Source organism: Pseudomonas sp. 1152_12 (assembly GCF_052850675.1).
Genome location: NZ_VXCW01000010.1, coordinates 1 through 115,343, shown reverse-complemented (window position 1 = coordinate 115,343; position 115,343 = coordinate 1). Strand labels below are relative to the sequence as shown.

Below are 115,343 nucleotides of genomic sequence, written 5' to 3'. Positions count from 1 at the left end.
GAAGTACGCCTCGTTGTACACGCAGTGCAGACACGCGGTCTCCTGATAACGGTTGCTGCGCAGGTGGATGGCAATCGGCAGCGGTTCATGGTGGTTGGACACCTTGATCGCCCGCGCCTGCACCTGGCCGTAACGCAGGTCGTGGTCGTCCTGCTCAAAGGATACCGACAGGTCGAACAACTGGCCGCGCCCGGTGCGGCGCAGGCCCAGTTCCCGGTTCAACTCGCTCAAGGGGAAACGCTGGTGGCGCAAATCCTGCTTGAGCTGGTCGCGCACGCCGCGCACCAAGGCGCTGAACGGCAACTGCTCGTTGAACTGAAAACGCACCGCGCTGACCTGGGTGAACAAACCCACGGTAGAGCGGAAACGTGCGTTGGAACGGTTAAGAATCGGCAGCCCCACCACCCACTCATCACGCTCGCTGGTGCGCGCGAAATACACATACAGGGCGGCCAGCAACACATGAAAGGCTGAGGCCTGATAGCGATTGGCGACGTGTTCCATGCGGTTGAGCAGCGCCACGGGGAACACTTCCACCAGGGTGTTACTTGGCGCTTGGCCGGTGCGCCGGGGCGTTAGCAGTGGCTCGGGTAACCGTTGGTATTTATCCAGCCAGTAGGCGCGGTCGCGAGCGTAACGCGCCGACTGCAGGTAGCGTTGGTCGGTGTCGATAAAGTCGATATACGAAGGCGCCAGCGGTTCCGGCTGCCGGTTGTGTTGCAAGTCGGTGTAGAGCCGCGCCAAGGATTGCAGCATCTGCCCGAACCCCCAACCATCAAGGATCAGGTGGTGGGCCTGGGTGCCGAGGCGGTAATGATCGTCGTCAAGCTTGACCAGAAAAAACCTGAATAGCGCCTCGCCGGCCATGGCGTAAGGCCGGGCCATGTGCGCTTGCATCAACGCCTGGGTTGCAGCCGACGGATCGGGTTGCTTGGAAAAATCATGCAACGGTACGTCCACCGCCAACTCAGGGATGAAGGTTTGACGAGGTAAGCCACCGGCGTCGCTGTGCAGTTGAGTACGCAGTGCATCGTGCTTGGCCACCAGCAGCGCAACCGCGCGCTGGATCAAATCGGGCACGACGGCACCCGCAAAATCGACATAACCACCAATATTGTAAAGCGGCGATTCGCCCACTTGCAGCTGGTCGAGCCAGATGTCCTGTTGGGCGGCGGTGAGGGGGAAGCTGGCCGGCAAGCTTGAGGAATACTGCATAAGATCCTTCTCATGGGTGTCAGGCAGTGGCCGCGCTGGGTGGCCCATTACGCCGAAATTGCCGGATTTGAGCATGGGGGTCGGAGGGTGTCTGTCACCCGAAACCCGGACATCCGATTGGATGGGAAACAGGCATGACTGAAGGTTCATTGCTGAAACGATTAAAGCACTGTAGGAAATTGGCTATATATGTCCGATGTCGTTACCACTAAGAATTCTTAGGCTGGCGATATTGTTCTTTAATATCAATCAGTTATTTCTGCCTAAAATTAACTCAGTGCTTTTCGTATGCGGAATCTCCCTTCAGAAACGTCGAATTAATGACGTGGTTTTTATGGCAGGTTGTGTCCCTCGTTTCCGCTACATACGTAGGACAAATCCCTATGGCTAAATAAAACTTCGAACGCCGAGTTACGTTCAAGGAGTACGGCCCGCCCGCGCAGACCCAGGGCGCTGGTTGACGGTTTTCGACATCAAGGATGAAATGGCTATGAGTCTGACCCGTAGTATTGGCATTGCCGAAAGCCCGCATTTCTACGCCGAAATGGGCGAATTGATTGCAAACAGCGGCCACGAAAACTTCGCCGCCTACATGCTGCATCTGGTGGACAAGTGGGTGCCTATCCACTTGGTTGACCTCAGTGAATGGACCCTCGATGAACTGCACGACAGCGTGCGCGAGATCAAGCTACTGGGGAGTGCCGGGCTGAAAAAGGATTTGTCTGCGCCACAAACACTGCACCCGTTGAAGGACCACCCGCTGCTGCGGCAAATGCTGCGCATGCAGGACCCGCTGCTGATCCAGATGAAGGCCAAAGCCAACAGCGCACACCCGCGCGGCAGCTCGCACCAGTGCAACCTGGTGTCACGTCAGGGCAATCGACGCTGGGTGATTTCGTTCTATCGCCCGCCCACCCGCCAGGGGTTTTCCCTGGCTGAGTTGTCGTTTCTCAAGTGCCTGTCGGACACCCTGTTACCGCTGATGGAGCGGCATGCGCAGATCCTGCGCCAGACACCGCACACAGCGACCGAACCTGTTCACGACACCCTGGAGCAGTCGCAGTTGCAGCGCGAGTTCTATAAGCGTTTGTCCCTCAGCGATATCACCTTGTCGGCGCGCGAACAGGAAGTGTGCCTGGGCCTGTTGACCGGCGGCACCGTGCCGCAAATGGCGGAAAAACTCAGCGTGAAGAACAGCTCGATTGAAACCTACCTCAAACGCGCTGCCGCCAAGTTGGGCGTCAGTGGCCGACATGGTTTGGCCAAATGGATGGTTGGCGCCTAATGAACAAAGGGATGCTCACAAGCGTAAGCCTGGCCTGGATGCTCGGCGGTTGCTCGCTGACCCCTGAGTACCAACGGCCGGCGCCACCGGTGCCTGCGCAATACCCCCAAGGTGGGGTCTACAGCCTGGCGCAGGCCGGTGCCGTAGCGGTGACGCCGGACTGGCAACCGTTGTTCCACGACCCCGCGTTGCAACGGTTGATCGGCAATGCGCTGGTCAATAACCGCGACCTACGGGTTGCCGCCCTGAATGTAGAGGCGTTCCAGGCGCAGTACCGCATCCAGCGTGCGGACCTGTTCCCGGCAATCTCGGCCACCGGCGCCGGCAAGCGCCAGAAGTTGCCGGGGGACGTGACGGGCACCGGCAAGTCCGCGATCACTTCCAACTATTCCGCCACCCTGGGGCTCAGCGCGTACGAACTGGATCTGTTCGGCCGTGTGCGCAGCCTCAGCGAACAGGCGATGCTCACGTATTTTGGCACCGAAGAGGCGCGGCGCAGCACGCAACTGAGCCTGGTAGCCAATGTGGCGAATGCCTACCTGACCTGGCGTGCTGACCAGGAACTGCTGGCGCTGGCCCAGCAAACGCTGGTAGCCAACGACCACAGCTGGCAACTCACCAGCCGCAGCAAAAACGCGGGCAAGGCTTCAGCGCTGGACGTGGTGCAAGCGCGCACGGCGGTGCAAAGCACCCGCGCCAGCGTGGCCCGTTATGAACGCCAAGTCGCCCAGGACCTCAACAACCTGGCCCTGCTGGTCGGCGCCCCGGTGGATGAAAACCTGCCATCGCGGCCGCTCGCCGATGATTGGGTGGCGCGCGTGCCGGCCGGTTTGCCCTCGGACCTGCTGCAACGGCGTCCGGATATCCTCCAGGCCGAATATCAACTGCAGGCCGCCAACGCGAATATCGGCGCGGCGCGTGCAGCGTTCTTTCCTTCGATTACCCTCACAGCCAACGCCGGCAGTGCCAGCAAGGAGTTGTCGGGATTGTTCAAGGGCGGCTCGGGCACCTGGACCTTCCAGCCGCAGATCAACCTGCCGATCTTCAATGCCGGCAGTCTGCGCGCCAGCCTTGACTACGCCAAACTGCAAAAAGACATCAGCGTGGCCCAGTACGAAAAGTCGATTCAGACAGCTTTTCAGGAAGTCGCCGACGGCCTCGCTGCCCGCCAGACGTTTAATGACCAGCTTGATGCACAACGCGACTTCGTCACCGCCAACCAGGCCTACTACGACTTGGCCCAACACCGCTACCGCAGCGGTGTGGACAGCAACCTGACGTTCCTTGATGCGCAGCGCTCGTTGTTCAGTTCACAACAGGCGTTGATTGTGGACCGGCTGGCGCAGCTGGTGGCGGAGGTGAACCTGTATACGGCGCTGGGCGGCGCGTGGGGGGATGCGTCGGTGCTTGCAGCGTCAAAATGAAGCCGGTTGAACGTGGGTAATCCCGCATCCAACCTGCAGTTTCTTAGGGTTTGCGTTGCGCCACCCGCCCCCGTTGTTGCCCACATGATCCGCCACCCGCAACGCGCCCTCGGGGTCTAGCCGCACAGCCACTTGCCGGCCTTGGGCCTCGCCCTCGGCATTCAGAAAACCGCTGAGGAAGTCGACCGGTGTGCCAGCTGGTTTGCCATCCTTAAAATTAATCAATACCACCCTGTAACCCGCCTGCGGGCACGAATGCACAGGAGCAACGAGCGGGCTTGCCACAATGAGACCGCTCGCCCGAAAGAACCCGACGGCTCTAAACATCACGGCCAACGGCCCATCGCCAGGCTGAACGGTGAAAACTCGGCAAACTGCCAACGCAACGCCAACGCTGCCGGGCGGCGCACCACGTGCTCCACGGTCAGCGTCCACAACCGCTGTGCGCCTTCGAACGTGGCCACATCGGGGCCGCTGAGGATCAGTGAGGTGCGCCCGGCAATCTGCAGCACGTCGCCCGAGTCGAAATCGATAAACAACAACCCCGCCACCGGGTTCGCCGACAGGTTGCCCAAGGTATTGAAGAACAGGTTGCCGGCGAAGTCAGGGATGGTCAGCACGTTGCCGTCGACGCGCACAAAACCGTTATTGCCGCCGCGATGGGAAACGTCCACCGAACGCTGGCCTTCGACGTCCACAAAGCTTGCGACAAAGAAGGTATCGGCGTTGCGGATCATGGCTTGTGCCGCATCATCCAGACTGTTGGAGCGCTCGGCCAGGGTGCCGGGTTTACGCGCAATCGCATCGATCGGGCGCAGCTGGATGTACTTCGGGCAGTTGCCGAACGTGTGCGCCACGTTGACCGAGAAACCGTCCTGATCAAGGCAGCCGATGCGCCCATTCATGCGATTGCGGCGGCGGGTGCTGAGGTCGATGCCGAGCAGACCAACGGCCCCGCCGCAAAGTAATGCAGGCAGCGCCGGGTCGCCCTTAGACGGCATGCTGTCGACCTGTAATGTCTGCGGATCCGGTGAATGGGCAAACCCCGGCGCGCCTTCCAGCAGTGTCGCCCACGGGATCCCCTGTGCGTCCACCACACCGAACACCAAATAAGGCAGCAACGGATAAAAATCCCGATGCTGCTGCGGCAAATAATCACGGATCACCTTGGGCCCGACCACTGCCATACGCTCGGCAACGCCGGCACTTTCCTGCATCTGCCGTTCGCCGGCATGCCAGGGCGACTGTTCGATCAGGTTCATGGCGATCACCTCATAGTGGATGTGCAGAGGCTAAGCTCAGCCCCCCGTCGAGAGAATACCCACGCGAGTCAATCCACCATTACACCAACTGAAATGCCGGATGCTCACGCAGCGCCACCACGCAGTGGTCGACAAAACTGCGCACGCGCATCGGCGCATTGCGGCCCTCGCGGTAGACCACGTTCACCGGCAACGGCGGCCCTTCAAAGTCTGGCAACACGCGGCGTAACCGGCCGCTCACCAGATGTTCGTGAACCGGGTAACTCAGGCAGCGAATCAACCCTGCACCGTGCACGGCCGCATTGATCGCGCCTTGCACCGTGGCGCAACTCAAGCGTGCGCGGGCCTTGAGTGAATAACCTTGAAAGTCCCAGGGCACCCGATCGGCGCTGGCGATCAGGTGGTGGCGCTTGAGGTCATCGGGGTGCATCGGCTCACCCTGAGTGGCGAGGTAGCTGGGGCTGGCGCAAAGGATAGGCCGCACCTGCCCCACCGACCGGGCGATCAGCGACGAGCTGGGCAGTTCGCCCAACAGTATGGCCACGTCCAGCCCCTCTTCGTGCAGGTTGGGGTAATAGTCGTGATAGTGGGCGACGAGACGCACGTCAGGGTAACGGTCCATGTAAGCCGCCAACACCGGCGCCATCACGTAGCGGCTGAACAGCAGCGGCAAAAATACCTGCAGATTGCCCTGTGGCTGCACGTGCAAGCCTTTGGCCGAGGCCTCGGCGGCGTCCACGGCGGCCAGTAGGCGCACGCAGTCGGTCATATAGGCGTTGCCCGCCTCTGTCAGGCGCACACCCTGCGTCGTACGCAGCAGCAAAGGCACGTGCAGGCGTGCTTCCAGGCGGGCAATCGCGCGGACCAAGGTCGGGCCGGAGACCTGCGCATAACGCGCCGCCGAAGCCAGGCTGGGTTGCCCGGCAAGCGCCGCAAACAGCTGCATGTCGCGAAACCGTTCCATCATGCACGCCGCTCCATCAACTGCGCCGCTGCATTGCCGGGTTCAGGGCCGCGTCCTGCCCGAAGCGATGGCTGAGGAAATCGACAAAGGTGTGGATCTTGGCCGGTACGCGCCCGGTTCTCTGGAACACCACCTGGATCGGCAGCGGTGCCGGCTCGAAGCCCTCAAGGATAAGCTCCAGCTCACCCGCCGCCACCGCTGCCGCGACCTGATAAGACAGCACCCGTGTAACGCCCCACCCCAAACGCGCCAAGTTGATCGCGGCGTTGTTCGCCGTCACCACTAGACGCGGCTCGATGGGCACCGTCAGCGGCTGGTCGCCATCGACAAACCGCCACTCCCTGACCAACTGGCTGGAGGACGAGGTGACGATCTTTACCTCACGCAGTTGCTCAGGTCGCAGCGGCCGCCCACGCTGGTCGAGATAACCGGGTGCAGCACAGACTACCTGGCGTACTTCACCGACCTTGATCGCCTGCTGCCCCGGCTCGTGCAAATGGCCAATACGCACGGCCACATCCACGCCCTCATCGACCATGTTCACCACACGGTCGACCAATAAGGCATTGATGTTCACCAGGGGGAATCGGTCCAGAAACTCGCCCAACACAGGGGCCACATACAGTTCACCAAACAATACGGGCGCGGTCAGCGTCAGGTGGCCGCACGGAATCGAGTAGCTGCCCGCTGCCGCTTCCTCGGCCTCATTCAACTCGGCCAGGATGCGTCGGCAATCTTCCAGGTAGCGCTGGCCAGCTTCGGTCAGATGCAGGCTGCGAGTGGTACGCGCCAGCAGTTGGGTGCCGATGCGTTGCTCCATGGCGGCAATGGCCCGGGTCACGCTGGGCGGCGAGGTTTTCAGGCGACGCGCGGCGGCGGCGAAGCCCTCCTCCTCGGCCACTGCCAGGAATACCTGCATTTCATGAAATCGGTCCATCCGCGCCCCTTCTATCAACTGAACACCAGCCACTTGTGGTGAGGAAGCGTGCTGCCTCGCCACAGCGTGTTCACCTTACTTCGATTGCAAACCTACTGCCGTACGCGGCATACCGACAAAACCCGGCAAAGCTTCAATCGCGGCGAGCCAGGCGCGCACCTGAGAGTAGTCGGCCAGTGACACATTGCCTTCCGGCGCGTGGGCCAAGTAGGTGTAGAAAGCAATATCGGCAATGCTCAGTTGCTCACCAGCCAGGAAGCGGCTTTGGCTCAATTGCTGTTCCACCACTCTCAACAGGGCGTGGGAGCGGTTGATGACGCTCACGGTATCGACCTCGGCGCCAAACACCACGGCCAGCCGCGCGGCAGCAGGCCCGCCGTGGAGTTGACCGGCGGCAACCGAGAGCCAGCGCTGCACACGCGCTAGACCCACTGGGTCGCTCGGCAGCCATTGCCCGTTGCCATAGGTGGTCGCAAGGTAGACCAGGATCGCATTGGAATCGGCTAAGACGGTGCCGTTGTCGTCAATGACCGGCACTTGGCCGAAGCTGTTCAGGTTGGCCATAAAATCCGCGGATTTCTGCGCGCCTTGCTTGAGGTCCACCAGGATGAACTCGCTCGGCAGCCCCAACAGCGACAACATCAGTTCAACCCGGTGGGAGTGGCCAGAGAGCGGGAAACCATAGAGTTTGATCGAATGCTGGGACATGAAAGGCTCCAAAAGTGGGGGATCGACGCCAGGCATGGTCTACCGCTGCGCTGATCGCCGGAATCACCAGGATTTACAATCGAGCATTTCACCCGGCGAAACAATCACTCGCCAAACAATTGCATGATCAGATTGAACAACCGGGTCTTCACTGCACTGTCCAACTCGGCCCAGGCCAGCCCGGTGCTGGCCTGAAACGCTCCCAGCTCGAGGTGGCGCGCCACGCAATTAGCCGGCAATGCCCGGGCCGCCTGCTGCGGCAACACCCCGACACCCAACCCGGCAGAGACTAGCGCAAGCAGGGTGGTGAACTCGCCCAGCTCCGAGGCAATGTCCAGCGTGGTCCCCAAGGCCTGCATAAACGCGTCATAGAACCCCGGCGCATAACGTCGCGCGAGGATGTACACCGGCACGTTGAGTAAGTTCGTGGGCTGGAGGGTATCCCGGGCCGCCGTGGCCGATATCGAAGAACACCTCGGGCCGCTGGAGATCCTGGTCAACAATGCCGGCATGCAACGCCGTGGCCCGCTGGGTACGGTGTTCGGTAAGCGCGTACTGGTGACCGGCTGCGGCCCGATCGGCAGCCTGCGCGCCGCCGGTGCCGGTGAAATCGTGGCCGTGGACCTGTCTGCCAGCGCCCTCGCCTGCGCCGAAAACATGGACGCCACGCGCACCCACAACCTTGTGGCACGTTCCGCTTCCATTCGGAGTTCGCCCAAGCGGTGGACTTGCTCAATCGCCAGATCGTGGATGTGCGCCCGGTGATCTCCCATACCGTGCCGTTTGGGGAGGCGGTAAAAGCGTTTGAGTTGGCGGCGGATAAGACCCAGGCGATGAAGGTGGTGCTGGATTTTGGCGTGGCAGATTTGGATTGAAGCCCTCTCGCTAACCCCTGTGGGAGCTGTCGAGCTTTAGCGAGGCTGCGATAACGGTGGTTCAGTCAACTTATTCGGCGACTGATACACCGCTATCGCAGGCAAGCCTGCTCCCACATCTGAGCTGAGTTGGCTGCTCTGTCAGCGTTCTTCGAGACGATCGCGCAAAAAACGGTGGCTAGTAGAAAACAGCCGCCGGTACGTGAGCAACACCGCTCCCACCGTGCCCAAAGCCGACGACGCGGCAATCAGAAACATGATCACGATCTGATAACGCACTGCGTCCACCGGGCTCTCCCCTGCCAGCACCTGGCCGGTCATCATGCCGGGCAGGCTGACGATGCCGACCACGGTCATCTGGTTCAACGTGGGGATCATCCCGGCGCGCACCGCCTGACGAATCGCTTCCTGGGCGGCTTCCCAGCGTGAACCGCCGAGCGCCAGGATCATCTCGATGGTGTTACGCCCGGAGGTCAGTTCCTGGGTCATGCGCTCAATCCCCAGGGACACGCCGGTCAGGGTGTTGCCAAGGATCATCCCCAAAATCGGAATCGCATATTGCGGCTCGTACCACGGGTGGATGCGGATCACCGCAAACAAACCCACCGCCGTGACCAGCCACGAGCTGCCCCACACCGACAGGATGCTGTCGACCCGTTGCCCGCGATAGGTCCTGCGCCCACGCCCCGCCGCCGACAGGCCGGCGATCAAGGTCATTGCGCACATCAGCGGCAGCACCACGTACCAGTACGCGAACTCGAACACCCAACCGAGCAGATAACCGATGGCCAACAATTGCACCACAGTGCGCACCGCCGCCCACAGCAATTGTCGACCAAGGCCCAAGCGCAACAGCAATGACAGCGCGCCGTTGATCAGGATCAGCGAGGCGGCGATGCCCATGTCCAGCGCGCTGAGGTTTTGATAGTTCATGGCTGCGCCGCTCCACTCAGCACGCCCGCGCTCATGTGCAGGTGGATGGCGCTCATGCGTTGGGCCTGTTCGAGGTCGTGGGACACCCAGACGTAAGCACGCGAATTGTCGGCGGCAAACCAGGCGTCGATCAGCGCTTCCACATCACGCGATGACGTGGGATCGAGGGCGGCGGTAGGTTCGTCGAGCAACAGCACTTCGGGATTCAGCTGCAAGGTGCGAATCAACGAGACCACCTGGGACTCACCGCCGGACAGATCGCCGGCGTTTTTGCCGAGGAAGTCCGGGGGTTTACCGGCATGCCCCAGCAGCGTGGTGACCGCCTGCAAATCGAAGCTGCGCTTGCGCAAGGTCTTGAGGCTGAAGGGGAAGCGCAGATTGTCTTCCACCGTGCCCTCAAGCAGCGCCGGGCGTTGCGACAGGTAGCTGATATGGCTGCGATAGTGGGGAATCTCAGCGTTAGCGATAGGCTGGCCATTCCACAAAATTTGCCCCGAAGTGGGCGCATCCAGCAGCGCCAGCGCACGCAGGAACACGCTTTTTCCGGAGCCGGAAGAACCGGTGATCGACACGCGGTCGGCGCTGTTCAGAGTGAAGTCCGTGGGCTGGAGCAAGACCACTTGGCGACGCTCGTCCTTACGCGTGAGGGCGCGGGTTTCTATCAGTGCGCTCATGGACGCGGTGTTCCTCTTAAATCCAGTTGGCGCAATGGTGCGGCAGGCGGGCGAAGTTTTCATGAAAAAATTCAAACTATCGCCATTCATGTCGCTCACACCTTCACGTGCCACGTAAACAGGAGGCGACATGCACTACCGACAACTGGGCCATTCGGGCCTGCTGGTATCCGAAATCATCTTGGGCACCGTGCCATTCGGCGGTCGCGCCGAGTTCGAAAAATGCGGCTCGGTGGACGTGCCCCAGGCCAAGCGCATGTTCGACATCGCGTTCGACGCCGGGGTGAACATGGTCGACACCGCCGACCTCTACTCCCACGGCCTGGCCGAAGAAGTGGTGGGTAAAGCCTTGGGCGACAAGCGCCACGACATCCTGCTGGCCACCAAGGGCCGCAGCCCCGTGGACAACAACCCAAACAACTCCGGCTCCTCGCGTTACCACCTGATCCGCGCCTGCGAAGCCAGTTTGAAACGCCTGGGCACCGATCACATCGACCTCTACCAATTGCACAACTGGGACGGCCTGACGCCGATCGAGGAAACCCTCGAAGCGCTGCGGCTGTTAGTTGGCTCGGGCAAGATTCGCTACTTCGGCACCAGCAACTTCACCGCCTGGCAGATGATGAAAACCCTGGGCAAGGCTGAGCTTCACGGCATGCTCAAACCCATCACCCAGCAGATTTACTACACGCCCGAATCCCGCGAGGCCGAGTACGAATTGCTGCCGCTGGCGCTCGACCAGTCGATCGGCACGCTGGTGTGGGCGCCGATGGGCGAAGGCCTGCTGACCGGCTCGACCCGGCGCGGGCATAAGCCACCGGCCAATACCCGTCAGGGCAGCGGCTGGCCGGAACCCTATGTGCATGACCAGGAACGCGCGCTGGACATCATCGAAACCCTCGCCGCCGTGGGCGATGAGCATGGCGTGTCGGTCGCGCGCACGTGCCTGGCGTGGCTCAAGGATCGCCCGGGCATCACCTCGCTGATCGTCGGCGCTCGCACCGAAGAACACCTGCGCGACAACCTCGCGGCGACCGAACTGAAACTCACCGAGGAGCAGCGTTCACGCATCGAAGCGGTGACGCGTAGACAACCGCTGTACCCGTACTGGCATCGTTTTACAGCCGGGATTGATCGCTTTGACCCGGCGGAGCAACCCTTCCTGGCCGAGCATCAAAAGACCCTGGATGCGCGCAAGGACAAGTAACTCAATGGGACGGGTTGCGCACTGAGGCGTGGGCACGGGGCCTGGGCAACACACCCTGTGCCCACTAGACTGCCGCATTCCCATAGAAAGGATGCCCCATGGTCGACCCAAAAGATGCCGATACACAGCCCAACCGCATTAAAGCCGCATGGTTGTGGAAAGTGGTTAAGTTTGAAAGCCTGTCGATCATGGTGCTGCTATTTGCACTGCTTTATTCAAACGGATACGCCTATCTTGAGACCTATAACCTCAAGCTCGGCGTTCCCGTTAATCGGCTGGGCTACGATACCTATCAGTTCGTGGTGTATGGCGGCATCGACATTCTGGTCAAGCTGGGTGCGATGCTGTTTGTCATCGCAGGCGGCACGATCTTCGCGCTCCTGGTGTACTTCACTGAAAACCCGGATCGAGTGTTCCCCACCAGGACGCAGGACCCCACCGCTTTTACCTATCGACTGGGACAGCGGCTGAAGAAAAGCTACACAAAAGCCAGGATGCAGATCACGGCAGTGCTGCTGATCACCTTGCTCACCTTTCTTGCCTGGGGCTGCTGGAAGATCGCGTTCTCCCAATCCATCGAACGCGGCAAGCTGAATGCTTACCAGGAAATTCGTGACTGCAAACCGTCAACCCTCCAGCTCAATAACCTCGACGTGGTCACGGGCTGTATCGTCGGCGAGAGTGATGACATGCTCTACCTGATAGAAAAACACAGCGAAGGTAAAGACGAGATCACGTTTAAAAAGCAGATACTGCCCAAACAAAATCTTCGCTCAACCTCCGGCATGTCCACGCTTACAAAACCACGCTGATACTCAACGCGCCCACGTAACGCCATCAGGTATGGCCTGCCCCGAAGAGTCGAGCAGCCGGCTTAAGGCGGTTCATGGATCGGGCAGCCATCATGCTCGGCCCTGAAACCGGACGTCCTCTCCTAAGCCCGTTTACGCACCCGCATTACCTCGCCCAATGGGCGATGCACTGAGCCGGGCCGGTTGATCAGCGCTTGGGCAACAGCCCGACCGCGCACGCCACCACCGCCGGGTCGCCCTGGTAGAGGGCGCGCGGCGCCGTCGAGAGTTGACTGACGCGGCTGTCAACGGCGCGCAGTGTCGGCCGCTCGACCGTCGGCAGGCTATGGTCGGGGTCGACCACTTCCATGCAACGGCGCAGCGAGTTGAAGTCCGGCGATTGCGACAGTGACAGGTGCAGGGTCTGGCTCACCGACACTGACACCACCGAGCTCTGCGCGCATTGCCCGTCATAGATCAGCGTGTGGCGAATCAGCGGGTTGTCGTGGCAGTACTTCAACACGTTCACCTGCCGCGAGTGCACCAGCGCGGTATTGATGATCAACAGGTCGAACGCCACGCCGTCCGCGCGTGTCAACGCCTGCAACTCGTCGAACGAGCTCAAGGGGGCGATGCGGTAATAGCCCAGTTGGTTGAGCATTTTCTCGATCTTGATCCGCTGCAGAAGGTCTGCATCGGCAATCAGAAGGCGTAACGCTTTATTGGACATAGGGTAAACCTGACAGGTGGGCATCCGCGTCGATCATTCAACGCCGATCACGTTACCCGTCAGGGGGGAAACCTGACTTTAAGGCGATTCTGAAACGGCCGCCGGGTAGACCTGCCAACTTTTAAGAATCGCCTGAAAGCCCTTGCCCCACCCGGCACCTACCATGGGCTGCGTTCCCACACGCCCCCATGGAATCCATCCTTGCTCATGTTTCTACTCAGAATGGTGATTTTAGCCTGCGCACTGCTGGCTCTGGCACCGCCGCCCGCCAGCGCCGCGCTGAAGATCGAAGGCACGCGCCTGATCTATTTCGGCCAGGACAAGGGCGCCACCATCAGCGTGGTCAATCAGGCGCCGCGTGAGGTCGTGGTGCAAACCTGGATCACCGGCGAGGACGACGCCACCGACCGCAACGTACCGTTTGCCGCCACCGAGCCGCTGGTACAACTGGCCGCCGGCGAGCATCACCCGTTGCGCATCCTGTATGCCGGTGAAGGCTTGCCAAGCGACCGCGAATCGTTGTTCTGGCTCAACATCATGGAAATACCACTCAAGCCCGAAGACCCCAACAGCGTGCAATTCGCGATACGCCAGCGGCTCAAGTTGTTCTACCGGCCGCCCGCGCTCAAAGGTGGCTCGGCCGAAGCGGTGCGCCAGTTGGTCTGGAGCCGCGGCGACGGGCGCACCGTCACGGTCCGTAACCCCAGTGCTTTTCACCTGTCACTGGTGAACCTGCAGACCGACAACGAGGCGCTCAGCGATTACCTGCTGCTCAAGCCGTACGAGAGCAAAACCCTGACCGCGCCGAGCCCCTTGCCCAAAGGCACCACCCTCCATTTCACCGAAATCACCGATATCGGTTTGCAGGCCCGCCATCGCGCGGCGCTTAACTGATGATTCGCGGGGTATTTACACCAATGTCACTCACTCAACGCTTTTTACCCATGCTGCTGTGGGCCGGCGCGATCCTGCCCGCTACCAGCCACGCACTGGCCTGCCGTGAAGACGGCACCAACTCGATCATCACCCAAGAGGCATTGGGTACCGCGCTGGCGGTCGCCGCCGATGCCCCCAACGGCAGCATCATCTGGGAGTCCGGCCCGCGCTCCACCAATGTGATCTGCAAGGACGACTACAGCGTCGGCCGCGAAGAAGTGTACTTCTACGTCAACCCGGCCAGCGTCAGCATCGGAACGGGTATCCGCGTGGGCATTCGTTATAACAACCAGCCGATTACCCAAAGCACCGGCAAGGTCGGTACCGGATTTTTTTCCGATCGTGGCTGCAACCTGGCCAACTGCAAAGGCTGGGACAAGGCGCGCTTTACGCTCAATTTCAGCGTGTTCATCGAGAAGTACGACCCCACGCCACCCAGCGGCCAGGCCAGTACCTTGACGTCATACCGCGTGTTCCAGCTCGACGGCGTGCGCGGGCTCAATTCACGACCCAACAGTAACTTCAACTACGTGGTCACCGGCATGAACGGCATCCGCTTCGTGCCCTGCACGCCCGAGCTGACCATCACCCCCAGCGTGGTCAAATTCCCCACGCCGTCGCGCAAGGCGTCAATCGGCGAAGTCGCCAGCAGCGCGAACTTCAGCCTGAACCTGCGCAAGGGCTGTGACACGCCCTACACCGTCAGTGCACGCTTCGCCTCCACGCCGGGCGGCGGCAGCGTGATCAACAGCTTGCTGGTGCCGGATAACAACAAATCGGTGGGCATCTCATTGTCTCGCGCCGAGAGCCAGCAACCGTTACCGTTCAACAATTGGTTCACCCTGCAGGAGCTGATGGGCCTGGGCCAGAGCCATGACGAATTCCGCGCCGACCTGAAGTGGCGCACCCTGCCGATTCCCGGCGCATTCGACGCCGCAGTGGTGGTGGACATGTACTACAAGTAGTGGCTTTTAAGGATCGTCTTATGCCACACGCAAAGGTCGACGCTTAAAGTCCACCGATGCGATTGAAAAGTTATCTGCTCCAGATCAACCCCGTCCTCTCCCGACCCGAAGCAGCCAGAAGGCTGCTTCGTATTTTCGCGACCGTGCTGCTCATCGGCATCCTCAGCGGCGTCTACACCTTTGTGCTGTCGACCTTCAATAACGATATCTCCCAACGCCGTGGCTACATGAGCAGCGCTATCGCCCAAGCCCATACCTTTTTCACCAACCGCGAAGCCTTGCTCGAAAGCCTGAGCCTGTCGGCGGTGCGTAAACACTCAAAAATTTACCCCGCCTCCCCGGAAGAACAACAAGTGCAACTGGGCGACACGCCCGGCAACCCGTGGAGCATGTGGCTGACCGAGCGCCTGCGCGACTACCTCAAGGCCAAGCAGCTCAACCTGCTTTACGTGAATGCTGGCCCCGCCCCGCAGGTGATGCGCCTGTATGACGCGACTGCGCAGGTATTGCCGATTTCCAAGTGCATGCTCAACCGCCTCAAAGCCTTGCAACACAGCGACCCGGCGACGCTCAGCGAGTTGTGGCTGAGCGACCGCACCGAGCACCACTCGCACCTGTACATTTTTATCCGCATGGACCGCCAAGACCCCAACTCAGGCTGGCTGGGCCTGGAGATGGAAAGCCGCGAAGTGTCCTCTACCCTCAGCGACCAGAGTGCTGGCGAGTTCATGATGCTCAACTCACAAGGCATGCTGGTGTTCACCAACAGCGATGACACACAGCTGCGCCAGCAACACCTGCGGCCCGGCGAAGACAGCTTTTTCGGCTTTGTCGGCAGCGGTTTGCTGCCCGATCATCTGGTGATCCGCAAGCACCTGAAGTCCTCAGACTGGCAGTTGATGTACTCCATCGACCTGCGTGCGGTGGTTGCTGGCCTGTGGAAACAGCTGCTCGGTTCGCTGCTGTTCTGCCTGTTCAGCCTGACGCTGATCTGGCTGGTGATGCGCCGGGTCGACCAGCGCTTCATCGTTCCCTCGATCCATCGCATCCAGGCGTTGATCGAAAGTGAGGCATTCGGCCGTGATGTGATCCAGGCCGCGCCCGTCGCCCTGTGCGTACTGCGCCGCGCCGACGGCCAAGTGGTGCTGGAAAACACCCTGGCCCAGCAATGGCTGGGCCACGGCCCGGAGCGCGAGGCGTTGCGTGCCGGCTGGATCGAACAGGCCTTCGCCGACGCACCCAACGAGCATAGCGATTACTTTGAAACCATCGACGGCCGCCACCTGTACCTGAGCAGCGCGCCGACCCGCTACAGAGGCGAGGACGTGTTGTTTTGCGCCTTCAGCGATATCAGCGCGCGCAAGCAAGTCGAGGCGGCGCTGGAAGAAGCGCGGCAGTCGGCAGATGCAGCCAACGCGGCCAAGACCTTGTTCCTGGCGACCATGAGCCATGAAATCCGCACGCCGTTGTATGGCGTGCTCGGCACCCTGGAATTGCTCGCGCGCACGCAACTGGACGCCCAGCAAAAAGACTATCTGCATGCCATCGAAGGCTCGTCTTCAACCTTGCTGCAACTGATCTGTGACGTGCTGGACGTGTCGAAAATCGAGGCCGGGCAGCTGGCATTGGAAATGAGCGAGTTTTCACCGCTGGACCTGGTCCACGAAATCATCCAGGGCTACGCCGCAGCCGCCCAGGGCAAAGGCCTGCAACTGTATGCCTGCTTCGACCCGAAGTTGCCGGAACGGCTGATCGGCGACGTGACCCGCATCCGCCAGATTCTGAACAATTTGCTGAACAACGCGGTGAAGTTCACCGACTACGGGCGCGTGGTGTTGCGGGTCAAAGTGCTCGGCCGCGATGGCGAGCGCTCGAGCCTGTTGTGGCAGGTTTCGGACACCGGCAAAGGCATTGCCCAGGAAGACCAGGCGATGATTTTCGAGCCGTTCTACCAGAGCGAAGGCAACACCAACGTGGTCGCCGGCACCGGCCTGGGCTTGCCGATCTGCCAGCGTCTGACCGAATTGATGAACGGCAATATCCGCATGGTCAGCGAACTGGGGCTGGGCAGCAGTTTCAGCCTGATCCTGCCGCTGGAAGAAGCCCCGCCCCCACCGATGACGCCGCTGTTGGCCGAGACCATTTACGTAGTGTCGCCGATCCCGGAGCTGGCGCATTCCATCAGCGGCTGGCTGCGCCGCTGGGGGGCTCGCGCCCAGGCCGGCCTGCCGACACTGCCCGAAAGCCATCTGCTGCTGCAAGTTCACCCTGGCAGCATCGACCCACTGCTGGCGCCGGAGTGGCCGGGGCCGGTGATTCACGTCAGCACCAACGCCTGCACCGCGCTGGAGGCAAACACGGGCGCCTGGCACGTCAACCTCAACCACCTTGGCGCGATTCATCAAGCCGTAAGCCAGGCACAAGGGCTGTGGGTGGCCCGCACCGGTGAGCAGACGCGCCAGCGTGACCTGAACAAACTCAACCTGCACCTGCTGGTGGCCGAGGACAACATCATTAACCAGCTGATTTTGCGTGACCAGCTCGAAGAGCTTGGCTGCACCGTGGAGCTGGCAGCTGATGGTCAGGAAGCGTTGCAGCTGTACACCGCCGGCAACTTCGACGTGGTGTTGACGGATGTGAACATGCCCCACATCAACGGCTATGACCTGGCGCGCGAACTGCGCCGCCAAGGCTGCCCGTTGCCGATTATCGGGGCCACCGCCAACGCCATGCGCGGCGAGGCCGACCTGTGCCTGGCCGCTGGCATGAACCATTGCCTGGTCAAACCCTTTGCGTTGCGGGCTCTATTCAACTCCCTGGCGCCTTATGCACGGATCACCCATGAAGCCCCTTAGTATTTTGATCGTCGAGGACCATCCCCTGCAGCACATCTACCTGCAGCACCTGCTCAGTGAGTTGGGGGATTTCATGCTCGAAACCGCCGAGGACGGCAAAGAAGCGCTGGAGCGCCTGCGCCAGCGCGATTTCGACTTGGTACTGACCGACCTGCTGATGCCCGGCATGGACGGCGTGCAATTTATCCAGTGCCTGGCCAGCCTGCGTTGCAAGCCGGCGCTGGCAATCATGAGTGCGGCGTCGCGGCGCATGTTGATGGCGGCAAGCCTGGTGGCGAAAAACCTCGATGTGGAAGTGATCGGGCTGATCTCCAAACCCGTCGCTGCCGACGCTCTGCGCAGCCTGGTGGACCAGCTCAAGAACAGCGTACGCAAGCCCTCCCCGGCTTTGCCCGAACACTTGGACATCGACCGCCACACCCTGCTCCAGGCCATGAGTTCAGGCCAGCTCCAGGCCTGGTTCCAGCCGAAAAAATCCCTGGCCAACGGGCGCATTGTCGCCGCCGAAGCGCTGGTGCGCTGGATGCACCCCGAGCAAGGCGTGATGCTGCCCGCCGCGTTCCTGCCGGCGATCAAAGCGTTCGAGCTGGAGGAGCGGCTATTGTGGGTGGTGCTCAAGCAGGCAATCCACGCCCAGGAACGCTGGCGCCAACGTGGCTACGAAATCCCGGTGTCGATCAACCTGCCCACCCACCTGCTCAACAGTCACGACCTGGCCGACCGCTTGCTGGAGTTTGTGCTGCACCACGACGGCATCCCGGGAATGATCTGCTTCGAGCTGATGGAATGTTCGGTGCCCCAGGACATCAGCAACTTCTACGCCGGTGCCTGCCGCCTGCGCATCAAGGGCTTTGGCCTGTCCCAGGATGACTTTGGCAAGGGCTATAGCTCGTACCTGAACCTGGTCTCCACGCCGTTCACCGAATTGAAGATCGACCAGGCACTGGTACAGGGTTGCCACGACAACGAGGGCATGGCCCAAGCCCTGGCGAGCATTATTGCGTTGGGGCGCAAACTCGGCCTGACCGTGGTGGCCGAAGGGGTGGAAACACCGCAGCAACTGGCCCTGCTGCGCAAAGTTGACTGCAATCAGGTGCAGGGTTTCCTGATTTCTCACGCGGTTTCTTCTGAACAATTTCAACAACTACTGAACAATGATGGCCCCGCGACATCTCACTAGTTGGCGGCCACGGATTATCTGTTCGATAGTAAGGAGTAAGCTCCATCCTGTGCCGATTTACCCTGCGCTTGCGGAAACTCCTGATGAAGCACAACAACGCGGTCCTCGAAGCTTTTACCCGCAGCTCATTGCGCCTGAACAAAGGCCTGATGGTGCTGCTCGGTATCGCGTTACTGTTGGTGTTGACCAACTACTGGTCACTGCAACGCGGGATCGAAACCCGCTACGGTGCGACGCGCTTTCATTTCGCGCGCCTGATGGAGAACCTGGCGGAACAGGAGTCGTACCTCAAGAGCCTGACCCACCCGGGCATCCAAGCCGAACTGCTGCGCGCCACCCAGGTTCAGGTCAGCCTGAAAAGCCGCATGGTCGACAACCACCGCACGCTTTACGAAGGCCAGAAGTATTCGTTCTCGGTGCCGTTCAGCGTCAAGTTCGATGAACAGCAAGTCAGCCCTGCCGCCAGGCCGCAGATTTTTGCCCTGGGCGCGCACCTGACCAGCTATTTCAGTGCCTTCTGGTCCTCGTCGCCCTATGAAGCGCCGCAAACCTTTCTGCTCAATCGCCAGACGAACTACGCCATCACCGTGCCGTCGGTGGGCTACCAGCGCCGGGAAAGCACCGACGAAACCGGCAACCTGGTGACGCTGGTTAACGAGGTGCAACAAACCCTTGAGCAGACGCCGCAACCGCTGGAACAGAACCGCGTTTACTGGCAGACCGGCCCCGCGCCCGAGCACCTGCTGGCTTACATCGGCCTGCCCCTCGACGGCCAGGGCCAGGCGGTGGTCGGCACCCTGCTCGACATGGCTCAAGTCGACGACGTGCAGCGCGCCTTGGAACACTCGGCATTTGACCGCTTTACCCTGATTGCCCCCGATGGCAACCGGTTGATCGGCCCCGAAGTGGGAGCGCCGCTCAGCGATGGCGTGCATTTCAACGCAGACGGCTTTGAGTTCAAGATTACCCAGGCGGGCGACAAGCCCTGGAGCGCGATCTATGGCCTGAACTACTCACACTTCTTTCATTCGGCTTTGTGGCCGTTGAGCACCCTCGCGCTGCTGCTAGGCAGCCTGATTACCCTGGGCTGGGCCGGCAGCCGCTGGTACCGGCGCCAGGTTATTGCGCCGGCGCGCCTGGCCCACGAGCGGATTGCCGAAAGCGTGGCATTCAGCCGCGTGATTATCGACACCGCCCCCACCGGTTTGTGTGTGGTACGGCGCAGCGACGCCAAGGTGCTAATCGAGAACCAGCGCGCCCAGCAATGGCCGGGCACTGCACGCCTGGTGGCGGCCCTGGCCGGTGTGCACGACAGCGCCGAAAGCGGCGAAACGCACCTGGAGATCGAAGGCCGACACTTGCAGGTCGGCTTTGTCTCCACCCGTTACCAGGCCGAGGACGTGCGCCTGTATGCATTCAACGACATCTCTCGGCATATCGACGATGCCCACGCCTTGGAGGACGCCCGTCGCGCCGCCGATGCAGCCAACAAGGCCAAGACACTGTTCCTGGCGACCATGAGTCATGAAATTCGCACCCCGCTGTATGGCGTGCTCGGCACCCTGGAATTGCTCGGCCTGACCGACCTGGACCCCCACCAGCAAACTTACCTGCACACGATTCAGCGGTCCTCCGCCACGCTGTTCCAGTTGATCAGCGATGTGCTGGACGTATCGAAAATCGAGTCCGGGCAAATGGCGATTGAAGCCGTAGAGTTCTGCCCGCTGGACATGCTCGAAGACACGTTGCACACCTACGCCGCCTTCGCCCAGCGCAAGGGTTTGCAACTCTACAGCTGCATCGATCCGCAGCTGCCGGACTGTGTGATGGGCGACCCGATGCGTATTCGCCAGATCCTCAATAATCTGGTAAGCAACGCCATCAAGTTCACCGATATCGGACGCGTGGTGATTCGCGCCAGAGTGACCACACTCGACGCCGACAACGTCGACCTCGAATGGCAGGTCACCGACTCCGGCGTGGGCATTCCCGAGACGCAGCAGGCCAAGCTGTTCGACGTGTTTTACCAGGCACCCGACACCGCCAGCGAAGGCGGCGCCGGGCTGGGACTATCGATTTGCCGCTGGCTGGCGCAAATGATGGACGGTGAAATCAAGGTGGTCAGCGAACCGGGCCTGGGCAGCAGCTTTACCCTGAAAATGCGCCTGCCGTTGTGCAGCGGTGCCCTGACCAACACACCGCTGATCGAACCCAGCCCAACGCCTGTGTATGTGCAGGCGCCGGTGCGCGAGTTGGCGCAATCGCTGTGTGACTGGCTCAATCGTCTGGGTATTACAGCAGCCCTGGCGGCGTCCACGCCCCAACAGGATAGCCGCCACGCTGTGCTGGTCGATGTGCTGCCCAATGAGCCCCTCCGCTCCTGGCCCGGCCAACGCGTGCTGTGCCTGCCGGGCGCACACACTCCGCCGCAGCACACAAAACAGGGCTGGGTTGTGGACATGTACGACGTGCGCGCCATTACCGCCACCGTGTCGTTGGCGCAGCACGGCAAGCACGAGCATCCGCCGGCCGCCCTACCGCAAAGCGCAGGCCGGCTGGGGCTGCGCATCCTGGTGGCGGAGGACAATCCAGTCAACCAGGCGATCATCAAGGAACAACTGGAGGCGCTCGGCTGCTCAGTGACCCTGGCGGCCAACGGCGAGCAGGCGCTGCAGCTGTGGCAACCGCAAGCGTTCGACCTGGTGCTGACTGACGTGAACATGCCCTTGATGAATGGCTATGAACTGACTAAGGCCCTCAGGGCGCATGACCGGCAGTTGCCGATTATCGGCGTGACCGCCAACGCCATGCGCGAAGAAGGCGTGCGCTGCCTGGCGGTGGGCATGAATGCCTGGATCGTCAAACCCTTGAGCCTGCAAACCTTGCGCGCGCAGTTGGTCAAGCAGTGCAAAGTCAAGCCACCGGTCGAACCGCCGCCCGAGACGTTCGACGACAGCGTGCAGCTGTCGGACAAGATGCGCCCGCTGTTCATCAGCAGCGTGCAGCAGGACTTGCAGCGTATCGGCGCGGCCCTCGCGCAGCGCGACGCGCGCACCCTCGGCCAACTGCTGCATTCGGCCTCCGGCGCCTTGGGCGCGGTGCAGGCGCTCGACTTGGCCCAAGCCTGCATCGAACTGGAAAGCGCACTCAACCGCGGCAGCCTCGACACTTCACTTGAACTCAAGGTGAAGACTGTGATGCAGCGACTGTCGGCCGTCCTGGACACGCTCCAGCCCGGGCACACTTCCCTCACTTGAACAGGCACTACGGACGGCCCTTTATGAAAAAATTCAACGTGGTTATCGCGGACGATCACCCGATCGTGCTGCTCGGGGTACGCGAGCTGGTGGAGCGCGATACGCGCTTTCAGGTAGTGGGCGAAGCCGTGTGTTCGACGGGCCTGATCGAGCTGTTGCAGCATCAGGGCGCCGACATTGTGATCACCGACTACAACATGCCGGGCGACTCGCCCTATGGTGATGGCCTGAAGCTGGTGGAATACCTGAAACGGCATTTTCCGCAGGTGCAGATCCTGATCCTGACAATGATCTCCAATCACCTGATCCTCACTCGCCTGCAAGAGCTAGGCGTGGTCGGCATCATCCAGAAAAGCCAGTTGCACACCGAGATTCAACTGGCACTCAAGGCGATTGCAGAACACAGCGCCTACCGCAGCCTGGAGCCGCCCAAGACCTCGGTGATCGAGACCCTCACCGCCATCGACGAGCGTTTTACCAGCTTGTCGCCCAAAGAGTTCGAGATCCTGCGCTTATTTATTTCCGGCATGAGCGTGAGTGATATTGCGCGCCGCCAGAACCGCAGTTCAAAAACCATCAGCGCACAAAAAATATCCGCCATGCGCAAACTTGAAGTGAGCAGCGATCAGGACCTTCTCGCCTATTGCCTGGCGCGCAACATCTTCAACTAAGCACAACGTGCAAGCCATTCCAACGCAATGGCTTGGCCCTTTATTTACTGGCCTCCCACCCGCCTTGGGGTGCAACTAACCCATCTATTGCGCGGCTTATAAGAATCGTCTTATTCGCTCGCAGCGCCTCGTCTCTTATTCTTTCCTCGCAGTTCAACAACAGCACTTTCCAACTAACACTTACGGACCTCATCATGAAGAAGTTTTCCCTGGCAGTTATCGCCTCGGCCATTATCGCCGCTTCCGGCAGTGCATTTGCCGATGATCCGGCACCGACGCCTACCCTGGGCGGCAGCGGTAAAATTACCTTCACCGGCGTGATTAACAACGACGCCTGCTCGGTAGACGGCGCCAACTCCGACCGCACTATTTCGGTGGACATGGGCAACGTGTCGATCAAGGACATGGGCACCGCGGAAAACCCAACCGCCGGCCGTGTGACCGCCAAAGACTTCAACCTGAACGTCAACTGCAACCAGGGCACCAAAGTCGCGATGATCTTTGATGCCAACAACGGCGGTTCGGGCCTGGTCACCGGCAAAAAAGTATTGGCCCTGAACCCAGGTTCGGCCACCGCGCAAAACGTCGGTATCGCCCTGCTCGACAGCACAGGCACCTTGATCGACCTCAGCTCGACAAGCACCGCACGCATTGAAAGCGCCATGCACGGCCAAGGCACTGCGGGCGGCGACGCCACCCTGAGCTTCGCAGCTGCCTATGTCACCACCGGTGCCTCCGGTGCATCCACCGCCGGTCGCGGTGATGCAACCCTGCCGTTCATCCTGCAATACGAGTAACTCGGCGCCCCGAGCACCGATCGCGCGAGGCCAAACGGCCTCGCCATTCTCTTTGATGACACCGGATAACCCTCATGCTGCCTCGTTCTATCGCCGCAACCCTGGGGCTGCTGGGCATGCTTATGGCTACCCAGGCCGCCGCCAGCATTTCATTGAACGCCACCCGTATCGTGTTTGATGGCGACCACAAGGAAGCCAACATCACCGTGCGCAACGGCAACCAGGATGTATTGATTCAATCTTGGGTCGACATGAACGACGCCAGCGCCAGCCGCGCACCGTTTGCCGTCACCCCGCCATTGGCCCGCGTATTCGCCAAGGAACAGCAACTGCTGCGCATCTTGTACGAAGGCACCGGCATGCCCACGGACCGTGAGTCGGTGGTGTGGCTGAATGTGCAGGAAATTCCCAAGACCAGTGAGGCCGAGAACACCTTGCAGTTGGCCATCCGTCAACGTATCAAGATTTTTTACCGCCCTGCCGGGCTGACTGGCAGTGCGTTGCAGGCGCCTGCCCAGCTTGAATGGTCGCTGGCCAAGCACGGTGCGCAGACCCTGTTGCAGGTGAAAAACCCGACGCTGTACCACGTGTCCATGGCCGATATTAAGGTGCAGGCACAGCTGGCCAGCGATTCGAGCATGATCGCGCCCGGCGAGGCAAAACAGTTCCCGCTCAAGACGCCACTCGCGGCTGGCCCGGTGCAACTGTCATTTTCCAGTATCAATGACTACGGCGCGCAGAACCACTACACCGCGCCTCTGTCAGGCGTCGCCACGTACGCGACTGAATCACGCCTCAAACCCTAAGCCTTTTCTCTAACCCACAGGCTCACTCCACGTGCGTGTTTGCGTGCCCGCCTGTTCGCCAATCAGGGATGCCACAGGTCTTCGCATGTCTTTTCTTTCCAGTAACAGGCCCGCGCGTGGCGCACTGAAGTTGAAGACGCTGTCGCTTGCGATTGCCGCCAGCCTGCCGGCCTGGGCAATGGCTGACGAGGCTGCGGAAACCTTCAACACCACATTCCTGCAAGGCTCGCAGTCGCCGGTCGACCTGCAACAGCTGCTCTCGGCCAACAGCGTGCTGCCGGGCAATTACCGCGTCGACCTGTACAGCAACGAAATGCTGGTGGGCCGACGCGACATCGACTTCAAGCGCAACCCAAAGAACGGCCGAGTCGAAGCCTGCCTGACCCTCGATTTGCTCAAGCAACTGGGCGTCGACATGCACCGTTTGCAGGCCGATGGCAAAATCGACCCGCTGCAGCCGCAGGAATGCTACGCCCTCGCCGAGATGATCGAGGACGCCAGCGTGCGTTACGACAGCAGCCGCCTGCGCCTGATGGCAAGCATCCCGCAAATGGCCATGCAGCGTGGCCTGCGCGGTTACGTCGACCCGCAGTTATGGGATGAAGGCGTGCCCGCCGCGTTCATCAACTATCAGCTCAACAGCAGCCGCACCGCTGGCGACTACCAAACGCGCATCTCGAATAACCTCGGCCTGCGCAACGGCATTAACCTGGGTGCCTGGCGCCTGCGCAACGAGTCAAACCTGAGTAGTGGCACCGGGCGCCCGAACACCTTCACCAGCAACCGCACCTACCTGCAGCACGACGTGACCGCGATCAAGGGCCAGTTCAGCGCCGGTGAAATTTTCTCCGACACCGACCTGTTCGACAGCGTGCGTTATCGCGGCCTCAAACTCGCCTCCGATGACGGCATGCGCGCCGACAGCGAGCGCGGTTATGCACCGGTGATCCGTGGCGTGGCGCAGACCAACGCGACGGTAGAAATCCGCCAGAACGACTACATCCTCTACACCGCCAACGTCGCGCCGGGGCCGTTCGAGATCAACGACATCTACCCCAGCGGCTCCAACGGCGACCTGCACATCACCGTGATCGAAGCCGACGGCACGCGCCGGGTGACGACGCAGGCGTTTTCCAGTTTGCCGATCATGGTGCGTGAAGGTCAGGTCAAGTACAGCCTCTCGGCGGGCACGTTCAAAAGCAACGCCGACGGCCTCGCGACGCCGCGTTTTCTCAGCGGCACCCTGGCCTACGGCTTGACCAGCAACCTCAGCGCGATTCTCGGGTTGCAGACCAGCGAGGACTACAACGCGCTGTCCATTGGCGCCGGTAAGAACACCTCGTTCGGCGCCTTCTCTCTGGACACCACTCACTCCTCCAGCAAGGCGCAGGGCAAAACCACCCAGGGCAGCAGCGTGCGGGCACTGTATGCAAAAACCTTCACCGGCACCGACACCAATTTCACCCTGGCCGCCTACCGCTACTCCACCGAGGGCTACCGCACCCTCACCGACCACGTCGAAGACTCCAGCCAAGACGTGCGCGTGCGCAACGGCCATTCGAAAACCCGCACCGACCTGACCATCAACCAGAGCATCGGGCGCAACAGTGAATTCGGCAGCGTCTACGTGAACGCCAGCGACCAGCGCTACTGGAACCGCGGCGGCTCGCAGAGTTTTTCGGCCGGTTACACCAGCAACTGGGGCGACCTGAGCTACAACCTCGGCGTGACGCGCACCAAGCAAATCGTCACCTTTGGCCAGCCGAGCAGCGACACCCAGGTGAACCTGTCGATATCCTTCCCGCTGGGCAGCCAGGCCCGCGCACCACGCGCGTTTGTCACCACCAGCCGGCAGCATGGCGACACCACCACCCAGGCGGGCATCAATGGCTACGTCGCCGACACCAGCGACACGTTCTATTCGGTACAAGCCGGCCACAGCGACACCAGCGGCGATTCCGGTTCGGTGAATATCAACAGCCGCACCTCGGTGGCGGACGTCAGCCTCGGCTACAGCCAGGGCCAGGGCTACAACTCGCAGAACCTCAACCTCGCAGGCTCCGTGGTCGCGCACGCAGGCGGCGTCAACCTGGGGCAGACCGTCAGCGAGACCTTTGCACTGGCCGAAGTGCCGGGCATCTCCGGCGCGAAGATCAGCAGCTACAGCGGCGTGGAGACCGGCTACAACGGCTACGCGGTGATCCCCAATGCCCAGCCTTACCGGGTGAACTGGGTGAGCCTGGACACCCGCGACCTGGGCGGCGATGTGGAAATCACCAACGCCACTCAGCAAGTGGTGCCGCGCCGTGGCGCAATTGTGGTGGCGCATTACAGCGGCACCACCGGTCGGCGGGTATTGTTTGAGTTGTTTGATGCGCAGCATAAGCCGCTGTCGTTTGGGGCTTCGCTGGAGGACACGAACGGCAAGCAGCTGGCGATTGCAGACCCGAATGGCAATGCGCTGGCGTTGGTGGAAGAGGATCACGGCACATTGCTTATCAAGTGGGGTGAGCAGCAGTGCAGTGCAACCTATACGTTGCCGCCGCAGAATAAAGCGCTGAACTATGAGCGCCAGGCGTTGGTGTGCACGCCTTAAGGGGCGATACCTACACCCTCTCTCTGATGTATAAAAATCCAAATGTGAGCGGGCTTGCCCGCGATAGCCATAGGTATCTACACATCTTTTTTTACGGGTTGAGTGTTGTGGTTGCCGGAGGGCGCTGAGTACATATCCGTTGTTTGGGTCACGGCTGAGTAGGGTTCCGCTCTTACATTCTCTACCGCGTTCCTTCACTTCATTTTGCCGGCCGCAGCAACTGCATCTGCTGCCGATAATCATCCGTCACCTGTCGCGCCTGATTGCTGCTGGTAATCACCCGAGGCGTAATCAACACAATCAACTCCGTGCGATCCTTGGACTTGCTGGTGTTACCAAACAACCAGCGCAACCCAGGAATTTTGCCCAAGTACGGCACGGCACTGACACTCTGCGCGTTGTCCTGCTTAATCAACCCACCCAGCAATACCGTCTGCCCACTTTGCACCGCCACCTGCGTCGACACCGACCGCGTCGAAATACGTGGATTGACCGGTGTATCGCTATTGCCGGTCTGGTTCTCTGCGTCACTGACTTGCTGCTGAATATCCATGTACACCAGGCCGCCCGGGTTGATGCGCGGCACCACATCCAGAATCACCCCGGTCTGCACATACTCGACGCTGCTTAACGTGGAATCGGCGCTGCCGGTATTCACCGTGGTCTGGCTGATAGGAATGTTGTCCCCCACCTGAATCTGCGCGGGCTGGTTATTCATCACCACCAGCGACGGCGCCGACAGCACCTGCGTACGCCCATTGGTCTGTAACGCATGTAACGCCACCTGCAAATTGGCGCTGACGAACGAATAGAACAACGAATCCGATGCTCCCAGCCCCGACCCGCCAGCGCCCAACGCGCCCTGGCTGCCGGACGCATTCGCCACCGTCTTACTCGAAGAATTCCCCGCCAGTCGCCCCAAATACCACTGCACCCCCAGGTCCAATTCACCGGTGAGCTTGACCTCAAGAATACGCGTCTCGATCTGCACCTGAAGGGGCGGATTATCTAGGCGCTTGATCGCCGCTTCGATCTCCTTCCACTGCGCCGGGCGGGTGCGCACCAGCAGTTGGTTACTGCTTTTTTGCGCGGTAATGCGCGTGCCGGCTTCAAGGCTTTTATCCGGCGCAGGCGGTGTAACGTCCGGCGTTTGCTCGGGCTCTTCGGCTGGTGGCGGCGTGTTCTGCATACCACCAGCGTTACTGTTGAGCGACGACAAGGTGGTCGTGCGCAACCCCGGCGCGACCTTGGCTGGCGCGTCGTCCTTGATCGCGTCATTGCCGTAGATCTGCCGCAAGTACTTGGCCAGGTCCGAAGCCTTCATATTGCGCACATCGTAGACATACATCTGCGGTTCATTACCGCCGCCTTCGTCGATGGTGCGGATCCAGTCACCCACCTCGCTGAGGTACTGCGGCTGTGAAGAAATCGCCACCACCGAGTTGGTCCGTTCGATGGGCAGAAAACGCAGCATGCCCGCCAGAGGCATGCCGCTGTCCGGGCCAAACATGGCTTGCAGCTCGGGCATCAACTCGGCCACCGACGCGCGTTGCAGGCCGAACACGCCCACCGACATGCCCTTGAGCCAGTCCACATCAAAGGTGTCGATGGTCTCCTGGTAGTTGGCCAGCTCCTCCGGGGTGCCGGCCAGGCTGAGGATATTGCGCGCCGGATCCACCAGCAAAAAAGCATTCTCGCGGGCGAACGGCTTGAGCAGTTTTTGCATCTCGGTGGCGGAGATATACCGCAGTGGGAACAAGCGCGCAGAGAGCCCGCTGGACGGCACAGCCACGTGCATCTGCGGCACCAGCTTGCCCGCCACGGCTTGGTCGCCCGGCAGAATTACATAGCGCTGGCCTTGGCGGATCATCGCGTTGTCGGTCCATGACAACAGGGTTTCGAGGATCGACAACGCCTGCTGCTTGTCCACCGGTTTGGAGGTGGAGAAGCTGACATTACCCTTCACACCCTGGGCGATGCTGTAGTTTTCGTGCAACAAGTCGCCCATCACACTGTTGATCACCGCCTCGATAGGCTGGTCGGCGAAGTTGAATACGATGTCGCCGCCCTCCTCCTTCGGGCTCGGCGTTGCTCCGGGCGGGCGTACGAACTGCTGGTTGCCACGAATCACCTGGCGTTGCGGTGCTGACTTGGCTTCAGGCTGCGGGCTTTCAGGCGCAGGTGCCTCACTCGGCGAGCGCTGTGAGCCGGTGCCTCGCATGGCTTCGTGCAGCAGGCCATCGTCCGCTTCGAGGCGGTCGGTGAAGGTGCCACAGCCGCCCAATGTGAGTGCGGCGGCCAGGCAAAACGTCGGGGTGCGCATATCAATCAAGGGAGGGGCTCGCGGGGAAGAGTAATCGGGGGCCGGGTGGACGGCGGCGGCAAGCGCTTGGCGTAGAGGCTCAAGGTGTGCGTGCGGCCATCCAGGGCGAAACGGGCGTATTGCGGCGTCAGGTGTTCCAGCCGCCAGCCGTTGGGCAGCGTCTGGCCCACGCGCACGGTGAGCGGGCGGCCATCGGTCTGCTTGAGCATCGCCATTTGCAGGTTGCCGGTGATCATGATCCCGCTGAGGGTCAGGTTAGCCAGGCTCGAGACCCGGGCCTTGCCCACCACGCTATCGGGGCTGCGATCCGGGCTGAATAGCGGCGCTTGCCAAGTGGCGGCGAGGGTTTCCAGCGGCACGCTTGGCGCGACTTTTACGCGGACCGAAGGCTGCGCGCGCGCAGCCGGTTCGGGCAGCCACTGCGGTTCATCGCCGATGCTGCTGAGAATCACCGCCATCAGCACGCCGAGTAACCCGGCCAAGCCGAGCAAGCCCCATTCCAGGGGGCGCAGTGCGCCGATCATCGCGCCACCTGCGGTTGCAGGTAACCACGCACCAGCAGGTGCACCACCAACTTTCCGGCGCCCCCCGTGACGGGCGCCTGTTGGCCACGGCGGATGCGCAGTTCATCCACGAACAGAAACGGCGGCTGGTATTCAAGCTCGTGAAGCACGGCTTCCAATGGCTCGATGGCGCAGTTAAGGGTAAGACTGACCTTGACCTGGCGATACGGCTCACCTTCATCCTGCTCCGGGGTGATCGGCTTACGTTGCGTCAGGCTACAGCCGCCGCCCAGACTAGCGTGGCTGTTGATCAGGTCGGCAAGGCGTTGCATCAGGTCGGCGGCCACCCCATCGGGGTCATCCCCCGGTAATAGGCTGGTGCTGCTGGCCGGGTCTTGCTGCGCTAGCACCAGTTGCTGACGCAACGCATCGCCTTGGCGCACCACAGCGGCGTAGCGTTGCTGCTGTTCACGCAGCTGCTCGGCCTGTTCAGCCATGTCGCGCAAGGGGCCGGCGAACCAGCTGTCGATCAACAGCCAATAGGCTGCGCCGACCACCACGACCAGCAACAGCAAGGCCGCGCCGCGACGTTCACGGGGTGTGAGGGGTCGGCGCATCGGCAGCCTCCTGGCGTAAGTGGGCACGCAAGGCAAACCGGTCCTTGCCAGTGCGCGCATCGGGTTGAATCACCCCTTCGAACTGGGCGTTTTCCAGGCTGTGGCAGCCTTTGATACGGCTGATCAGCGCACTGGCCTTGGCGCTTTGCCCAGAGAACGAAATCTCGCCGCCCTTGACGTCCAACTGGTCTAGCCAGGTGTCGGCCGGCAAGCAGGTGGTGAGGTCATTGAGCAAGGCGGCCAAGGGCGGCTGTGCCAGTTTGCGTCGGGTGAGGTACTGCGCCGCGCCCCGGGTGTTGAGCAGTTGTTGGCGCAAGGCGTGCACTTCGGCGACCTGGGCTTTTTGCTGCTGCACGCTGGCGTGCATGGCATCAAGCACGCGCTGGCGGTCGTTGAGCCACAGCAGCATTGCCGCAATCAACAAGGCGCCGCACAGCCACGGCAGGCGGCGTTGCAAGCCTTTGCCGGCTGGGCGTTGACGCGGGCGCAAGGGCGCCGGGAGCAGGTCGATACCCAAGTGGTTCACATCCACCCGATGGGGGTGCAAGCCTAGAGCCGCGCAGTCGACGAGGATCTGGTCCAGCTGTTCGCGTAAGATCGCCACTAGCGTGACGTGCAAATGAGTGGCAGTGCGCTGCTCTTGGCGCGCGACGAAATACAACTGGTCGGTGTCGAACGGCGTATAGCGGTCCAGCTCATAACCAACCACGGTGGCGAGGTTGCGCGCAGCGGCCAGCGGCAGTTGCACCGTTTGCAACAGCACAGCGTCGGGCGCGAGCATCAACACCTGGCGCGTGCTGCCGGGTGTGACCGGGCCGCTCAATGGCCAGTGGTAAATCTGCTCAGGCGGCTCGTGCAGTACCCGCCAACTCGGCACACAGGTGCGCAACTCTGCGAGCCACAGGCGCCAACCTTGTTGCAGCAGGCTGCCACGCCAGTGCCGGGCAATGGGTTCCAGTCGATTCATTCTTGCCAACGTAGCACCCGGTAGGGTTGCGCGCTGTCCTCCGATGGGCTCAATAAAACCGTGAGTTGCAGGCGTGCCTGATAGCCGCCGGGGCGTTGTGCGTGACTATCAACGACCAACACTTCGCCTGGGTCGGCGCCTTCGGCGTTCTGGTGTGACAGGTTCAGCGCGTGGCGCATCAGCGGGCTGGCGAAGGCAGGATCAGGGCGATCCAGGTCACTCCATAAAGTGATTTCCGGCAGCAATTGGCTGTACAGCGTCTGCGTCATGCCAGGTAGTTGGCGCACTTCTTCCAGCACCCGAAACGGCGGCAAGCCCTGCTTACGGCGCGCCTCCAGGGCCTTGATCAGCTGGCTGGCCTGGGCCTGGGTGGCGCCGCAGGCCAGGGCCAGGCGCGTGAAGTCATCGGCCTCGGCGTTGATCAAGTACAGCTTGCCGCGCTCGCTGCGCAGACTGACGTGCAACTGGGCATCGTCGAAGGTCAGCGGCATGTCACGACCGTCGGCGATCCAGTGCCGATCCGCCATGGCCAGAGCGATACCGGCTTCGGCGGCCAGCACGGTCTGGGTGTGCTGGCGTAGCCACAGGGCCTGGCGGCTTTCCAACTGCACCCAACCGGCCAGGCCGCCAAGCAACACGCTGAGCAAGGCCAGCGCCCAGAGCACCAGCAGCAGGGCGGCGCCGCGTTGGCGCTTCATTCTTCGAGCGCTCCGCTGGAAAGGTTCAGGCGCAGCGCGATCACTTGGCTGACCCACGGCAGCGGGCCGTCGAGGCTGGCGGCGACGCGCACCGCTGCAGGCAGTCGCCGGGGCCACGGCCATTCATTAATCCATCCTGTGGCTTGGCCCAGCGGCGATACGCCGCGATAACTGAACTGCAAATCCGCGACGTTTTTCAGCAGCACTTGCGGTTCACTGCGGGCCAAGTTGGTGTGGGATTCCAACTGAGAAAACGCCACCTGCAATTGCTGCTCGCGCTGTTGCAAGGTGAACCGCTGAATCCCACCACCGAGCACGCCCGGCAAGGTCGCCACAAACTGCAAGCGCTTGGGTGTGCCGAGGAAAAACCCGTCCGTCTGGCTGTCGTCTTCGGTGACATCCAACGGCAGCGCCTCGCTGATCGCCGCGCGCAGAAACTGCTGCGCGGCGCGCATCTCATCCAGGCTGGCGGTGTAGCGCTGGGCCTTGGCCACCGCGCGATTAGCGCCGAGCAACGCACCGCCCACCAGCACCAGCAACACCGCAAGCAGGCTTAGCACCACGAGGATTTCCAGCAAGGTGAAACCCTGCTCGCAGCGCTTCACAGGCGCGCCCTCAAGGTACTGAAATGGGCGTGGTGCGGCCCTTCGCTGACGGTCAGGTCGAGGCGAAAAACATGCGACTGTTGTCGGGAGCGGGTCAGTTGCCAGTGGATGCCGTCCAAGTCACCTTGGCTGATACCCTCCACCAACGGCCCTGCCGCTTCCTGGTCGAGCACGGTCAGCGCCGTATGGGTGAGACGATCGCTGCGGGCGACCTGAGCCAACGAGCGCGCGCTTTGGCCGAAAGCAACCAGTAACACCGTGCTGCACACCGCCATCAGCGTCAGCGCGGCGAGCATTTCAAGCAAGGTGAAACCCGTTTGGTATTTCATGGCAGCGCCTTGGACTGCACGCTGCCGGTCAGCCAGCCAACGTCAATGCGCCAATGCCGAGTGCCATTGGCCACCAGCAGATGGCCGCCGGTGGAACTGCCATCGGGGTAGAACTCAATGGCGGAGCCAGCCCGTTCAGCAGTGTGCAAGCTGACGTGCAGTTGAGACGGCCAGCGGTGCTGCGTGCGGCCCGGTGCCTGGAACGTCATGCCCGGCAAATCGAATTCAGTGCGCGCGGCCGTGCCGCTGATGACCGCGCCCGCCCGGGTGGCGCGCAGCGCGTCGACCATCTGCCCGACCACGCGGCGCTCTTGCGCCACCTGCAAACCTTGGCGTACACCCAGCCCCAGCAACCCGGCGGCGACACCGATCAGCAGGATGACCACCAGCATCTCCAGCAGGGTGAAGCCGCGCTGGTTCATACGCCGGTCATTGCCAATTGCCCAGGTCGGCGCGGTAGCCATCGCCGCCCGGCTGGCCGTCCTGACCATAGAAAATGAGGTCGAAAGCCCCGTGTTCGCCAGGGTAGCGATAACCAAAATCATGGCCGAACGGGTCCTTAAGGTCGGAAGGCTTGGCGTAGGGCCCGGCCCAGCTGGACGCATTGGCGGGCTTGTCCACCAGCTGTTGCAGACTGTTGGGCAGCGCGCCGACATCGAGGGCGTAACTGTCGATTCTCATGCTCAGGCTGGCCAACTGTGCCTTGCCCGCGCCGTATTTGCCTTTGTCCACATTGCCGCCGACCTGGCGCACCACGATGGTCGCGACGATGCCCAGCAGCACGATCACCGCGAGCATTTCCAGCAGGGTAAAACCGCTTTGGCGGCGTGGGGTGATGACTCGCAATCGGCGCATCGGTTCAGCTCCTTGAAGGTTCATATATTGCTGGTCAGGCTCATCAGCGGCAGCATGATCGCCAGCATGATCACCGCCACCAGCACGGCCATGACCACGGTCAGGGAAGGCACCAGTGCGGCGAGCAAACGGTCGATACCGCGTTTGGCTTCGACGTCGAACACGTCGGCGACCTTGAGCAGCATGCTGTCCAATTCCCCGGCTTGTTCACCGACTTCAATCATTTGCAAGGCCAGGTCCGGCAACAAGGGTTGGGCACCGAACGCACTGGCGAGGGTGCCGCCGCCTTTAACCGACTCCGTCGCATCCGCCACTTGGGCTTGCAGGGCACGGTTGGTGCAGACTTGGCGGGCGATGACCAGCGCTGGCAGCAAGGCCACGCCGTTGCTGAGCAAGGTGCCGAGGGTGCGGGTCAGGCGGGCTGCTTCGACCCGTTGCAACAGCGGACCGATCACGCGAACGCTGAGCAGGCGCCGGTCGTAGCGTTGCCGTTGCAGCGGATCGCGCAGACGCGCCGCCACGATCCAGCTGGCGGTGATGATCGCGGTCAGTAACACCAAGCCATAGGCGCCGAGGAACTGGCCCAGCGCCAGAATCACTTCGGTGATCAGCGGAACCGGCACACCCAAGTCCTGGAAAATCGGCACAAATTGCGGCACCACATACGCAAGCAACAGCGCCAGCGAACCCAACACGCCGACCACTAGGAACGCCGGGTAGATCAGCGCATTAATCACTTCGCCGCGCAGCAACTGGCTGCGCTCCAGATAGTCGCTGAGTTGGCGCAAGGTGCTTTGCAGCGCGCCGCCCGCTTCACCGGCGCGCACCAGGCTCAGGTACAGCGGCGAGAAGCTGTCGCCCTCCTCCTCCAGCGCGGCGGATAACGGTTTGCCCGCTTTGACATGGTCGCGGATGCGCTCGATCAGCGCGCGCACCTGGGGTTGGCCGGGCTGCTTAAGCAGCACGCTCAGCGAGCGCTCCAGCGGCTGACCGGCGCCCAGTAAGGTGGCCAGTTGCTGGGTAAAACTCACCAGTGCCGCGCCCTTCAATTGCCCGCGCGTGTTGCGCAACCTCGGGCTGCCCGCCGTTTCGATGTGCAGCAGCAACAGGCCGCGTTTGTGCAGGACGGCGATGGCGGCGGCTTGGTCCTGGGCTTGCAGCGTGCCGCTCTGGGCCACGCCCTGGCTGTCCAACGCGCGAAACTTGAAGCGGCTCACACGCCGTCTCCACGGGTCACGCGCAGCACTTCTTGCAACGAGGTAATGCCCGCCAGCGCCTGGCGCAAGCCTTCTTCATGCAAGGTGCGCAAACCGGCGCGGCGCGCGGCCTGCTCCAGGGTGGCGGCGTCGGCGTGACGCATCAGCAGGCTGCGCAGTTCGTCGTTCATCACCAGCAGTTCGGTGATGGCGCTGCGGCCGTGGTAACGGCCTTGGTAGAGCAGGATCGGGCGTTGGTCGGTCAGGCGATCCAGGCCATGTTCCTCGATCAACTCCGGCGGCGCAGCAAACGCCACACGGGTCGAAGGGTCCAGGCGCCGCACCAGGCGCTGGGCGAGAATGCCGCTGACCGTTGAGGCGATCAGGTAGCTTTCCACGCCCATGTCCAGCAGCCGCGTGATGCTCGCGGCGGCGCTGTTGGTGTGCAAGGTTGAGAGTACAAGGTGGCCGGTGAGTGAAGATTGGATGGCGATGCGGCAGGTTTCCAGATCGCGGATTTCGCCGATCATGATCACGTCCGGGTCCTGGCGCACGATGGAGCGTAGCGCGCCGGCGAAGTCCAGGCCGATGGCTGGCTTGACCTGGATCTGGTTGATGCCTTCGAGCTGGTATTCCACCGGGTCTTCGACGGTGATGATCTTGCGTTCGGCGGTGTTGAGCCGCGACAACGCGGTATAAAGCGTGGTGGTTTTGCCGGAGCCGGTAGGCCCGGTGACCAGCAGGACACCGTGGGGGCGTTCGAGCAGGTCGAGAAACGCCGCCAGGCGCTGGCCGTCAAAGCCCAAGCTCTGGAAGTCGAATTGAACGGTTTGCCGGTCGAGCAGGCGCATCACCACCGATTCGCCAAAACTGGTGGGCACCGTGGACACGCGCAAATCCAGCGCCTTGCCCTGGATGCGCAGCATGATCCGCCCATCTTGGGGCAGGCGCCGTTCGGCGATGTCCAGGCGCGCCATGATCTTCACCCGCGAGATCACCGCCGCCGACGAACTGGCCGGCGGCGCCTCGGCGTCGTGCAGCACGCCGTCAATGCGGTAGCGCACCTTGAGCTGGTTTTCGAAGGGTTCGATATGAATATCCGACGCGCGTTGTTCGACTGCGCGTTGCAGGATCAGGTTGACCAGGCGGATCACCGGCGCTTCGGAGGCCATGTCCTTGAGGTGTTCGATATCCTCCAGCGCGCCGCCCTGTTCATCGAGATTTTCGATCAAGGTGCCCATGGCGGTGCGGCCCTGACCGTAGTAGCGCTCGATCAACGTGTCGACTTCAGTGCGCGGGCCGATGGCCAGCCACACTGGCACCTGGCACGCGTAAGCCAGGGCCTGGAATGGATAGTGTTGCGTAGGGTTGGCCGCCAGTACGCGCAATCCCCCCTGGGCCCAGCCCATGGGCACCACCTGGTAGTGGCGCATAAAACGCTCGGTAAGCGCTGGCAAGGGATCGAGCAACGGCGGCGCGGCATCGGCCAGCAGCAGGGGGGCGCCGAGCAGTTCAGCCCAGGCGCGGGCCAATTCGATTTCCGAGACCAGCCCCAGGCGTGTGAGCAGGCCGAGCAGATCGCTGCTGTCAGTGGACAGGCGCCGGGCGCGGTCCAGGTCGACGCTTTTCAGCCCGGCGTGCCGCATCAGCCACGCGCACACTGGGTCGGTGTGCGGGATCTGCATATGGCAGGCATCGATGAGCGTTGACGACATAGTGTGGGGGTCTAGTTGCGAGAAAGTATGGCTATTTGGAACTACTGGACACTGCCATAACAATGCCATTAGTTCGCCACGCCGCAGTCGGAGTTAACTGGGTTAATCGACTTTAAGTTGCAAATCTAGTTCCGGAAGGCGAGAAACAAACTGAAATGAATAGACTTAAGCTATCCCGATTTTCCAGTACAGCCCTTTATTTACAAGGCTCACAGGTGACAGTAGGGATTGGCTAATTGCAATTAGCCACTTCGCTAATTATTGACACGCTTTCAAACAGCGGCTCAACAAACTCCATCTTCATAGGATAAACCACCCAAACTTTCACATAACGTCAGGCGTGAGTTCGGGTACTTTTCTCCACCAGGCACATCGGCGTGCCGGCCCCCGGTTCACGCATGATCTGCACGTGCACATCGAACACTTGGCGCATCAATTCGGCACTGATCACCGCTGACGGCGCACCGTCGGCGACCAGCTTGCCGCCATGCATCACCGCCAGGTGGTCGGCATAGCGGCAGGCCTGGTTAATGTCGTGGAGCACGGTGACGACGGTTTTACCTTCGGCGGCCAGCGCTCCCATCAGGTCGAGCAGTTCTACCTGGTGGCTGATGTCGAGGTAGGTGGTGGGCTCGTCGAGCAACACCACCGGCGCGTTCTGCGCCAGCACCATGGCCAGCCAAGCACGTTGGCGCTGGCCGCCGGACAAGTCCGCCAGGGCGCGGTCGGTCAGGTTGTCCAGTTCCAAGCGTTGTATGGCCTGAGTCACGTGGGCTTGATCGCTACCGCTCAGGCGGCCCCACAGCGAATTATGCGGGCTGCGCCCGTAAGCGACCAGTTGGCGCACGCTGACACCCTCCGGCACCGGCAATACCTGGGGCAAAAACGCGATCTGCTGTGCTAGCTGGCGAGCGGACAGGCTGGCGTAGGCTTGGCCACCCAGCGTCAACTCGCCCTGGGTCGGCTTGAGGATCCGCGCGAAGGCCTTGAGCAACGTGGACTTGCCGCAGCCGTTGGGGCCGATTAATGCTGTGACCTTCCCAGCCGGTGGAGCGAACGACAACCCTTGCACGATGCGCGTGGCACCGTAGCCGATGTGGAGTTGATGTGCCTGCAGAATACTCATGTCATCAGCCCTTGAACCGTGCCAGCAACCAAAGAAAATACGGCGCGCCAATCACCGCAGTGAGTACCCCTGCCGGGATTTCGCTGGGCGCGATCAACGTGCGCCCGAGGGTGTCGGCCAGCACCAGCAACAACGCACCGATCAGCATGGCAGCCGGCAGCAGGTACTGGTGATGCCCGCCGACCAGGCGCCGCGCCATGTGCGGCGCGACCAGGCCGATAAACCCAATCGGCCCGATCACCCCCACGCCCAGGCTGGTCAGCACCACCGCGCAGGCCATCGCCAGCCAGCGCGTGCGGGTCAGCGCGGTGCCCAGGCTGTGGGCGGCTTCGTCGCCGAGGGCGATCAGGTTCAGCGGTTTGGCCAGGCACAGGCCCAGCGCAATCAGCGGCAGGAACGGCAACACCAGCGCCACATGGTGCCAGTTGCGGCTCCACAAACTGCCGGTGAGTGCGAGCAAGGCGGTGTTGATATCCAGCGGATGGGACAGAATCAAGAACTCGGTGACGCTGGACAAGGTCACTGCAATCGCCACACCCGAGAGCGCAAACCGCACCCCGGAAAAACTCACGCCGGTGTTGTACAAGGCGAGCAACAAGGCGCCACCGGCGCCGCCCAGGCAGGCCACCAGTGGCAACCAGGCAATCGTCATGTGCGGCCAACTGATGATCGCCACCGTCAGCGCCAGCCCAGCGCCTTGGGTGACGCCGAGGATTTCCGGCGAGGCCAGCGGGTTGCGAATCACCCCCTGCACGATCGCCCCGGCCAGGCCAAACGCGCAACCGGAGAGGATCGCGATCAGGCTGCGCGGCAGGCGGTGGTTCCAGACTTCGAAGTCGAGGGCATTATGGGCCAGCAAGCGCTCCAGCACCGTTTGCGGCGTGAGCCACAAGGTGCCGGCACTGAGGCTGATAAAAGTCGCGACCAGCAACCCGCCGAGCAGCAGCCACAGGCGTAATCGTGGCTGAGTCATAACGCGCGCCTGGCGAGAAAGAGGAAAAACGGTGCGCCGATCAGTGCGGTGACCACACCGGCGGGCGTTTCCACTGGAAAGGCCACAGCGCGACTGAGCAAGTCGGCGCCCAGTACGATCACCGCGCCCAACGCCGCGCTCAGCGGGATCAGCCAACGGTAGTCATTGCCGAGAAATTGCCGAATGATATTCGGTGCGATCAGCCCGACGAAACCGATGGGGCCGACGGCGCAGACACTCGCGCCCACCAGCAACAGACTGGCGATAAACACCTGTAAGCGCAGGCTGCCGATGCCGACGCCCAACGAACGTGCGGCATCTTCACCAAGGTTGATCAGGTTCAGGCGCGGCGCGCACCACAGCGCCCACAGACCACCGATCAAGGTGCAAGGCAAGAGCAGTTGCACCTGGGCTGCGCCGACGTTGGCTAACGATCCAGCCAGCCAGTTCAGCACGCTTTGAGCCTGGGCTTCGACCAGAATCACCGTGAGCCGGGTCAGTGCCGCGCACAATGCGGCGACGGCCACGCCGGCCAATACCAATCGTCCTTGGGCGGTGGTCGGCGACCACGCACCGCCCAGGCTGAATACGGTGACCCAGGCCAATGCGCCGCCCAGGCAGGTCATCAACAACGCGCCACCGGCAAAGGGTGGCGCGACCAAGCCGGTCGAGAACAGCGCCAACCCCAACGCCGCACCCGCCGTCACGCCAAACAGCGACGGTGAGGCCAGACGGTTGCGCGTAATGCCCTGCATCAGCGCACCGCCCAGGCCCAGACAGGCACCGACCAATGCCGCGCACACGGCCCGAGGCACCCGCAGCTGGGCGACGATATAGGCCATATTGCCGCCTACGCGCCCCTGATGAACCAGGCCATTCCAGGCATCTGCGGTGGTGAGGGTGAACGGCGACCAGCTGTACAACGAGAGCCAGAACAACAAGGCGCCCAGCAGCACAATGCTTGCCGCCGCGAGACTTCGCCGCATACTTATTGGCTCAATACGGCTTTGCCGCCTTTGAGAATCGCCAGGGCATCTTCGGCAATTTGCTCCGAAGCCAATACACCACGGTTGCGTGCCCAGCTGTCGCCGTCGACTTCAGCCACATGGTGATTGCGCACGGCACCTAGCACCTGCCACAGCGGCTGCTTGCTCCAGGTGTCGACAATGCTTGGACGCCGGTAATGCCCCACCAGCAACCACCCCGGGTCCAGCGCGAGCAGTTGTTCCAGGCTGACGAACTCGGTTGGCGCGGCCTTGGCACGTACCGACGGTACTTTCAGGCCGATGGCTTCGAGCACGCTACCGGCGTAGGAGTCCGGGCCGTGTACGGAAAAACTGTCTTCCCGCGCGACGCCAAACAACACGCTGGCGCCCGCCGGGATTTGCTTGGCAATCGCCTGCAAGTGCTCGCGGTTCTGTGCGATGCGCGCCTCCATCTGCGTGCTTTTGCCCAAGGCCTTGCCGATCAGCTCGGCAGACTTCAGGCTGCCTTGGTAGTCCTCACCGCGCGACGGCAACAGCAAGGTCGGCGCGATGCTCGACAGGTCGCTGTACAACGCTTGATGGCGATTGAGGTCGGCGACGATCAGGTCGGGCTTGAGCCGCGCGATGTCCTCGATGCTCGGTTGCGAGCGCAGGCCCACGGATGTCCATTGGCCGATGGCCTGGCGTACACGCGGCAGTACACGGTTGGCGTCGCCATCATCGGCGGCACCGACCGGAGTGACGTCAACGGCGGCGAGGCTATCCAGGAAGGAAAACTCCAGCACCACCACGCGCTTGGGGGTACCCGGCAAGTGCACCGCGTGCTGGCCGTCATTGAGGTCGATGGGCGCAGCGCTCAACACGCTTGAAGAAAACGCCAGGAGGCAGGCAGCAAGGGTCGGGATGGAGCGCAGCATTCGCATGACAAAGACCTCGGCGTTGGAACACCCCAGCTAGACCGTCCGGGGAAAACGGCGGGTACTATTCCATATCGGCGCGATGCAATCAAAAAACATTCTTATTAACGCTTTTTCATTTACCCCCGCTTTGCACATCCTGTGGCGAGCTGGGTTGATGACCGCAAAGGCGCTGGCGTCTTATTTTGGCGCCCATTTCGACTTGGCGGCTGATAAACGGCGGGAAGATTTGATCTTCGTTGATCGAGGTAGAGGGCGCGATTTCTCCCTGGCTCAGGCCTTCCATGTAGTTGGCATACAGCGATATCGCTGCCCTCAAGCCCGGTGATGCCAACGGTCGAAGTCGGCGCCAATTGCAAACTGCCGCACTCCGGCACCGGCCTGTAGGCTTGATCACACATCGGTTGCAGTCTCAGGCCGGAACCTTGCAGCAAATGCGCAAAGCCCTCCTCCACTGCGTAATCGCTGGCCAGGCCAGCGCCGCTATGCCCGCAGACCAATGCCGGGGCCTCCAGCGTCTTGACCCCCATCACATTCGAGTGCTCGGCGAAGATCCCGCGTGCGAGGTTCTGGTATTTGCGCAGGCTAGCGCGCTCGGTGGAGACCGAAACAATGAGGGTGATCAATTTGCGGCTTTTACCGGGCTTAGCACAGCAACACTCGCGATGATCACACCTTGCATACACGCCCCTCATTGCTCAGGATGACGACCTGATTTCAACCTCTGCAAGAAGGCTCGACGCATGAAACTATTGCGTAAATGGCGCGAACACCAAGCGCGCAAGGCATTACGCGCGCTCTCCCCTCTGGAGCGTTCGACGCAAAAACTGCGCAACCGTTACCCCGAATACAGCTTTGGCATAGGTACCTACGGGGACTTGAAGGTTCACGATTGGCACGAAGGTACGACCTTGCGCGTAGGCGCCTACACGTCGATCGCGGGCAATGTTGAGGTGTATTTGGGGGGTCACCATCGCACCGATTGGCTCAGTTGCTATCCCTTTCCGGCCAAGCTTAAAAGCGTCGCCCACATCACTGATTTTGGTGGCAGTAAAGGTGACGTGACCATTGGCAATGATTGCTGGATCAGCTCGCACGCGAAAATTCTGTCTGGCGTCGCCATCGGCAACGGCGCGGTCGTCGCCGCCGGCTCGATTGTGACCAAAGACGTTGCGCCGTACGCTATCGTGGGCGGCAACCCTGCTAAACATATCCGCTGGCGCTTTGATGAGCCCACCCGCCTGATCCTAGAACAGTCCGCATGGTGGGAATGGACAGAGACCGAGGTGTGTTCAATCGCGCATTTGCTCTGCAGTACAGATATCAGCCCGTTTTTGGATTACCTGAAGCAGCGTCCGCTCTCGGCTGACTGAGGCACGCTAAAAAGCGCTACATCAGCAACTGCTGCCCGTTGAAGGGCGTGGTTTTTTCGAGACCTTAAAAAGCCCGCTTTTAGCGGGCTTGCTGCTTTTACCTGGCGACTAAATGTCTCAACCCGCTTGGAAACCACCGATTAAATTGGGTTCTTCACGGAATCCTGGGAAACATAGAAACCAGAACGCCGATTTGATTGATGATGTTCGTGCGAGCAAACACATCTAACAAACCGGCGTTCTTATGCGCGATATTAATACTTTTCTTCCCTTCTGGGAGGGCTTCTCTGTCGTCACTATCAAGCCCGATGGCGACGCCCTACAGATTGATCTGACTCCCCACACTACCCAATTCCCTTCCTGTGGTAGCTACCACTCATGAATATTGCGAGCGAGTCGTTCGTGATTTGCCCATTCTTGGCCAGACCCCGTTTGGTATGCCCGGCCTTCTCGCCGATCGTCTCCAGGCACCTCAAATCTTCGTGTCGCCCATTTCGCATGTTTGAGTGGGCTTACATAGCTTGAATTACTGCGCCCCCCCCCTCGCGCTTCGCCTTCACCTCGTCCTAATAACCTGTGCTCTTTACAGTAGCCAGTCGATTCAGAGTACTGCGGCCCAAGCGTCGATCCTCGTCACGGATGAAAGATACGTCTCTCCCGGATCTAGCTGGCACTCCCAACGGAGCGTGCCTAGCAGTCTGGCCTAACGTTCCAGAGCTTGATTGATGCACAAATCAAGATATCCGGCCCGGCTCATCCCGCACAACTCAGACTCAGAGGCCTGTTCGACCCCTGTTGCTAACGTTGAATTGGCGTCCATGATCATGGCGACGGCGTGCTGATGAATCTGATTTCTACACTCCAAATATCACACCCTCAGATGCTGTCCCAGGGAATCGCGAGAAGCTTCCCCGTACCAGATGATCGGGGAGGTTAATGTGGAAAGCGTTGCTGGGGGAACGGCAGCATCACCCGCCACTACTCGGGCGCTGAGCTCGGGCACGATTGAAGCTGCGAACATGGTATCAGCAACCGATTCACGGGAACCGGTCCTGACAATTTTGAAGAGGAAGCAGGTGTAAAAAAACGACAAGTCACGCACATGAAAAAAGCCAATGCTCTGAACATTGGCCTAAGTCATTGAAAAAATATGGTCGGGACAGAGTGATTCGAACACTCGCCCCCTAGCACCCCATGCCGGCGGACGTTCTGAAATACTTTACACAACAGCTGTTTACGTAGGCGAGCACTGCAATCGACGCCTAACGACGTTGAACAAGGATTAAAGAATCCCCGCAAATTTCCCTACGGGATTTAGACCAGAGAGCCCCTTCACCGGCGCCCTGCCGACCGATTACCAATAAAAGGTCAGCTACAGTTCGCCGCCTCAAGAGGCGCTCATACGCGGGCATGTCTCTTCTCGACCACGTAACTAAAAGGCCCCCACGCCTAGTGAAGGAGTAGAGGCCTATCTTCTAGTAAGCGGAGCTGAGTCGGTAGCGATGGTTGAAACTTTCACAGGAGCCCTGAGAAGGTTACTGCTGCCATCTACGCCAACGTGATCAACCCACTGTGCTGGTGACGTGCTTCAAAAAATAATCGATACCTTTAACTTAAAGATTAGTGCATTGCCCTGTAGTCTTGCTCCGCCATGACTTACCGCCGGATAATTTACAGTTGTGCGCATCTTTATTGTTTAGGATCTTTCCAGAACAATTCTTAGCGGACCAACATTCATTCCGGTCAGCCTCAACATTTTCTTGTTCCTTCTCCTGCGCCGCCTGTGTTAGCGGTGGTTTGTCGTTAGATAACAAGGTTTCGGCATTAGACTTCTGTGTATCGGCGAAGGCCATGCCTTGCCAAGCAAATACGATACTCAATAGTAAGACATTTGATAATTTCATGGCGACATTCCTGTTCAAGACAGTTTGAGTTGTGTATGCACACGATAACTTTTGAAGAACTGCATCTGCGCCCATTCAGACACCGCTACGAGGCTGACCTTGCCCTTCTTCGTACGACGGTAAATGATTACCGCAGTGCTGAACACCCAAGGCACGATCAGCACGTCACTGTCTTCTGGCGCCTTGAACTCTTGCTCCACAATCGATTCCGTAACCGATTCCCGGCTAACCTCTAGCACGTCGGTTACACCGAATTCCATGTCTAGAGTTGAGGCCACTTCAGAACCGGACACCGGTTCGACAGCTTTCTCTGAAAGAGATGTTTTGAGCGACCAGTTAAGGGTCAAAACATTCTTGATCGCCGACGTTACCGTGATCTTCTCGCTGGTCTTGCGCGAAGATCCTGCAGGAATATTAATGAAGCTCCTAGGGTCAGTCCCGACGCTGTAAATCGCCACAGCAAAGTATTCGTCTAGGAATAAGTCTTGAGCATAAGGTGTCGGATAATCCACATCGCCAATGCCATCCCAAAGTTCCGGCTCGATTACCAGCGGCTCGGAGCGAGCCAGCAAGCGCCGGCTCAGGGTCGGACCTTCTGGGATGTACTTCAATGGATTGAAATCATCTACTTCCGTCAAATCCTTCTCAACCTGATCCCAATCGCGTACATCGGGGTTCTTCGCTGCAAATTCCAGCAAATACTCACGATACTCCTGCTCGACCGGATCCATGGAGCCCTCCTCCAGTATCAGCTTCTTATCGCGCCCAGCGCGAATAGTGATCGAACGGTTGAAGTCATGCCCACCCGACGGCAGGTCTTGCCAACCGTAAGTTGTCAGAGCACCACCACTTGTCAGGCTCGAGGCATTGGAGCCTGAGAACGGAACGTCAATCATCAGTGTGATAGCACCGTAACCTTTCTCGCCGGGTGGCACCTGATCCTTCCATTGTGCATGACACTCATAGCCCGTCCATGTACCTCGCGCTGCGCGGATACCGAGAGCTTGAATGGTTGTATTTGGCGGAATGCTACACGGGCCTCTGTCATCCTGGGAGTCACGATACCAAGTGCCCCACTCGATCGACTTGCTAGTTACTTCCAGTGTACGGTCCGTACCATTGGTAATTGTTAGATAGAAAGTCCATGACATATTTTTCATCTCCTTGTGAAAAACCTGCCATAGAAAAACTAGACGCGAACCGGACAACGTGCTGGAGAACCGACAGACGGTTAAGGTATAAAAGCTTTAAAGCCCGACACTGCTTCTCTATAGGCATTTTTAAATTGCTCAAAACACAGATTTCAATCTCGGGCGCGAATTTTTCTGCCGTGGAAACCGAAGCCAGCTTTTTCAACAGAATCGGCCACGAGCGGACAGTCAACATCACTCCTAGTCCCCGTGGTGCATTTCCATCTTCTGTACTCTTGATCCTCCAACGGAGGAGATAGCCGCTCTACTGTACACCCGACACTGACAGCAAAGGCGACCACTCCTGTAGCTAGATAGCGCAAAAAATTTGCGCCACGAGCAAGGAAACGACATTCACCGAAAGGACTCAGCAATGAACACAAAACGCCAATACAGGACATTCGACAAGCAAAACGAAGCCTTGGATTTCACCTTTTCCTACAATGATGAAGAGACCGCAGCACTGCACGCACAGTTGAACAATTCAAGCGCTATCACCGAGAACGAGTTGCGCCGCGTATCTCTGTGGAAATCCAATAGAGTGCTCTCGGTACCGCCTGTAACCCTTGAAAAACTCAATGCCCTCGCGACCACCCCAGATATTTCCCTGAAAGATCCACTCGTAAAGGACGTCATCGACCAGCTCGTCCTCGCATAGGGCATCGGCTTCCCGATGGCGAGTTCGATACTCAAGTTCATCAGGCCAGACCTGTTTCCCATCATCGACGTCAGAGCCTACAGAGCATTGACTGGCACAAAGCTTTACTACGGGACCTACAACTACAAGAAATACATCGCCTATGCCGAGCAACTGAGTGACCTGGCCCGGCAGCTTAATCGCCCGCTGAGGGAGATTGACGAGCAGCTGTATTGCTATGACGAAAAATATAACGGAAAAATCTGAAACAGCCTTGATCGCCCCACAGCGAGCACAATGAATGGATGCAACGCTTAGCCCGCGCACTCTGGGAAAAGCCTCAGCTCAAAGCACGCCTTGAAATACGCCTGAAAAAGTGACCGCAATGGACGCGACGCGGACTTCGACGATTCAGCGGTCGCAACCTCGGTGTCTCAGGGCCTGACGACAGCAGCCAGCAACCCCCGTTGAGTCAAATGCTCAACCCGACGAAAAAGCCAGATTGCCCGGATCAATACAAAGCAACTGCTGGTCGCCAATGATCCAAACCAGGCTAAGTCGCCGACATCGGTGCCTCGGTGCCTCGGTGCCACAGATAATTCGCTGAAATATGCCGAGTCAATGCGGTGCCTCACAACACTCCTCCTGTGAGGAGGTGGCAGCTTTGGCACTGGTGAGGAAGTCGGCGGGAAGAAGCGGGATTATCCGAGACAAATCGAGCCAAGCCAGGTAGATCAAGGGTTTCCAGAGAGCACTTCCTTCCGATTCCCCTCTGAATCAGTGCCAAAGATGCGCTAAGCGAAAAGAGAGGATTAACAGCGAATTTGTATGCATTTAGCGGGTTCTTTGGCATACCGACCTCATAAGCTTGGAGTTGCCAGAACGCCCGAGAACAAGGCGCCTCAGCTCTCTCCCTGCCCAGTAAATTGGTTCCTTTTCTAGCAGGAGAAAAGGAATCGAACACCTTTTCAGTTTCCACTGTTACGTTTTAACACCAACCTATTGTTTTATATGAGTTTTTTAAGATTCTAGATTTACGAATCAGATGATCAAAAACGGATGCAAAAAGAAACGGATGCAACGCCCTTCCCGAGTAACCTTTCTATCCCCTACGGAACGTTAGCTCTTGCCGATCACATGGGAAACGGCTAATGTCCACATGTCGCTGCATATCAGCGACCGGGTTTGACGGCCCGAGCAAGTTGGCGCATAAGCGCCCACCATTCGACAGCTGGCGCTTTTTTTGTGCCTGCCGTTTCGTGTTATGGCGGCTGTGCGTGGGGCACCTTCGGGTGCGCTGGGTGCCAACTTTCCCGGTCCGTCAACCCGCGCACAGCTGCCACCCTAAATCGTTTGACGGCGATTGGTGACAGCTCCACATATTAAGTTGGAGCAACACCCCCATGAAGCAACATACCCGCAATCCGTCCGCTCTTAGCCGCGCAGCAGCCCTCAGAGCTATGGCTCTCTCCGCTCTGCGAGCAGACTCATCTCTTTCCGTACGCCTTGGTCGTTACAACGCCGCCATGGAAAAGGCCCGTGCTCTTGAATCAAGCCACGATGTTGCGGAGGTGACCCATGGCTAACTTCAAGCCTCTCGACTCCAACTCACAAGGCTCTTCAAACCCAGTCCTTTACCTCAATGACAGTGCAACTCGACGGGATCTTATGGACGCCGCTGACTGGCGTCTAGGTGCCGTTAAAGACCTGCTTTCTGTATTGAGCGTTTGCAATGCAGATGACACTGGGGCTCGGGACATCGCGAAGGTTTCGCGTGCTCTACAGCTACTCGTTGAAGATGCTGACTCTCTATACCAGGCCGCTCGCCAAGCAGCATAGCGATAGCTACAGGCCCTGGCGCCAATGGCACCAGGGCCTGTCGTCCGGTAACGAAGCAGGAGGTCTGCTGATGCAAAGCTGGTACACCGCCAAAGAGCTCGCCGGTTTAACTGGCATGCCAAAAACGACTCAGGGCGTTAGGAAAACTGCATCGCGTGCGGGTTGGAAAAGCCAGCTTAGGCAGGGCTCAAAAGCACAGGAATTTCCATTCGCTCAATTACCTGTCGATACCCAAACAGCGCTAATTGCCCAATCAGTCGCAACGCTGCAAACATCACCGAGTGCCAATACCCCCAAAGTTTTATTAGAGCGTGACACTGTTTTTCCGTCACGTTTAAACGAAGGTCAACGCTCTGTAATGACGGCTCGCCTAGCTTTTGTGCGCGAGATCGAGCGATTGAATCACACTATCAGTCAGCAACGCGCCATCGAGACTCTAGTAAGTCTGGCGAAAGCCGACCAACTCAGCACATATCTGACCGGCCTCGTGGAACGGGCGAACAATCGTAAGTCCGGCGAGCGGTCTTTAAGCAAGCGCACGCTAAAACGCTGGCTGGCCGACTATCGTAAAAAGGGTGAAATCGGCTTGGCTCCAGCGCACCGCAAGAAAGACTTGAGTCTGCCAATATGGTCTGCGGCATTCCTAACCTGCTATCAGCGCCCGACCAAGCCCAGCGTCGAAGCGGCTTATGCCGAGTTCGCCCTCAAGCATCCAGCCGAGCGCCCGAGTATTCATGTCGTCCGCCGCTTCCTTAATAAGTTGAGCGCCGAGGCCCGTGAGCGCGGCCGTCGCTCCCCGCAGGAGCTGAAGGCCCTACAACCCTTCAAGCGCCGGACCACAAAAAACCTGCTCCCATGCGACGTGCTTACCGCCGACGGCCACAAGTTCGACGCCGAGGTATTGAACCCGCGCACCGGCAAGCCTTACCGCCCGGAAGTAACCACCGTCCTTGATGTCGCAACGCGGAAGGCACTGGGCATTTCCATCGGTGAGGCCGAGTCAACCATCGGTGTGATGGATGCCCTGCGTGACGCCATGCAGCACGGCATGTTCGCCATGTTCTATGTCGACAACGGTTCAGGCTTTCACAACGATACCGTCCGTGAAGTGGTCGACCGTCTCGGCGGCACCATGACCCACGCATTGCCCTACAACAGCCAGGCACGCGGACTCATCGAGCGTTCCCATCAAACGATTTGGGTCAATGCGGCCAAGAAACTGACCAGCTACATCGGCGCCGACATGGACAAGCATGCAGGCACCAAAGTGCATCGGATCGGCCGCAAAGAGCTGCGCGAAACCGGCCGCACGCGTTTGATTCCGACCTTTGCCGAGTTCATGGCCGGTGTCGAATATGAGATTGAAACCTACAACGATAGCCCGCACCGGGGGCTCGCCAAACTCCGAGATCCGCTGACCGGCAAGATTCGTCACATGAGCCCAAATGAGGCCTGGAGCGCAGCCATTGCCGCTGGCTGGGAGCCGATTGTTGCACCCGCCGATTTGTTGAATGACCTGACACGCCCGCAAGTTATCCGCCCGACTCGTCGCGGCGAAGTTACCTGGGCCGGCGAAACCTATTTCCTGGACGCTTTGCGTAACTTTCAGGGCGAGCAAATCCGCCTGGCATACGACGTGCGCGATTCATCCCGCGTTTGGGTCCGCACGTTGGACGGGGAGTTGATCGGCGAAGCAATCCTCGACGGCAACGCCAGCGATTACATTCCGAAATCCATGATTGAAAAGGCCTACGACAAACGTGAGAAAGGCCAGATGAAACGCGCAGTGGACAAGCTGGAAACGCTGACCGGCAGCCGCGTAGAAATGGTCACAACCTCACCCGCCCCGTCCGCCGACCTCAGTGCCGAGCAACTAGCCGACGCTCAGCGCTTTGCCGCAAGCCTTACGGCTCCCAAAACCAACAGATTCGAATTACCCAGCGACCCGATAGGTAGGTATCGACTTTGGGAAGCACTCAACAGGCGCTTCCAAGCCGGGGAGATTCTTAACGGAGAAGAAGGTTTATGGCATGAGCGATACCCGCGTCATCTCGACTTTACCGCCATCAAGCGGATGTATGAGCACACCCACTCGTAAGGCCATTGCCAACGCCGATGGCCGATAGCACTAAAACAGCATGGAGAAGCACGGAATGAGCGCACCGAAGATAGTCCCGCTGACGAACGTCGGCTTGCTGGCCAGCGCGGTTGAGCGTGCTATAGCACGACCATCCCACTTACCCGGATTAGTGGTGATGTACGGTGCTAGCGGGCTAGGCAAAACTGTGGGAGCAACATTCGCAGCGAACATCTATCGCGCCTATTACGTCGAGTGCCGGGATACTTGGACAAAGAAGGCTTTTCTCGCCGCCGTTTTGCGGGAGATGACGATAGTGCCAAGCCGCACCATGTCGGAGATGGTTGATCAGATCGCAGATCAATTGTCACGGAGCGGGCGCCCTCTCATAGTCGACGATGCACAGTACCTTCTAGAGAAGGCAGCGGCTAACGTCCTGACGGACATCTATAACGCCAGCCACGGGACCATTGTTCTGATCGGAGAAGAGCGCGTACCGTTCAGCCTAGCCAAGCTTGAACGCCTACATAATAGGGTTTTGGAGTGGGTGCCAGCACAACCTGCCACACAGGAAGATCTGCGAACGTTGTCAGCCGCCTGCTATCCGCACCTCCAGATTCATGACGACCTTCTTGAAGACCTACGAAAAGCCGTGCGTGGCTGCTTACGTCGAGTGGTGGTAAATCTTTACCGCCTTCAATCCGAAGCCCAAGCGTTCGGCTGGGACTCTGTTGATATCGCGCAGTGGGGAGACCGTGGCTGGTTCACCGGCGAGGCACCGTTGCGGAGAACACTCTGATGGGCATCGGCCGGAAGCCCGCGCACATGGTCATTCAGGAAGGTAAAAGCAATCGTCAGCGTGTGTGGGAAATGATTAGAAAGCATCCTGAGGGGATTAGTTGTTACACCATCAGTCGGCGTACTGACCTCAACGATGAAACCGTTCGGACATATGTAAACAGCCTGAGGAAAGCTGGCTACGTAGAACGCGGCAACGGTGTTGGAGATCGAGTAGAATTCCAGCTAGTTCGTGATGTGGGCGCCGAGGCACCTCAAGTTCGATTGGACGGAACCCCAAGCCAACAAGGTCGCGGTACAGAAGCCATGTGGCGCACGCTCAGGATGCTGGATGACGTCAACGCGACCGAGCTTGCGCTGTACGCCAATACAGCAGCTCCGACAAGCATTGCCACAGCAAAAAACTATCTCAAGTGGTTGAACTGGGCTGGTTATCTGAGCGTTGTCACTCCAGCGCAACCTGGGAAGCAAGCACGCTATTGCCTTGCGCATGGAATGTACACAGGGCCAATTGCACCGATGATTCAGCGTCGAGGGCAGGTCTTCGATGCCAACCTGGGAAAGGTCACGTTTATCCGACAGTCCAAACCGCCCCACGAGTGATCAGCGTCTCCTGCGGCCTAGAAGAGACGGTACGCGTCGTATCCAATTCATAGCTACCCATACGCTTCCGCCCTATGTGATACCTCAGCGCCCTCGGGTACTATCGCTTGTCAGGATACTCACATAGGGAGAATTACAGTGATCCTCATATCTGCCGAAGTCGGACCGTTTCGATCAATCAACTCAGCTCAAAATGTAGAAATCGACCCTGACGTTACTGTTCTGGTCGGTATGAACGAGGCTGGGAAAACTGTTTTTCTTAAAGCACTGCATAAGTCTCAAGACGCATTAGGAAAAGAGAAATTCAATCCTACTGATGACTATCCGCGTAAAGACTACACTGCCTACATGAAAAGGCATGCAGCAAAACCCGAAGCCGCTACAACATTAAGATATCGCCTAAACCAAGATGAAATCGATCAAATAAACAACGAGTTCAAAACCAGCATTTCTGAGGGATTCGAATTTTCTATTATTCACCGATACAACAATGGAAAAACAATTGGCATACATGTCGATGAGAAGCCCGTAATCAACGTTCTTGCAGGGAACGCTGGGTTAAGCAGCGACGCAACAAAAGCTATAAAAAGCTGCAACACCTTGAGAGAGGTAGTAGCGCAGCTCAATGAGATCGACCTCAATGAGACTGACACCAACTTCCTGGCAGAGCTAGAGGCAAGAACAACAGAGACTGACTGGGGGAGCGTTATACAGTATGAAATATGGGAATTTTTGTCTGAAAAAGTCCCAAAGTTTCTCTACTTTAGCGACTACGACCTGCTGCCAGGGAAACTAAACCTCAAAGACCTTGCGCAACGTGTAGCAAATGTTAAGGCAGATCCAAGCAATGCCGACCGCCATATCCAGCCGAAACATCAGGCAGTATTAGCCTTGCTTCGTATGGCAGACGTAGACATGGATGACTTTTCCGGAACCACCGGTTACGAAGAACTGAAGGCAAAGGTGGAAGCGGTCTCAATCAGCTTGACGGATCAAGTCTTAGAATTCTGGAAGCAGAACGAAGATCTTGAAGTGGAGGTGGATATACGCTCCGACACCAATGATGAAGCCCCGTTCAATGATGGCCCCAACCTATATCTCCGTATAAAAAACCGTCGTCATCGAGGTGTGACCACTCCTTTTGATCAACGTAGCCGAGGGTTTATTTGGTTCTTTAGTTTCTTGGTGTGGTTTGACAGCGTCCAACAACAACTAGACCCATCAGGAGCACCAAAGCACAACCAATTGGTGTTGCTTCTAGATGAACCTGGACTTGCATTGCATGCATTAGCTCAAGCAGACTTCTTACGCTATATAGACGATCTCGCAAAAGATCATCAAGCTATTTATACAACTCACTCGCCTTTCATGGTGAATTCAAACCGCCTCCACCAAGTACGCGTGGTTGAAGACAAGTCACCAGGTGGGACTATAGTTTCTGATAATTTGTCAGGATCTGATGCTCGGACTATTTTCCCACTTCAAGCTGCGCTGGGTTGGAGCGTTGCTCAAAATCTATTCATTGCAAGCAAAAACTTATTAGTTGAGGGTCCATCTGAACTCGCATACCTACTGACGGCCTCAGCCCTTCTAGAGGCTTGCGGTGAAGAAAGCCTGTCCTCGGACGTAACTATCGTACCTGTTGGAGGCCTAAGTAATGTTGCGACCTTCGTGTCCTTGTTAGGGGCAAACGGTCTTGAGGTCTCAGTACTTCATGACTTCAGTGGCAAACCTGAGCAGAAGCTTGATGGATTAATTCAGCAAAAGCTGCTGGCAAAAAAATCAGTGTTTAATGTTTCTCAATTTCGCGACGCATCAAAATTCGGCCAGAACACCGTTCCAAGCGACATAGAAGATCTTCTGCCCATAGGGATCTACCTTGAGTACTTTAATAAAACCTATATGAAGGAGCTCAAGGGCGCCCCGATCCTCGAATCCGAGCTGCCGGAAAGTGATCGTATCGTACATCGTATAGAGCGAGCCCTGCAGGCTAGGGAGATCAAAGTACGACCTTCGGGTGGTTTCAATCACTACGCTGTCGCAGCAGCTTTCTCTACCGCCCCCCCAGAAACACTTGATGAAGCCACGCGCCTAAGGTTCGGTGCGCTTTTCAAGTCAATCAATGATGTTTTCGCCTCATAAATCACTGCTCGACATCTCAGCCGGTCCGCCCCCGCCGACCGGCTTTACTTCCCGAAAGAAGTGTATCTTTCCATAGAGCGATTTAAGACGCACAAAGCCCTAAGCCAACCGTTGACCCTACTAGCTTTTGATCGCCGTTTCTAACGCGGGTCTAACGCCCTTCATGGCTGTGCAACGCAGTCATGCTCTATACGTTTTTTCCGCCAACACAGAAAATCGTGATTCACGGTCTCTCTCGAAATCCTTCCTCTATATGAAGCGGCGCTGTTGACCTGCGCTGAAAACCTTAAACCGCCCTGATATACGAAAGCCTAAGGAAAAGCGTTTCAATGATTCCTGTCGGTGCAAGGTTGGCTGGAGGTATTGAAATGCATGAGAGTGAAAAGAAGGTTGGACAAAAAAAAGACGTGAGTCCTTTGCCTAAGAGCATGATCGAGATGCTCGAAATAATTGAGCACTCTATTAATAGAGAAATGGACCTCGATGCTTCCCCGCATCACCTGGCAAAATCGGCCGTTATTGCTGTATGCGATGTTATGGGTGGTGGAATGATCTATTTGCCACGCGGCACGGCATTGAAGAAAAAACTCAGGAGTGAAGCGCTTTATGCCGACTTTCTGAATGGCATGACTCATGAAAATCTAATCAGAAAGTACGCGATAGCTTCACAGACGGTGTACGACATTATCACTGATGAGCGCGCACTGAGTCTTGCGGCGAACGTTAAACACTGAAGGGGGCTGCGTGAGCGAGGAAGAAAAAAAGAGTAAGAAGGGAAAGCGTATTCCAAGTGGAACTTGGGAGGGAATCGCGCTTCAGCTTTTCAAGTCGATTGAAAGCTCAATAGCATATGCCTTGGAGCATGGGGTGACACCAGATCACCTTGCAAGCAATGTGGTCACGGGACTTTCCATTAGCTTCGGCGGGCGAGTAATTTATATCCCCAAAGGCTTTAAATACGAACGAGCGCAGCGTAATGAAGAAATTTATGCTGCCTGGAAAAGTGATATGGCAATTAGCGACATATCGAAAAAATACGGACTCACGTCTGCAACAACTTATGACATCGTTGCCAACTTCGCAAAAGAAGAAGGCTTGGAAAAATTAAAAAATAGGTTTATCAAATGATCGTTACACAAGCTAGCATCAATGCATTGTTCGTTGCATTCAAAGTGGTCTTTCAGAAGGCACAAACAGGCACGCCAACTGACTGGCAGAAAATTGCCACAGTCGTCCCGTCCTCTACTCGCAGTAACACTTATGCCTGGTTGGGTCAGTTTCCGGCATTCCGTGAATGGGTGGGTGATCGAGTCTTGAAGGATATGGCGGCTCACGGATACACCATTGATAACAAGAAGTATGAAAGCTCCATTGTTGTATCGCGTACCGACATCGAAGATGACCAGGTTGGCGTTTACTCTCCGCTGATCGAGGAAATGGGGCGAGCGTCAACAGCCCATCCGAACGAATTGGTCTTCGCCTTGCTCAAGGCAGGTCGCACTACAAAATGCTATGACGGCCAGTACTTCTTCGATACCGATCACCCGGTTTATCCAAACAGTGATGCTACGGGTGATGCCGTCTCGGTCAGCAACTTCCAGGATGGCGAAGGCCCCGCCTGGTATCTGCTCGATGTCAGCCGAGCGATCAAGCCGATCATCTTCCAGAAGCGTCAGGACTATGACCTTAAAGCGATGACCCGTGTTGATGATGAGTCGGTGTTCATGCGCGACGAATATCGTTATGGCGTAGATGCGCGGGTGAACGCTGGGTTCGGTTTCTGGCAGTTCGCCTACTGCTCGAAAGCACCTCTCACTGTCGAGAATTATGAAGCCGCCCGCGCCGCGATGATGGATTTCAAAAGCGACGGTGGCCGACCTCTGGGTGTTCTTCCGGGCATGTTGCTGGTGCCCCCGGTGCTTGAAGGTAAGGCTCGTTCGCTGCTGGTCAAGGATGCTAACGGTGGTAATCCGTGGGCAGGCACCGCCGAACCTCTTGTCAGTACCTGGTTGAGTTAATAGGAGCCCTCACGATGAGTAATATCGATAAGCGTTGGGAAGGTTTGACCATCGACGGTGAGCTAGCAGTTGGCGTGTACTACGCCGGTTCGCGGCACAAGACATTCAGCATGCGCATTCCGCTGGCAGGCGATTTGATCGACGTTCAAAGCGAGCATCCAGAAGCGTCGTTGCATGTAGCGACCATGGCTATTTATCACCGCCAGTTGTTGTCACTTGGTGATATTCCAGCCGAGGCGCTGACGTTCGATTTGTTGCGGGCTGAACTGGCAGAAACCGACTTGGCATTGTTGGGTGCTGCCGACGAAGCACTGGAAAAAAAGCTCGCGCCGCCGAGCGCGGCAAGCACGGTTGGCGAGAAGTCGAACACGCCCTTGTCCGATTCGGCTATCGACTCGACGAAATAAACCGAATGCCTAAATCGGAGGTCGAGGCACGTCTCGACCTGCTTATAGGCAAACAAAAAACGGGTACTCGTTACGTGAGTAAACGACGTAAGAAAACCAAGGGGTAATTCATGTCCGCCGATCTACGCGTCGCATTACGTATCCAGGCAAATTCGGGCAACAGCCGACGCGAGATCGCGGGTTTGAATCGTGACCTGCGCCAGGCTGGTAAAGAAGGCGCTCGTGCCCTGGCAACTGAAGGCCAGAAAGCACAAACATCTATTTCAGGTATTGGCCGTGCAGGCGTCGGCAGCTTTAAAGCAATTCGACAGGCCATGCGGGACAGTACCAAAAGTGGACGCGAGTTCCGCACCGAGGTCATTCAGACAGGCGCCGGACTCAAGGACATGGGCCAAGCAGCTCGTCGCGCCTCTCAGGAAACCAAGGCAACTCTACGCAGTGCAGAGCGTGAGGGCATCACGCCGCTTCGCACTGGCGTTGATCGTACCAGCACGAGCTTTCGGCAGTTAGCTCGTGCTGCGACCAGCAGTTTGCGCACTATTAAATCAGTGGCCGCCGCCACTCGGGCCGAGATCGGTCGGGTCAGGGGCATGATGTCGGGCGTTAATGGTCACTTAGCTGGAGCTGGGTTGGGTATCGGTGTTGGGCTGTCCGTAGCAAATAGTGCTAAGACTGACCGAAGGATGATCCAGTTGGGACAGACGGCCAACATGACGCCTGCTCAAAATGAAGATATGCGCAAAGAGATATTCCGAGTATCCAAGTCGTATGGTAATGATCCTGACTCTATTCTGGGCGGTGCAGAAGCCTTGCTGGCTGGTGGTCTCAGTCCAAAGGCTGCGAAGTCGAGTATTGATGCTATCGGCCAGGCAAGCGCCCTGCGCAACGCTGATCCGACTATTCTGGCGGGCGCCGGTATGGCGGCAAAAGAGGCTTACGGCTTCGACCTGGAGAACCCAGCAACGATGCTGGATATTCTTCAGAAAATGACCATCGCTGGTGATGCGGCCAAGGCCGAGCTGACTGACCTGGGCGACATCTTTAGCAAGGTCGGCGGCAATGCGAATGCCGCAGGGTTCAAGTTTCACCAGTCGTTAGGATTGATCGAAGCCCTTTCAAACGTAGAACCTAATGCCGAAAACTTGCGCACGATGACTGGTAATTTCTTGTCGGTGTTCAACATCGGCACCTATCAGCAACAAGTTAGCAAGACTACGGGTGTTGAGTTTTTCAACAAGGATAAAAGTCGTCGCGATCCCTTCGATGTGATTGCGGATCTGCGCAAGAAATACGACAAGATGCCTGATGACAAAAGTCGCGCTAGCTTTTTCAATGTGGTGTTCAAGAGTATGGATCGTGATGCTGTCACTGCATGGCGGTGGATGCTAACGGGGGATCGCCAGAGCAATATGGTTGATATCTCTGGTAAGGCTCACAACGCGGCTCCCATATTCAACCAGCAGCTCAAAGAGAACACCGGCAGCGCCACGGGGACGGCTGGGCGTATGCGAGCCACGTTACGCGACGCCACCGACCGCATGTCGCGTCCTATCAATGAAGCCTTTGCCAATATGGGCAGCTACCTGCTCGATGACTTGAACCTGTCAGGCGAGCAAATGATAGGCCTGGGTGCCGCCACCGCGATTGGTGGTTACTACACTGGTCGTGGCCTCAAGAAAGGCGCTGGAGCGCTGCTGAATAAGCTGCCAGGCATGGGCAACCCATTGGAAGCCATGCAGGGGATCGCGGTCGGTAAGGTGCTGGAAGAAGCCACGGGCGTCACCTCGGTATTTGTCACTAACTGGCCTGCACCGGGCCTAAATATGGGTGGTATCACTCCAGACCTTCGATCCGGTAATCAGCGCCCAGGTGGCAAAGGAGGAATGACCGGAAAGAGTGCGGGAATGGGTCTAGGGGTGATGGCGGGAGTTGCCATGGGCACAGGGTCGACTGACGCCCTTTCATATCTTCCGTTGCTGTTGGCAGGCCCTCAGCGCTTGGCATATGCATTCACTCAGTTGCAAAACTCGACTGGGCTAAATACTGATGAAGACCGTTTAGCAATGGTGTCTCGCAACAAGATGATCAGTGATGATCAGCGCACGTATCAAGCTTCTTTCTACCGAAATCGGGCAGCCCTGGCTGATCAGAACCCCGACCAGTCACAGGACTGGTTGTCTTCTCAGGCTCAACGCTTGGCGCACCATGAAACCGGCCTGACTGCGTCTGGCTTACCGATTGGTGGTGCCAGTAGTTGGGCGGCAGGGATCGCTGATCGTGCCGTGAGTGCAGGTATGGCAACTCAAGCGGCGAATGCGAGGTTGCAGGCAATGATGACGCAGTCCAGTCCAGCCGACTGGATGTCTTCACAAGCACAACGGCTGACGGGCACGAATGCCATGACAGCAGGTGGTAGTCAGCCGGGTGGTGCGTTTAGCGGAATGATTGGCACCGAAGGGGCAATGGGCGGCGTCAATGGTCTCAATGGCGCTATCAGCCGCTTGGAAGTCGTCCTCAATCGCCCGTTTGTATTTGAGGTAAGAACCGATACCAATACTGTATTTGCAGAGTTTGAGCGGCGGGTTGGCGTCCAGATGAGACGCGGAGGTTAAGCAGCAGGTTGTTGAGGGAAAGGGATGGTTTAATTCTCCGTTTGCCATCCCGCAGCACTTTGGCCTTGGACGCCTGGTTAGCGCTCTAAGGTCTTTTTTTGCCTAAATTTCGATATCAGTCAAAAAATGGCCAACACCCATGGCACCGCGCTACGCTAGCAACGCATTCATGCAAGGACACTTCCCTAGAGTAACGGAATGAAAAAGCTCAAAAACCCACTAACCTTGCTGGTTTTGATCATTGTTACAGCATCGTTCAGTGCCCCTTTTGGAACACCGCAACTGGCAGCTTTCGCGAAAGACTTTTTACCCGCTGTAGCGACATTGATCGCCGCTTATGTCGGCGCATCGTATGGAGCAACCTTGGTACGAGATGCTGCCAAAGAGGACGAGCGAAAAAGGCAGATAGGTGCTGGCGCACGTGCCATGTTCACGCTGTGGCGCCAGATAAATATAGTCGCTCAGATACAGATGGACTTTGTGGATGACTATCGCGACAACCCCTCGGTAGTAATTTCACTCCCCCCTATAGACTATCCATTGGATGAGCTGCCGAGGTTAGATCTAGATAGTCTTGCGTTCTTTCTTGACCTAGGAAATGCGGAGATACTTGAAGCACTGGTCATTGCCGAACAGAATTTCCTTCATGCGATAGACGTGGTCCGGACCCGTTCGACACTGCACTATGTGGAAGTGCAGCCAATCCTCGAAAAGATCATCCCAAATGGCGGAACGATCACGCACGTATCTTTAGAGCAAGCGCTTGGCCCACGACTGTTCTCGCAATTGATAGACCAGACGAAACGTCTGATTTTCAGGGTGGATAGATCAATCGAGGATTTGGATAAAGTGGCTGACGAACTATACGCGGCGCTTAAAAAAGGCTTTCCAAATGCAAAGTTTCCTCGGCCGTCGAAACCAGAATCTGAGTGACACCATTGCAGTGCCAAAAATCCCGCGAAATACCGCATTCCTAGGGCAGACACTCTGTGCCAAACATCCTGCAACGTGGTGCCAAATCCGACGCCTCCTTACAGTAGGGGTATTTTTTCGGACATGAAAAAGCCCAATCGGTGAAGATTGGGCTAAGTCATTGAATAATATGGTCGGGACGGAGTGATTCGAACACTCGACCCCTAGCACCCCATGCTAGTGCGCTACCGGACTGCGCTACGCCCCGACTAGGCGTGTTACTGGGTTCGCTTCGCTACGAAGCGATCCGGAATATACCGCAAGCTTTTGAAATGTGGAAGTATTTTAAAAGCTTGAATCATTTCTTCAAAACCACCAGCACATCTTCGAGCTCGGAGATCATCTGGCGGATCAGTTGCTTGTATTGAGTGGTGTCGTCTCTGGCTTCATCACCGGACATACGCTGGCGCGCACCACTGATGGTGAACCCCTGGTCGTACAGCAACGCGCGGATCTGTCGGATCATCAGCACATCCTGGCGCTGATAATACCGACGGTTCCCGGTGCGTTTAACGGGGTTGAGTTGAGGAAACTCCTGCTCCCAGTAGCGCAGCACGTGTGGTTTAACCGCACAGAGCTCGCTGACTTCACCAATGGTGAAGTAGCGTTTGCCTGGGATGACGGGCAGTTCGTCGTTATGACTTGGTTCCAGCATAAGCCTCAACTCGGGCCTTCAACTTCTGCCCTGGACGAAAGGTGACCACACGGCGAGCCGTGATCGGGATTTCTTCTCCCGTTTTTGGATTGCGGCCAGGCCGCTGGCGTTTGTCCCGCAGGTCAAAATTGCCGAAACCGGACAGTTTGACCTGCTCATTGTCTTCCAGAGCGTGCCTGATTTCCTCAAAGAACAGCTCGACCAATTCCTTGGCTTCGCGTTTGTTCAGGCCCAGCTCTTCGTACAGACGTTCCGCCATCTCAGCTTTCGTCAAAGCCCCCATACGTCACTTCCTTAACGTGGCGTTCAACCTTTGTTCGAGCGAGGTGAGGATATTTTGTGTCGTGGTATTCACCTCATCGTCATTAAGAGTGCGCGATGGATGCTGCCAGGTCAAGCCAACGGCAAGGCTTTTTCTATGCGGATCAATGCCTTTACCCTGATAGACGTCAAATAGCCTGAGGTCTGTCAGCCATTCCCCTGCATTTTCACGGATTACGTCCAGAACAGCAGTGGCGGCCACTTCACGGTCGGCGATCAGGGCCAGGTCACGACGCACTTCAGGGAAGCGCGACAACTCGCTGAATTTAGGCATTTTGCCCGATGCAACTTCAGCCAGGACCAGCTCAAAAACGAACACCGGACGGTCCAGACCGAGGGTTTTCGATAGTTCAGGGTGAATGGCACCGACGAAGCCCACCAGGCGTCCTTCACGTTCGATACGCGCAGTCTGGCCCGGATGCAATGCAGGGTGGCTGCCAGGCACAAACGTGAAGACATCCAATGCACCGGCAAAGCCCAGCACTGCTTCCACGTCAGCTTTAACGTCGAAGAAATCCACCGCGTCGCGACCCTGCGCCCAGCCTTCGGGCAGGCGGCTACCGCACACTACGCCGGCCAGCATTGGTTCTTGCTTCAGACCGTCGAGCTGGCCGACAAACCGCAGGCCGCTTTCGAACATGCGCACGCGGTCCTGCTGACGGTTCAGGTTGTGGGAAAGTGCTTTCACCAAGCCAGGCCACAGCGACGAACGCATGGCCGCCATGTCGTTCGAAATCGGGTTGGCCAACAGCAACGGCTCAACGCCCGGATTGAACAGTTCAAACTGCTTCGGATCGATGAAGCTATAGGTCACAGCTTCCTGGTAGCCACGGGCAACCAGCAGGCGACGCAACTCCGGCAAATGCGCACGGGCTTCAGCTTTAGGCTGCGGCGCCAAGCGTGCTTGCGGATAACGAACCGGCAGGCGGTTATAGCCATACAGACGCGCCAGTTCTTCGATCAGGTCGACTTCCAGGCTGATATCGAAGCGATGGCTTGGCACTTCAACGTGCCACTGCCCTTCCCCGCCAACGGAAATACCCAAACCCAGCGCAGACAGCAGTTGCTCGATTTGAGCCGGATCGATCACCAGTCCGAGCATTTGCTCAACGCTCTTGGCGCGCAAGGTGATCGGTGCAACAGACGGCAGATGCTGTTCGCTCACTGTTTCCGTGATTGGGCCGGGTTCGCCGCCGGTGATTTCCAGCAGCAGGCCAGTGGCACGCTCCATGGCTTCACGGGCCAGCTTCCAGTCCACGCCACGCTCGTAGCGGTGCGAAGCATCGGTATGCAAGCCGTAGGAACGGGCCTTGCCAGCGATGGCGATCTGATCAAAGAACGCACTTTCAAGGAAAATGTCACGAGTGGTCGCGGACACGCCGCTGTGCTCGCCACCCATCACGCCGGCAATGGCCAGGGCGCGCGAATGGTCGGCGATCACCAGGGTATCGGCGCGCAGGGCAACTTCCTGGCCGTCGAGCAGCACCAGCTTCTCGCCCTCTTCGGCCATGCGTACGCGGATGCCGCCGTTGATTTCGGCAAGGTCGAACGCGTGCAGCGGTTGGCCCAATTCGAGCATCACGTAGTTGGTGATGTCGACAGCGGCGTCGATGCTGCGTACATCGGCGCGGCGCAAGCGCTCAACCATCCACAGTGGAGTGGGCTTGGACAGGTCGACATTGCGGATCACGCGGCCCAGGTAACGCGGGCAAGCGTTGGGTGCCAGCACTTCGATAGAGCGCACTTCGTCGTGCGCAGCGGGTACGGCGGCAACCACGGGGCGGGTGACGGGTGCGTTGTACAGCGCACCCACTTCACGCGCCAGACCCGCCAGGGACAGGCAGTCGCCACGGTTCGGGGTCAGGTCGACCTCGATGCTGGCGTCTTCCAGTTCCAGGTAGACACGAATGTCATGGCCCACCGGGGCGTCGGCAGGCAACTCCATCAGGCCATCGTTGCCCTCGCCCACTTGCAGCTCGGCCTGGGAGCACAGCATGCCGTTGGACTCAACGCCACGCAGCTTGGCCTTCTTGATTTTGAAGTCGCCGGGCAGTTCGGCGCCGATCATAGCGAACGGAATCTTCAGGCCCGGGCGCACGTTTGGCGCTCCGCACACGACCTGGAAGGTCTCCGCGCCATTACTGACTTGGCACACACGCAATTTGTCGGCATCGGGGTGTTGCTCGGTGCTCAGCACTTCGCCTACAACCACACCACTGAAAACACCGGCGGCCGGCGTAACGCTATCGACCTCAAGACCGGCCATCGACAGACGAGCAACCAGCTCGTCGCGATCTACCTGCGGGCTTACCCAGCCACGCAGCCATTGTTCACTGAATTTCATCCTGCTCTCCTAAAGATTCGTTACGACTAGCGAAATTGCGCGAGGAACCGCAAGTCGTTGTCGAAGAACAGACGCAAGTCGTTCACGCCGTAACGCAGCATGGCAAGACGCTCAACGCCCATGCCGAAGGCAAAGCCCGAGAACTCTTCCGGATCGATCCCGGACATGCGCAGCACGTTAGGGTGGACCATGCCGCAGCCCATTACTTCCAGCCAGCCGGTCTGTTTGCAGACGCGACAGCCTTTACCGCTGCACATCACGCATTCCATGTCGACTTCAGCGGACGGCTCGGTGAACGGGAAGAACGATGGACGGAAACGCACCGCCAGCTCCTTCTCGAAGAACACCCGCAGGAACTCTTCGATGGTGCCTTTGAGGTCGGCGAAATTGATGTCACGATCAACCAGCAGGCCTTCAACCTGGTGGAACATCGGTGAGTGGGTGATATCGGAGTCGCTACGGTACACGCGGCCTGGGCAGACGATGCGGATCGGCGGCTTGGTCGCTTCCATGGTGCGGACCTGTACCGGCGAGGTATGGGTGCGCAACAGCATGTTGGCGTTGAAATAGAAGGTGTCGTGCATCGACCGGGCCGGGTGATGGCCTGGGATGTTGAGCGCCTCGAAGTTGTGATAGTCGTCCTCGACCTCAGGACCTTCAGCAATGCCGTAGCCGATGTGGGTGAAGAACTGCTCGATACGTTCCAGAGTCCGAGTGATCGGATGCAGACCGCCCGAAGCCTGGCCACGGCCAGGCAAGGTCACGTCAATGGACTCGGCGGCGAGCTTGGCCGCAAGATCGGCCTCCTCGAGCGACGCCTTGCGCGCATTGAGAACCTCTGTGACACGCTCCTTAGCGACGTTGATCAGCGCACCGACTTGTGGACGCTCTTCAGCCGGCAAATTCCCCAGGGTCTTCATCACCTGAGTCAATTCACCTTTTTTGCCAAGGTAGTGAACCCGGATTTGCTCCAGGGCATTGATATCTTCAGCGCTTTGCACAGCCTCGAGAGCTTGAGCGACGAGCGCGTCCAGGTTTTCCATGTACAGACTCCAGATACAAAATAGGGGAAGAGCTTGAAGGCTCTTCCCCTATTTATGACGTTTACCACCCTGAGCTACACAAGCAGCGCAGGGTGACTGCCGGGGGTACTTAAGCCAAGGTGGCTTTAGCTTTCTCGACAATCGCAGCAAACACCGCTTTATCGTTCACGGCCAGTTCAGCCAGAACCTTACGGTCGATTTCGATGGACGCTTTTTTCAGGCCAGCGATGAAACGGCTGTAGGACAGACCGTTAACACGTGCACCAGCGTTGATACGAGCGATCCACAGAGCGCGGAACTGACGTTTTTTCTGACGACGGTCACGGTAGGCGTATTGGCCTGCCTTGATTACCGCTTGCTTGGCAACACGGAATACACGCGAGCGTGCGCCGTAGTAGCCTTTAGCGAGTTTCAGAATTTTTTTGTGACGTTTACGGGCAATGACGCCACGCTTTACACGAGCCATGAGTTACTTCCTCTATTCTTGATCCAAAATTAACGAAGGCGCAGCATGCGCTCGACTTTTGCCACGTCAGACGGATGCAGCAAGCTGCTACCGCGCAGTTGACGCTTACGCTTGGTCGACATTTTGGTCAGGATGTGGCTCTTGAAAGCGTGCTTGTGCTTGATACCGTTAGCAGTTTTCAGAAACCGCTTAGCAGCACCACTTTTAGTCTTCATCTTTGGCATGTTCGGATACTCCGCATTCAGTTGATAAACATAATCAGAAGGCCTGCCGTGCCCTGTTGATTACTTCTTCTTTTTCGGGGCGATGACCATAATCAGCTGGCGTCCTTCCATCTTAGGATGCTGCTCGACGGAACCGTACTCCAGCAGGTCAGCTTCAACCCGCTTGAGGAGTTCCATCCCCAGCTCCTGGTGGGCCATCTCACGGCCGCGGAATCGCAAGGATACCTTGGCCCTGTCCCCATCACTCAGGAAACGTACCAGGTTGCGCAGTTTTACCTGGTAATCCCCTTCCTCCGTCCCTGGACGAAACTTGATTTCTTTTACTTGAATCTGCTTCTGGTTCTTCTTCGCCGCAGCGACCTGCTTCTTCTTTTCGAAGATCGACTTGCCGTAGTCCATCAGCTTGCAGACAGGTGGTGCAGCATCGGCGGAAATTTCCACCAAATCGAGCTTGGCTTCTTCAGCCTTAAGAAGCGCGTCTTCAATTGACACAATCCCAAGCTGCTCACCCTCAGCCCCAATTAACCGAACCTCGCGTGCCGAGATATTCTCGTTGATCGGGGCTTTCGGTGCAGCTCGTTTATCTTGTCTCATTTCACGCTTAATAATAATTACTCCGAATCTGGGCGACCACGCCGGGAAACCGCTTGCGCGAGGAACTCAGCGAACTGGGCGACGGGCATCGAGCCCAGGTCAGCACCTTCACGAGTACGCACAGCGACAGTCTGCATCTCGACTTCCCGATCTCCGATAACCAAAAGATAGGGAACCTTGAGCAAAGTATGCTCACGGATTTTAAAGCCGATCTTTTCATTTCTCAAGTCGGACTTGGCACGAAATCCGCTTTCGTTGAGAGTTTTTTCAACTTCAGCGGCAAAATCTGCCTGTTTATCAGTGATATTCATGATCACTGCCTGGGTCGGAGCCAGCCACGCAGGGAATGCACCCTCGTAGTGCTCGATCAGGATACCGACAAACCGTTCGAACGAACCGAGGATCGCGCGGTGCAACATAACCGGGTGTTTTCGGCTGTTGTCTTCGGAGACGTATTCGGCTCCCAAACGGATCGGCAGGTTAAAATCGAGCTGCAAAGTACCACATTGCCAGACACGACCAAGACAATCTTTCAGCGAGAACTCGATTTTAGGACCGTAGAAGGCGCCCTCACCCGGCTGCAGATCGTACGCAAGGCCCGCGCTGTCTAGGGCGGCGGCCAATGCAGCTTCGGCGCGGTCCCACAACTCATCGGAGCCAACTCGTTTTTCCGGACGAGTGGACAGCTTCATTTCGACTTCAGTGAAGCCGAAATCGCGATAAACGTCCATGGTCAGCTTGATAAACGCAGCGGATTCGGCCTGCATCTGCTCTTCGGTGCAGAAAATGTGAGCGTCGTCCTGAGTGAAGCCGCGCACACGCATGATGCCGTGCAGTGCACCCGATGGCTCGTTACGGTGGCACGCACCGAACTCGGCAAGGCGCATCGGCAACTCGCGATAGCTCTTCAACCCTTGGTTAAACACCTGCACGTGGCACGGGCAGTTCATCGGTTTGATGGCGTAGTCGCGGTTTTCCGACTGGGTGGTGAACATGTTGTCGGCGTAGTTGGCCCAGTGCCCGGATTTCTCCCACAGGCTGCGGTCAACGACTTGCGGAGTCTTGATCTCCAGGTAGCCGTTGTCGCGCTGAACCTTGCGCATGTACTGCTCTAAAACCTGGTACAGAGTCCAACCGTTCGGATGCCAGAACACCATGCCCGGCGCTTCTTCCTGCAGGTGAAACAGGTTCAGGCGCTTGCCGATCTTGCGGTGGTCGCGTTTTTCGGCTTCTTCGATGCGCTGGATATAGGCGGCCAACTGCTTTTTGTCAGCCCACGCAGTGCCGTAAATCCGCTGCAACTGCTCGTTTTTCGCGTCGCCACGCCAGTAGGCACCCGACAGTTTGGTCAGCTTGAACGACTTGAGAAAGCGCGTGTTCGGCACGTGCGGACCGCGGCACATGTCGACGTACTCTTCGTGGTAATACAGGCCCATGGCCTGTTCGTCCGGCATGTCTTCCACCAGCCGCAGCTTGTAGTCTTCACCACGAGCAGCGAATACATCGATCACTTCAGCGCGCGGCGTGACTTTTTTGATGACGTCGTAATCTTTTTCGATCAGCGCGTGCATGCGCTGCTCGATAGCAGTCAGGTCGTCCGGAGTAAAAGGACGCTCGTAGGCGATATCGTAATAAAAGCCTTCGTCGATAACCGGGCCGATGACCATTTTCGCGGTCGGGTACAGCTGCTTGACCGCATGGCCAATCAGGTGAGCACAAGAGTGGCGAATAATCTCTAGCCCCTCTTGATCCTTGGGCGTGATGATTTGCAGGCTGGCGTCTGAGGTGATCAGGTCGCTGGCATCAACCAGCTTGCCGTCGACCTTGCCGGCCACGGTGGCCTTGGCCAAGCCAGCACCAATGGATGCGGCGACCTCGGCGACTGAAACCGAATGATCGAATGAGCGTTGACTGCCGTCGGGAAGAGTAATAGTTGGCATGGCGCCTCCTCTCCTAGTGGTGACCCCTACCAAAGGTCACGTGGGTTGGGATGAGCCAGTACAAGATCCAACACCAGGCCGCTCATTGCTGAACGCCTGCCTTACAGCGGCAGGAGCCTTTCGGCCAACCGATAATCGAACCAGAGTGACTGGAGTGAGCTAAAAAGAAACATGGCAAGGCGGCAATTGGCACGCCCGGATTTAGCCAAGCGCAAGATCCTAGCACAGATGAACGGTCATCGCGCCGACGCTATCTTGTGTAAAGACAAATTCCAGGCTTTATAGCTGCAAAAGTGAACTTGAGCTGTACGCCATGCCTCAAACACACCGAGAATCGCCGTTCGTCCTCGACCCAAAGGAGCATCCACATGATGCGTTTCACCTCATCCCTCGCTCTCGCCGCTTCCCTGACCGTTCTTTCCCTTGGTGCGCAGGCTGCCGCCCCGTCGAACTGGCCAGCGGGCGCACGTGACAGCTTTGTCAAAGACTGCAGCGCAGCTGCGAGCCAGAACGTAGACGCCAAAACCGCTAAAGATCATTGCGAATGTGGCGCTGACAAGATCAACGCCGAACTGAGCACTGCAGAAATCAAAGAGCTCATGACCAACCAGAACGCCAGCACGGAGCTTAAAAACAAAGCCGTCGCGGCCATTTCGTCCTGCAAAGTCGTGAAGAAAAAGTAAGACCGACCGCCGATCAGACGGCCGTTTTGCTGAGAAAACAGCCTGAAAACTGCCATTTCGCACAAATTACGCAGCTTTTACGGCTTTTTTTAACAGCTGATATTTCTCGCCAAAGCCCCGTAAATCGGGGCTTTCAGCCGACCAAAGCACTAAACGCAACGCTATTGATTAGCAAACAATGCCTTGGGGGGGCTCCCAAGCCGAACATTTCGACTATGATAGCCCTGTGTGCCCAGTTGGCCTGAGCAGCACAGCACTACTGAAAATATATGTTTCTTGGAGATACACCATGTCTAATCGCCAAACCGGCACCGTTAAATGGTTCAACGATGAAAAAGGCTTCGGCTTCATCACTCCTCAAGGTGGCGGTGACGACCTGTTCGTACACTTCAAAGCTATCGAAAGCGACGGTTTCAAAAGCCTGAAAGAAGGCCAAACCGTTTCCTTCGTGGCTGAGAAAGGCCAAAAGGGTATGCAAGCTGCACAGGTTCGCGGCGAGTAATTCTCCGCTGAGCTAAAAAAACCCCGTCCATGTGACGGGGTTTTTTATGCGCGCTACAAAAGCCCCGGCGTTATCAGCCGCAGTTGATCCGCGTGATCACCAGGTTGTCGTCGGTGTTCAGGTTCAGGCGGTCGGAGCGGTATTCCAGAGTGATCATGTCGTTGGGTTTGAGGATCCGCGCGTTCTGCGCGCCCGCGCGGGTACGCGCCTGGTCCAGCAATTGGGGCGAGGCCTTCTGACCGATCGCAAACTCGGCGGCCTTCGCCTCACAGCGGCTATGACCGACATCGGCCACGGCGTCTTTGGCTGGCTCAGAGGTACCCGGGGTGCTGCAACCCGCCAACGCGAGTGCCGCCAACAAAGTACCGAATGATGCGAGCTTCCAAGGCATGAAGCCTCCTATGATAAAAATTGGACAGAGATCGTGCGACAGCGATCCGGCGGATTGGTTTCAAGACGTAAATCGCCTCAGGCAAGTCTGCCTGACTCAGGACAAGCATTCGCCCTGTCAATCGTCACTAGATATGAATGCAGTCAGTAGATGTCGATGTAGTCAAACGGTGGGGTTGGCCAGTTTTGCTTAAGCGCGTTGAAAATCTGCATGACCCAGACTTCATCGCTGGCCGCGACGTTACCGACGTAGCCCGAACCTTTGGCCCAGGTCTCCAGACGAAACAACAGGCCGTCAATATCGACACCGCCTACGGCCTTCCCGGAAGAAATATAGGCGATTCCGGCCTTAGTCACCCGCAACTGGGTGTGTTCGTCGTCGCTGGCACTGGCGAGCAGCTCACGAACAGCCTCCAGCGTCAGGTTATCGGGGTTGTTCAAATCGATTTGCACCTGGTGTTCCCCGGCAATTGAATAGGAACACAGTGTCGCACAGCGTCTGCCTCATTCCGAAGCACCTCATGCCTAAGTAGCAGTGCCAAACACGATCCAAAAATGGTTAACTGCCCCGGTGAGAACCGCGTTTTAGCGCACTGCCCAGTATTTTCAACCCCGCGAGACACCCATGACCACTGTTACCCTCCAAGCCGATATCAAAGCCAAGTGGCCCCAAGGACAAAGCTCCTACAGCCCCGGAAGCCCGGAGGAGTTGGCAATCATTGGCATAGATCTGCTGGTCAAAGAGCTCGGCACTCAGGCCGCCCAAGCGTTCATCGGCCAGATATTCGAGAAATACCCGGCCGATCACATGGGCGCTCACAACCCCGAGCGCGAATAAGAACCGGCCAGCGAAGGCCGACCGGAGAACTCATTACTTCAGACGTGCCAGGCGCTCGGTCAGCAGATCGAAGAAACCTTGGGCATCGCCGTTTTCAACCCAGAACGCGTTCTTCGGTTGTTTCAGGCCGTCGTACCAATCGACGATGGTCTGGCCGAAGGTCGGACCTTCACGGCTGTCCACCACCACATTAACTTCACGGCCGCTAAACAGCTCAGGCTTGAGCAGGTAGGCAATAACGGTGGCGTCGTGCACCGGCCCGCCAGGAATGCCGTAGTGTTCCATATCGCCTTTGACGTACTCGTTGAGAATATCGCCGACAACTTTGCTGGCGTTGTTTTTAATGTCGGCGATCTGCTTCAAGCGCGCATCACTGGTCAGCACCTTGTGGGTCACATCCAGTGGCAGGTAGGTCAACTTGACGCCACTCTTGAGCACGATTTCGGCAGCCATCGGGTCTGCAAACAGGTTGAACTCAGCCACCGGCGTGATGTTGCCGCCGTTGAAGTGCGCTCCGCCCATCACCACCACTTCCTTGATGCCCTGGGTGATTTGCGGAGCCTGTGTCAGCGCCAAGGCCAGGTTGGTCTGCGGCCCAAGCATGGCGATAGTGATGCTATGGGGCTTGGCAGTGCTGAGGGTCTTGATCAAGTAGTCAACGGCATTACCTTCGGCCAGGCCTTTTTTCGGCTCGTGCACGGTAACGCCGGAGATACCTTCCTTACCGTGAATATTCTCGGCATAGATCGGCGTGCGCAGCAGCGGCTTTGGCGAGCCGGCATACACCGGAATGTCCTCGCGCCCCGCCCACTCGCGAGCCAGGCGCGCGTTGCGAGAGGTTTTGTCGAGGCGCACGTTACCGGCGACGGTGGTCAGTGCACGAATATTCAGTTCTTGGGGGGAGGCCATTGCAAACAGCAAGGCCACCACATCATCGGCACCCGGGTCGGTGTCGATGATCAGGTCGATTTTTTCCGCCGCGTGGGCGCTGGCTGCTGTGAGCGCGGACAAAAGTAGGACACTCCGAAACAGTTTTTTCAGGGTTGGAAGACCACGTTGCATGAAACACTCCTTGTCGTAGGGGAACTCTAGAAGGTTACGCCGGAGACCAGCGCGATATTGCAATAAGGCTGGCACTCGCCAGTACGCACCACGGCGCGGGCCTTGCGGCTCATTTGCTTGAATTCTTCATGGCTGACCAGGCGGCGCTCGCCGAGGGCAGCCTGTTCGGTCAAGCTGTTGAGCTCAGTGAGCGCAGGCGGTTGCTTGAGCAGGATTTCCTCGGCCAACACGTGGCTTTCGACCTGCATTTCGCTCAGCACGATGCGCAGGGTACTGATGAAATCAGGAATGCCCTGGGTCAGAGCCAGGTCAATCAACTCGACGCCCGGTGGCACGGGCAGGCCAGCGTCGCCAATCACCAAAATGTCGCCATGACCCAGGGATGCGATCACGCGCGACAAAGCAATGTTGAGCAGAGGTGTCTTTTTCATGAGGGCACAAAACCTTGAACGTCGTGCAGCGTAGGAATAGAGGGTTGCGCACCGGCGCGAGTCACGGACAACGCAGCAGCGAGCTGTCCAAAGCGAATGGCCTCGGCTTCGCTTTTGCCATTGGCGAGCGCTGCGGCAAAGCCACCGACAAAGGTGTCGCCGGCAGCCGTGGTATCCACCGCCTTGACCTGGGGCGCCACGAGGTGCTCAAAGCCATGGCCATCGGCAAACAACGCACCCTGGGCACCGAGGGTGATAATGACTTTGCCTGCGCCCGCCTTGATCAACTGCGTCGCCGCAATCTTGGCACTGTCCAGGGAGTCGACAGTCACGCCACTCAATGCGGTGGCTTCGCTTTCGTTGGGAATCAGATAGTCGATCGAGGCATACCACCCAGCCGGCAAGGGGCCACTAGCTGGCGCGGGGTTCAGGATCACCGTTTTGCCCAGCTCACGACCGCGCATGAGGGCATGGCCTACGGTCCCCATCGGTGATTCAAGCTGGCAGACGATGACATCGGCGGCCTGTAGCACCGCGTCAGCTGCCTGCAACGAGGCAGGCGTCAGCTCACCGTTGCTGCCAGCCACGATCACAATCGCGTTCTGGCTACTGTCATCCACCACAATCAATGCCACGCCACTGGAACCTTCCACCGTGCTCACCGCCTGGCAATCGACGCCTTCCACCAGCAGCGCATCGCGCAACTGAGTGCCGTAGGCGTCAGTGCCGACGCAACCGATCATCGCTACATCCGCGCCAAGACGCGCCGAAGCCACGGCCTGGTTAGCGCCTTTACCGCCAGGGACGGTGGAAAATGTCTGGCCGATCAGGGTTTCACCGGCGCGCGGCAAGCGACTGGCGCGGGTGACCAGGTCCATGTTCAAGCTGCCTATTACCACTACTTTTGCGGGCATACATCAGTACTCATCAATTCGGTTCAGCGGTATTGGGCGAACACACCAGCAAACGGCGCCGTCGACTCACGCAAAACAATACTCGGCGTCACGATGCGCTGATCGATCGGCAGTTGGGGTGTTGCAATTCGTCGCAGTAAAAGCTCGGCTGCCGTCTCGCCCAATTGCACGATCGACTGCCCGACCGTGGTCAACGCCGGGTACACGTAACGGCCCATTTGAATATCATCGAAACCGATCACCGACAGCTCGCCGGGCACGCGGATATTGCGTTCTGCCGCAGCACGTAACACACCAAAACCAATCATGTCGTTGCTGGCGAAAATCGCGCTGGGCGGGCTTTCCGACAACAATTGCACCGCTGCGGCGTAACCGCCAATGGTGGTGAAGTCACTTTCCTGGGTGCGATTGGCCACCACCTCCACGCCCGCCTCACGCAGCGCGCGGTGGTATCCCGCTAGACGCATTTGCGCCACGCGGGTATGGCCCGGGCCGCCAATGCAGGCGATATCTCGATGACCGAGTTCAAGCAAGTGCCGGGTCGCCAGGTAGGCGCCCTCCTCATGATCGATGCGCACCAGGTCGACATCAATGCCGTCCAGCGCACGGTCGACAATCACCATCGGCGTACGTACCGCGCTCAAGCCAGCAGCAAGGCCACTGTCGTCGCCGCCCACAGAGGTCACGATCAAGCCGTCGATGCGCTTTTCCAGCAATACGCGCAAGTAGCTGCGCTGCTTTTCAGCGTTGTCGTCGGAGTTGCAGAGGATCACGCAATAGCCATTTCGCTCGCAATAATCCTCGATCCCCCGAGCCAATTCCGCAAAATACGGGTTGAGGCTGTTGGGCACCAGCAGGCCAATGGTGGCAGTGGTCTTGGCCTTGAGCGAACGCGCGACCGCACTTGGCACGTAGTCGAGCTGCTTGATTGCCGCTTCAACCTTGATTCGCACGGGCTCGCTGACGGGCCGTGTCTTGTTCACCACATGTGACACAGTGGTATAGGAAATACCTGCCAGCGCTGCCACATCCTTGATCGTTGCCATGATTTAGCCCCGCCTACTGGCGCGCTGGCTGCGGTAGGTGTCGAGGACCACGGCAATCACGATCACAGCACCGGTAATGATGCGTTTGGTGGGCTCCGTAGCACCGATTTGCGCTAGACCTGCGGCCAATACCGAAATAATCAACACACCGAAGAAGGTACTGATGACCGAGCCGCGCCCACCCATCAGGCTCGTGCCACCGATCACCACGGCCGCGATCACTTGAAGCTCCAGGCCAGAGCCGGCATTCGGGTCCGCCGCTTCCAAGCGCGAGATCTGGAACAGCGCCGCCACACCGGCCAACAGCCCCATCAGACTGAACACCAGAATTTTGTAGGGTTTTGGATTGATCCCGGCCAGGCGCACAGCTTCTTCGTTGGTGCCAATGCCGATCAGGTAGCGACCAAACACCGTACGCGTCAACACCAACTGAGCGACGATGATCACCACCAGGGCGATGATAAACGACGGTGAAATGCCAAAGGCAACCGGGTTCGACAGCCAGGCATACGAGTCACCGATATAGGCGGTGCGCGAGCCGGTCATCTGATAGGCCACACCACGCGCCATTTCCAGCACACCAAGGGATACGATAAACGAAGGAATGCGCCAGGCCACGGTGATCGAACCGGTGATGGTGCCAGCCAATGCGGCGCAGCCCATGCCGAGCAGCGCTGCCGGCAGAACGCTCCACCCCCAGCCGAGAATCGCCACGCTGACCGCCGACGCGGCCAATGCCAGCACCGAGCCTACCGACAGGTCGATGCCGCCGATGATCAGGATAAAGGTCATGCCCACCGCGAGCACCATCAGGTCCGGGATCTGGTTGGCCAGGGTGCTGAAGGTGTCATAGGACAGGAAGTGATCGCTCAACACCGAGAACAGCGCAATCATCGCCAGCAAGGCACCCGCCAGCCCGAGATAAGTACCCAGGCCGTAGAAGTTACCGCCGGTTTTACCGGGGGATTTTGTGGTTTTCATGGGGTATCCCTAAGCACTGCGTCATTCAGCAGCGCGTCACGTTTTTGGTAGCCGGCAAAGGCGGCGGCAAGCAATTCGTCCTGGGTCCAGCTGTCGCGCTCGAAGGTCTCTATCAAGCGCCCGGCGGACAGTACGCCGATGCGGTCGCAGATCAGCATCAGCTCACGCAGATCGCTGGACACCACCACCAGCGCTTTGCCCTGGCGAGTCAATTCGCCGAGCAACGCATAAATGTCGAACTTGGCACCGACGTCGATGCCGCGGGTCGGCTCATCAAAGAGCATCACTGCACAGTCGCGCTCCAGCCAACGGCCAATCACGACTTTCTGTTGGTTGCCGCCCGACAGCTCGGACACCAACTGTGCCGGGCTAGAACTGCGGATGCGCATGGCATCGATCTGGCGCTTGGCCAAGGCGGTTTCGTCGCGGCTATTTAACACACCACCACCGGAGATCTCCGGCATGTTGCCCAAAGCAATATTGGCGCTGATCGACTGAGTCAGCAGCAGGCCTTCGCCCTTGCGATCTTCGGTAATCAGGGCGATGCCATGACCGACCGCATCGACCGGGGAACGAATGCTTACCACCTTGGCCGGCGAGCCCAGGGCGACGGTGCCACTGTCCGCCAGGTCGGCGCCGAAGATCAGGCGCAACAGTTCGGTACGGCCAGCGCCGATCAGGCCCGAGATACCGTAGATCTCACCGGCGCGCACTTCAAAGGACACATCGCGGACTTTGTCAGAGCGGGTCAGCCCTTTTACGGTCAAGGCGGGGGCGCCGATGGTGCGCGGGCCAAGGTCGATTTTTTCACCCAGCTCGCGGCCGACCATCAAGGTGACCAGTTGCTCACTGTTGTAGTTGGCCATCGGCTCGACGCAGACCAGCTTGCCGTCACGCAATACCGCAATGCGCTGGGCGACACGGGCCAGCTCTTCGAGCCGGTGTGAAATATAAATGATCGCCACGCCCCGAGCCTGCAGGCGGGTGATTTGTTCAAACAGCATCTCGACTTCACGGGCGGTGAGCATGGCCGTGGGCTCGTCGAGGATCAGCACATGGCAGTCGCCGATCAGGTTGCGGGCGATTTCAACCATTTGTTGATGGCCAATGCCCAAGGTGCCAACCAAGGTGTCCGGGTCGATCGCATCCAGGCCGACGTGGGCCATGGCTTCGATCGCGGCGTTGCGCAGTTGTTTGCGGCTGATCCAGCCGCATTTGCTGGGCAGGTTATCCAAGAACAGGTTTTCAGCCACGGTCAGCGTCGGCAGCAGGTTGAGTTCCTGCATGACCATGCGAACACCCAGCTCTTCGGCCTGGGTGCGGCTGACGGGGCGGTAATCCTGACCGTTGAACTGCATGTGCCCGGTGGTCGGCGTGACCAGCCCGCCGATAATTTTCGACAGCGTACTTTTACCTGCGCCGTTCTCACCGGTCAGCGCCAGCACTTCCCCGCGATTGAGCGTCAGGGTGATGTCGGACAGAACCGGTTGGGCATAGGTCTTGCCGATACCGCTGACCGAGAGGACAGCGTTCGGGGCGGAAGATGACATAAGAAAATCTCCAGGCGCCCGCTCAGGACGAGCGGACGCTGTTGGGTACTGCCAGGATTACTTCTTGAGGACGAGTTCGACCGGGGTTTCGATCACGCCGTCTTTGGCATCAACCTTCTCACCTTTGACCAACTTGAGCGCGTTCTGGATACCGAACACCGCTTGCTGGGCAGCAGCCTGGTCGGCGGTCGCCAAGACGCGGCCGTCCTGCAGCATCGGCCTGATGGCTTCGATGTTGTCGTAGCCCACAACCAGTACTTTGCCAGCCTTGCCTGCCGCACGTACGGCGGAGACAGCGCCCAGCGCCATGTTGTCGTTACCGGCCAACAGCGCCTTAAGGTCCGGGTACTCGCTCAACATGGCGGAGGCAACTTTCTGGCCCTGGTCAATTTCCCAGTTGCCCGATTGGGTGGAGACGATTTTCATGCCCGCCGCATCCATCGCGTCTTTGTAGCCTGCGGTGCGCTGCTGGGCGTTGGTGGTGGTCGGTACACCTTCGATGATGCCGACTTTGTCGCCCGCAGCCAGTTGCTTGGCCAGGTAGTCACCCACAAGCTTGGAGCCTTTGCGGTTGTCCGGGCCTACGAATGGGATGTCGAGGTGTTTGCTTTTCAGTACGTCCGGATCCAGACGGTTGTCGATGTTGACGACCTTGATGCCGGCATCGGAGGCTTTCTTCAGCACAGTAACCAGTGCCTTGGAGTCGGCAGGGGCAATGACGATGGCGTTGACTTTGGCAAGAATCATCTGGTTGACGATATCGATCTGCGCACTGGTATCTGTTTCGTTCTTGATACCGTTGGTGATCATGTCAAAGTCGGCGGCGTGTTCTTTCTGATAAGACTTTGCGCCCTCTTGCATAGTGACAAAGAATTCATTGGCGAGGGATTTCATCACCAGGCCGACCTTGGGTTTGGCGGCGGCGTCATCAGCAAAAGCAGAGGAAAGAGGTAGAGCAGCGGATGCGGCAGCAAGCACAGCGACAGCAAGAAGACGTCCAGCAAATGGCAGCTTCATGGGTTCACTCCGATCTTATGATTATTGTGAGCAACGCTTGCACCGTGAAACATCTCGCAAACGTTTGCGTTATCCAAACTATGAGAACCTTGTCGAGATTTGTCAACGGGGGAAGTACGTCTTTCATCCGGGCCCTGTGACCCCTGCCTTTACGCCATACCGATGATGAGGTTAACCATCGCTCTGCGCCTGTCGCTCTCTAAAACGACAGGCAGTGACACCTTGCCGTACACATCTCATCGATAATTCATCATCGTTTTCGGACAACCGAACGCGATACGGCCTCGCCGTTCGGAAAGCCGGACAAAAAGCCTGACAAGCAATCTTAAAAATCAGCATAAGTTGTTTTAAATCAACACGTTAATTTATAACCGAAGACACAATCAGCTTGGTACAAATCCTGCTCTTTCTCAGCACCTCGCGGCGTTCAGAACCGCCCGGGTGTTCTAGATGAACCTGCTACCGCACTCATCAAAAACCAGAGAGAAAAATAATGAAATCTGCACTGAAGACCTTTGTTCCGGGCGCCCTCGCCCTCCTGCTGCTGTTCCCCGTTGCCGCCCAGGCAAAGGACGTTGAAACCAAGACCAAACTGTCCAACGTGGTGATTCTCGCCACCGGCGGCACCATTGCCGGTGCTGGCGCCAGCGCTGCCAACAGCGCCACCTACCAGGCGGCCAAAGTCGGCATCGAGCAATTGATTGCAGGTGTTCCTGAGCTTGCCCAGATCGCCAATGTGCGCGGCGAGCAAGTGATGCAAATTGCTTCCGAAAGCATCAACAACGAAAACCTGCTGCAACTGGGTCGCCGTGTTGCCGAACTGGCCGACAGCAAGGACGTGGACGGCATCGTGATCACCCACGGCACCGACACTCTGGAAGAAACGGCTTACTTCCTGAACCTGGTGGAAAAAACCGACAAGCCAATCGTGGTGGTCGGCTCTATGCGTCCAGGCACCGCCATGTCAGCGGACGGCATGCTCAACCTGTACAATGCCGTGGCCGTGGCCGGCAGCAAAGATGCACGCGGCAAGGGCGTGCTGGTGACCATGAACGACGAGATCCAATCGGGTCGCGACGTCAGCAAGATGATCAACATCAAGACCGAGGCGTTCAAGAGCCCATGGGGCCCGCTGGGCATGGTGGTTGAAGGTAAATCCTACTGGTTCCGCCTGCCTGCCAAGCGCCACACCATGGATTCGGAATTCGACATCAAGACCATCAAGAGCCTGCCGGATGTGGAAATCGCCTACGGTTACGGCAACGTGAGCGACACCGCCGTTAAGGCCCTGGCCCAAGCCGGCGCCAAAGCCATCATCCATGCCGGTACCGGCAACGGTTCGGTGTCTTCAAAGGTTGTGCCTGCCCTGCAGGAACTGCGCAAGCAAGGCGTGCAGATCATTCGTTCTTCCCACGTGAATGCTGGCGGTTTCGTGCTGCGTAATGCTGAACAGCCTGATGACAAGTACGATTGGGTGGCTGCCCATGACCTGAATCCGCAGAAAGCGCGGATCCTGGCGATGGTTGCTCTGACCAAGACTCAGGACAGCAAAGAGCTGCAACGGATGTTCTGGGAGTATTAATCCCCGGTAACACCCTAGGAGAGACGGGTTAACCCGCCTCTCCTTCGTTTCAAGACCCCTCGCTACAACACCCTCGCTAATACCAAGCCCGCGAAATCGCCGTCACATGCCTGCCTTTGAGCTTTAAGCAGTTGCGAAATTGCTTACAGTCAAATACTGTATACACATACAGCAAACTAAGGAATGCTCCGTGGCAAAGTCTTCTTCCGCAGCGCCAACTCCACCTGACGCCTACCAACGCCTGGCCGTTCGCGTGCAAAAAATCATCAATTCAACTAACGCCCAGAAAGCCAAGGCAGCCTTGATCTTCCGTTTGCCGGAAGAGCCGGAGGAAGAATGGGCGCGCTTACTGGAAGAAATTGCGGAAAACGATAACGTCACCCTCGCCTATCGGGACGACGGCGGCGTGCAAATTTTCTGGGTTGTACCGAAGGAAGAATGAGTCAATGAGTGCTCGCTTTACTGCTTTGCTTTGTCTGTTTTTTACCATTACCGCCCACGCCCAAGCGCCTCGAACCCTCAGCGAAGCCAAGAAAGTCGCCTGGACGCTATACGCTCCCCAATCCACGGAGTTTTACTGCGGCTGCAAATACACCGGGAACCGGGTGAACTTGAAAGCCTGCGGTTACATCCCACGCAAAAATGCCAATCGTGCCGCACGCATCGAATGGGAACACATTGTTCCTGCCTGGCAGATCGGGCATCAGCGCCAATGCTGGCAGACCGGCGGACGCAAAAACTGTACACGCCACGATAAAGTGTTCAAGCGCGCCGAAGCGGATTTGCATAACCTGGTGCCGAGCATCGGCGAGGTCAATGGCGACCGTAATAACTTCAGCTTTGGGTGGTTGCCGGTTCAACGTGGGCAGTACGGCTCATGCCTGACTCAAGTGGATTTCAAGGCCAAGAAGGTCATGCCGCGCCCGTCGATTCGCGGGATGATCGCCCGGACGTATTTCTACATGAGCAAACAATACGGCCTGCGCTTGTCAAAACAGGACCGCCAATTGTATGAAGCCTGGAACAAGACCTACCCGGTACAAGCCTGGGAGCGCCAGCGCAACCAGACCGTAGCGTGTGTGATGGGGCATGGTAACGAATTCGTTGGCCCGGTGAATCTGAAGGCCTGCGGCTGAAGGTGGGCGGGACTCCCGCCCAACCTGCCGGTTACTGCGCAGTCTTATGCTCGATGACCTGCGATTCCGTGTCGTTTTTCTTGGCGCGTGCCAGCTTTTCAGTCAATAACGTCTGCTTGGCTTCGGCTTCGGCCTTGCTGGCGAACGGCCCCAGCAATACCTGGTCCTTGCCGTCTTCCTTCACAATGTAAAAATTGAAACCATGCTCCAGCAACCAGGCGGTCAGGTCGGTGATCGCCTGCAGCTTGTGATCCGGCGGCCCAACCCACACGTCCCATTCCTGAGCGGCAATCGCACCGGTTTGCGCCTGGCTTTCGGCCACGGCAGGCTTGGCCTTGGGCGCTTCGACAGATTTGCCTTCACCGCAACCGGCCAATGCCAACACCGCCATTGCCATCGCTACTTTACGCACAGCCCTGCTCCTTAAAGGATAAAGAGGCAACTTTATCATTCACTGTCTATTCTGGCCGTCATAAACGTTGGCTTAAACAATGCGAATGATGTATCGCAGACCTGTATGATGCCGCCATGGGAATTAATGTCGCCTCTATGCGTCCTAAAAGAGGCAGTCACAGGGAAGCGCTTAGCAGTAAGCTACACACATCCGACACCTGCCCTGTCTGAAACATGTGTCCTTAAAAGTAATCAAGGAGAAGTCCATGCTTATACTCACCCGCAAAGTCGGTGAAAGCATAAACATCGGTGATGACATTACGATCACCATCCTGGGCGTTAGCGGCCAGCAAGTACGAATCGGCATCAACGCACCTAAGGACGTTGCCGTGCATCGCGAGGAGATTTACCAGCGCATCCAGGCCGGCCTGACTGCTCCGGACAAAAACCAGACGCCTTGAACCGCCCTCAGTAGCCAGCCCTTTCGTTCACTGTAACGGCTGGCGAAGACCCTTTGGGCTGCTCGCGTTTTTCCGTCCATAGCCGCCCTCCCTCATCTTCAGTGCGAGATGAAACTATCTTTACACTTGGAACTTGTCTCGTGCGGCGCAGCCAACCCCCCTGCCCCCTTCTGCTGACATCCAAGCGCACTCAGGAGTACGTCGATGAGGCGCACCTCGATGCAACACTTTGTCACCCATTCCTGGATGATCGCTCTGCTGATCGGACTAGCCTTTGCAGCAGCGGAATATGGCCTGAGGTACGAAGTTGAAGGCGCAGATGCCATCAATGCCCCTTCTTGGCTGGACTTGGTGTTACTCCTGTGCGGTTACCTGTTTATGTTCTGCCTGAAGCCGATACAGGTGACTATTCAACGCAAAATGTGCCAACGAGCCAGTCACCGGCCCCGCCGAAAACCGCAGGCTGATGGCCGGTAACAAGCTATCAGATGGTTGCACGCTGACAGCACCCTTTCAGGCATTCTAAGGGGTTCGGAAACCGTCCACTTCGCGACTCCCGGCATCGTACGGCCCACCATCGCGGCGCCGAAGCGATTGGTCGGCTTGCCAATGAGATGCTCCGGGAAATGGCGATGTCACGCCAGGTTCTGCAAGCGCAGCAAGCCGTCACCATCGTGCTGGACGCTCAACTGCTCATACCCGTCAATACAAGCATGTGCCGTCACCATGGGCGTCAAGTGCGTCGAGGTCACAACTACCACAGCGGCACCCGCCGCCTCCCCCGCTCGAATCCCTACCGTCGCATCCTCGAACACCAGGCAGTCTTGCACGGATACACCTAGACGCTGCGCCCCAAGTACATAACAGGCAGGGTTCGGCTTTCCATTGGCGACATCCTCGGCGGTGACCAGCACCGCCGGCGGCGAAATACCTGCTGCTTGCAACCGACGCAGCGCCAGCGCCTTGGGAGCAGAAGTCACTAACGCCCATTGATCGCCTGGCAACCGGTTTAAAAACTCAATGGCACCGGGAATCGCAACAACACCTTCGACATCATTCAACTCAGCGTCGGTAATCCACTGCGCTTCAACCTCCGGGTCAACGTCGGGGAGTGCTTGCCGGGTGATGGTGTCGATGGCGCGCGCACCATGAATGGTGCTCAGGAAGGCCGCCACATCGAGGCCGTGGCGTTCAGCCCAGAGACTCCACACCCGCTCGGCGGCTGCGATGGAGTTGAGCAAAGTCCCATCCATATCGAATAGAAAGGCGCGGAAGCGTTGAGTAAATACGGCTGGACCTGGGATGGACAATGCTTGGCTTTCCTTTAATCGTTAGTTAATGCTGACCCCGATGCAATCTACGGATCCCCCTCACACTTGTAAACGCTGCGCGCGGACACCCACGCTCTTGCATTACAACCTTGTAATCAAGCTGTAAGTCTTGTTAGCACCCTCACTTCATACAGTGGAGTCGCCAGTCACCGCCATACAAAACCCGCTGACCCCGGCCGCAGATGACGTCGAGCTACTTTTCGCCAGCGTCCCACGCCAAGGAAGTCACTGACCTGATCCTCGAAGCGTCCGGTCGCCAGCCTTAAGTCACTCATTAAGAACTTGTCATGATCCTGTTGGCTGGCTGTTTGGGGCGCCTGGTTACTGTGAACCCGCTGCCAAGACTCGGCAGCCAACCTTTAAAGAGAGCTACTGCCATGAAACTGTTTATCTTAGGTTTTGCCGCTTTACTTGCCACCGGCTCCGTGTTTGCCGCCGATACCACGCCTGCCACAAACGTGATCCACGACAAGACCGGTTTCTTCGTGCACCTGGATGTCGACAAAGTCCTGTCGACCACCGACACCTACGGCCAGTGCGGCGTCGTTCCGGCCCGCCTTGACTACCTCGACCATCAAGGCCGCGAACATGTGCTGGACTACCAGGTGCAGGGCACTGGTTGCGCCAGTGACAATTGATCCGGCTACACTTGCGCCACGCACAGAGCCAGAGCACTTCCCATGAATATCCTCGTAGTCGAAGATGAACCCAAGGCTGGTAATTATCTGCTCAACGGCCTGCAGGAACTGGGTTACTCCGTGAGCCTCGCCCGGGATGGCGTGGACGGCTTGCACCAGGCGCTGGAAACGCCCTTCGACGTCATTGTGCTGGATGTGATGATGCCGAAAATGGACGGCTGGGAAGTACTGCGCCGCCTGCGCAAAGAAGCCGACACGCCGGTGTTGTTCCTCACCGCTCGCGACGACATCGCCGACCGCATCAAGGGCCTGGAATTGGGCGCCGATGATTACCTGATCAAACCGTTCTCCTTCGCCGAACTGGTCGCGCGCTTGCGCACCCTGACACGCCGCGGCCCGAGCCGCGAAGAAGAACAGCTGCACGTGGCCGACCTGCAAATAGACGTGCTCAAACGCCGTGTCACGCGCGCCGGTACACGCATTACCCTGACCAATAAAGAATTCGCCCTGCTGCATCTGTTCGCTACCCATCAGGATCAAGTGTTGTCACGCTCGATGATCGCCTCGCGGGTTTGGGACATGAACTTCGACAGCGACACCAATGTAGTCGACGTCGCCGTACGGCGCCTGCGCCTGAAGATCGACGACCCGTTCCAGCTCAAGCTGATCCATAGCGTGCGCGGCATTGGCTACCGCTTCGATACCCAGCCATGAACAATCGCCGACATTACTCACTGACCCTGCGCCTGGCGCTGATCTTCGCCTTGCTCGCCTTCGCCCTGCTGGCCACGCTGGGTGTAGCGCTGTACCACGAACTTGAGCGCGAACTGATCAAGCGTGACGATGGCGCACTGATCTATCGCGCCGATCAATTGCGCAACTTGCTCAACGACAGCAACACGCTCGACCTGATCAAGACCAAGCCCCAGCTGTTCCAGAACATGCTGGGCAACAGCGAGTCGGTGCTGAGCATCGCCGCCCCAGGGCAGAAGCCATTGCTGCTGATCAACCCAGGCAACATTGAAATACCGAGCGTCACGCCCGTGCCGAAAGACCACGCGCTGGGCTTCTCTGATGTGCACCATTTACCTGGGCTGAACGGCGTGCCCTTCGCCACCGTGGCAGCCTCCATCGACTCCGGCGACCTGGGCAGCCTGCAAGTCACCACCGGGCGTTTGATGACCGAGCGCACAGCCATGCTAGCCAGCTATCGTTTCAGTGTGTTTGTGCTGGCCTGCATCGCGTCGATCATTCTCGCCTTGGTCGGCTACCTGCTGGTGGACCGTGGGCTGCTGCCGTTGCGACGCCTGGCTAAGCACGCCCAAGGCATCGGCATTGGCAACCTGGCTGAACGCCTCAGCAGCCACGGTACGCCGAAAGAGCTGTTGCCGATGATCGACTCGTTCAACACCATGCTAGAACGGCTGGCCAAGGGCTTTGTGCAACTGGGCCAGGTGTCCACCGACATGGCTCACGAACTGCGCACGCCGATCAACAACCTGCTGGGCGAAACCCAGGTTGCCTTGCAACAAAACCGCAGCATCGAAAGCTACCAGCAGTTGCTCGCCTCCAATGTTGAAGAGCTCGAACGCCTGGCAAGAATGCTCGACAACATGTTGTTCCTCGCCCGCACCGACCCGGCCAGCGCTTTGCGCCAGCGCCAGGAGCTGAGTGCGGCGGATGAAGTGGAGCGTATGGCTGACTACTTCGAAGGGTTGGCGAACGATGTGGAGATCAGCATTCTCGCGCAGGGCGCAGGCGTGATCTGGGCCGAGCCGATGCTGCTGCGCCGGGCGCTGGCAAATCTGTGTGCCAACGCCATCAAGTACGGCGCGCCGAGTTCGGAGCTCCTGATTCAAGCAACGCCCGATGCAGAAGGCATCAGCCTAAGCGTTAGCAACCGCGGTGAAACCATCCCCGCCGAGCACCTGCCCAGGCTGTTTGAGCGGTTCTATCGGGTAGACGCGTCACGGGAACGTTCGAGCCAGTCAAACGGGCTAGGGCTATCGATTGTTGCGACCATTATGCAGTTGCATAGCGGTCGTTACAGTGTCACCAGTGAGGCGGGGGTGACGTGTTTTGAGTTGTTTTTCCCGAGGCGGGAAGCCTGAAAGGCTCGACCAGAATTCGGCAGGTCAGCTGACCTGCCCACCGGTTTGCGCGATATCCACCTGCGTATCCCAGGCCGCTTGTACCGCAACCCGTAGCCCTTCAACCAACGTCTGCATTGCCATCCACGACTGCACCGAAGTAGCGACTTGTTCCGGCTTGCTGGGCGGCACGTGGATAAAACCACTGCGTATAGCCGTACCGGCGAGCGCGTGCTGCAGCAGGTAAAACACCTGATTACACACGAACGTGCCCGCCGTCTGCGAGACCGACGCCGCAATCCCGGCCTCGCGCACCGCATTGACCATGGCCTTGATGGGTAACGTGCTGAAGTACGCAGCGGGCCCACCGTCCACCACCGCCGTGTCGATAGGTTGCTCGCCCAGGTTGTCGGGGATGCGTGCATCGTTCACGTTGATCGCCACCCGCTCAATCGAGATATCACTACGCCCAGGCCCGAGCCCCGTGGCGATCACCATCACCGGGCGCAGTTCAGCGATCAACTGGGCCAGGCATTCCCATGCCGTGGCAAACGCACAGGGCAGTCGACGCGCGACAATGTGTACTTCGTCGCCCAGTTGCACGCCATCTAACTGGCGTGCAGCCTCCCAAGACGGGTTGATCAGGTCGTGGTCAAAGGGCTCGAAGCCCGTCAGCAACACCGTGTGCATTTTGGCCTCACATCAACAGATAGAGCAGAACAATATTGACCACCAACATCATCAACGCCGTCGGCAGTTGGGCCTTGATGACCGCGTTCTTGTCCGGCAACTCCAGCAGTGCCGCCGGGACGATATTGAAGTTGGCAGCCATCGGCGTCATCAACGTACCGCAATAGCCGGAGAACATCCCGATCGCCGCCATCACCGCCGGGTTACCGCCATAAATGCCCACCAGCACCGGTACACCGACACCGCCGGTCATCACCGGGAAAGCTGCAAAACCGTTACCCATGATCACGGTGAACAGGGCCATGCCCAGCACATAGACCATCACCGCCACCAACTTGAAATCCAGGTTGATGTAGGTGGTGGTGACATGGGCGACGGCCGTACCGACACCCGCTTCATTAAACAACAGACCGAGCATTGCCAGCATCTGCGGCAGCACCATGGCCCAGCCCAGGGCCTCGGTCAGGCGGCGGGATTCGCGCAAGGCTTGCACCGGTGTATCACGGGTCAGCCAACATGCGAGGCCGAGGGCGATCAAGCAGCCGATACCCAACGATACAAAGGTGGTGTTTTTCGGGTCCAGCAGCGGCACGCCACCGATTTCGGTGTGTTTTAGCAGTACTGAGCCAATCACAGTAGTCAGGGGAATGGCCAACGCCGGGATAAACAGCTTATGGCCTAGACGACCGGCACTCGCGCGGGACGCCTTGTCATGCAGTTCAGCATGCTTGCCACGGCCGACGCCTCCGAGGCCCGCAATCAGTGCCATCACCACCACACCGACACCGATGACCACCGACGGCAGGCGTTCGCCTATCAGGAACGGAATAGCAAACAGCAGCCAAAAGAGTGCGGTGGACCAACGCTTTGGGTGGGTTCGGTCAAAAAGGATCATGCCTGCGGTGATCAACAACAGAATACCGGCAAGCCAATATAGGTATTGGATGGAGATGATCATCGCGCAGCCTCCACTGGAGCGGCGACGGGTGTCATCTCGCGGGTAAGCCTTCGATCAAAGCGATGCAGGCGAATCGCATGGATGATAAACGCACAGATCGCTGTCGGGATGCCCCACACCGCAATGTGCAATGGCTCCACATCAATGCCCGAGCCCAATAGGAAGGTGTGCATCAATGCAATCGCACCAAAAGCGACAAAGATGTCCTCACCGAAAAACAGCCCGACGTTATCGGTCGCCGCACACATGGCCAATACTTTATGACGCAGTTTGTCCGGCAGCTTGCCATAGCGTTTTTCCGCCGCCCCTTCGGCCATCGGCGCCAGCAGCGGCCGTACCATTTGCGGGTGCCCGCCCAGGCTGGTCAGCCCCATGGCTGCCGTGGACTCGCGCACGAACAGGTAGATGATCAACAAACGCCCGACCGTGGCGCGCTCAAAGCGCGCAATCCAGTTCTGCGCATGCAAGCGCAGGCCATGGCGCTCAAGGAGGCCAATGACCGCCAGCGGCAGTAACAGGATCAGTTGCAGGGCACGGGTTTGAAGGAAACCTTCACCCATACTGGCGAGGATTTTTTCCAACGGAAAGTGCGCAGCAAGCCCGGTGGCGATGGCGGCGGCGGTGACCACCAACAGGGGATTGAAGCGCAAGACGAAGCCAACCACGATGACAAGTACGCCGATCAACGGCCATAGGTTCACAACAGTTTGCATGACGGTGAGGTCCTTGAATGCGCGCTGCGGCGCCATTACAGCAGGATGTGAACATAAGGTTCACAGCATGAAAGTAGCGTGCAGCCCGGCGCGGTTTTTATTGTTGACCTGGAAGGTCGAGCGTCAGTGGCGGCAACTTTGCTGCTTGGGGGCGGGAGGTGTCCAACAAGAAAAATTGTTGCTGCAAACCAATAAATTTTGTGGGTGATTGGCGCCAGCTGATCTGGCGCCGTGCGGAGATTCAAGCCAGGCGTTTTTGGAAAAAGTGCCGCTGATGCCCTATCGGGTAGTCGGTAATATGACCAAATTCACTGAAGCCCAGTTTTCGATAAAAACCCGGCGCCTGGAAGCTAAACGTGTCCAGCCAAATACCAACACATCCCCGCTCGCGGGCCAGGTCTTCAGCGGCGCGCATCAAACGTGTACCAGTGCCTTGGGTACGCATCTGATCGGGGATGCTCAGAAGCTCTACAAACAGCCAGCCATAGGAAATCTTCCCGTAAAGGCCACCCACCACCTCTTGTGAAGCAGGGTCGCGCAGTAAAATCCCTACGGTTTCGAAAGGCATTTCGCCGGTATGGCTGAGGTTATACGCCCTCAGCGGCTTGAGGATGGCCTCACGGTCCTGCGCCGTTACGTCGAACGACACTTCCATCACCCATTCCATCGTAAACTCCTTGGTTTGAATTCAATCGCTCGCCAGTATGCCCAAGCCACTGTGACTTGAGCAGCGCTTCATAATCGGCGCAGATCTGCGCGCGAATCATCAACGCCGCAGTGCCCAACGCCACAGCATCCTGCCCAGCAGTCCTGATTTGAATGCGTAGGCATGAGGCACAAAGCCGCTGATCAGGAGTGTCTGCGGGTCGAGCACCGCCCCTTGAATGTTGATGGCTTGGCGCAAGGCCGGTGTTGAGGGGCTGGAGCAAGCGTGCTCAATCGCACCGGATCGGCTCGACCGTGAAGAATCCTGTTCCACACCTATACTCAATGAAGCCGTGCGCGTTCTTGCGCGTCGCTGACGGCACGACCGCCGACGAAGAGGATAGCCATTATGTACGCCGGACACATGAGTATGACCACAACCAATGGCGAAATTCGCTGCCAGATGGTTGTTCAGATCATCTGCCTGTTGTCGGTGGCTACGCTGTTCTGCTGACCCAAACCAGCCCTCCAACGTGAGCCGCACAGCGGCTTGGCGATCTATCGACTGAATTCCATGCAACAAAAAAGGGCCCACCTTTCGGTGAGCCCTTCTAGACCGCCCAGCAGAGCGGATTTTGTTTGGTAGGCGCGATTGGACTCGAACCAACGACCCCCACCATGTCAAGGTGGTGCTCTAACCAACTGAGCTACGTGCCTGCTGTGAGGCGGCATTCTACGGAATTGTGGAGGGGTGTCAACATCTTTTTTGCAGCTAAGCCTATGAATATGCGAATTATTTATTTTCGACAGGTGCACTCGAACTTTTCGGGTGACTGGCAGGCAATTTTCAACTCAGGTAGGATCTGAGCACTCGTAAAAAATATAAAACAGAGGTTCCAGGATGGCGAACACCCCCTACCCCCAGTCGTATTACGCGGCGTCCGCTAACGCGGTTCCGCCTCGCCCAGTACTGCAAGGTGAAGTCGAAACTGACGTGTGCGTGATTGGCGCTGGCTACACCGGCCTCTCCAGCGCACTGTTTTTGCTGGAAAACGGTTTTCGCGTCACCGTGCTGGAAGCCGCCAAAGTGGGGTTTGGCGCGTCGGGCCGTAATGGCGGGCAGATCGTCAACAGCTACAGCCGTGATATTGATGTAATCGAGCGCAGCGTTGGCCCCAGGCAGGCGCAGTTATTAGGGCAAATGGCGTTCGAAGGCGGCAAGATCATTCGCGAGCGCGTGGCCAAGTATCAGATCCAATGCGATTTGAAAGACGGCGGCGTGTTCGCCGCGCTCAATAGCAAGCACATGGGCCATCTGGAGTCGCAGAAACGTCTGTGGGAGCGCTACGGCCATACGCAGCTAGAGCTGCTCGACGAGCGCCGTATCCGCGAGGTCGTGGCCTGTGACAATTATGTCGGTGGTCTGCTGGACATGAGTGGAGGGCACATTCATCCACTCAATCTGGCACTGGGTGAAGCGGCAGCCGTGGAGTCGCTGGGCGGCACGATCTACGAGCAATCGGCCGCGGTACGCATTGAGCGCGGGGCCAACCCGGTGGTGCACACCGCCGAAGGCAAGGTCAGGGCTAAATTCATCATCGTCGCGGGCAATGCCTACCTGGGGAACCTTGTGCCCGAGCTGGCGGCCAAGTCGATGCCATGCGGCACACAGGTCATCACTACGGCGCCCCTGGGTGAAGAACTTGCCAGGACATTGCTGCCGCAAGATTACTGCGTCGAAGACTGTAACTACCTCCTCGATTACTACCGCCTCACCAGCGACAAGCGCCTGATCTTCGGCGGCGGCGTGGTGTACGGCGCGCGCGACCCGGCCAATATTGAGGCGATTATCCGCCCGAAGATGCTTAAGGCCTTCCCGCAACTCAAGGACGTGAAAATCGATTACGCCTGGACCGGCAACTTCCTGCTGACCCTGTCGCGCCTGCCGCAGGTCGGCCGCCTGGGCGACAACATCTACTACTCACAGGGCTGCAGCGGCCATGGCGTGACATACACGCACCTGGCGGGCAAGGTACTGGCGGAGGCACTGAGAGGCCAGGCGGAGCGTTTTGATGCGTTTGCTGACCTGCCACACTACCCGTTCCCGGGCGGGCAACTGTTGCGTACGCCGTTCGCGGCACTGGGCGCCTGGTATTACGGGTTGCGCGATAAGTTGGGGTTCTGACCCCATTCAGTTGCGGGGGCGGGCTTGCGCGCGCCCCAGATTATTTGACCGCGGCACATCTGGAAGCAAATCGCAGACACAAAAAACCCCGGTCTTTCGACCAGGGTCTTTGCTATCGGATCAAAGTCAGCCAGAGGCCTTCTTTGTGCTTCAAGGCGTTCAGTGGGCCTTGAGGCATATATGGCGCAGCGGACGGGACTCGAACCCGCGACCCCCGGCGTGACAGGCCGGTATTCTAACCGACTGAACTACCGCTGCGTATCGCTTGACCGGTTGAGCGTAAACCCTCAACCGTCTTATAACATCTGATCGTTCAGCCTTGGCTGTTCAATCTCAGCCCCGACAAATCGGACCTGGAAAATATGGCGCAGCGGACGGGACTCGAACCCGCGACCCCCGGCGTGACAGGCCGGTATTCTAACCGACTGAACTACCGCTGCGCGTCGGTGCAACCTTTAACGTTGCGTCTTACCCTAAGGTAAAACTCTCAAGAAGTGGTGGGTGATGACGGGATCGAACCGCCGACCCTCTGCTTGTAAGGCAGATGCTCTCCCAGCTGAGCTAATCACCCTTTGCTTCGTTGAGGCCGCGAAATTTACGCAGATAGCGGACCTAAGTCAATAGCCTGCTTGAAGTTTTTCTGAAAAAGACAAAATGACTTCAAGACGGCTGCCCGCCCTACTCGCTGTAAATCATCTTCTTGCTCATGCCACCGTCCACCACAAACTCCTGGCCGGTGACAAAGCCCGCCTGACGCGACAACAACCACGCCACCATCGCCGCCACGTCCTCGACCGTGCCTACCCTGCCCGCCGGATGCTGGGCATGGTCGACATCGGTCAAAGGCTCAGCACGCCGCGCCGCAGGATCACGTGCATCGATCCAGCCCGGGCTGACCGCATTCACCCGCACCTCAGGCCCAAGGCTCATGGCCAAGGCGTGAGTGAGGGCCAACAGGCCGCCTTTGCTCGCCGCATAGGCCTCGGTATCAGGCTCCGACTGACGCGCGCGGGTCGACGCCAGGTTAACGATGGCACCACCGTGGGCACGCAGGTAAGGCGCACAGTGCTTGGCCAACAGCATCGGCCCGCTGAGATTTACCGCCAATACGCGGTTCCAGTAACCCAGGTCGAGGCTTTCCAGGGTGATATTGCGCGGGTCGGCCACCGCCGCGTTGCACACCAACGCATCCAGGCGTCCGAACTGCCCCAGCACCTCAGCAACGCCCTGGGCGACTTGCTTCTCATCCGCCACGTCCATGGTGATAAACCAGGCGTTGTCACCCAGCACCTTGGACACCTTCGAACCGCGCTCGCGATCCAGGTCGGCCAGCACCACTTGCCAGCCTTCACTGATCAGCCACGCGGTGATACCGAGGCCAATGCCCCGCGCCGCGCCCGTCACCAGTGCAACTCGACCGTTACCGGTCGCCACAGCGTCCATGGACCACTCGATCACAAGGCAGCCAGCCCGCGGGCCAGGTCAGCCTGCACGTCAGCCACGTCTTCAAGGCCCACCGCAATGCGAATCAGGCTGTCACGGATACCCGCCGCTTCACGCTCTTGCGGGGTCAGGCGGCCGTGGGAAGTGGTGCCTGGGTGAGTAATAGTGGTTTTGCTGTCACCCAGGTTGGCGGTGATGGAGATCAGGCGTGTCGCATCGATAAAGCGCCAGCCCCCCTCTTTGCCACCCTTCACTTCGAAGCTGACGACCGCACCGAAACCACGCTGCTGGCGCTGGGCCAATGCGTGTTGCGGGTGGCTCTTGAGGCCCGCGTAGTGGACCTTTTCGATACCGTCCTGCTGCTCCAGCCACTCGGCCAGGGCCTGGGCGTTGGCGCAATGGGCCTTCATGCGCAGGCTGAGCGTTTCCAGGCCTTTGAGGAAGATCCAGGCATTGAACGGGCTCAAGGTCGGGCCAGCGGTGCGCAGGAACCCCACCACTTCCTTCATCTGCTCGCTGCGGCCAGCAACCACACCGCCCATGCAACGGCCCTGGCCGTCGATGAACTTGGTGGCCGAGTGCACGACGATGTCCGCACCCAACTTCAACGGCTGCTGCAACGCAGGCGTGCAGAAGCAGTTGTCGACCACCAGCAAAGCCCCCTTGGCGTGCGCCACTTCGGACAGTGCGGCGATATCCACCAACTCAGCCAACGGGTTGGACGGTGACTCGACAAACAGCAATTTAGTGTTGGCCTTAATTGCCGCATCCCAACCGGACAGGTCCGCCAAAGGCACGTAATCCACCTCGACGCCAAAACGCTTTAAGTACTTCTCGAACAAGCTGATGGTCGAACCAAACACGCTACGCGACACCAGCACATGGTCGCCAGCGCTGCACAGGCTCATCACTACCGCCAGAATGGCAGCCATGCCGGTTGCCGTAGCCACCGCCTGCTCAGCGCCTTCAAGGGCCGCGATACGCTCCTCGAATGCACGCACGGTCGGGTTGGTGTAGCGCGAATAAACATTGCCCGGCACTTCACCGGCGAAACGCGCTGCGGCGTCGGCAGCAGTGCGGAACACATAGCTTGAGGTGAAGAACATCGGATCACCGTGCTCACCTTCCGGGGTACGGTGCTGGCCGGCGCGCACAGCCAGGGTATCGAAAGCTACGCCATCGAGGTCGCTGTCCAACCGACCGGCATCCCATTCCTGACTCATGCTGCGACTCCTTACTCAATGCTTTATTTAAGATACAAAACCGGCCCCTCAGGGCCGGAATTTACTCAGTTGTTGTACAAGTCGATGATCGCACTGACCGCCTGAGTCTTGATCTTCGACGAGTCGTTACGCGCCTGCTCGATCTTGTTCAGGTAGGCCTCGTCGACATCGCCGGTCACGTACTTGCCATCGAACACGGCGCAGTCGAACTGCTCGATCTTGATCTTGCCACCACCCACGGCTTCGATCAGGTCCGGCAGGTCCTGATAGATCAGCCAATCGGCACCGATCAGGTCAGCCACATCCTGAGTCGACCGGTTGTGGGCGATCAGTTCGTGGGCGCTCGGCATATCGATACCGTACACGTTGGGGTAACGCACGGCAGGTGCGGCGGAACAGAAGTACACGTTCTTCGCACCGGCTTCGCGGGCCATCTGGATGATCTGCTTGCAGGTGGTGCCGCGTACGATGGAATCGTCCACGAGCATCACGTTCTTGCCGCGGAACTCCAGTTCGATGGCGTTGAGCTTCTGGCGTACCGACTTCTTGCGCGCCGCCTGGCCCGGCATGATAAAGGTGCGACCGATGTAGCGGTTCTTGACGAAGCCTTCGCGGAACTTGACGCCCAAGTGGTTGGCCAACTCCAGCGCCGCGGTACGGCTGGTGTCTGGGATCGGAATCACCACGTCGATATCGTGCTCAGGACGCTCGCGCAGGATCTTCTCGGCCAGCTTCTCGCCCATGCGCAGACGCGCCTTGTACACCGAGACGCCGTCGATGATCGAATCCGGACGCGCCAGGTAGACGTGTTCGAAGATGCACGGGGTGAGTTTCGGCGCAATTGCGCACTGACGGGTGTGCAGCTTGCCGTCTTCGGTGATGTACACCGCTTCGCCTGGCGCAAGGTCGCGGATCAGGGTAAAGCCCAGCACGTCCAGGGACACGCTTTCGGACGCGATCATGTACTCGACACCTTCGTCAGTGTGACGCTGGCCGAATACGATCGGGCGAATGCCGTGTGGGTCGCGGAAACCGACGATGCCATAACCGGTGATCATGGCCACCACCGCGTAGCCACCGACGCAACGGTTGTGCACGTCAGTCACAGCGGCGAACACGTCCTCTTCGGTCGGCTGCAGCTTGCCGCGCTGAGCCAGCTCGTGCGCAAACACGTTCAGCAGCACTTCCGAGTCGGAGTTCGTGTTGACGTGGCGCAGGTCAGATTCGTAAATCTCCTTGGCCAGCTGTTCAACATTGGTCAGGTTACCGTTGTGCGCCAGGGTAATGCCATAAGGCGAGTTGACGTAAAACGGTTGAGCTTCGGCCGACGTCGAGCTACCGGCAGTCGGGTAACGCACATGACCAATACCCATGTGCCCGACGAGGCGCTGCATGTGACGTTGGTGGAACACGTCACGCACCAGGCCATTGTCCTTGCGCAGGAATAACCGGCCGTCGTGGCTGGTCACAATACCGGCAGCGTCCTGGCCGCGGTGCTGGAGGACGGTTAGCGCGTCATACAGCGCCTGATTGACGTTCGACTTACCGACGATACCGACGATGCCACACATGCGACGCAACCCCTACTTAATGAATCTTGACTGAACACAACTTACTGAGGCGTTTTGGCCGGTAAGAGGTGCTCCTTGAACGGAAGATCAGCGGGTACGCTGATTCCGCTGGCCAGCCACTGACTGCTCCACCCCAAAATGAGGTTTTTAGACCAGTCTGCAACCAATAGAAATTTTGGCACGAGTACCGACTCCTGCCACCACGAATCCTGCTGTACCGGCCCCAGACTCAACAGCCCGACCGCCACAACCACCAGCAACGCCCCACGCGCTGCGCCGAAGGCCATGCCGAGGAATCGATCGGTCCCTTCGATGCCGGTGACACGTATCAACTCGCCAATAAGATAATTGACCATTGCTCCCACCAGCAGCGTGGCGATGAACATGATGGCGCAGCCCGCGATGACGCGAGCCGAAGGTGTTTCGATGTAACCGGCCAGGTAAACCGACAGTGAACCACCGAACATCCAGGCTACGACTCCTGCGATGATCCAGGTCAGCAACGACAGTGCTTCTTTTACGAAGCCGCGGCTTAGACTGATCAAAGCGGAGATGGCGACGATTGCAACGATCGCCCAATCAACCCAGGTAAATGGCACAGTGCAGCCTACGTACGGATAAGGCGGCGCATTTTAGCAGAGCGCCGGGCTATCGGTAAGCTGTGATTACGGGTGCTTTGCAAATCAATGGGTTGGCAATCTTCAGACCACCACAAAACCAATGTGAGAAGGAGCAAGCCCCCTCCCACATTGACTGTAGTTCAAGCTGGATCGATGCGAATCAGCCGCGCTCAGGCTGAAAACGCACCACAAAACCATTCAGATTCTGCTGACGGCCCAGCAAGTCCCGCAGGCGATCCGCCTCGGCACGCTCGATCAGCGGCCCGACAAACACGCGATTCTTGCCATCGGCACTGCGGATATAGGCGTTGTAGCCCTGGGCGCGCAGTTTTTTCTGCAAGGCCTCGGCACTTTCACGATTGGCCAGGCTGGCGAGCTGGATCGACCAACTGATCGGCAAGCCATTCGGGTCGATGCGGCTTTGGCCCACATCGGGCTTACCCGGCGCTGCAGGTTGCGGCGCCACCGGCTTAGGCGCGGGGGCTGGCGCGGCCGGTTTGGCAGCGACGACTGGCGCGGCTGGAGCAGGCGCCGGCCTGGCCGCCGGAACACTCGGTTGCACCGGCATGGTCGGTGCTTGCAACGCAGCCACCTCCTCATCGCTCGGCACAGGCTCTTCAGGCAATGCTTGCGGATCGGGCACCACCACCGGCTCAACCTGAACCTGAGGCACCGTCGGTGCCTGGGGCATGGCTGGCGCCTCAACCACTACCTGGCGCTGTTCATCCTGGCGGGAGAACAGCATCGGCAGAAAAATTACCGCCAACGCCACCAACACCAGGGCTCCAACCATTCGCTGCTTGTATGCGCTATCCAGTAATGCCATGTGCAGCTTCCTCCGTGGAGCGCCGGGCCAACCACTCTAGCGCCTCGGCAACACAATAAAATGATCCGAACAACAGAATATCGTCATCGGCCGTGGCCACCGCACACTGCGCTTCAAGCGCCGCGGTGACGCTTGTATACGACGCCACCGATGCACCAAGGTTCTCCAAGGCGACTTCCAGCTCGGCGGCCGGACGACTGCGTGGCGTATCCAGCGGCGCAACTGCCCACGCCTGGACATTACTCAGCAACGGCGCAACCACGCCGTCCAAGTCTTTATCGGCCAACAGCCCGAACACCGCCAGGCGGCGACCGACTGGCGGGGTACGTGACAGGCGCTGCGCCAAGTACTCAGCGGCGTGAGGGTTATGCCCCACATCCAGCAACAGGTTCAGACGCTTGCCTTCCCACTCGAAAGTGCGGCGATCCAGGCGCCCTACCACGCGGGTTGCCAGCAATGTGGCAGCAATCTGCTCGGCATCCCACGGCAGATCCAGCAGCAGGTAGGCCTGCAGCGCGAGCGCAGCATTTTCCATCGGCAGGTTCAGCAGCGGCAGATCACGTAATTCGACCATTTGGCCACGTACGTCATGCCCACGCCATTGCCAATACTGAGCACCAATCTCCAGATTGAATTCGCGACCACGCAGGTAAAATGGGCAGCTCAGCTCGCGCACCTTGTCGAGCAAGGGCTGCGGCGGGTCCAGATCACCACACAGCGCAGGCTTGCCCTGGCGGAAGATCCCGGCCTTCTCAAAGGCCACCGACTCCCGAGTATTGCCCAGGTAATCGGCATGGTCGACGCCAATACTGGTGACCAGTGCCAGGTCGGTATCCACCACGTTGACTGTATCCAGACGCCCACCCAAGCCGACTTCCAGGACCACCACGTCCAATTGCGCGCGCTCAAACAGCCAGAGCGCCGCCAGTGTGCCCATCTCGAAGTAAGTCAGGGAAATCTCGCCGCGCCCGACATCCAATGCGGCAAAGGCTTCGCAGAGCTGCTCGTCAGTGGCTTCGACGCCATTGAGCTGCACCCGCTCGTTATAACGCAGCAGGTGCGGGGAATTGTAGACGCCAACTTTTAGCCCTTGGGCTTGCAGCAACGCCGCGACAAAGGCGCAGGTAGAGCCCTTGCCGTTGGTGCCGGTCACCGTGATCACACGCGGCGCCGGCCGCCCCAACCCAAGGCGGGCCGCTACCTGTTGCGAGCGCTCCAGCCCCATGTCGATGGCTGACGGATGCAGCTGCTCAAGGTAGGCGAGCCATTCGCCCAGGGTACGCTGGGTCATAGGTTTGCAGGCACCGGCGGCACAACGATCGGCTCGATTTTAGGCGCGACGTACACAGGAGTCGGCAGGCCCATCATTTGCGCCAGCAGGTTACCCAGACGTGGACGCAGCTCGCCACGGGCGATGATCATGTCGATGGCGCCGTGCTCCAGCAGGAACTCGCTGCGCTGGAAACCTTCCGGCAGTTTTTCACGAACGGTTTGCTCGATCACACGCGGGCCAGCAAAGCCGATCAGGGCTTTAGGTTCGCCGACGATCACATCACCCAGCATCGCCAGGCTAGCGGAAACACCGCCGTAGACCGGATCGGTCAGCACGGAGATGAATGGAATGCCTTCTTCACGCAGACGCGCCAGTACCGCGGAGGTCTTGGCCATTTGCATCAGGGAGATCAGCGCTTCCTGCATACGCGCACCTCCGGAGGCGGCGAAGCAGATCATCGGGCAACGATTCTCCAGGGCGTAGTTGGCGGCACGCACGAAACGCTCACCGACGATGGCACCCATAGAGCCGCCCATGAAGGAGAACTCAAACGCCGACACCACCACCGGCATGCCCAGCAGCTTGCCGCTGACGGAAATCAGTGCGTCTTTCTCGCCGGTCTGTTTCTGCGCAGCAGTCAGACGGTCTTTGTACTTTTTGCCGTCGCGAAACTTGAGGCGGTCAACCGGCTCCAGGTCAGCGCCCAATTCGGCACGGCCATCGGCGTCGAGGAAGATGTCGATGCGCGCGCGAGCGCCGATGCGCATGTGATGGTTGCACTTGGGGCAAACGTCCAGGGTCTTTTCCAGCTCGGGGCGGTACAGCACCGCGTCGCAGGATGGGCACTTGTGCCACAGACCTTCAGGAACCGAGCTTTTCTTCACCTCGGAACGCATGATCGAAGGGATCAGTTTGTCTACTAACCAGTTGCTCATGCTTTCTTTCTCCAGTACCGGTGGCTTGAACACAGCCCCGCGTATGCCCTTGAGCTAAATTCATTATGTGGCGATGACACAAGGCTGGACGGGGTCAGACGTTCGACCGGCCATTTCCTGCCTGTATCCTCAGCCTTCCAGACAACCTGCCAGCGCAGGGTTGCCACTTCATTTCCGGGCCTCCCGCAGGCGGCGCCGGTGCTGTTTTACACAGTGGTAGTTATGGACGGCGGCAGACTGCCAGCCGTCACATCGCCCCCCTGCTGTTGCGCACTGCCTGCATGAATGCGCGAATCTTGTGGTGATCCTTGATGCCCTTGCCCTGCTCCACCCCACCACTGACATCCACGGCATAGGGCATGACCTGCTCGATGGCCGCGCCAACATTCGTTGGGCTGAGCCCACCGGCCAGGATGATCGGCTTACTCAGCCCCTCGGGAATCAACGACCAGTCAAACGCCTCACCCGTGCCACCGGGAACGCCTTCTACATAGGTGTCCAACAGAATCCCGCGAGCGCCAGTATAGGCAGCACATGCAGCGGCGATATCATCCCCAGCCTTGACGCGCAACGCCTTGATATACGGGCGTTGATAACTTTCACACTCATCAGGGCTTTCGTCGCCGTGAAACTGCAGCATGTCGAGCTGCACGGCATCCAGGGTTTCGTTGAGTTCGCAGCGACTGGCGTTGACGAACAAGCCCACGGTGGTCACGAACGGCGGCAGTGCGGCGATGATCGCCCGCGCCTGCACCACATTCACCGCCCGCGGGCTCTTGGCATAAAACACGAAACCGATGGCATCCGCCCCCGCTTTGACTGCCGCCAGCGCGTCCTCTATGCGGGTAATCCCGCAAATCTTGCTGCGAACGGCTGACATGTCGTAGAAACCTCAGGGTTGGACCGATAAAGTCCCGGATGGTAACAAAAGCTTTTCCGGGCGTCAGCCGCCAAGTTCGCTGAAACCCGTGAGGAAGTGTGGCCCGATGAAGCGATCCGGCAATTCAAACTCGTCGCGGTACTCCACATCCACCAGGTACAGGCCGAACGGATGTGCAGTCACGCCGCCGGTACGGCGAATGCGACTTTCCAACACTTCCTTGGCCCACTCCACCGGACGCTCGCCCGTGCCGATGGTCATCAACACGCCGGCGATGTTGCGCACCATATGGTGCAGAAAGGCACCGGCACGGATATCCAGCACGATCATCTTGCCGTGACGGGTCACACGCAGGTGATGGACTTCCTTGATCGGCGACTTAGCTTGGCACTGGCCGGCACGGAAGGCACTGAAATCATGCACACCAACCAAATGCTGCGCAGCTTCGGCCATGCGCTCGGCATCCAACGGGCGATGGTTCCAGGTGATTTCCTGATTGAGGTGCGCGGGGCGGATCTGATCGTTGTAGATCACGTAGCGGTAGCGCCGGGCGATAGCCTTGAAGCGCGCATGAAAATCCGCAGGCATGACCTTGGCCCAGGTGACGCTGACGTCATGGGGCAAATTGATATTGGCGCCCATCACCCACGCCTTCATCGTGCGCTCGGCCTGAGTATCGAAGTGCACGACTTGGCCGCAGGCGTGCACACCGGCGTCGGTACGCCCGGCACACATTAGCGACACCGGCGAATCGGCGACCTTCGACAAAGCGTTTTCGAGGGTTTCCTGCACTGTCAGCACACCAGAGGCCTGGCGCTGCCAGCCGCGGTAGCGCGAGCCTTTGTATTCCACGCCCAGGGCGATGCGATTAAAGCCTGCGGCCGCCATTTCGGCAGCCGCGTTATCTATATTTACCAAGAACTGAGAGCCCGATGAGTTGCGCAAAGGCGGCCATTATAAAGGCGGCGAACATATGAAGGGCGCTTTTGTTACAGGACCCACGCAGCTCCCACACTGGATTCACAACGCCCTTCAGATTTTGCCAAGCATTTCCTTAGCCTCACCACGCTGGGCTTCATCGCCCTCGGTCAACACTTCGGAAAGGATGTCCCGCGCGCCATCAGCATCGCCCATGTCGATGTAGGCCTGAGCCAGGTCCAGCTTGGTGGCGACCTCATCGGTGCCGGAGAGGAAATCGAATTCCGGCTCATCACCGCCCAATGCCGCGTCTTCAGCGGTGAAGGAAGGTTCGATCGGCGGGTGTTCCAGGCTTTGGGACAGACGGTCCAACTCAGCGTTGACATCGCCCAGCTCGGAAGCGAAGGCATCCGGCTTGGACGCTGATGCAGCGTCCGGCTCGTCAGCCAGGGACAGGTCGAAGTCTTCCGGCAGGTCGAAATCATCCAGTGCAGCAGGCGTGAGGGTCGGCGGCTCAACCGGCGGCGCGTCCTTCATCTGCTCCTCAAGCCCCGAGAGGAAGTCATCGTCCGATTGCGAGGAGGACGGCGCTTCCAGCTGCAGGTCCAGATCGAAGTCCGACAGGTCTTCCGGGTTGGCCTTGGCTTCAGTCTGGCGCTGCAGAACAGACTCGAAAGTCGGCTCATCATCCGCGCGAACCACAGCTGGCGAAGCCGCTTCCAGGTCATCCAGGCTCAGGTCGAAATCAGTATCAAAAGCCTCTGGCACCGGCTCCGGGGCTGGCGCGGCCGGCTTATCATCCAGCAAATTCTTGACGTATTGCGCGTCCAGCGCGGCCGCGGCGACTGCGGCACTGACACCCGCGGCCAAAACAGCCATGGCCGGGAAGCGGCTTTTGAGCTGCTCGACCTGAGCATGGTTTTCACCATTGGCCACCAGTTGACGCTCCTGGGAAACGAAGCCGTCCTTGTCGCCTTGCAACCCGTAAACTTCCATCAACTTCAAGCGCAGGTCGCTGCGCTTGGGCTCGTGCTTGATCGCCTGCTGAAGGACGTCGGCAGCCTGGTTCAGATGGCCGCGATCGATATGCGACTGGGCTTGCGACAGCGCATCGCTGGAATTTTGCGGGGCCACGGCAGCAGCCAGGGGCGAAAGCACGGAGGCAACCGACGGCACCACGACCGGCTCAGCAACGCCAGCCGGTGCTGGCGCCGCAGCCAACTTAACGTTCGGCGCCGCCACTTCGAGACCTTCAAAGCTGTCCGGTGGCAGGTCATGATCAACGTTCGGCGAAAACTGCGGCTCTTCCGCCAGCGCCCGCGCCATGCGCAGGTGCTTTTCCTCTTCGAGGCGGGCATTACGATGGCGCGCCCACAGCAGCAGGAGCAGCAACACCAGTAAGCCAGCAGCACCACCGACGACGCCGAGTATAATCGGATTGGTCAGCAGGTCGTTGAACTTGTCTTCGGTGGCATTGGCGGGCGCCGGATCCGGCTTGATCGGCTCGGGCGTAGGTGCCGCAACAGTCGGTGCCGAATCGGCTGCTGGTGCGGTGGCCGCAGGCTCACCTGCCAACTGAGCAGGCATCGCCGCAGTGGCCGCCGGTGCTGGCGCTGCCGGGTTACCGTTTGCAGCCTGCAATTTGGCCAGTTGATCGTTTTTCAGTTGAATCAGTTTTTGCAGTTTATCCAACTGGCTTTGCAGGTCGGCCGCACGGCTTTTCAGCTCTTCGTTATCGCGGCGGGTGGTATCCAGCTCTTCCTGGGTCATCGCCAGCTTGTCGCTCAGCGCGCGGCTGTCGCCGACCTTGCCCTTCACGCCTTTCTTGGCCGATTCTGCAGAGACCAGGCTCAGGTTGTCCTTCGCATTAGTGCTCGACGGTGCGTCACCAGCCTGAGTGCGCTTGGTCGCATCCAGTTGCTGCTTACCCGCAGCCTGGTTATTACGGCGACCCTGGCGCCAGGCCGCATTCTGCACGGCCACTTCGGCAATCGCCGCAGGCTGCGGCAAGCTGGTGGCTTGCTGGCGATCCGGAAGGCGTAACACCTGACCGGTCTTGAGACGATTGATATTACCGTCGAGAAAAGCGTCAGGGTTGAGCGCCTGGATAGCCAGCATGGTTTGCTGGACCGAAGCACCGTTGCGATTCTTCGCGGCAATTTCCCACAAAGTATCGCGAGAAGTCGTGGTGTACTGAGCAGGCTTGCTGACGGCGGGTGCAGTGATGGCAGTTGCAGTTTTGGTCGGTGCACTCAAACGCGGTGCAGGCGCGCTGGCCGTCGGTGCTGACTGTTCGAACTTGGCAGGGTCCAGCAGCACACTGTAGTCACGCATCAGGCGACCGTTAGGCCATTGCACCTGCAACAGGAAACGTACGTAGGAATCGGGCAGCGGCTTACTGGAGGTGACGCGCACCACGCTACGACCGCTCGGGTTGATCACCGGCGTAAACGTCAGGTCATTAAGAAACGCCTGGCGATCCACACCCGCGTCCACAAATGCCTGGTCGGAGGCCAGACTCGGCGTAATCTCGGAAGCCGTGAGGCCACCGACATCGAGCAATTCGATTTCCACCGACAACGGCTGGTTCAACTTCGACTTGAGGGTCATCTCCCCAAGCTGCAGCGCCTGCGCCATACCGGAGGACAGCGCCGAGGCGGCCGCTATTGCTAACACCAGTTTGCGAACTTGAACCATAGCCTCATCCTTTGTTTGAACACTCCTCGGCCTGCGAGAAGGTTGGTAACCGCTGCCATAAGGCATGGCGAGCCGATAGGTCACCGACGCGCTTCTGTTCTGCTTTGGACCAAGCATAGCGCCTGGCTAGAATCAATCTACAAATTGACGCCAAGTATCTTTTACGCAAGGCCTTTTATCAACAACTGCGCCAGTTGCACCGCGTTGAGCGCTGCGCCTTTGCGTACGTTATCTGACGTCAGCCACACATTTAGTTCCGCCGGGTCATCCACGCCAGCACGCACTCGGCCGACGTAGACTACATCCTGACCGACCGCATCCCCAACCGCCGTGGGGTAGTCGCCCTCTTCCACCAGCTCAATACCCGGTGCTGACTCAAGTGCACGGTTGACCGCGACGAGGTCGACCGGCGCGCCCAACTGCAATGACACAGTCAGGCTATCGCCAAAAAACACCGGGGCTTGAACGCAGGTCGCGGAAATCTTTAGCAAAGGAGTTTCCAGCACCGCACGCAGTTCGTGTACGAGACGTTTCTCCAACTCGGTATGACCTTGAGCGTCTGGTTTGCCAACTTGCGCAAGCAGGTTGAAGGCCATCTGCCGATCAAAGAACTTAGGCTCCAGCGGGCGCACGTTCAATAGCTCGGCGGTCTGCCGGGCCAGTTCACTGACGGCCTCGCGGCCCTGGGCAGAAACGGCCAGGTTGGCTGTGACGCTGACGCGCTGGATATCCAGCAAGCCGCGCAACGGCGCCAGAACCACCGCGAGGTTGGTGGCAGAAGGGCTTGGGCTGCCGAGCTGGAAGGGCTTTTTCAGCCCCTTGAGTATGTGCGCATTGGCTTCCGGCACCACCTGAGGTGCTTGATCGGCCGGCAAGGCGCCGGACAGGTCGATCACCGAGCAACCGGCAGCCATGGCGCGCGGGGCGAAACTCAGGGTTACCGCAGGGCCTGCGGCAAAAAAGGCCAACTGCGCTTTTTTGAAGTCGAACTCATCGACTTCCTTGACTCGCACGTTCTTGCCGCGAAACGGTACTGAAGCACCGGCCGAGTTACTGCCCGCCAGCAAGTACAGGGTGCCTACCGGAAAATCCAGTTCTTCGAGAATTTGCACCAAGGTTTCACCCACGGTGCCGGTAGCGCCGATCACGGCGATTTCAAAGGTCTGGGTCATGATGGCTGCCTCGGGCATTGCGGGGGGGGGGGGAGCGGCACTTTACCGGGTGGCCGGGAGCGAGGCAATTAACCTGGGTTTTGTGCTGGGGCGGATTGATCGTTCCCACGTTCTGCGCGGAAATGATCAGTTAGGCGCAATAAAAAACCCGCGCCTGTCACCAGCCGCGGGTTTGTCGTACAGCGCTAAGCGATCAACGCTCCAGCAAAATCCGCAGCATGCGACGCAGCGGCTCAGCCGCGCCCCACAGCAGTTGGTCGCCAACGGTGAACGCGCCCAGGTACTGAGTACCCATATTCAGCTTGCGCAGGCGGCCTACCGGTACATTCAGGGTGCCGGTGACTTTGGTTGGGCTCAGCTCCTGCATACTGATTTCGCGATTGTTCGGCACCAGCTTGACCCACGGGTTGTGCTGGCTGATCAGCCCTTCGATATCAGCGATCGGCACGTCTTTGTTCAGTTTGATGGTCAGCGCCTGGCTGTGGCAGCGCATGGCGCCGATACGCACGCAAATGCCGTCTACCGGGATCGGGCTCTTGAAACGGCCCAAAATCTTGTTGGTTTCGGCCTGGGCTTTCCACTCTTCGCGGCTCTGGCCGTTCGGCAGCTCCTTGTCGATCCACGGAATCAGGCTACCGGCCAATGGCACACCGAAGTTCTCGGTCGGGTAGGCTTCGCTGCGCATGGCTTCGGCCACACGACGGTCGATGTCGAGGATCGCGCTGGCCGGGTCGGCCAGTTGATCGGCAACCGCAGCGTGGGTCGCGCCCATTTGCTTGATCAGTTCGCGCATGTTCTGCGCACCCGCACCGGACGCCGCCTGATAGGTCATGGCGCTCATCCACTCAACCAGGCCCGCTTCGAACAAGCCGCCCAGGCCCATCAGCATCAGGCTGACGGTGCAGTTGCCGCCGACGTAGTTCTTGGTGCCTGCATCCAGCTGCTGGTCGATGACCTTGCGGTTGACCGGGTCGAGGATGATCACGGCATCGTCCTGCATGCGCAGACTCGAGGCGGCGTCGATCCAGTAACCCTGCCAGCCGGCTTCGCGCAGCTTGGGGAAGACTTCGCTGGTGTAGTCGCCACCCTGGCAGGTCAGAATCACATCGAGGGTTTTCAGCTCTTCAATGCTGTAGGCGTCCTTGAGCGGGGCAATATCCTTGCCCACGGACGGCCCTTGGCCACCTACGTTCGAAGTGGTGAAAAACACCGGCTCAATAAGATCGAAATCCTGCTCTTCCAGCATCCGCTGCATGAGCACGGAACCGACCATACCGCGCCAACCGATCAGACCTACACGTTTCATCGCAACTACACCTTGTTAAAAAGTGGGCCGCCTTGCAGCAACAACTGCAAGCGGGCCCGAGAGATTACAGATTCCGCAACGCGGCGACTACTGCGTCGCCCATTTCTTGCGTGCCGACTTTGGTGCAACCCTGTGACCAAATGTCACCGGTGCGCAAACCTTGATCCAACACCAGGCTTACGGCCTTCTCGATAGCATCGGCCGCGTCGCTCAGGTTGAAGCTATAACGCAGCATCATCGACACCGACAAAATGGTCGCCAATGGGTTGGCAATGCCTTGCCCTGCGATATCCGGCGCTGAACCGTGGCAAGGCTCGTACATGCCTTTGTTGTTGGTGTCCAGGGACGCCGACGGCAGCATGCCGATGGAACCGGTGAGCATCGAGGCTTGGTCGGACAGGATGTCGCCGAACAGGTTATCGGTGACGATCACGTCGAACTGCTTCGGCGCACGCACCAGCTGCATCGCGGCGTTATCGACGTACATATGGCTCAGCTCGACGTCCGGGTAGTCCTTGGCGACCTCTTCGACGATTTCACGCCACAGTTGGCTGGAGGCCAGCACGTTGGCCTTATCGACCGAACACACCTTTTTACCGCGCACACGGGCCATGTCGAAACCGACCCGGGCGATACGGCGGATCTCGCTCTCGCTGTACGGCAGCGTGTCGTAGGCCTGGCGCTCGCCATTTTCAAGCGTGCGCACGCCGCGTGGCGAGCCAAAATAGATACCACCGGTCAGCTCGCGCACGATGAGGATATCCAGGCCCGCTACCACTTCCGGCTTGAGGCTCGACGCATCAGCCAGTTGCGGATAGAGGATCGCCGGGCGCAGGTTGCCGAACAGGCCCAGTTGCGCACGGATCTTCAATAGGCCGCGCTCAGGGCGGATGTCGCGTTCGATCTTGTCCCATTTCGGGCCGCCCACGGCGCCGAGCAGCACGGCGTCGGCCGCACGGGCGCGGTCCAGGGTTTCGTCGGCTAGCGGCACGCCGTGCTTGTCGATGGCGGCGCCGCCGATCACGTCGTGGCTCAATTCGAAGCCCAGGCTGTACTTGCTGTTGGCAAGTTCCAGGACCTTGACCGCCTCGGCCATGATTTCCGGACCAATACCGTCGCCAGGGAGAATCAGAATCTGCTTGCTCATGCGTTCCTCATTTCATCAAGCGACCCGCCCGCAGGCAGGTCGGGAAAAATTAATCAGCGTTCGGCAAAGACCACCAGCACGTCGGTGCTGAAGGTGCCGTCGGCTTGAATCTCGTAGTAATCGCGCACTTCCTGACCCATCGCCTTTTGCAGCTCAAGGATCGCAGCGCGCAACACCTCTGGGGTGCGCATGCGCTCCACCCACGAGGTGTATTCCAGGCGCAAGCGCTGGCGGCGGCTGTTGCGCACATGCAGGCCAGACTCGCTGAGCTGCTGCATCCACTCGGCGGCGGAGTAATCGCGCACGTGGCTGGTGTCGCGCAGCACTTCGACGGTTTGCAGGTAAGTGTCCAACAGCGGGCTGCCCGGTGACAAGACATCCACAAACGCCGCCACGCCGCCCGGCTTCAGCACCCGGCGCACTTCACGCAGGGCCAGACCGAGATCGCTCCAGTGGTGGGCAGAGTAACGGCTGAACACGAAATCGAACTCGCCTTCGGCGAATGGCAAGCGTTCGGCGGCGCCGCATACGGTGCGGATGTTATTCAGGCCGCGATCCACAGCGGCGGCAGTGACCACGTCGAGCATCTGTTGGGACAGGTCGTAGGCCACCACCTCTTTGACCAGCGGCGCTACCTGGAAACTCACATGACCGGCACCGCAGCCCAAATCCAGCAGTCGTGCCGTGCCTTGCCCGGCCAGCTCGGCCTGGAGCAGCGCGAATTCGGTGCCCTGGGCGTGCACGGCACTGCTCAGGTACGCCGAGGCTTGCTCGCCGAACTGTTTTCGCACGACGTGGGTGTGGGCGGTGCTGGTCATGGTGAGCTTCCTTGAGACTTGTGTTGTTTGTACTGCCGTCTTCGCGAGCCAGCCCGCTCCCACATTCAACCGAGTTCCTTGAGTTGAAATGCGATCAAATGCGGGAGCGGGCTTGCTCGCGGAGGGGGCAGTCCGGTCTACATAGAATCACGCGTCGCGAAACAACCAAGGCTGGCTGGCCCGATGCTTGGTTTCAAACGCAGCAATCGCATCACCGTCCTGCAAAGTCAGGCCGATATCGTCCAGGCCATTGATCAGGCAGTGCTTACGGAACGCGTCGACTTCAAAGTGATACACCTTGCCGTCCGGACGCGTCACCGTCTGCGCCGCCAGGTCAACGGTCAGCTGGTAGCCCTCTTCGGCTTCGACTTGTTTAAACAGCTCATCCACTTCGGCATCGCTCAAGATGATCGGCAGCAAGCCGTTCTTGAAGCTGTTGTTGAAGAAGATGTCGGCGTAGCTCGGCGCGATGATGCTGCGAAAACCATATTCCTCCAGGGCCCACGGCGCGTGCTCACGGCTGGAGCCGCAGCCGAAGTTCTCGCGGGCCAGCAACACGCTGGCGCCTTGGTAACGCTCGGCGTTAAGCACGAAATCCTTGTTCAACGGGCGCTTGGAGTTGTCCTGGTAGGCGTAGCCCACGTCCAGGTAGCGCCACTCGTCGAACAGGTTAGGGCCGAAACCCGTGCGCTTGATCGACTTCAAGAACTGCTTGGGGATGATCTGGTCGGTGTCGACGTTGGCACGGTCCAGCGGCGCGACTAAACCGGTGTGTTGGGTAAAAGCTCTCATCGGGGTTTCCTCAGATCAATTCACGAACGTCGATGAAACGACCGTTGACGGCAGCCGCAGCGGCCATGGCTGGGCTGACCAAGTGGGTACGCCCACCGGCGCCCTGACGCCCTTCGAAGTTACGGTTGGAGGTGGACGCGCAATGCTCGCCCGACTCCAAACGATCCGGGTTCATCGCCAGGCACATGGAGCAGCCCGGCTCGCGCCATTCAAAACCCGCTTCAAGGAAGATCTTGTCCAGGCCTTCGGCTTCGGCTTGGGCTTTGACCAACCCCGAGCCTGGCACCACGATGGCTTGCTTGATGGTCGAGGCGACTTTGCGGCCCTTGGCGATCACCGCAGCAGCGCGCAGGTCTTCGATCCGCGAGTTGGTGCAGGAACCGATAAACACGCGATCCAACTGGATGTCGGTAATCGCCTGGTTGGCTTTCAAGCCCATGTATTTCAGCGCACGCTCAATGGAACCACGCTTGACCAGGTCGGCTTCTTTAGCCGGGTCCGGCACATTCTGGTCGACGGCCAAGACCATCTCGGGCGAGGTGCCCCAGCTGACTTGCGGCTTGATCTGGGCAGCATCGAGTTCGACCACAGTGTCGAACACCGCATCGGCGTCAGAGACCAAGTCTTTCCAGGCCTCGACCGCAGCCTCCCAATCGGCGCCCTGCGGGGCGAAGGGGCGACCTTTGACGTATTCAACGGTTTTTTCGTCCGCCGCCACCATGCCCACACGGGCACCGGCTTCGATGGACATGTTGCAGATGGTCATGCGGCCTTCGATGGAGAGGTCGCGAATCGCGCTGCCGGCGAACTCGATGGCATGGCCGTTACCGCCGGCGGTGCCAATCTTGCCGATCACAGCGAGCACGATGTCCTTGGCGGTGACGCCGAAGGGCAACTGGCCTTCGACCAACACCAACATGTTCTTCATCTTCTTGGCGACCAGGCACTGGGTGGCGAACACATGCTCCACCTCGGAGGTGCCGATGCCATGGGCCAAGGCGCCGAACGCACCGTGTGTGGAGGTGTGGGAGTCGCCACAAACCACGGTCATGCCCGGCAAGGTGGCGCCCTGCTCCGGGCCGATCACGTGCACGATGCCTTGACGCACGTCATTCATCTTGAATTCGGTGATGCCATATTCGTCGCAATAATCATCGAGAGTCTGCACCTGCAGGCGCGACACGGTGTCAACGATCGCGTCAATGCCGCCTTTGCGCTCTGGCGTGGTCGGTACGTTGTGGTCCGGGGTGGCGATGATCGAGTCGACGCGCCAAGGCTTGCGCCCGGCCAGTCGCAGGCCTTCGAACGCTTGAGGCGAGGTCACTTCATGGATGATGTGACGGTCGATATAGATCAGCGACGAGCCATCGTCGCGCCGTTTCACTTCATGGGAATCCCAAAGCTTGTCGTAAAGCGTTTTGCCGGCCATCAGTCGGTCCTCATCATCGGTGTTTCTATGCCCCGGGTCTTGAGCGATTCAATAACCCTTTGGCTTGTGAGGCTGATGGTATGGCGCTACATTAAATAACTCAAATTCATATTTTTTATGCTTTGGATTACCAACTGGAATACAACAATGGACCTGGCCAACCTTAATGCGTTTATCGCCATCGCCGAGACCGGCAGCTTCTCCGGCGCAGGTGAGCGCCTGCACCTGACCCAACCGGCCATCAGCAAACGCATCGCTGGCCTTGAGCAACAATTAAAGGTGCGCTTGTTCGATCGCCTGGGCCGTGAAGTCAGCCTCACCGAGGCCGGGCGCGCCCTGCTGCCGCGCGCCTATCAGATTCTCAATGTGCTGGACGACACCCGCCGCGCCCTCACCAACCTGACCGGCGAAGTCAGCGGCCGCCTGACTTTGGCCACCAGCCACCATATCGGCCTGCACCGCCTGCCGCCGATCCTGCGCACCTTTACCCGCGCGTACCCCAACGTGGCACTGGATATTCAGTTCCTCGATTCGGAAGTGGCCTACGAGGAAATCCTGCACGGCCGCGCCGAAGTGGCGGTGATCACCCTGGCACCCGACCCACACAATCTGGTGCGCGCCACGCCCGTGTGGGATGACCCGCTGGATTTTGTGGTGGCACCGGAGCACAGCTTGACCGGCAATACCACGGTCAACTTGGCCGACATTGCCAAGCACCCGGCGGTGTTCCCTGGCGGCAATACCTTTACCCACCATATTGTCAGGCGGTTGTTCGAAGCCCAGGGCCTGGCGCCGAACATCGCGATGAGCACTAACTACCTGGAAACTATAAAAATGATGGTGTCCATCGGCCTGGCCTGGAGCGTCTTGCCGCGCACCATGCTCGATGATCAGGTGGCAAGTATCGCTTTGCCGGGCATACAACTCAGTCGCCAGCTAGGCTATATCGTGCACACCGAAAGGACATTGTCGAACGCTGCGCGGGCTTTCATGAGCCTATTGGATGCACAGGTCGATCTGCCAGGAATTGCGGCATGAAGCTGTGCGCCCTCAAGGTCTGATTGAAACCTCGCCGAACGCCCATTGAGCCAAGGCCCATTGATAATGCGCAACCCCGCCGATTCCGTGCCACCTCTGCCCCGCATCTACGCCTTGGACCCCCAAGAGGCGGAGCAGAGCTGGGACAGCGCCCCGCAGTTGCTGGCAGCGCTCAACGCTGCCCGCCTGGGCGCGTGGTGCTGGGAAATCGACACGGGACGGATAAGCTGGTCGCGAGGCACCCAGGCGCTGTTTGGCTTCGATCCGCGCCAACCCTTACCCAAGGACCTGGATTACCTGGACCTGCTGGCACCGTCGGATCGCACGCGCGTGGTGCGCGCCTTTCATGCAGTGCTGGCGGGCGAGCCGTTTGAGCAAGCCATGCATCACCACATCCAGTGGCCGGATGGCAGCCATCACTGGCTGGAGATCAATGGCAGCCTGGCGCCGGACAAAGCCGGGCGCCGCCGCATGATCGGGGTGATCCGCGAAACCACCCGCCAGCGCGAGCGCGAGCACGCCCTCAGCCACTCGGAAAAACGCTTCGCCACGCTGTTTCACCTGTGCCCCAACATGGTATTGCTGACGCGCCAATCCGATGGACGGATCAGCGAAGCCAACCAGTATTTCGAGATGCTCTTCGGCTGGCCGGTGGCCGATGTTATCGGCCGCACCACCCTGGACCTCGGCCTGTGGCACCACCCCGAACAGCGCGCGCTGCTGGTCAAGGCTACCCAGCGCAAGGGTGAACCGATCACCATGGAAGTGCAGTTCTGCGCCAGTAACGGACAGATCCACGATGGCACCCTCAGCGCACAGAAAGTCGAGCTGGAAGGCGAGGCTTACTTGATCAGCACCTTCCTCGACACCACCGAACGCAAAAACGCCGAGCAAGCCTTGAAAGACAGCCAGGAGCGCCTCGACCTCGCCCTGGACTCGGCGCAGTTGGGCACCTGGGACTGGCACATCCCCTCCGGCATGCTTTACGGCTCAGCCCGCGCCGCCCAACTGCATGGGCTGCCGCCCCAACCGTTCCACGAGTCCTTCGATGCGTTTTTTGAGGGCATGTCCGACGAAGACCGCGAGGGCATGCGCAACGCGTATCGCAGCTTGCGCGAAGGCCAGGACGGTAACTACCAGTTGACCTATCGCGTGCAGATGGAGGACGGCAGCCCACGCTACCTGGAAAGCCGCGCGCGCTTGTATCGCGACGAGGCCGGCAAACCGCTGCGCATGGCCGGCACCTTGCTGGATATCACCGAACAGGTGGAGCGCGAACAGCGCCTCACAGCCTCCGAAGAAAAGTTCGCCAGCCTGTTCCAGGCCAGCCCCGACCCGATCTGCGTTACGTGCCTGGACAACGGCGCGTTTATCGAAATCAACCCGGCCTTCACCCAGACCTTTGGCTGGACCGCCACCGAGGTGATTGACAAGAGCGCCGAGCTGATCGGTTTGTGGGACGACACAAGCAAACGCTTGCAACGTATCGAACAAGTGATTCGCGAGCAGGCGCTGAGCAATGTGGCCATCATGGTGCACCACAAGAACGGCCAGAGCCTGACCTGCATGATCTCCAGCCGCTTGATCAAGGTCGGCGACCAGCCGTGCATCGTCACCACGCTACGTGACATCACCCAGCAGCAACGCTCAGAAGCCGCGCTCAAGGCCAGCGAAGAGAAATTCGCCAAGGCCTTCCACTCCAGCCCCGACGCGATTTCCATCACCGAGCGCGACACCGGCCGGTATGTGGAGGTCAACGACGGCTTTTGCCGCCTGACCGGTTATCGCGCCGAAGAGGCTATCGGCCTGACGCTGTACCAGATCGGTATCTGGGCCGATGAAAACCAGCGCGCCGCGCTGTTGGCCGAATTGCAGATCAAAGGCCGCATTCATCACCTGGAAATGCTCTGGCACAACAAACGGGGCGAATTGTTGGCCGTGGAAGTCTCGGTAGAGCCGATCACCCTAAATGAAACGCCGTGCCTGCTGCTGACTGCCCGGGACGTGAGCCTGCTGAAAAACGCGCAGGCACAGATTCGCCACCTGGCCTATCACGACCCGCTGACCAACCTGCCCAACCGCGCGTTGCTGATGGATCGCCTGAGCCAGCAGATCGCCCTGCTCAAACGCCATAACCTGCGCGGCGCCTTGCTGTTCCTCGACCTTGATCACTTCAAGCACATCAACGATTCCCTCGGTCACCCTGTGGGCGACACCGTACTGAAAATCGTCACCGCGCGCCTGGAAGCCAGTGTGCGTATGGAGGACACAGTGGCGCGCCTGGGTGGCGATGAGTTTGTGGTGCTGCTCAGCGGCCTGGAAGGTACGCGTGCGCAAGTCAGCGCCCAGGTGCAGGAACTGGCCGACACCCTGCGCGAATTGCTCTCGGAACCGATGTTTCTCGACGGCCAACGGTTACAGGTTACGCCGAGCATTGGCGTGGCGCTGATTCCGGACCATGGTTCCACCCCGGCGGACCTGCTCAAGCGCGCCGACATTGCGCTCTATCGGGCCAAGGACTCGGGGCGCAACACCACGCAGATGTTCCACAGCAGCATGCAGAAAACCGCCAGCGAACGCCTGCGCATGGAGACCGACCTGCGCCTGGCGCTGTCGCGCGGTGAGTTCAGCGTGCATTACCAACCTCAGGTGGATGCGCGCGGTAACCGTATCATCGGCGCCGAAGCCTTGGTGCGCTGGCAGCATCCGCAACTGGGCGCGCAGTCGCCCACAGAATTTATCAAGGTGCTGGAGGACAGTGGCCTGATCCTGGAGGTCGGCACCTGGATTCTGGATGAAGCCTGCGGCGCCTTCGCGCAGTTGATTGCCGAGGGCCTGGTGGACCCGCTGAATTTCAGCCTGTGCGTGAACATCAGCCCTCGGCAGTTTCGCCAGAATGATTTCGTGGAACGAGTGGAACGCAGCCTGCAACTGCACAAGCTGCCCTATAGCCTGCTGAAACTGGAAATTACCGAAGGCATCGTAATCCAGAACCTGGACGACACCGTGGCCAAGATGCGCCGCCTGAAAAAGCTCGGCGTGAGCTTTGCCATGGATGACTTCGGCACTGGCTACTCATCACTGACTTACCTCAAGCGCCTGCCGGTGGATGCGCTGAAGATCGACCAATCCTTTGTGCGCGACGCCACCCATGACCCCAACGACGCCGAAATCATCCGCGCCATTGTGGCCATGGCGCGCAGCTTGAACCTGGATGTAATCGCCGAAGGCGTAGAAACCCCGGAACAACTGGCGTTCCTGCAAAAGCTGGGCTGCCATGTGTTCCAGGGGTATTTGCACAGCCGGCCATTGCCACTCGAGGGGTTCAGGCGCTTGCTGGGGTAAGCGTCAGGCGAGTTTCAATGCGTGAAACCCGGTCTTCATCCATCGCGATGACGCCAAGTCCTGCTTTTGCCCATAGTAATCAAGCGACCCGTTGACCACCGCGACTGAGTGTATGTTGTCCCCCAGTGTGCCGATCGCCCCCTTAGCCAGCTCATCGAGCGTGCTGTTACGTAGGTAGCCAAACAACCCCAACCGCCGAAGCGCCTCGCCTGGGGCCTCGCCGTCATTAAGGGTGTCCAACGCCTTCTCATAACTCTCCCCGGCGCGAAAGTCGTTGTTTTCCTTCTGCGCACGTTTGGCACTGACCGCGTACAAAAAAATCGCGTAATTGAGCAGCTTCGGACTACTGCCATGGAAGTTCGACGCGACGGCAGCTTTACCCAGCTCCTCATGCGTCAGCTGCAGCGGGTAAGAATCCCTCATGACCACCTCAAAGCCGTCGCGGGTGACCTGAATGCGCTCAAAGATTCCCTTGGGGTCCTGCCAGAACCGGATGATAGCTGCCTTGATCGCCGACACCGTCACGCAATTGCTTTGCTCGCCTTGATAAAAACCGTCCCATATCTGCGCGGGCGACAGGCCGGACATTATGTCGTTGACCTTTCGGGCGTCGTCGACAGGGCCCGGCTTGTCGTCGAACAAGACATACCCGTAACCTCGATCCGCTTTGCTTTGCTCACCGTACTGATGCTTGACACCCTCCGTAACCAACGCCGAGCCAAAGTTATGTGTCTCCAGGACTGCCACCGCCCCCTTGGCCGCCATGTCACTCGAGGAAACAGTTTGAGAAAGACCGTACATCCCCATGCCCTGCAGACATCGCTGGGTGGTCTCACCCTCCAGCGTCTTTGCCAGCGCCGCTGCAAATGTTGGATAACCCTCTGTTACTTGCTTGCGCTTCACAAAGGCCGCGAACACAACGTTGGCGTCCTTTACCGCACCGACATCCTTTCCACTGAAGCGTGAGGCTTGCGTGGCCTGCCTCAGTTCCTGGTGAGACAGCTGCACCTTGAACTCGTCCTTCATGGTGATGTGATACCCATCACCGGCGGCGGTCAGCGCTTTGAACATGCCTGCCGGATGTTGACCAAAGGTCTGCATCATCAGCTTGATGACCGCCTCGTGGGTGCTGGTGTCAAAATTCTCACCAAATTGCCTTTGCGCCGCGTTGAATGCCCGGGCGACATCCGCAGGCTTCTCCCCTACGGGCTTTGACGAAAACACCGAAGCCGCCCCGCCCCGCACTTTGGCCGTCGCGCCTGGATAATTACTGACTGTGATATTCATTGACTGATTTCCTGATACTTATCGAAACGATAACCTGCAAAAAATGCAGTCTGGGCAAACGCTGCCTTAAATCGAGTCGCCCCTGACTGCATCGCCTATGGACAAGCGCATCAACAACTACATAAGCGCTATGGCATCCCCCCAATAGGGTGACGAGCCCTTGCGGCCCCACCTCTCTTCGCGGCCATTGATAACTGCTACCGAATGCCCTCCCCGGTTGCACATGCCCAATTGCCCACGGGCGAGCTCATGGACGGAAACCGTCCTCATATACTCGCGCAACCCCAGCCGCAAAAACGCCTCCCCCGGGCTGCGCTCATCCTCACCATTGTTCAAGCTGCGAATTGCAGCCTGATAACTTTCAGCGGCAACGCCATCGTTGTTCTCTATCTGTGCGCGCTTGGCACTGACGGCAAAGAGAAATTGCGCGTCCCTAATCATCCCCGCGTCCCGCCCTCTGAACCTGGCACCTTGCGCACCTTCAGCCAGCTCTCGGTCAGTCAGGGTGAGCGGAAAGCCATCGCGCATCACCACCCGATAACCCCCACTAGACTTGATCACCCGCTGGTATATATCCGTGGGGCTTTGGCCGAACCGATACATCGCTGCTTTTATTGCCGATACCGTCACGCAGTTGCCGTTCGGGCCCTGACGGAACCCACCCCAGATATCGTCCGGCGTTGCACCGCCACGCTTGCTTGATAGCCCTGGGATATCGGCTGCGGCGTTTGGCTTGAATGCCAGCGTGTCAAGCGCCACCTTTGGGCTGAATGGCGGTGCTAGTTCGCGCTTAACACGGGGGGGTTGAACAGGGCTAGGTTCATACTGCTTACCCGATATAAAACTACGTAACTGAGTAAATAAGGAAGCAAACAAAGCGAGCAGCATGTTAGCCGTTTTTGATTGTTTGCCGACCGCCACCCTGTCCACTGCCCCGCGAGGGGGCAGAATACAACGACGCGGGGAAGTGGCTTGCCTATTACGTTTTAGTGATGCAGAAAGTTCATTATTGGCACCAAGTAAATCAACGCCCATTGCCTGACCTACATCAATGACACGCGCAATATTTTTTATTAGATAGTTAGGCATCTGTTCCCCCACCAGCAGGCACCTCTTCGCAGATGTATAGGCGAAAAAGTGCCTGCGCTACTTAAGAACTTAAATCGAGATCTGGATTATCAGGACCTGAATACTGATGGGGCATTGAACGGCCAGTCCCCTTGTTCAACATAATCGTCTGCCGAGCCTGGGCTGGTTAATGGCGGGACGGGAGACTCGGGCACTGGCCTTGGCGCGCCAGGCTCGAGGTCCTGCTTGACCTCACGCTTGACCGCCTCCGTCACCTCATGG

108 protein-coding genes, 5 tRNA genes and 3 pseudogenes (1 of these 116 running past the window's edge) are annotated in these 115,343 nt (G+C 58.9%); 44 read left to right on the top strand and 72 right to left on the bottom strand.

What is annotated here, in order from left to right:
- Window positions 1–1,215, bottom strand: the 5' end (the start) of a protein-coding gene (locus FW764_RS19645; protein ID WP_446435278.1) for an amino acid adenylation domain-containing protein. 5,055 nt of this gene lie to the left of the window's left edge; only the first 1,215 of its 6,270 coding nucleotides appear in the window; it begins with the start codon at window positions 1,213–1,215; the stop codon falls past the left edge of the window.
- Between the two features lie 490 nt (window positions 1,216–1,705).
- Here FW764_RS19645 and FW764_RS19640 point away from each other — a divergent pair, with 490 nt between their 5' ends.
- Both FW764_RS19640 and adeC read left to right on the top strand, forming a co-directional pair.
- Window positions 1,706–2,500 (top strand): helix-turn-helix transcriptional regulator, encoded by a 795-nt coding sequence (locus FW764_RS19640; RefSeq protein WP_446435277.1) that lies wholly within the window; start codon window positions 1,706–1,708, stop codon window positions 2,498–2,500.
- Complete coding sequence (adeC, locus tag FW764_RS19635) at window positions 2,500–3,924, top strand: AdeC/AdeK/OprM family multidrug efflux complex outer membrane factor (protein ID WP_446435276.1); 1,425 nt, start codon at window positions 2,500–2,502, stop codon at window positions 3,922–3,924. The genes FW764_RS19640 and adeC overlap by 1 nt, the downstream gene beginning before the upstream one ends.
- A gap of 326 nt (window positions 3,925–4,250) precedes the next feature.
- Here adeC and FW764_RS19630 read toward each other — a convergent pair whose 3' ends face one another.
- The 5 genes and pseudogenes from FW764_RS19630 to FW764_RS19610 form a co-directional block, all read right to left on the bottom strand.
- Window positions 4,251–5,186 carry a flavin-nucleotide-binding protein gene (locus FW764_RS19630; protein WP_446435275.1) on the bottom strand — a complete coding sequence of 312 codons (936 nt, stop codon included), beginning with the start codon at window positions 5,184–5,186 and terminating at the stop codon, window positions 4,251–4,253.
- Window positions 5,187–5,265: 79 nt separating this feature from the next.
- Window positions 5,266–6,150: a LysR family transcriptional regulator gene (locus tag FW764_RS19625; RefSeq protein WP_446435425.1), complete on the bottom strand. Its 885-nt coding sequence runs from the start codon at window positions 6,148–6,150 to the stop codon at window positions 5,266–5,268.
- A 16-nt stretch (window positions 6,151–6,166) separates the two neighbouring features.
- The gene (locus tag FW764_RS19620) at window positions 6,167–7,087 is read right to left on the bottom strand and encodes a LysR family transcriptional regulator (RefSeq protein ID WP_446435274.1); all 921 of its coding nucleotides are present in this window, start codon (window positions 7,085–7,087) and stop codon (window positions 6,167–6,169) included.
- A gap of 75 nt (window positions 7,088–7,162) precedes the next feature.
- Entirely contained in the window at window positions 7,163–7,795 is a 633-nt protein-coding gene (locus tag FW764_RS19615; protein ID WP_446435273.1) for a glutathione S-transferase family protein, read from the bottom strand.
- Window positions 7,796–7,899: 104 nt separating this feature from the next.
- A pseudogene (locus FW764_RS19610) lies at window positions 7,900–8,247 on the bottom strand (LysR substrate-binding domain-containing protein); the annotation flags it as partial.
- Between FW764_RS19610 and FW764_RS19605 the strand changes: the two are divergent.
- Window positions 8,210–8,560, top strand: coding sequence for a hypothetical protein (locus FW764_RS19605; protein ID WP_446435430.1), 351 nt, complete (start codon window positions 8,210–8,212; stop codon window positions 8,558–8,560). The pseudogene FW764_RS19610 and the gene FW764_RS19605 sit on opposite strands and share 38 nt — an antisense overlap.
- Window positions 8,561–8,811: 251 nt before the next feature.
- Here FW764_RS19605 and FW764_RS19600 read toward each other — a convergent pair whose 3' ends face one another.
- Both FW764_RS19600 and FW764_RS19595 read right to left on the bottom strand, forming a co-directional pair.
- Window positions 8,812–9,603 (bottom strand): ABC transporter permease, encoded by a 792-nt coding sequence (locus tag FW764_RS19600; RefSeq protein ID WP_446435272.1) that lies wholly within the window; start codon window positions 9,601–9,603, stop codon window positions 8,812–8,814.
- Window positions 9,600–10,277: an ABC transporter ATP-binding protein gene (locus tag FW764_RS19595; protein ID WP_446435271.1), complete on the bottom strand. Its 678-nt coding sequence runs from the start codon at window positions 10,275–10,277 to the stop codon at window positions 9,600–9,602. The genes FW764_RS19600 and FW764_RS19595 overlap by 4 nt, the downstream gene beginning before the upstream one ends.
- A gap of 130 nt (window positions 10,278–10,407) precedes the next feature.
- Between FW764_RS19595 and FW764_RS19590 the strand changes: the two genes are divergently transcribed.
- Together FW764_RS19590 and FW764_RS19585 are read left to right on the top strand one after the other, a co-directional pair.
- On the top strand, window positions 10,408–11,484 hold the full coding sequence (locus FW764_RS19590) for an aldo/keto reductase (protein WP_446435270.1): 1,077 nt from the start codon (window positions 10,408–10,410) through the stop codon (window positions 11,482–11,484).
- Between the two features lie 98 nt (window positions 11,485–11,582).
- Complete coding sequence (locus tag FW764_RS19585) at window positions 11,583–12,296, top strand: hypothetical protein (RefSeq protein WP_446435269.1); 714 nt, start codon at window positions 11,583–11,585, stop codon at window positions 12,294–12,296.
- Between the two features lie 187 nt (window positions 12,297–12,483).
- Here FW764_RS19585 and FW764_RS19580 read toward each other — a convergent pair whose 3' ends face one another.
- Complete coding sequence (locus FW764_RS19580) at window positions 12,484–13,005, bottom strand: chemotaxis protein CheY (RefSeq protein ID WP_446435268.1); 522 nt, start codon at window positions 13,003–13,005, stop codon at window positions 12,484–12,486.
- 207 nt (window positions 13,006–13,212) lie between these two features.
- On the opposite strand from FW764_RS19580, the gene FW764_RS19575 reads away from it, so the two are divergent.
- The 9 genes from FW764_RS19575 (at window position 13,213) to FW764_RS19535 (ending at window position 27,068) form a co-directional block, all read left to right on the top strand.
- Window positions 13,213–13,899, top strand: coding sequence for a fimbrial biogenesis chaperone (locus tag FW764_RS19575; RefSeq protein WP_446435267.1), 687 nt, complete (start codon window positions 13,213–13,215; stop codon window positions 13,897–13,899).
- A gap of 23 nt (window positions 13,900–13,922) precedes the next feature.
- On the top strand, window positions 13,923–14,906 hold the full coding sequence (locus tag FW764_RS19570; protein WP_446435266.1) for a fimbrial protein: 984 nt from the start codon (window positions 13,923–13,925) through the stop codon (window positions 14,904–14,906).
- A 56-nt stretch (window positions 14,907–14,962) separates the two neighbouring features.
- On the top strand, window positions 14,963–17,761 hold the full coding sequence (locus FW764_RS19565; protein WP_446435265.1) for an ATP-binding protein: 2,799 nt from the start codon (window positions 14,963–14,965) through the stop codon (window positions 17,759–17,761).
- Window positions 17,748–18,941, top strand: a complete 1,194-nt coding sequence (locus tag FW764_RS19560) for an EAL domain-containing response regulator (protein ID WP_446435264.1) — start codon at window positions 17,748–17,750, stop codon at window positions 18,939–18,941. Before FW764_RS19565 ends, FW764_RS19560 begins: the two co-directional genes overlap by 14 nt.
- Window positions 18,942–19,024: 83 nt before the next feature.
- Window positions 19,025–22,198, top strand: a complete 3,174-nt coding sequence (locus FW764_RS19555; protein WP_446435263.1) for a response regulator — start codon at window positions 19,025–19,027, stop codon at window positions 22,196–22,198.
- Window positions 22,199–22,221: 23 nt separating this feature from the next.
- Complete coding sequence (locus tag FW764_RS19550) at window positions 22,222–22,869, top strand: response regulator (RefSeq protein ID WP_446435262.1); 648 nt, start codon at window positions 22,222–22,224, stop codon at window positions 22,867–22,869.
- A gap of 194 nt (window positions 22,870–23,063) precedes the next feature.
- Window positions 23,064–23,666, top strand: coding sequence for a fimbrial protein (locus tag FW764_RS19545; protein ID WP_083357791.1), 603 nt, complete (start codon window positions 23,064–23,066; stop codon window positions 23,664–23,666).
- A gap of 74 nt (window positions 23,667–23,740) precedes the next feature.
- A complete protein-coding gene (locus FW764_RS19540; protein ID WP_446435261.1) occupies window positions 23,741–24,472 on the top strand; it encodes a fimbrial biogenesis chaperone in 732 nt (243 codons plus the stop codon).
- Window positions 24,473–24,557: 85 nt separating this feature from the next.
- Window positions 24,558–27,068: a fimbria/pilus outer membrane usher protein gene (locus FW764_RS19535; protein WP_446435260.1), complete on the top strand. Its 2,511-nt coding sequence runs from the start codon at window positions 24,558–24,560 to the stop codon at window positions 27,066–27,068.
- A 199-nt stretch (window positions 27,069–27,267) separates the two neighbouring features.
- On the opposite strand, the gene gspD is transcribed toward FW764_RS19535, so the two are convergent.
- The 15 genes from gspD to FW764_RS19460 all read right to left on the bottom strand — a co-directional run bounded on the left by gspD (window position 27,268) and on the right by FW764_RS19460 (window position 40,878).
- Window positions 27,268–29,391 carry a type II secretion system secretin GspD gene (gene gspD, locus FW764_RS19530; protein ID WP_446435424.1) on the bottom strand — a complete coding sequence of 708 codons (2,124 nt, stop codon included), beginning with the start codon at window positions 29,389–29,391 and terminating at the stop codon, window positions 27,268–27,270.
- Between the two features lie 5 nt (window positions 29,392–29,396).
- Window positions 29,397–29,915, bottom strand: a complete 519-nt coding sequence (locus FW764_RS19525; protein ID WP_446435259.1) for a hypothetical protein — start codon at window positions 29,913–29,915, stop codon at window positions 29,397–29,399.
- On the bottom strand, window positions 29,912–30,511 hold the full coding sequence (gene gspM / locus FW764_RS19520; RefSeq protein ID WP_446435258.1) for a type II secretion system protein GspM: 600 nt from the start codon (window positions 30,509–30,511) through the stop codon (window positions 29,912–29,914). Before gspM ends, FW764_RS19525 begins: the two co-directional genes overlap by 4 nt.
- The gene (locus FW764_RS19515) at window positions 30,486–31,478 is read right to left on the bottom strand and encodes a type II secretion system protein GspL (protein ID WP_446435257.1); all 993 of its coding nucleotides are present in this window, start codon (window positions 31,476–31,478) and stop codon (window positions 30,486–30,488) included. Before FW764_RS19515 ends, gspM begins: the two co-directional genes overlap by 26 nt.
- On the bottom strand, window positions 31,475–32,176 hold the full coding sequence (locus tag FW764_RS19510; protein ID WP_446435256.1) for a type II secretion system minor pseudopilin GspK: 702 nt from the start codon (window positions 32,174–32,176) through the stop codon (window positions 31,475–31,477). The genes FW764_RS19515 and FW764_RS19510 overlap by 4 nt, the downstream gene beginning before the upstream one ends.
- Entirely contained in the window at window positions 32,173–32,781 is a 609-nt protein-coding gene (locus FW764_RS19505) for a prepilin-type N-terminal cleavage/methylation domain-containing protein (RefSeq protein WP_446435255.1), read from the bottom strand. The genes FW764_RS19510 and FW764_RS19505 overlap by 4 nt, the downstream gene beginning before the upstream one ends.
- Entirely contained in the window at window positions 32,778–33,110 is a 333-nt protein-coding gene (locus tag FW764_RS19500) for a type II secretion system protein (RefSeq protein WP_446435254.1), read from the bottom strand. Before FW764_RS19500 ends, FW764_RS19505 begins: the two co-directional genes overlap by 4 nt.
- Window positions 33,107–33,532 carry a type II secretion system protein gene (locus FW764_RS19495; RefSeq protein ID WP_446435253.1) on the bottom strand — a complete coding sequence of 142 codons (426 nt, stop codon included), beginning with the start codon at window positions 33,530–33,532 and terminating at the stop codon, window positions 33,107–33,109. Before FW764_RS19495 ends, FW764_RS19500 begins: the two co-directional genes overlap by 4 nt.
- Window positions 33,533–33,539: 7 nt before the next feature.
- Complete coding sequence (gene gspG / locus FW764_RS19490) at window positions 33,540–33,989, bottom strand: type II secretion system major pseudopilin GspG (RefSeq protein WP_446435252.1); 450 nt, start codon at window positions 33,987–33,989, stop codon at window positions 33,540–33,542.
- Entirely contained in the window at window positions 33,986–35,182 is a 1,197-nt protein-coding gene (gspF, locus tag FW764_RS19485) for a type II secretion system inner membrane protein GspF (RefSeq protein WP_446435251.1), read from the bottom strand. Before gspF ends, gspG begins: the two co-directional genes overlap by 4 nt.
- Window positions 35,179–36,876, bottom strand: coding sequence for a type II secretion system ATPase GspE (gspE, locus tag FW764_RS19480; RefSeq protein ID WP_446435250.1), 1,698 nt, complete (start codon window positions 36,874–36,876; stop codon window positions 35,179–35,181). Before gspE ends, gspF begins: the two co-directional genes overlap by 4 nt.
- A gap of 334 nt (window positions 36,877–37,210) precedes the next feature.
- The gene (gene fecE, locus FW764_RS19475) at window positions 37,211–38,002 is read right to left on the bottom strand and encodes a Fe(3+) dicitrate ABC transporter ATP-binding protein FecE (RefSeq protein WP_446435249.1); all 792 of its coding nucleotides are present in this window, start codon (window positions 38,000–38,002) and stop codon (window positions 37,211–37,213) included.
- A gap of 4 nt (window positions 38,003–38,006) precedes the next feature.
- Window positions 38,007–38,975 (bottom strand): iron chelate uptake ABC transporter family permease subunit, encoded by a 969-nt coding sequence (locus FW764_RS19470; RefSeq protein ID WP_446435248.1) that lies wholly within the window; start codon window positions 38,973–38,975, stop codon window positions 38,007–38,009.
- The gene (gene fecC, locus FW764_RS19465) at window positions 38,972–39,961 is read right to left on the bottom strand and encodes an iron-dicitrate ABC transporter permease FecC (protein ID WP_446435247.1); all 990 of its coding nucleotides are present in this window, start codon (window positions 39,959–39,961) and stop codon (window positions 38,972–38,974) included. Before fecC ends, FW764_RS19470 begins: the two co-directional genes overlap by 4 nt.
- A gap of 2 nt (window positions 39,962–39,963) precedes the next feature.
- Window positions 39,964–40,878: a Fe(3+) dicitrate ABC transporter substrate-binding protein FecB gene (locus tag FW764_RS19460; RefSeq protein WP_446435423.1), complete on the bottom strand. Its 915-nt coding sequence runs from the start codon at window positions 40,876–40,878 to the stop codon at window positions 39,964–39,966.
- 743 nt (window positions 40,879–41,621) lie between these two features.
- On the opposite strand from FW764_RS19460, the gene FW764_RS19455 reads away from it, so the two are divergent.
- The 3 genes and pseudogenes from FW764_RS19455 to FW764_RS19445 form a co-directional block, all read left to right on the top strand.
- Window positions 41,622–42,251 carry a CatB-related O-acetyltransferase gene (locus tag FW764_RS19455; protein WP_446435246.1) on the top strand — a complete coding sequence of 210 codons (630 nt, stop codon included), beginning with the start codon at window positions 41,622–41,624 and terminating at the stop codon, window positions 42,249–42,251.
- 244 nt (window positions 42,252–42,495) lie between these two features.
- Window positions 42,496–42,676 (top strand): annotated as a pseudogene (locus tag FW764_RS19450) (ISL3 family transposase); the annotation flags it as partial.
- 533 nt (window positions 42,677–43,209) lie between these two features.
- A pseudogene (locus FW764_RS19445) lies at window positions 43,210–43,333 on the top strand (tyrosine-type recombinase/integrase); the annotation flags it as partial.
- A 531-nt stretch (window positions 43,334–43,864) separates the two neighbouring features.
- On the opposite strand, the gene FW764_RS19440 reads toward FW764_RS19445, so the two are convergent.
- Window positions 43,865–44,155 carry a hypothetical protein gene (locus FW764_RS19440; protein WP_446435245.1) on the bottom strand — a complete coding sequence of 97 codons (291 nt, stop codon included), beginning with the start codon at window positions 44,153–44,155 and terminating at the stop codon, window positions 43,865–43,867.
- Window positions 44,156–44,169: 14 nt separating this feature from the next.
- Window positions 44,170–45,306 (bottom strand): hypothetical protein, encoded by a 1,137-nt coding sequence (locus FW764_RS19435; protein ID WP_446435244.1) that lies wholly within the window; start codon window positions 45,304–45,306, stop codon window positions 44,170–44,172.
- A 412-nt stretch (window positions 45,307–45,718) separates the two neighbouring features.
- Here FW764_RS19435 and FW764_RS19430 point away from each other — a divergent pair, with 412 nt between their 5' ends.
- From FW764_RS19430 to FW764_RS19370, 13 genes are all read left to right on the top strand, one after another.
- Window positions 45,719–46,003 carry a hypothetical protein gene (locus FW764_RS19430; RefSeq protein ID WP_446435243.1) on the top strand — a complete coding sequence of 95 codons (285 nt, stop codon included), beginning with the start codon at window positions 45,719–45,721 and terminating at the stop codon, window positions 46,001–46,003.
- A gap of 15 nt (window positions 46,004–46,018) precedes the next feature.
- Entirely contained in the window at window positions 46,019–46,249 is a 231-nt protein-coding gene (locus FW764_RS19425; protein WP_446435242.1) for a hypothetical protein, read from the top strand.
- A gap of 1,112 nt (window positions 46,250–47,361) precedes the next feature.
- Complete coding sequence (locus FW764_RS19420; RefSeq protein WP_446435422.1) at window positions 47,362–47,568, top strand: BTAD domain-containing putative transcriptional regulator; 207 nt, start codon at window positions 47,362–47,364, stop codon at window positions 47,566–47,568.
- Window positions 47,569–47,714: 146 nt separating this feature from the next.
- Window positions 47,715–49,919, top strand: coding sequence for a Mu transposase C-terminal domain-containing protein (locus FW764_RS19415; protein ID WP_446435241.1), 2,205 nt, complete (start codon window positions 47,715–47,717; stop codon window positions 49,917–49,919).
- Window positions 49,920–49,974: 55 nt separating this feature from the next.
- Window positions 49,975–50,697 (top strand): AAA family ATPase, encoded by a 723-nt coding sequence (locus FW764_RS19410; RefSeq protein WP_446435240.1) that lies wholly within the window; start codon window positions 49,975–49,977, stop codon window positions 50,695–50,697.
- A gap of 26 nt (window positions 50,698–50,723) precedes the next feature.
- Window positions 50,724–51,299 (top strand): hypothetical protein, encoded by a 576-nt coding sequence (locus FW764_RS19405; RefSeq protein WP_446435239.1) that lies wholly within the window; start codon window positions 50,724–50,726, stop codon window positions 51,297–51,299.
- 138 nt (window positions 51,300–51,437) lie between these two features.
- Window positions 51,438–53,441, top strand: coding sequence for an AAA family ATPase (locus tag FW764_RS19400; RefSeq protein WP_446435238.1), 2,004 nt, complete (start codon window positions 51,438–51,440; stop codon window positions 53,439–53,441).
- A gap of 329 nt (window positions 53,442–53,770) precedes the next feature.
- Complete coding sequence (locus FW764_RS19395) at window positions 53,771–54,175, top strand: Mor transcription activator family protein (RefSeq protein WP_096144694.1); 405 nt, start codon at window positions 53,771–53,773, stop codon at window positions 54,173–54,175.
- A 10-nt stretch (window positions 54,176–54,185) separates the two neighbouring features.
- Window positions 54,186–54,569: a Mor transcription activator family protein gene (locus FW764_RS19390; protein WP_446435237.1), complete on the top strand. Its 384-nt coding sequence runs from the start codon at window positions 54,186–54,188 to the stop codon at window positions 54,567–54,569.
- The gene (locus FW764_RS19385; protein WP_446435236.1) at window positions 54,566–55,459 is read left to right on the top strand and encodes a Mu-like prophage major head subunit gpT family protein; all 894 of its coding nucleotides are present in this window, start codon (window positions 54,566–54,568) and stop codon (window positions 55,457–55,459) included. The genes FW764_RS19390 and FW764_RS19385 overlap by 4 nt, the downstream gene beginning before the upstream one ends.
- A 14-nt stretch (window positions 55,460–55,473) precedes the next feature.
- Window positions 55,474–55,866, top strand: coding sequence for a hypothetical protein (locus FW764_RS19380; protein WP_446435235.1), 393 nt, complete (start codon window positions 55,474–55,476; stop codon window positions 55,864–55,866).
- 110 nt (window positions 55,867–55,976) lie between these two features.
- The gene (locus tag FW764_RS19375; protein ID WP_446435234.1) at window positions 55,977–58,478 is read left to right on the top strand and encodes a phage tail tape measure protein; all 2,502 of its coding nucleotides are present in this window, start codon (window positions 55,977–55,979) and stop codon (window positions 58,476–58,478) included.
- A gap of 198 nt (window positions 58,479–58,676) precedes the next feature.
- The gene (locus FW764_RS19370; RefSeq protein WP_446435233.1) at window positions 58,677–59,411 is read left to right on the top strand and encodes a hypothetical protein; all 735 of its coding nucleotides are present in this window, start codon (window positions 58,677–58,679) and stop codon (window positions 59,409–59,411) included.
- 170 nt (window positions 59,412–59,581) lie between these two features.
- Here the strand turns inward: FW764_RS19370 and FW764_RS19365 are convergent.
- The 9 genes from FW764_RS19365 to thrS form a co-directional block, all read right to left on the bottom strand.
- Window positions 59,582–59,658, bottom strand: a tRNA-Pro gene (locus FW764_RS19365).
- Window positions 59,659–59,748: 90 nt separating this feature from the next.
- Window positions 59,749–60,105 (bottom strand): MerR family transcriptional regulator, encoded by a 357-nt coding sequence (locus tag FW764_RS19360; protein ID WP_083357767.1) that lies wholly within the window; start codon window positions 60,103–60,105, stop codon window positions 59,749–59,751.
- Window positions 60,086–60,388 carry an integration host factor subunit alpha gene (gene ihfA, locus FW764_RS19355; protein WP_002553164.1) on the bottom strand — a complete coding sequence of 101 codons (303 nt, stop codon included), beginning with the start codon at window positions 60,386–60,388 and terminating at the stop codon, window positions 60,086–60,088. The genes FW764_RS19360 and ihfA overlap by 20 nt, the downstream gene beginning before the upstream one ends.
- A gap of 3 nt (window positions 60,389–60,391) precedes the next feature.
- Window positions 60,392–62,770 carry a phenylalanine--tRNA ligase subunit beta gene (pheT, locus tag FW764_RS19350; protein WP_446435232.1) on the bottom strand — a complete coding sequence of 793 codons (2,379 nt, stop codon included), beginning with the start codon at window positions 62,768–62,770 and terminating at the stop codon, window positions 60,392–60,394.
- A 26-nt stretch (window positions 62,771–62,796) separates the two neighbouring features.
- Complete coding sequence (gene pheS, locus FW764_RS19345) at window positions 62,797–63,813, bottom strand: phenylalanine--tRNA ligase subunit alpha (protein WP_094952229.1); 1,017 nt, start codon at window positions 63,811–63,813, stop codon at window positions 62,797–62,799.
- 109 nt (window positions 63,814–63,922) lie between these two features.
- Window positions 63,923–64,279: a 50S ribosomal protein L20 gene (gene rplT / locus FW764_RS19340; protein ID WP_053257052.1), complete on the bottom strand. Its 357-nt coding sequence runs from the start codon at window positions 64,277–64,279 to the stop codon at window positions 63,923–63,925.
- Between the two features lie 29 nt (window positions 64,280–64,308).
- On the bottom strand, window positions 64,309–64,503 hold the full coding sequence (rpmI, locus tag FW764_RS19335; RefSeq protein WP_002553160.1) for a 50S ribosomal protein L35: 195 nt from the start codon (window positions 64,501–64,503) through the stop codon (window positions 64,309–64,311).
- Window positions 64,504–64,563: 60 nt separating this feature from the next.
- The gene (gene infC, locus FW764_RS19330; protein ID WP_173667147.1) at window positions 64,564–65,115 is read right to left on the bottom strand and encodes a translation initiation factor IF-3; all 552 of its coding nucleotides are present in this window, start codon (window positions 65,113–65,115) and stop codon (window positions 64,564–64,566) included.
- Entirely contained in the window at window positions 65,115–67,037 is a 1,923-nt protein-coding gene (gene thrS / locus FW764_RS19325; RefSeq protein ID WP_446435231.1) for a threonine--tRNA ligase, read from the bottom strand. The genes infC and thrS overlap by 1 nt, the downstream gene beginning before the upstream one ends.
- Window positions 67,038–67,405: 368 nt before the next feature.
- On the opposite strand from thrS, the gene FW764_RS19320 reads away from it, so the two are divergent.
- Both FW764_RS19320 and FW764_RS19315 read left to right on the top strand, forming a co-directional pair.
- The gene (locus tag FW764_RS19320; RefSeq protein WP_446435230.1) at window positions 67,406–67,720 is read left to right on the top strand and encodes a hypothetical protein; all 315 of its coding nucleotides are present in this window, start codon (window positions 67,406–67,408) and stop codon (window positions 67,718–67,720) included.
- Window positions 67,721–68,009: 289 nt separating this feature from the next.
- The gene (locus FW764_RS19315) at window positions 68,010–68,222 is read left to right on the top strand and encodes a cold-shock protein (RefSeq protein WP_003234260.1); all 213 of its coding nucleotides are present in this window, start codon (window positions 68,010–68,012) and stop codon (window positions 68,220–68,222) included.
- Between the two features lie 73 nt (window positions 68,223–68,295).
- Here the strand turns inward: FW764_RS19315 and FW764_RS19310 are convergent, their stop codons facing one another.
- On the bottom strand, window positions 68,296–68,613 hold the full coding sequence (locus FW764_RS19310; RefSeq protein WP_446435229.1) for an I78 family peptidase inhibitor: 318 nt from the start codon (window positions 68,611–68,613) through the stop codon (window positions 68,296–68,298).
- A gap of 143 nt (window positions 68,614–68,756) precedes the next feature.
- Window positions 68,757–69,065 (bottom strand): hypothetical protein, encoded by a 309-nt coding sequence (locus FW764_RS19305; RefSeq protein WP_446435228.1) that lies wholly within the window; start codon window positions 69,063–69,065, stop codon window positions 68,757–68,759.
- Between the two features lie 172 nt (window positions 69,066–69,237).
- On the opposite strand from FW764_RS19305, the gene FW764_RS19300 reads away from it, so the two are divergent.
- Complete coding sequence (locus tag FW764_RS19300) at window positions 69,238–69,450, top strand: hypothetical protein (protein WP_015884938.1); 213 nt, start codon at window positions 69,238–69,240, stop codon at window positions 69,448–69,450.
- Window positions 69,451–69,483: 33 nt separating this feature from the next.
- On the opposite strand, the gene FW764_RS19295 is transcribed toward FW764_RS19300, so the two are convergent.
- Genes FW764_RS19295 through FW764_RS19265 form a run of 7 tightly spaced genes read right to left on the bottom strand, consistent with a single transcriptional unit; the run spans window position 69,484 to window position 76,451 of the window.
- Window positions 69,484–70,512, bottom strand: a complete 1,029-nt coding sequence (locus tag FW764_RS19295; RefSeq protein ID WP_446435227.1) for a nucleoside hydrolase — start codon at window positions 70,510–70,512, stop codon at window positions 69,484–69,486.
- 26 nt (window positions 70,513–70,538) lie between these two features.
- Complete coding sequence (rbsD, locus tag FW764_RS19290) at window positions 70,539–70,943, bottom strand: D-ribose pyranase (RefSeq protein ID WP_446435226.1); 405 nt, start codon at window positions 70,941–70,943, stop codon at window positions 70,539–70,541.
- Entirely contained in the window at window positions 70,940–71,857 is a 918-nt protein-coding gene (rbsK, locus tag FW764_RS19285; RefSeq protein WP_446435225.1) for a ribokinase, read from the bottom strand. Before rbsK ends, rbsD begins: the two co-directional genes overlap by 4 nt.
- A gap of 23 nt (window positions 71,858–71,880) precedes the next feature.
- Window positions 71,881–72,903: a LacI family DNA-binding transcriptional regulator gene (locus tag FW764_RS19280; RefSeq protein ID WP_446435224.1), complete on the bottom strand. Its 1,023-nt coding sequence runs from the start codon at window positions 72,901–72,903 to the stop codon at window positions 71,881–71,883.
- Window positions 72,904–72,906: 3 nt separating this feature from the next.
- Window positions 72,907–73,884, bottom strand: a complete 978-nt coding sequence (locus tag FW764_RS19275) for an ABC transporter permease (protein ID WP_083357756.1) — start codon at window positions 73,882–73,884, stop codon at window positions 72,907–72,909.
- Window positions 73,881–75,434 carry a sugar ABC transporter ATP-binding protein gene (locus FW764_RS19270; protein ID WP_446435223.1) on the bottom strand — a complete coding sequence of 518 codons (1,554 nt, stop codon included), beginning with the start codon at window positions 75,432–75,434 and terminating at the stop codon, window positions 73,881–73,883. The genes FW764_RS19275 and FW764_RS19270 overlap by 4 nt, the downstream gene beginning before the upstream one ends.
- A gap of 57 nt (window positions 75,435–75,491) precedes the next feature.
- Complete coding sequence (locus FW764_RS19265) at window positions 75,492–76,451, bottom strand: sugar ABC transporter substrate-binding protein (RefSeq protein WP_083357754.1); 960 nt, start codon at window positions 76,449–76,451, stop codon at window positions 75,492–75,494.
- 493 nt (window positions 76,452–76,944) lie between these two features.
- On the opposite strand from FW764_RS19265, the gene FW764_RS19260 reads away from it, so the two are divergent.
- The 3 genes from FW764_RS19260 to FW764_RS19250 all read left to right on the top strand — a co-directional run bounded on the left by FW764_RS19260 (window position 76,945) and on the right by FW764_RS19250 (window position 79,169).
- Window positions 76,945–78,033 carry an asparaginase gene (locus FW764_RS19260; protein WP_446435222.1) on the top strand — a complete coding sequence of 363 codons (1,089 nt, stop codon included), beginning with the start codon at window positions 76,945–76,947 and terminating at the stop codon, window positions 78,031–78,033.
- 190 nt (window positions 78,034–78,223) lie between these two features.
- The gene (locus tag FW764_RS19255) at window positions 78,224–78,475 is read left to right on the top strand and encodes a DUF1654 domain-containing protein (RefSeq protein ID WP_446435221.1); all 252 of its coding nucleotides are present in this window, start codon (window positions 78,224–78,226) and stop codon (window positions 78,473–78,475) included.
- Between the two features lie 4 nt (window positions 78,476–78,479).
- Window positions 78,480–79,169: an endonuclease gene (locus FW764_RS19250; protein WP_446435220.1), complete on the top strand. Its 690-nt coding sequence runs from the start codon at window positions 78,480–78,482 to the stop codon at window positions 79,167–79,169.
- Between the two features lie 31 nt (window positions 79,170–79,200).
- On the opposite strand, the gene FW764_RS19245 is transcribed toward FW764_RS19250, so the two are convergent.
- A complete protein-coding gene (locus FW764_RS19245) occupies window positions 79,201–79,581 on the bottom strand; it encodes a penicillin-binding protein activator LpoB (RefSeq protein ID WP_083357750.1) in 381 nt (126 codons plus the stop codon).
- Window positions 79,582–79,828: 247 nt separating this feature from the next.
- On the opposite strand from FW764_RS19245, the gene csrA reads away from it, so the two are divergent.
- Both csrA and FW764_RS19235 read left to right on the top strand, forming a co-directional pair.
- Window positions 79,829–80,023, top strand: coding sequence for a carbon storage regulator CsrA (gene csrA / locus FW764_RS19240; protein WP_003192511.1), 195 nt, complete (start codon window positions 79,829–79,831; stop codon window positions 80,021–80,023).
- A 204-nt stretch (window positions 80,024–80,227) separates the two neighbouring features.
- Window positions 80,228–80,500: a hypothetical protein gene (locus tag FW764_RS19235; protein ID WP_446435219.1), complete on the top strand. Its 273-nt coding sequence runs from the start codon at window positions 80,228–80,230 to the stop codon at window positions 80,498–80,500.
- Window positions 80,501–80,658: 158 nt separating this feature from the next.
- Here FW764_RS19235 and FW764_RS19230 read toward each other — a convergent pair whose 3' ends face one another.
- Window positions 80,659–81,333, bottom strand: coding sequence for an HAD-IA family hydrolase (locus FW764_RS19230; RefSeq protein WP_446435218.1), 675 nt, complete (start codon window positions 81,331–81,333; stop codon window positions 80,659–80,661).
- Between the two features lie 398 nt (window positions 81,334–81,731).
- Between FW764_RS19230 and FW764_RS19225 the strand changes: the two genes are divergently transcribed.
- Genes FW764_RS19225 through FW764_RS19215 form a run of 3 tightly spaced genes read left to right on the top strand, consistent with a single transcriptional unit; the run spans window position 81,732 to window position 84,103 of the window.
- Window positions 81,732–81,992, top strand: a complete 261-nt coding sequence (locus FW764_RS19225) for a DUF2790 domain-containing protein (protein ID WP_446435217.1) — start codon at window positions 81,732–81,734, stop codon at window positions 81,990–81,992.
- A gap of 42 nt (window positions 81,993–82,034) precedes the next feature.
- Window positions 82,035–82,706: a heavy metal response regulator transcription factor gene (locus FW764_RS19220; protein WP_446435216.1), complete on the top strand. Its 672-nt coding sequence runs from the start codon at window positions 82,035–82,037 to the stop codon at window positions 82,704–82,706.
- Window positions 82,703–84,103, top strand: coding sequence for a heavy metal sensor histidine kinase (locus FW764_RS19215; protein WP_446435215.1), 1,401 nt, complete (start codon window positions 82,703–82,705; stop codon window positions 84,101–84,103). The genes FW764_RS19220 and FW764_RS19215 overlap by 4 nt, the downstream gene beginning before the upstream one ends.
- Window positions 84,104–84,127: 24 nt before the next feature.
- On the opposite strand, the gene pcp is transcribed toward FW764_RS19215, so the two are convergent.
- The 5 genes from pcp to FW764_RS19190 form a co-directional block, all read right to left on the bottom strand.
- Entirely contained in the window at window positions 84,128–84,772 is a 645-nt protein-coding gene (gene pcp / locus FW764_RS19210; RefSeq protein WP_446435214.1) for a pyroglutamyl-peptidase I, read from the bottom strand.
- A 7-nt stretch (window positions 84,773–84,779) separates the two neighbouring features.
- On the bottom strand, window positions 84,780–85,730 hold the full coding sequence (locus tag FW764_RS19205; protein WP_446435213.1) for a DUF979 domain-containing protein: 951 nt from the start codon (window positions 85,728–85,730) through the stop codon (window positions 84,780–84,782).
- Window positions 85,727–86,443, bottom strand: a complete 717-nt coding sequence (locus tag FW764_RS19200) for a DUF969 domain-containing protein (protein WP_446435212.1) — start codon at window positions 86,441–86,443, stop codon at window positions 85,727–85,729. The genes FW764_RS19205 and FW764_RS19200 overlap by 4 nt, the downstream gene beginning before the upstream one ends.
- A gap of 241 nt (window positions 86,444–86,684) precedes the next feature.
- Entirely contained in the window at window positions 86,685–87,110 is a 426-nt protein-coding gene (locus FW764_RS19195; protein WP_446435211.1) for a GNAT family N-acetyltransferase, read from the bottom strand.
- A 618-nt stretch (window positions 87,111–87,728) separates the two neighbouring features.
- Window positions 87,729–87,805, bottom strand: a tRNA-Val gene (locus tag FW764_RS19190).
- Between the two features lie 184 nt (window positions 87,806–87,989).
- On the opposite strand from FW764_RS19190, the gene FW764_RS19185 reads away from it, so the two are divergent.
- A complete protein-coding gene (locus tag FW764_RS19185) occupies window positions 87,990–89,273 on the top strand; it encodes an NAD(P)/FAD-dependent oxidoreductase (protein ID WP_446435210.1) in 1,284 nt (427 codons plus the stop codon).
- Between the two features lie 181 nt (window positions 89,274–89,454).
- Here the strand turns inward: FW764_RS19185 and FW764_RS19180 are convergent.
- The 19 genes from FW764_RS19180 to leuC all read right to left on the bottom strand — a co-directional run bounded on the left by FW764_RS19180 (window position 89,455) and on the right by leuC (window position 108,323).
- Window positions 89,455–89,531, bottom strand: a tRNA-Asp gene (locus FW764_RS19180).
- A 105-nt stretch (window positions 89,532–89,636) separates the two neighbouring features.
- Window positions 89,637–89,713, bottom strand: a tRNA-Asp gene (locus FW764_RS19175).
- A gap of 55 nt (window positions 89,714–89,768) precedes the next feature.
- A tRNA-Val gene (locus FW764_RS19170) sits at window positions 89,769–89,844 on the bottom strand.
- Between the two features lie 107 nt (window positions 89,845–89,951).
- Window positions 89,952–90,716 (bottom strand): SDR family oxidoreductase, encoded by a 765-nt coding sequence (locus FW764_RS19165; protein WP_446435209.1) that lies wholly within the window; start codon window positions 90,714–90,716, stop codon window positions 89,952–89,954.
- An 11-nt stretch (window positions 90,717–90,727) separates the two neighbouring features.
- Window positions 90,728–91,939: an O-succinylhomoserine sulfhydrylase gene (locus tag FW764_RS19160; protein WP_446435208.1), complete on the bottom strand. Its 1,212-nt coding sequence runs from the start codon at window positions 91,937–91,939 to the stop codon at window positions 90,728–90,730.
- Between the two features lie 65 nt (window positions 91,940–92,004).
- Window positions 92,005–93,510 carry an amidophosphoribosyltransferase gene (gene purF / locus FW764_RS19155; RefSeq protein WP_083357737.1) on the bottom strand — a complete coding sequence of 502 codons (1,506 nt, stop codon included), beginning with the start codon at window positions 93,508–93,510 and terminating at the stop codon, window positions 92,005–92,007.
- Window positions 93,511–93,551: 41 nt separating this feature from the next.
- Window positions 93,552–94,109 (bottom strand): CvpA family protein, encoded by a 558-nt coding sequence (locus FW764_RS19150; RefSeq protein ID WP_014719151.1) that lies wholly within the window; start codon window positions 94,107–94,109, stop codon window positions 93,552–93,554.
- A gap of 181 nt (window positions 94,110–94,290) precedes the next feature.
- Complete coding sequence (locus tag FW764_RS19145) at window positions 94,291–94,956, bottom strand: SPOR domain-containing protein (protein WP_446435207.1); 666 nt, start codon at window positions 94,954–94,956, stop codon at window positions 94,291–94,293.
- Window positions 94,940–96,247, bottom strand: a complete 1,308-nt coding sequence (gene folC / locus FW764_RS19140) for a bifunctional tetrahydrofolate synthase/dihydrofolate synthase (protein WP_446435206.1) — start codon at window positions 96,245–96,247, stop codon at window positions 94,940–94,942. The genes FW764_RS19145 and folC overlap by 17 nt, the downstream gene beginning before the upstream one ends.
- Window positions 96,244–97,164, bottom strand: a complete 921-nt coding sequence (gene accD, locus FW764_RS19135; RefSeq protein ID WP_083357734.1) for an acetyl-CoA carboxylase, carboxyltransferase subunit beta — start codon at window positions 97,162–97,164, stop codon at window positions 96,244–96,246. Before accD ends, folC begins: the two co-directional genes overlap by 4 nt.
- A 247-nt stretch (window positions 97,165–97,411) precedes the next feature.
- Entirely contained in the window at window positions 97,412–98,044 is a 633-nt protein-coding gene (locus FW764_RS19130; RefSeq protein ID WP_446435205.1) for a phosphoribosylanthranilate isomerase, read from the bottom strand.
- Window positions 98,045–98,107: 63 nt separating this feature from the next.
- Entirely contained in the window at window positions 98,108–98,932 is an 825-nt protein-coding gene (gene truA, locus FW764_RS19125; RefSeq protein ID WP_407020241.1) for a tRNA pseudouridine(38-40) synthase TruA, read from the bottom strand.
- Between the two features lie 144 nt (window positions 98,933–99,076).
- Complete coding sequence (locus FW764_RS19120) at window positions 99,077–101,659, bottom strand: FimV/HubP family polar landmark protein (RefSeq protein WP_446435204.1); 2,583 nt, start codon at window positions 101,657–101,659, stop codon at window positions 99,077–99,079.
- Window positions 101,660–101,820: 161 nt separating this feature from the next.
- Window positions 101,821–102,831: an aspartate-semialdehyde dehydrogenase gene (locus tag FW764_RS19115; RefSeq protein WP_446435203.1), complete on the bottom strand. Its 1,011-nt coding sequence runs from the start codon at window positions 102,829–102,831 to the stop codon at window positions 101,821–101,823.
- 193 nt (window positions 102,832–103,024) lie between these two features.
- Window positions 103,025–104,137 carry an aspartate-semialdehyde dehydrogenase gene (gene asd, locus FW764_RS19110; protein ID WP_053257089.1) on the bottom strand — a complete coding sequence of 371 codons (1,113 nt, stop codon included), beginning with the start codon at window positions 104,135–104,137 and terminating at the stop codon, window positions 103,025–103,027.
- A 64-nt stretch (window positions 104,138–104,201) separates the two neighbouring features.
- Entirely contained in the window at window positions 104,202–105,284 is a 1,083-nt protein-coding gene (gene leuB / locus FW764_RS19105) for a 3-isopropylmalate dehydrogenase (protein WP_446435202.1), read from the bottom strand.
- Between the two features lie 53 nt (window positions 105,285–105,337).
- Window positions 105,338–106,102 (bottom strand): class I SAM-dependent methyltransferase, encoded by a 765-nt coding sequence (locus FW764_RS19100; protein WP_446435201.1) that lies wholly within the window; start codon window positions 106,100–106,102, stop codon window positions 105,338–105,340.
- Window positions 106,103–106,249: 147 nt separating this feature from the next.
- Entirely contained in the window at window positions 106,250–106,894 is a 645-nt protein-coding gene (gene leuD / locus FW764_RS19095; protein ID WP_446435200.1) for a 3-isopropylmalate dehydratase small subunit, read from the bottom strand.
- A 10-nt stretch (window positions 106,895–106,904) separates the two neighbouring features.
- A complete protein-coding gene (leuC, locus tag FW764_RS19090; RefSeq protein WP_446435199.1) occupies window positions 106,905–108,323 on the bottom strand; it encodes a 3-isopropylmalate dehydratase large subunit in 1,419 nt (472 codons plus the stop codon).
- 147 nt (window positions 108,324–108,470) lie between these two features.
- On the opposite strand from leuC, the gene FW764_RS19085 reads away from it, so the two are divergent.
- Complete coding sequence (locus FW764_RS19085; RefSeq protein ID WP_446435198.1) at window positions 108,471–109,361, top strand: LysR family transcriptional regulator; 891 nt, start codon at window positions 108,471–108,473, stop codon at window positions 109,359–109,361.
- Window positions 109,362–109,427: 66 nt separating this feature from the next.
- Complete coding sequence (locus tag FW764_RS19080; protein WP_446435197.1) at window positions 109,428–112,706, top strand: EAL domain-containing protein; 3,279 nt, start codon at window positions 109,428–109,430, stop codon at window positions 112,704–112,706.
- A 3-nt stretch (window positions 112,707–112,709) separates the two neighbouring features.
- Here FW764_RS19080 and FW764_RS19075 read toward each other — a convergent pair whose 3' ends face one another.
- Together FW764_RS19075 and FW764_RS19070 are read right to left on the bottom strand one after the other, a co-directional pair.
- Window positions 112,710–113,993 carry a hypothetical protein gene (locus tag FW764_RS19075; protein WP_446435196.1) on the bottom strand — a complete coding sequence of 428 codons (1,284 nt, stop codon included), beginning with the start codon at window positions 113,991–113,993 and terminating at the stop codon, window positions 112,710–112,712.
- Window positions 113,994–114,110: 117 nt separating this feature from the next.
- Window positions 114,111–115,082 (bottom strand): hypothetical protein, encoded by a 972-nt coding sequence (locus tag FW764_RS19070; protein ID WP_446435195.1) that lies wholly within the window; start codon window positions 115,080–115,082, stop codon window positions 114,111–114,113.
- Between the last annotated feature and the right edge of the window lie 261 nt (window positions 115,083–115,343).

Coding starts and splice junctions, on each gene's coding strand:
- FW764_RS19640 (WP_446435277.1), top strand. CDS start 1,706: ATGAGTCTGACCCGTAGTATTGGCATTGCCGAAAGCCCGCATTTCTAC.
- adeC (WP_446435276.1), top strand. CDS start 2,500: ATGAACAAAGGGATGCTCACAAGCGTAAGCCTGGCCTGGATGCTCGGC.
- FW764_RS19630 (WP_446435275.1), bottom strand. CDS start 5,186: ATGAACCTGATCGAACAGTCGCCCTGGCATGCCGGCGAACGGCAGATG.
- FW764_RS19625 (WP_446435425.1), bottom strand. CDS start 6,150: ATGGAACGGTTTCGCGACATGCAGCTGTTTGCGGCGCTTGCCGGGCAA.
- FW764_RS19620 (WP_446435274.1), bottom strand. CDS start 7,087: ATGGACCGATTTCATGAAATGCAGGTATTCCTGGCAGTGGCCGAGGAG.
- FW764_RS19615 (WP_446435273.1), bottom strand. CDS start 7,795: ATGTCCCAGCATTCGATCAAACTCTATGGTTTCCCGCTCTCTGGCCAC.
- FW764_RS19600 (WP_446435272.1), bottom strand. CDS start 9,603: ATGAACTATCAAAACCTCAGCGCGCTGGACATGGGCATCGCCGCCTCG.
- FW764_RS19595 (WP_446435271.1), bottom strand. CDS start 10,277: ATGAGCGCACTGATAGAAACCCGCGCCCTCACGCGTAAGGACGAGCGT.
- FW764_RS19590 (WP_446435270.1), top strand. CDS start 10,408: ATGCACTACCGACAACTGGGCCATTCGGGCCTGCTGGTATCCGAAATC.
- FW764_RS19585 (WP_446435269.1), top strand. CDS start 11,583: ATGGTCGACCCAAAAGATGCCGATACACAGCCCAACCGCATTAAAGCC.
- FW764_RS19580 (WP_446435268.1), bottom strand. CDS start 13,005: ATGTCCAATAAAGCGTTACGCCTTCTGATTGCCGATGCAGACCTTCTG.
- FW764_RS19575 (WP_446435267.1), top strand. CDS start 13,213: ATGTTTCTACTCAGAATGGTGATTTTAGCCTGCGCACTGCTGGCTCTG.
- FW764_RS19570 (WP_446435266.1), top strand. CDS start 13,923: ATGTCACTCACTCAACGCTTTTTACCCATGCTGCTGTGGGCCGGCGCG.
- FW764_RS19565 (WP_446435265.1), top strand. CDS start 14,963: ATGCGATTGAAAAGTTATCTGCTCCAGATCAACCCCGTCCTCTCCCGA.
- FW764_RS19560 (WP_446435264.1), top strand. CDS start 17,748: ATGAAGCCCCTTAGTATTTTGATCGTCGAGGACCATCCCCTGCAGCAC.
- FW764_RS19555 (WP_446435263.1), top strand. CDS start 19,025: ATGAAGCACAACAACGCGGTCCTCGAAGCTTTTACCCGCAGCTCATTG.
- FW764_RS19550 (WP_446435262.1), top strand. CDS start 22,222: ATGAAAAAATTCAACGTGGTTATCGCGGACGATCACCCGATCGTGCTG.
- FW764_RS19545 (WP_083357791.1), top strand. CDS start 23,064: ATGAAGAAGTTTTCCCTGGCAGTTATCGCCTCGGCCATTATCGCCGCT.
- FW764_RS19540 (WP_446435261.1), top strand. CDS start 23,741: ATGCTGCCTCGTTCTATCGCCGCAACCCTGGGGCTGCTGGGCATGCTT.
- FW764_RS19535 (WP_446435260.1), top strand. CDS start 24,558: ATGTCTTTTCTTTCCAGTAACAGGCCCGCGCGTGGCGCACTGAAGTTG.
- gspD (WP_446435424.1), bottom strand. CDS start 29,391: ATGCGCACCCCGACGTTTTGCCTGGCCGCCGCACTCACATTGGGCGGC.
- FW764_RS19525 (WP_446435259.1), bottom strand. CDS start 29,915: ATGATCGGCGCACTGCGCCCCCTGGAATGGGGCTTGCTCGGCTTGGCC.
- gspM (WP_446435258.1), bottom strand. CDS start 30,511: ATGCGCCGACCCCTCACACCCCGTGAACGTCGCGGCGCGGCCTTGCTG.
- FW764_RS19515 (WP_446435257.1), bottom strand. CDS start 31,478: ATGAATCGACTGGAACCCATTGCCCGGCACTGGCGTGGCAGCCTGCTG.
- FW764_RS19510 (WP_446435256.1), bottom strand. CDS start 32,176: ATGAAGCGCCAACGCGGCGCCGCCCTGCTGCTGGTGCTCTGGGCGCTG.
- FW764_RS19500 (WP_446435254.1), bottom strand. CDS start 33,110: ATGAAATACCAAACGGGTTTCACCTTGCTTGAAATGCTCGCCGCGCTG.
- FW764_RS19495 (WP_446435253.1), bottom strand. CDS start 33,532: ATGAACCAGCGCGGCTTCACCCTGCTGGAGATGCTGGTGGTCATCCTG.
- gspG (WP_446435252.1), bottom strand. CDS start 33,989: ATGAACCTTCAAGGAGCTGAACCGATGCGCCGATTGCGAGTCATCACC.
- gspE (WP_446435250.1), bottom strand. CDS start 36,876: ATGTCGTCAACGCTCATCGATGCCTGCCATATGCAGATCCCGCACACC.
- fecE (WP_446435249.1), bottom strand. CDS start 38,002: ATGAGTATTCTGCAGGCACATCAACTCCACATCGGCTACGGTGCCACG.
- FW764_RS19470 (WP_446435248.1), bottom strand. CDS start 38,975: ATGACTCAGCCACGATTACGCCTGTGGCTGCTGCTCGGCGGGTTGCTG.
- fecC (WP_446435247.1), bottom strand. CDS start 39,961: ATGCGGCGAAGTCTCGCGGCGGCAAGCATTGTGCTGCTGGGCGCCTTG.
- FW764_RS19460 (WP_446435423.1), bottom strand. CDS start 40,878: ATGCTGCGCTCCATCCCGACCCTTGCTGCCTGCCTCCTGGCGTTTTCT.
- FW764_RS19455 (WP_446435246.1), top strand. CDS start 41,622: ATGAAACTATTGCGTAAATGGCGCGAACACCAAGCGCGCAAGGCATTA.
- FW764_RS19440 (WP_446435245.1), bottom strand. CDS start 44,155: ATGAAATTATCAAATGTCTTACTATTGAGTATCGTATTTGCTTGGCAA.
- FW764_RS19435 (WP_446435244.1), bottom strand. CDS start 45,306: ATGTCATGGACTTTCTATCTAACAATTACCAATGGTACGGACCGTACA.
- FW764_RS19430 (WP_446435243.1), top strand. CDS start 45,719: ATGAACACAAAACGCCAATACAGGACATTCGACAAGCAAAACGAAGCC.
- FW764_RS19425 (WP_446435242.1), top strand. CDS start 46,019: ATGGCGAGTTCGATACTCAAGTTCATCAGGCCAGACCTGTTTCCCATC.
- FW764_RS19415 (WP_446435241.1), top strand. CDS start 47,715: ATGCAGATGACACTGGGGCTCGGGACATCGCGAAGGTTTCGCGTGCTC.
- FW764_RS19410 (WP_446435240.1), top strand. CDS start 49,975: ATGAGCGCACCGAAGATAGTCCCGCTGACGAACGTCGGCTTGCTGGCC.
- FW764_RS19405 (WP_446435239.1), top strand. CDS start 50,724: ATGGTCATTCAGGAAGGTAAAAGCAATCGTCAGCGTGTGTGGGAAATG.
- FW764_RS19395 (WP_096144694.1), top strand. CDS start 53,771: ATGATTCCTGTCGGTGCAAGGTTGGCTGGAGGTATTGAAATGCATGAG.
- FW764_RS19385 (WP_446435236.1), top strand. CDS start 54,566: ATGATCGTTACACAAGCTAGCATCAATGCATTGTTCGTTGCATTCAAA.
- FW764_RS19380 (WP_446435235.1), top strand. CDS start 55,474: ATGAGTAATATCGATAAGCGTTGGGAAGGTTTGACCATCGACGGTGAG.
- FW764_RS19375 (WP_446435234.1), top strand. CDS start 55,977: ATGTCCGCCGATCTACGCGTCGCATTACGTATCCAGGCAAATTCGGGC.
- FW764_RS19370 (WP_446435233.1), top strand. CDS start 58,677: ATGAAAAAGCTCAAAAACCCACTAACCTTGCTGGTTTTGATCATTGTT.
- FW764_RS19360 (WP_083357767.1), bottom strand. CDS start 60,105: ATGCTGGAACCAAGTCATAACGACGAACTGCCCGTCATCCCAGGCAAA.
- ihfA (WP_002553164.1), bottom strand. CDS start 60,388: ATGGGGGCTTTGACGAAAGCTGAGATGGCGGAACGTCTGTACGAAGAG.
- pheT (WP_446435232.1), bottom strand. CDS start 62,770: ATGAAATTCAGTGAACAATGGCTGCGTGGCTGGGTAAGCCCGCAGGTA.
- pheS (WP_094952229.1), bottom strand. CDS start 63,813: ATGGAAAACCTGGACGCGCTCGTCGCTCAAGCTCTCGAGGCTGTGCAA.
- rplT (WP_053257052.1), bottom strand. CDS start 64,279: ATGGCTCGTGTAAAGCGTGGCGTCATTGCCCGTAAACGTCACAAAAAA.
- rpmI (WP_002553160.1), bottom strand. CDS start 64,503: ATGCCAAAGATGAAGACTAAAAGTGGTGCTGCTAAGCGGTTTCTGAAA.
- thrS (WP_446435231.1), bottom strand. CDS start 67,037: ATGCCAACTATTACTCTTCCCGACGGCAGTCAACGCTCATTCGATCAT.
- FW764_RS19320 (WP_446435230.1), top strand. CDS start 67,406: ATGATGCGTTTCACCTCATCCCTCGCTCTCGCCGCTTCCCTGACCGTT.
- FW764_RS19315 (WP_003234260.1), top strand. CDS start 68,010: ATGTCTAATCGCCAAACCGGCACCGTTAAATGGTTCAACGATGAAAAA.
- FW764_RS19310 (WP_446435229.1), bottom strand. CDS start 68,613: ATGCCTTGGAAGCTCGCATCATTCGGTACTTTGTTGGCGGCACTCGCG.
- FW764_RS19300 (WP_015884938.1), top strand. CDS start 69,238: ATGACCACTGTTACCCTCCAAGCCGATATCAAAGCCAAGTGGCCCCAA.
- FW764_RS19295 (WP_446435227.1), bottom strand. CDS start 70,512: ATGCAACGTGGTCTTCCAACCCTGAAAAAACTGTTTCGGAGTGTCCTA.
- rbsD (WP_446435226.1), bottom strand. CDS start 70,943: ATGAAAAAGACACCTCTGCTCAACATTGCTTTGTCGCGCGTGATCGCA.
- rbsK (WP_446435225.1), bottom strand. CDS start 71,857: ATGCCCGCAAAAGTAGTGGTAATAGGCAGCTTGAACATGGACCTGGTC.
- FW764_RS19280 (WP_446435224.1), bottom strand. CDS start 72,903: ATGGCAACGATCAAGGATGTGGCAGCGCTGGCAGGTATTTCCTATACC.
- FW764_RS19275 (WP_083357756.1), bottom strand. CDS start 73,884: ATGAAAACCACAAAATCCCCCGGTAAAACCGGCGGTAACTTCTACGGC.
- FW764_RS19270 (WP_446435223.1), bottom strand. CDS start 75,434: ATGTCATCTTCCGCCCCGAACGCTGTCCTCTCGGTCAGCGGTATCGGC.
- FW764_RS19265 (WP_083357754.1), bottom strand. CDS start 76,451: ATGAAGCTGCCATTTGCTGGACGTCTTCTTGCTGTCGCTGTGCTTGCT.
- FW764_RS19260 (WP_446435222.1), top strand. CDS start 76,945: ATGAAATCTGCACTGAAGACCTTTGTTCCGGGCGCCCTCGCCCTCCTG.
- FW764_RS19250 (WP_446435220.1), top strand. CDS start 78,480: ATGAGTGCTCGCTTTACTGCTTTGCTTTGTCTGTTTTTTACCATTACC.
- csrA (WP_003192511.1), top strand. CDS start 79,829: ATGCTTATACTCACCCGCAAAGTCGGTGAAAGCATAAACATCGGTGAT.
- FW764_RS19235 (WP_446435219.1), top strand. CDS start 80,228: ATGAGGCGCACCTCGATGCAACACTTTGTCACCCATTCCTGGATGATC.
- FW764_RS19225 (WP_446435217.1), top strand. CDS start 81,732: ATGAAACTGTTTATCTTAGGTTTTGCCGCTTTACTTGCCACCGGCTCC.
- FW764_RS19220 (WP_446435216.1), top strand. CDS start 82,035: ATGAATATCCTCGTAGTCGAAGATGAACCCAAGGCTGGTAATTATCTG.
- FW764_RS19215 (WP_446435215.1), top strand. CDS start 82,703: ATGAACAATCGCCGACATTACTCACTGACCCTGCGCCTGGCGCTGATC.
- pcp (WP_446435214.1), bottom strand. CDS start 84,772: ATGCACACGGTGTTGCTGACGGGCTTCGAGCCCTTTGACCACGACCTG.
- FW764_RS19205 (WP_446435213.1), bottom strand. CDS start 85,730: ATGATCATCTCCATCCAATACCTATATTGGCTTGCCGGTATTCTGTTG.
- FW764_RS19200 (WP_446435212.1), bottom strand. CDS start 86,443: ATGCAAACTGTTGTGAACCTATGGCCGTTGATCGGCGTACTTGTCATC.
- FW764_RS19195 (WP_446435211.1), bottom strand. CDS start 87,110: ATGGAATGGGTGATGGAAGTGTCGTTCGACGTAACGGCGCAGGACCGT.
- FW764_RS19185 (WP_446435210.1), top strand. CDS start 87,990: ATGGCGAACACCCCCTACCCCCAGTCGTATTACGCGGCGTCCGCTAAC.
- FW764_RS19165 (WP_446435209.1), bottom strand. CDS start 90,716: ATGGACGCTGTGGCGACCGGTAACGGTCGAGTTGCACTGGTGACGGGC.
- FW764_RS19160 (WP_446435208.1), bottom strand. CDS start 91,939: ATGAGTCAGGAATGGGATGCCGGTCGGTTGGACAGCGACCTCGATGGC.
- purF (WP_083357737.1), bottom strand. CDS start 93,510: ATGTGTGGCATCGTCGGTATCGTCGGTAAGTCGAACGTCAATCAGGCG.
- FW764_RS19145 (WP_446435207.1), bottom strand. CDS start 94,956: ATGGCATTACTGGATAGCGCATACAAGCAGCGAATGGTTGGAGCCCTG.
- folC (WP_446435206.1), bottom strand. CDS start 96,247: ATGACCCAGCGTACCCTGGGCGAATGGCTCGCCTACCTTGAGCAGCTG.
- accD (WP_083357734.1), bottom strand. CDS start 97,164: ATGAGCAACTGGTTAGTAGACAAACTGATCCCTTCGATCATGCGTTCC.
- FW764_RS19130 (WP_446435205.1), bottom strand. CDS start 98,044: ATGTCAGCCGTTCGCAGCAAGATTTGCGGGATTACCCGCATAGAGGAC.
- truA (WP_407020241.1), bottom strand. CDS start 98,932: ATGGCGGCCGCAGGCTTTAATCGCATCGCCCTGGGCGTGGAATACAAA.
- FW764_RS19120 (WP_446435204.1), bottom strand. CDS start 101,659: ATGGTTCAAGTTCGCAAACTGGTGTTAGCAATAGCGGCCGCCTCGGCG.
- FW764_RS19115 (WP_446435203.1), bottom strand. CDS start 102,831: ATGACCCAGACCTTTGAAATCGCCGTGATCGGCGCTACCGGCACCGTG.
- asd (WP_053257089.1), bottom strand. CDS start 104,137: ATGAAACGTGTAGGTCTGATCGGTTGGCGCGGTATGGTCGGTTCCGTG.
- leuB (WP_446435202.1), bottom strand. CDS start 105,284: ATGAGCAAGCAGATTCTGATTCTCCCTGGCGACGGTATTGGTCCGGAA.
- FW764_RS19100 (WP_446435201.1), bottom strand. CDS start 106,102: ATGACCAGCACCGCCCACACCCACGTCGTGCGAAAACAGTTCGGCGAG.
- leuD (WP_446435200.1), bottom strand. CDS start 106,894: ATGAGAGCTTTTACCCAACACACCGGTTTAGTCGCGCCGCTGGACCGT.
- leuC (WP_446435199.1), bottom strand. CDS start 108,323: ATGGCCGGCAAAACGCTTTACGACAAGCTTTGGGATTCCCATGAAGTG.
- FW764_RS19085 (WP_446435198.1), top strand. CDS start 108,471: ATGGACCTGGCCAACCTTAATGCGTTTATCGCCATCGCCGAGACCGGC.
- FW764_RS19080 (WP_446435197.1), top strand. CDS start 109,428: ATGCGCAACCCCGCCGATTCCGTGCCACCTCTGCCCCGCATCTACGCC.
- FW764_RS19075 (WP_446435196.1), bottom strand. CDS start 113,993: ATGAATATCACAGTCAGTAATTATCCAGGCGCGACGGCCAAAGTGCGG.
- FW764_RS19070 (WP_446435195.1), bottom strand. CDS start 115,082: ATGCCTAACTATCTAATAAAAAATATTGCGCGTGTCATTGATGTAGGT.